Raw genomic sequence first — 114,524 nt, 5'->3', positions numbered from 1 at the left:
GCAGCTCATTATTCGCCACCGCCGGCGTGGCCGGTTCGCCCTGCTGGCGTACGGGGTGATGGCGGAAGGTGGTATAGCCGAACAGCGCCAGCGCCAGCAGGCCGATGTTCAGCAACAGTGGCAGCAGGATATTTTGCAGCGTGTCCAGCAGCAGCGTGGCGAAGGGAACCTGCCACACCAGGCGCATCCCTGTGGAGTTAATAGCGGAAGCAATCTCAATACGCGAGCCGTTAAGGTTAACGCTGGCGCTGTCTGCCGCTTCTTTTTCTGCCGTGCGCAGGGCGGAAGGCGTATTGTCCTGCTCCAGACGGAAGCTCTCCAGCGGCATGGTCGGCGGAATAATATCGTTAACCGGCAAATCAAAGGCCACCACCGTCGCCAGATGCCCGGGCTGGTTAAAAGTCGTGCGTAACGTAAAGTAATAGCCGTTTTGCCAGGCCAGACGACGCAGGGCGGAGAAGCTTTCACGCTCGTCCAGCGAGTTGGCCTGCTGGAGCATCTCAGCGCGGCGGGAATCGACGATGCCGCCGACGTTAGATTCTTTAAAACCGGAGGAGAGATCTTTCAGCGGCAGCGTAGAAACGAGGATCAGGCTATTGTCCTGGCCGTTCAGATAATACATCGACCAGGGTACCGTTTCCGCGCCCCATAGCGTATCCAGATAAGTCGACATACGCTGGGTCATCTCCAGCGTAGAACTGTCATGTGAGCCAAAAATCAGCGCTTCTGTTTTCCGGCGTGGCTTTTCAAGATAGTACACGTCCTGCTTGAGGCGCGTTTCCTGGAGACCTTCTCCCGCGGTCAGCGGTGTGGCGGCGACATTGTCGTAAAGCTGCCAGGTCGCATAGCGCCAGGTGTCCACCCGTTTATGAATGGCATGAGTGATGTCGACAACCTGATAGCTCTTGTCTTTAAGCCAGGCGTTGACCGCGCTCTGTATCATTACACCCATTGTTACCAGCAATACAATGATAAGCAGCAGGAAGTAGCGCGTAAGGCTTGCCGGCATCAGGGAGAACTTAGAAGGACTCATTGTATCAGACTGACTCATTTTGCATGTGTACCCGTTGTGACCGCACTGAAATAAGGAAAAGCTCAGAGCCGTTAGCGCAACTGAGATACTGTGTTGACCATGCTTTTGCACTGCACCGACATCAGTAAACTGATGTAAGCCATTATGCTGCATGATTTTGTACTGCTGGCAGTATAAAGGGTAATGGATGAAATTCCAGACTCTTAACGAGTCAGTTACCTGATTTTTACCATAGCAACACGGCCTTAGGGTAAGACGAGATCCAGAACTGACGTCTTCCTCAGGGGCAGGAAAGGCGATCAAGATGTCGATAATCGCACAAAATATCAAAAAATATAATGCTTCAAACGAAGCGGGAATTATCACCTTAAGTTATTAAAATGATTAATTAATAGTCGTTATAATTTCCTGGCGGTAGTACACCATTTATGAATTAACGTAAAGAAAGGTAAAAAAAAACCGGATGCGAGGCATCCGGTGGAAATAGGGGTAAACAGACATTCAGAACTGAATGACGGTAATAAATAAAGTTAATGATGATAGCGATATCTATTCTAGTCGCGTTCGCTGATTTTGTTTTGGCAATCAGTGCTATAACATTTTTGCAACCTAAGTGCTTGATTGAGTTATTTTATATTTTAATTTTGATTATTAGTGCGGATATTTTTAGCTATTTGTGGCAAAAAAAAGTTCCCCAAAATTCACAAAATGAAACATCTACAGGGAAAACTGAAACATCTTAGAAGTTTTCGTATCATATTCCAGTTGGATTATTCTGTATTTTGCCGCAAAATGGTTTCGCCGACGGGTTAGTGGGTAACCAATAACCAGTAAAGCAGTGGCAACTAAAAAAAGCATATAAAAGCATATAACAGAGGGTTAATAACATGAAAGTTAAAGCACTATCCCTCCTGGTACCAGCTCTGCTGGTAGCAGGCGCAGCGAATGCGGCTGAAGTTTATAACAAAGACGGCAACAAATTAGACCTGTACGGTAAAGTTGATGGTCTGCACTACTTCTCCGATGACGACGGTAGCGATGGCGACCAGACTTACGTGCGTATCGGCTTCAAAGGCGAAACCCAGGTCAACGACCAGATCACCGGTTACGGCCAGTGGGAATACCAGGTTCAGGGTAACACCGATGAAGGTTCAAACGATTCCTGGACGCGTGTTGGCTTTGCCGGTCTGAAATTTAACGAAGCGGGTTCTTTCGACTACGGTCGTAACTATGGCGTCGTTTATGACGTGACTTCCTGGACCGACGTTCTGCCTGAGTTCGGCGGCGACACCTACGGTGCAGACAACTTCCTGCAATCGCGTGCTAACGGTGTAGCAACCTACCGTAACACCGACTTCTTCGGTCTGGTTGATGGCCTGAACTTTGCTGTGCAGTATCAGGGCAGCAACGGCGACGTTGACGGCGAAGATGCGGGTGGCCGTAGCGTGCTGCGTCAGAACGGCGACGGCGTCGGTGGTTCTTTAACCTACGATCTGGGTTCAGGTTTCAGCATCGGCGGTGCGGTTGCCAGCTCCAAACGTACCTCTGATCAGAACGATATGCCGGGCATCTACGGTAGCGGCGATCGCGCAACCACTTACTCCGGCGGCCTGAAATATGACGCTAACAATGTTTACCTGGCGGCGCAGTATACCCAGTCTTATAACGCTACCCGTTTTGGCGGCAGCAGCAGCGGTGACGCATACGGTTTTGCAGATAAAGCGCAGAACTTTGAAGCGGTAGCTCAGTACCAGTTCGATTTCGGCCTGCGTCCGTCTGTGGCTTACCTGCAGTCGAAAGGTAAAGACATCAATAACGGCACTGCAAACTACGGCGATCAGGATCTGCTGAAATACGTTGATGTGGGCGCGACCTACTACTTCAACAAAAACATGTCTACCTATGTTGATTACAAAATCAACCTGCTGGACGACAACGACTTTACCCGCGCGGCGGGTGTAAGCACCGATGACATCGTTGCGCTGGGTCTGGTTTACCAGTTCTGATGTGCTGACATCTTCGGTAAAGGGCCTGCGGGCCCTTTTTTTAATGCGCACGGATCGATTGTTCAAAAATGCCCGAACAGGTGTACTCTTACGCTCCTCTGTAAGAGGATAAAAAAACAATGGAAATGACGTTTCTTCGCGCGGTGATAGTGACCGCTTTTGTTGTACTTACCGGCTGCGATAATGCACCGGTTTCTGCACCTTCTGACACCACGCCTCCCGCTGTGCTTGAAGGGAAAACCATGGGCACCGTCTGGCGGGTAAGCGTTATTAACGTTGAGCCAGAGCGCCTTGAGACGCTACAACAAAAAATTCAGCTTCAGCTTGATGCTGACGATCAACTTCTGTCGACCTGGAAACCGGACTCGGCGCTGATGCGTTTTAATCATTCGCAAAGCACGACGCTATGGCCTGTGAATGAGGCAATGGCGGATATCGTCACCGAAGCGTTGCGCATTGGCGCTAAAACCAACGGGGCGATGGATGTCACCGTCGGCCCGCTGGTGAACCTGTGGGGATTTGGTCCGGATAAACAGCCAGTGACGACTCCGGGCGATGAGCAAATCGCCGCGGCCAGAGCGCGTACTGGCCTGCAACATCTCACCGTGATTTCACGGGCCGGGCAGCAGTACCTGCAAAAAGACATTCCCGATCTGTTCGTCGATCTTTCCACGGTAGGTGAGGGCTATGCCGCCGATCATCTTGCCAGACTGATGGAGCAGGAGGGCATTTCACGTTACCTGGTCTCTGTCGGTGGGGCACTGGTCAGCCGGGGGATGAACGGTGAGGGCAAACCGTGGCGCGTCGCTATTCAGAAACCGACCGATCGCGAGAACGCCGTTCAGGCCATTGTGGATATCAACGGTCACGGCATCAGCACCTCTGGTAGCTACCGTAATTATTATGAGCTGGACGGCAAACGCATCTCCCACGTGATTGATCCGCAGACCGGACGGCCCATTGAGCACACGCTGGTGTCGGTTACGGTCATCGCCCCCAGCGCGCTGGAAGCCGACAGCTGGGATACCGGTCTGATGGTGCTCGGCCCTGAGCAGGCCAAAGAGGTGGTCAGGGAGCAGGGGCTGGCGGTGTATATGATTGTGAAAGACGGTGATGCGTTTAAAACCTGGATGTCACCCCAGTTTGCGGGATTTTTGCTGTCTGAAAAAAATTAAAAAGCAAGATTGTCGGTTTTTTGCTGGCGGCGTTTTGCCAGAGTAGAGCTACCCTTATAACAGGAGCCTGCTTATGACACACACTACCCTTACCGATGCTGAGCGCCGCTGGCAAGCAGTGCTCGCGCGCGATGCCCGTGCCGACGGTCAGTTTGTTTTTGCCGTGGTCACCACGGGTATCTTTTGTCGCCCTTCCTGTCGTGCGCGCCACGCCCTGCGGGATAACGTTCGCTTTTATACCGATGCGCAGGCGGCGCTGGCCGCTGGTTTTCGTCCCTGTAAACGCTGTCAGCCGACGGGGCTTTCACCGCACACAAAACATATTGACCTTGTGGCACGTGCCTGTCGCCTGCTGGAGCAGGAAACGTCTGTCACGCTGAACACGCTGGCGCAGACCCTGGCCGTAAGCCCTTTTCATTTACACCGTTTGTTCAAATCCGTCACCGGCATGACGCCAAAGGCCTGGCAGCAGGCGCAACGCGCCCGGCGCTTGCGTAATGCGCTGACGCAAGGTGAAGCCGTCACCGATGCGGTAATGAATGCCGGATTCTCCGCCAGCAGCGCCTTTTATCGTCATGCCGACGCCACCCTTGGCATGACCGCGCGTCAGTATCGTCGCGGTGGGGAAGCGATGACCATCCGTTTTGTACTGGAGAGTTGTTCGCTGGGGCGCTGTCTGGTCGCGGTCAGCGAACGTGGCGTATGTGCGATTTTGCTCGACGAAAACGATGAGGCTCTGGTGGCCTCGCTTGCGGCGATGTTTCCACAGGCACAGTGTGTGGCGGGTGATGCCGCATTTTCCGCCGGGGTCAATCAGGTGATTGCCCATCTGGATGGCGATCCGGCCCCCCTTACGCTGCCGCTGGACATTCGCGGGACGGCCTTCCAGATGCGCGTCTGGCAGGCGCTACGTGATATTCCCGCCGGTGAAACCCGCAGCTATCAGCAAATCGCCCAGGCGGTCGACCATCCGCGCGCCGTGCGTGCCGTTGCCAGCGCCTGCGCGGCGAACAAACTGGCGTTAGTGATCCCCTGTCACCGTGTGATAAGAGGAGATGGCGCGCTCTCCGGCTACCGCTGGGGAGTGGCGCGAAAAGCTGCTTTATTGCGCCGCGAAGCGCAAGAGGAGGAGTAATGCTCGATCTCTTTGCCGATGTTGAACCCTGGCAGGAGCCGCTGGGGCCTGGCGCAACGATCCTGCGCCGTTTTGCCCTTAACAGCGCAACCTCCCTGCTGGCGGCGATTGAAGAGGTCGTTCATGTTTCGCCATTCCGCCAGATGATTACCCCTGGCGGCTATACCATGTCGGTGGCGATGACCAACTGCGGTCCGCTGGGCTGGACTACCGACAGCCGGGGCTACCTTTATTCACCTCGCGATCCGCTGACCGGGCAACCCTGGCCGCCGCTGCCCGACCTCTTTCGCACGCTGGCCGATGAAGCGGCGACCGCGGCGGGCTATCCGGATTTCACGCCGGATGCCTGCCTGATCAACCGCTATCTGCCGGGCGCTAAACTCTCGCTGCATCAGGATAAAGATGAAAAAGAGCTGCGCGCGCCCATCGTGTCCGTCTCGCTGGGGCTTCCGGCCATCTTTCAGTTCGGTGGCCTGAAACGCAGCGATCCACTCCAGCGCACGCTACTGGAACATGGCGATGTTGTGGTGTGGGGAGGGGCATCGCGATTGTTTTATCATGGGATACAGCCGCTGAAAGAGGGCGATCATCCGGTCACCGGGCGCTGTCGCTACAACCTGACTTTTCGCCAGACCTGATTTGTTGAATAAAAATAAGAATTATTCTTGATGTCAGCGCCGTGCAGTTTACACTGCTGGCTGATTTTTCTTGCGGATTGTATTTATGGAACTCCTCCTGCTTGTCTGGCGTCAGTATCGCTGGCCTTTTATCGCGGTAATGGCACTAAGCTTAGTCAGTGCTGCGCTGGGCATTGGCCTGATTGCCTTCATTAACCTGCGCCTGATCGAATCCGTGGATATGTCGCTGGTCGTGCTGCCGGAATTCCTCGGACTCCTGCTGCTGCTGATGGCGGTCACGCTCGGCTCACAACTGGCGCTCACCACGCTGGGCCATCACTTTGTTTATCGCCTGCGCAGTGAGTTTATCAAACGTATTCTCGATACGCCGGTCGAGCAGATAGAGAAACTGGGCAGCGCCACGCTGCTGGCGGGTCTGACCAGCGATATCCGTAATATTACTATTGCCTTTGTCCGCCTGCCGGAGCTGGTACAGGGGATCATCCTGACCATTGGATCGGCGGCTTACCTGGCGACGCTTTCCACAAAAATGCTGTTGATCACCGCCCTGTGGATGGCATTGACCATCTGGGGGGGATTTGTGCTGGTCGCACGCGTCTATCGTCATATGGCCACCCTGCGTGAAACCGAAGATAAACTGTATCATGACTATCAGATGGTGCTGGAAGGACGCAAAGAGCTAACCCTCAACCGCGAGCGCGCGGAGCATATTTTTAATAATATCTACCTGCCAGACGCCAAAGAGTATCGTCATCATATCGTGCGTACTGACACCTTCCATCTGAGTGCCGTGAACTGGTCCAACATTATGATGCTGGGTGCCATCGGGCTGGTTTTCTGGATGGCCAACAGCTTGGGCTGGGCAGACACTAACGTCGCGGCGACGTATTCATTAACCCTGTTATTCCTGCGCACACCGCTGCTTTCGGCTGTTGGCGCATTGCCGACGCTGCTCAGTGCCCAGGTGGCGTTCAATAAGCTCAAACAATTTGAACTGGCGGCGTTCAGGGCTGAATTTCCGCAGCCGAAAATCTATGCTAAGTGGCAGACTCTGGAACTGCGTGACGTCACCTTTAGCTACCGGGATAATACCTTCTCCGTGGGGCCGATTAACCTGACCCTCAATCGCGGCGAGCTGGTCTTCCTGATTGGCGGCAATGGTAGCGGTAAATCTACGCTTGCCATGCTGCTTACCGGGTTGTATCAGCCCGTGTCAGGCCAGATTTTACTGGATGGCGAGCCGCTGGCGACGGACCGCCCGGAAGACTATCGCAAGCTTTTCTCTGCGGTGTTCACCGATGTCTGGCTATTCGATCAACTGCTGGGTGCGGAAGGTAAACCTGCCGATCCTGCGCTGGTGGATCGCTGGATCGCGCAGTTGAAAATGAGCCATAAACTGAAGCTGGAAAACGGCAAGATCCTCGATTTGAAGCTGTCCAAAGGACAGAAAAAACGCGTGGCGCTGCTGCTGGCGCTGGCAGAAGAACGCGATATCATTTTGCTGGACGAATGGGCCGCCGATCAGGACCCGCACTTCCGCCGTGAGTTTTATCAGGTCCTTCTGCCGCTGATGCAGGCGATGGGTAAAACCATTTTCGCTATTAGCCATGACGACCACTATTTCATTCACGCTGACCGACTGCTGGAAATGCGTGACGGTCAGCTTTCTGAACTCACCGGCGAAGAGCGGGCGCTGGCCTCTCGTGATGCCGTTGCCCGTACCGCCTGAGAAGGGTGCCTCCCGCTAAGCGGGGGGCACTACCGCTTATTTTTTCCGCACTCATTCGCTTCGTTTATCATTAATGGTCAACTCCACGCTATGCTTAATGCGCCAGCCACCCTGTCCGGCGTAATAAAATGACCCAAGGATCCACCGATGTCCGTTTCGACAAATAACAGCGCCCGCTTGCGCGATGAAGAGCGTGCGCGCCTGATCTGGCTGCTCACGACTGATAAAGCCATTACCTCCTCACTGCTGAACAAATTGACTCTGGTTGAGCAGTACGACAGCGGCGCGCTGGAAAATCAAATGGCCGAAGTCGGCGTACTGGTTAAACACCTAAAACCGGCCGATCTTGCCGATACTCTGGAAGCCCTGCCTGCGGAAGAACGTCGCGCACTGTGGCTACTGATTGGCGAGGATAAACGTGGGCAGGTCCTGCTTGAGGCGTCCGAAAACGTCTGGGACGATCTCATCGATCAGATGAGCGACAGGGCGTTGCTGGAGGCCATGAATACGCTTGATATCGATGAGCAGATTTATATCGTTCAGCATCTGCCACGCAATCTGACAGGGCGTCTGCTGGCAACGCTGTCGCCGGCAGAGCGGGCACGAGTACGGCAGGTGATGAACTACGATCCCGGTAGCGTCGGCGCGATCATGGAATTTGAAGTCATCACTGTGCGCCCGGAGGTGACGCTGGGCACAGTGCAGCGCTATCTGCGGCGACTGGGTAAGATACCGGAAAACACCGATAAGTTGTTTGTCACCGACCGGGAAAATACGCTGCTGGGCGAGCTGGAGTTAAAAACGATCCTTATCTCGCCTGCCAGTTTGAACGTCGGCGACGTGATGGAGCGCGATATCCTGGCTTTCCATCCTGAAGAGAATGCGGAAAAAGCAGCGAGAACTTTTGAGCGCGATAACCTGATCAGCGCCGCGCTGGTCGATCCGCACGGTAAACTAATGGGCCGTATCACCATTGATGAAATTGTCGATGTTGTATACCGGGAGACCGATAACGACCTGCGCCAGATGGGCGGGTTAAGCGGCGATGAAGATGTTTTTGCTCCGGTCCATAAAGCAGTCAAAACGCGCTGGGCGTGGCTGGCGGTGAATCTCTGTACCGCATTTATCGCCTCGCGGGTGATTGACGGCTTCGAGCATACCATCTCAAAGCTGGTGGCGCTGGCCTCACTCATGCCGATTGTTGCAGGTATCGGCGGCAACACCGGCAACCAGACGATTACGATGATCGTGCGGGCGCTGGCCCTGCAATATATTCAGCCGGGTAACTTCTCGTTCTTGATCCTGCGCGAAATGGGGGTGGCGCTGATTAACGGCCTGGTCTGGGGCGGCATTATGGGGGGCGTCACCTGGGCGCTATACGGCGATCCCGCCCTCGGCGGCGTGATGATGCTGGCGATGGTGCTTAATCTGCTGGTGGCGGCGTTGATGGGCGTGATTATTCCTATGGTGATGATTAAGCTGGGCCATGACCCGGCGGTCGGCTCAAGCGTGATGATCACCGCCATTACCGACACCGGCGGTTTCTTTATTTTTCTTGGGCTGGCGACGATTTTTCTGCTTTAAGCCGATAATGCCGCTTCACACGATGCGGCACGATAGCCATCGCAATCACGCCCGCCAGTACGCCAATCGCCAGATTCCCCGTCGTCACCGTTGCGGCGACGGTAATCATCATTACTCCGGTTTCCGGCCACGGCGTACTTTTCAGCGCGGTGGGCCGGATGCTGTGCCAGCTAAAGGTTTTTAGCGCCACGATAACCATAATCCCGGCCAGCACGGCCATTGGTATTTTCGCCATCACCTCACTTAAGGCCGTAACCAAAAGAAGAAGCACTACCCCGGCTGCCAGAGTAGAAATGCGGCTGCGTGCGCGGCCCATCTCCACGTTAACAATAGTTTGTCCAATCATCGCACAACCGGCGATGCCGCCGTAAAAACCTGCCAGAATGTTGGCGATGCCGAGGCCGGCGCTTTCCCGATGTTTATTCGAAGTGGTTGCAGTCAGGTCGTCTACCAGCTTTGCGGTCAGCAGGGATTCCATCAATCCCACGAAGGCGATACTTAGCGCGCACGGCCAGATGATGCTCAACGTATGAAGATCCAGCGGCACCAGCAGGTCGCTAAAGCCCGGCATCCCGCCACCCATCGACCCTTCATCGCCGACTGTAGGCATCAACTGACCGGTAGTCATGGTAAAAATCGTCAACAGCACAATGGCAATGAGCGGGGAGGGGATGCTCCTCGTAAAACGTGGCACCCACAGCACAATCAACAGCGTCAGCACAAACAGACCGATCACCAGCGGGCTTCGGCTCCAGAAGTGGGGTACCTGGGCGAAGAAAATCAAAATCCCCAGTGCGTTAACAAAGCCGGTCATCACCGCCTGCGGAATAAAACGCATCAGGCGCGCCATACCGCTCAGTCCAAAAAGTATCTGGATGATCCCTGCCAGCACCACGGCGGGCAGAATATAGGCCACGCCGTGCTGGTGAACCATTGGCCCTATCACCAGCGCGACGGAACCTGCCGCGGCGGTAACCATGGCCGGACGTCCGCCGAGCACCGACATCGCGAGGCATAATACGACTGAAGCGATCAGGCTCACTTTCGGGTCGACCCCGGCAATGACGGAGAAAGAGATGACTTCCGGGATCAGCGCCAGCGCAGTGATCACCCCGGCCAGTGATTCACGCAACAGCAGCGACGGCGAGCGTATTACGCTGGCAATAGCACCCTGACGGGCGGGCGATAAAGACGATTGAGTTTCAGACATACAGATCCGCAGGTAATAAGAGGGCTTCCATAACGATTATCAGGCGTCCGTGCGGAAAATCACAAAACGGAGAATAGTAACGGCTGGCACCCTGCGCGACCAGCACTTTTTATCGTTTGCATACATCAATTATTAAACATTTTTATAACTCACCATAAAACTAAATTTAAAGTTTAAACAATATTTAATTTTTCAGACCGCGGTGATAACGTGGAAAACCCGAATCGTTTCACCTGCATTTGTCAGAACGTGAGTTCCGTAAGGCAATTACTACGATGAAAAGAAATACCGCCATCCCCCGTTCCGGGGCAAGGGAGTTGGGTGTCCGTGCTGAAACGCATCGATCTGAACATGTTACCGACGTGTTACTAATCGGCGGCGGCATCATGAGCGCAACTCTCGGTACCTTTCTGCAGGAACTGGAGCCAGCGTGGTCCATGACTATGGTCGAGCGCATGAAAGGTGTTGCTGAGGAGAGTTCTAACGGCTGGAATAATGCCGGTACCGGCCACTCGGCGCTGATGGAGCTGAACTATACACCACAACATTCGGACGGCTCGGTCAGCATTGAAAAAGCTGTCGAAATCAATGAAGCCTTCCAGCTATCCCGTCAGTTCTGGGCGCACCAGGTCGAACGCGGCGTATTGCACCAGCCGCGCAGTTTTATCAACAGCGTGCCCCATATCAGTTTCGTCTGGGGCGAAGAGCACGTTAATTTCCTGCGTGCACGTTACAGGGCGCTTCAGCAGAGTACGCTGTTCCGCGAGATGCGCTATTCAGAAGATCATCAACAAATCAGAGAGTGGGCACCGCTGGTGATGGATGGGCGCGATCCGCAACAAAAGATCGCGGCAACCCGTACTGAAAATGGCACCGATGTCAATTACGGTGAAATTACCCGCCAGTTTATCGCGGCGTTGCAAAAGCAGGATAACTTCGCTTTGCAGCTAAATACTCAGGTACGTGGCTTTAAACGCAACGCGGATAATAGCTGGACTGTGCGGGTATCAGATGCCGATAACCCGAAAGCCAGCCGTCTGATCCGGGCCAAATTCATATTTATCGGTGCGGGCGGAGCGGCACTAAAATTATTGCAAAAAACGCGCATCCCGCAGGCGAACGACTACGCCGGTTTCCCGGTAGGCGGTCAGTTTCTGGTCTGCGAGAACCCGGAGGTCGCCCGGCATCACCTGGCGAAGGTGTATGGTCAGGCTTCTACCGGCGCGCCGCCGATGTCGGTTCCCCATATCGATACCCGCATCATTGACGGCAAACGAGTGGTGCTGTTCGGACCCTTCGCCACCTTCTCGACTCGTTTTCTGAAAAACGGCTCTCTCTGGGATCTGCTTAGCTCAACCAATGCCTCTAATCTGCTGCCGATGGTCAATGTCGGGTTGGATAATTTTGCGCTGGTGAAATACCTGGTCGGTCAGGTTCTGCAAAAGGACGAGGACCGTTTTGCGGCATTACGCGCGTATTATCCGCAGGCTGAAAAAGCGGACTGGCGACTATGGCAGGCCGGGCAGCGGGTGCAAATTATTAAACGCGATGCGCAAAAGGGCGGGGTGTTGCGTCTTGGGACCGAAGTGGTGTGTGACGACGAAGGAACCGTCGCGGCGCTGCTGGGCGCATCGCCCGGCGCGTCAACCGCCGCGCCGATTATGCTGCACCTGATGGAGAAAATTTTCGCACTGAAAATGGCATCGCCGGAATGGCAGGCCAGGCTGAAACAGATTGTGCCAGGCTACGGAGTGCCGCTGGACGGTCGTCCGGCCGCCACGCAGGAGATGATGGCATGGACCAGCGACGTGCTGGAGCTGGACTACGCACCGCCGCGCCAGCCGGATGCGGTGCCGCAGCCGCAGAGTAAGCCGCAACCGGTGAGTATTGAACCGGTTGCCGATATCGCGCTGTAAGCCACCGGGTAAGCGCGTCGAAGGTAACGCTTACTCGGCCACCAGCCACATATCGGCTTCATCGAACATTTCTTCCAGCATACGGTTCAGTTTTTCCCGATCGCTTTTACTGGCGTCGCTGTTCAGCCCGTTAGCCTGCATCGGTTTTACCCGCACATCGGCGTCAGGGAAGATGCGATGTACGCGACGCGTAAGTTCTTCAAGGATAATTTCCCGCGCGTTGGGAAGGCCAGCCACGTTACGTTTATCGTAAACCAGTTCTACAAACATTTTACCGCCTCTGGAACACTGTTTTTATGTACAGCAATTTACCAGCCGCAACGGGAAAGTACAGCGCTTTCGTGGGCTTTTTGTGCGCTCTGGAGAGGGAGAGCATGAGGGATAGAGAGGTTTGCAAACAGAGCAGGGGCGATTCTGCACCAACAATAAATGATACTGTGATATAGAGACTGCTGTAATTTTCAATAAAAGCACAGATGACGTTATCGGACATATAAAAATTTAAATGATTTTGTTGTAACAACATACGCTTGAAAAATATTTACAGGGACATATTTTTCAAGCGTCGCATTTCTGCTGTCAAAAAATTATACCCCACCTAAATGAGTCAGGTTTCCATTGTTATCAATAAAGAAGTCGTGTTCATAACTTTCATTGTTCAAACCATATCTTATATAATATGTATAACCAAATTTAAATTTTATTTTTATACAAGTATCGGGGTATGAGCGATGCAGGCGCTCTTCCCATCGTAGCTTTTCATAATCACTCGATTCACTGGACGAGATGGTATAGTAGTTGAGGACATCTTTTTTATCTATACTAAAGCACAGACGTTCACCGTTAATAAAGGTCGCTCTTGGCTCCGGCCCTCTTGGACAGCCAGGGCAGCCAGCCAACATGAAAGCTACAGGGAGAATGAGCATTATTTTTTTCATCCGGGAAATCCTTTGAGAATTTTTTTATATTTAGCAATAAGAGATTGAATAGATTCATTAGAATGATAGTCGCGATATTTATGTATATCATTATTACCAAAGAAACCATAATTTAGCAGTAACCAGTAATCACTAACTATACTGGCTTGTTGCTCCAGCCCATAGTCGAGTAAGTTTTTCCGATCCAAGCTGTAGTAGTAATCTGCAAAACGGGAAAATAACCCTCTGGTCCTGACAAACATTCCGTGCTGATGTTGCCATACGTGCATCATCTCATGCATAAACCTGTGTTTCTTAGCTAAAGAATGTTCCCTCGAAAAATCTACGGAATACGTTTCTTCTCTAAACCACATTTCACCGTCCGGACTCATTGCAATGTCATCAGGCTGCAAGTTAAACGGAAGATAGCTATTCCGGTGTATCCAAATTTTGTTATACCAGATGTTGTAGCCATAAATCTTTCTGGCCAATGCTATCTCACCTGTGGTTATGAGTCTTACTCCGCCAGCTTTGATGGCAGTCCCGCAGGTGGGTTGTATGGTTTCATCAACAGGCATAGAAGATCCTTATCCTTTAGCGTTACTGATGATTAATCGTATCACCATGATAAGGAGGGGTAAAAAGAAAAACCCAAAATAAGCATTTAAAATCAAAGAGTTCTTTGACAAAATAACTGTTAACTATCTGCGTTTTTGTTTTTCTTAGTGCCTGTAAGTAGTTTAAATGTAGCAGAGAAGGGCATGATAGATATAAGAAGCGATCTTGCACCTCTGACCGGGATGTAGAGTCTCTTCCTGAAGGTATAACTAAACTTAGACAACGACATCGTGTATGCCACTATGCGTGTTAAGAAAGTAAAAAAACCAACCTTGCGGTTGGTTTTCTTGGGATTTTTTGGTCGGCACGAGAGGATTTGAACCTCCGACCCCCGACACCCCATGACGGTGCGCTACCAGGCTGCGCTACGTGCCGATTTGTGGGCCTAATAGTACCGCTTTCTTCAGCGATTGCAAGCCACCGATCTCCTGACTGATTTATAATTAATCAATCAGTTAGCGACAAACCGTTTTTCATCCGTCAGAACCTGGAGCAGTAAACTCATCTGCGGTTTGCGATCGCGTATTTTGTCGCCGTGTGCATTCCAGGTTTTGTAGTCGCCATTATGCCCCAGCACCACGGTTTCCTGTGGGGTGGTGATGGCCAGCGTATTGCCGCTGGCCGCCGTTACCCAGTTATAGCGACGGGTAACGCTGAACAGGTCCTGGCCCTGGGAATATTCATTGGCAGGCGTGGTTACCCGCAGCAGCCGCTGCATCAGGGTCGCCATCACATCTTTATGATCGGTGAGGATGTTAATGCGCTGTGCTGGCGTGCCGGGCCAGTGAATGACCAGCGGAACCTGAAGCCGGGCACGAGACCAGTCAAATTCCTCGCGCTGTTTATCCAGCGCAACTCCGTGACCTGCGGTGATGATCACTACCGTGTTATCCAGCTTGCCAGAGGCTTTCAGCGCGTCCAGCACGCGGGAAATCTGCGCGTCAACATCCGACGCTGCACGCGTATAACGACGGGTAAAGGCTTGTTGATTGCTCTCATCAACGTTGGTGCCATTAAGCGCTATCCATGAGAACCAGCGGTTATCTTCCTGCGCGTAGCGATCGAGCCAGTTAATCCACTGGTTCGCCGTTTGCGCATCGGACTGCGTCCGGGCAGGCGGCAGAGAGAAATCAGAGAGTAGCGCCTGACGATAAAGCGGGCTGCTAAAGCCGTCGGAGGAGAACAGCCCCAGTTGATAGCCCTGCTGATTCAGCGCCGTCACCAGCGCAGCAGGAATACGTGACGACAACACGCCATCCATATAGCCCGGGGAAATACCGTAAAACAGGCCGAAAATGCCGTTATCGGTGCTGTTACCCGAACTCATATGCTGAGTAAAGTTAATATTCTGCTGGGCGAAGCTGGCCAGCCCCGGCATCTGTTGTTCATAACGGGAATAGTTCAGACCATCAACGGTGATCAGCAGCACGTTCTGGCCAGTACCCATATCGCGGTAGTGCAGATCGCTTAGCGGATACTGCACAGAGACCGCCTCCGGATCGCCTTGCTCGATCAGCCGGCGCTGATAATCCTGCGCATCCAGCAGGCCATGTTTTTCGAGGAAACGGCGAGCGGTCATCGGATAGGAGAGCGGCAGGTTAGCGCGCTGCATCGTAATCGGACGATAGAAATTGGCGTCAGCCCAGATATAAATGCTGTGCGAGGCGATAAAGGCGACAAAGAACAGCGCCACCACCGGCCTTGCATAGCGACGACGGCGCGTCAGGCTGCGCAGCTTTTGCCAGCTCCAGGTGGCAAACAGCATCTCGATAAGCAAAATGACCGGCACGCTAATAAACATCAATTGCCAGTCACGCGCGGTTTCATTCTGGTCGGGATTAAACACCAGTTCCCAGACGATGCGGTTAAGGTGCAGGTGGAAGCGGGTAAACACTTCGCTATCAATCAGCAGAAGCGTCATTCCGCAAGTGGCAAGAATGGCGGAAATAAACCGCATCAGCCGCTGCGACATCACAAAAAAGGTGAGCGGGAACAGGATCAGCAGATAGGTGGCGAACACCAGGAAGCTGAAATGCCCGACAATACTCAGGTACGAGTAAACGCGTCCCGGCAGTGTTGTCGGCCAGTCGGCAACAAAAAGATAGCGGCTACCGATCGCCGTTGCCAACAGAATGTTGAACAAGGCAAACCAGTGCCCCCAGCTAACCATCTGGGAGACTTTTTCACGGTAGCGCTGACGATGAGTCACCATATGCAGTCGTTCGTTTTCCTTAGTGCGCCTGTTCGTCGCTTACCGAGGATTGCAGCGCCTGGGCAAAAGAACGGGCGATAGCCTGACGCTGAGCCGGTGCGATACTGGTATTAATCAGATTCGTCACCATGTTCCCCAACACCATCAGTGAAAGATCGGTGGGGGTTTTGTGTTTTTCTAATACATTGACCAGCTCGCTCAGCAGTTGTTCAACGTGTTCATCACTATAGCGGGAGTGTTGTGGCATAAATCAAAATCAGTCTGTTCATGAAAGGGCAACATATTACCGTAGCAACAGCTTTTTTTCCCCTTTTTTTCACCTTACACTGTGAGGCCACCAACGGTGGTTGAATGCCGTTCGGTCCAAAAGGAGAGTTTACCATGAGTCTGGATATCAACCAGATTGCCCTGCATCAGTTAATCAAGCGTGATGAACAAAGCCTGGAACTGGTGCTACGCGATTCATTGCTGGAGCCAACGGCCCCCGTCGAAGAGATGATGGCCGAGCTGCACCGGGTTTATAGCGCCAAAAACAAAGCTTACGGTCTGTTTAGCGAAGAGAGCGAACTGGCGCAGGCGCTGCGTCTGCAACGTCAGGGTGAAGAAGACTTCCTGGCTTTCAGCCGTGCGGCAACCGGGCGACTGCGCGATGAGCTGGCGAAATATCCGTTTGCTGACGGCGGTATCGTCCTGTTCTGCCATTACCGTTATCTGGCGGTGGAATATCTGTTGGTGGCGGTGCTGAACAACTTAAGCAGCATGCGCGTGAACGAAAATCTGGATATCAGTTCTATTCACTATCTGGATATTAACCATGCGGATATCGTTGCCCGTATTGATTTGACCGAGTGGGAAACCAACCCGGAGTCCACGCGTTACCTGACGTTCCTCAAAGGACGGGTAGGGCGCAAGGTCGCCGATTTCTTTATGGATTTCCTTGGTGCCAGTGAAGGGCTGAATGCCAAAGCGCAAAACCGTGGCCTGTTGCAGGCGGTTGACGACTTTACCGCCGAGGCGCAACTGGATAAGTCAGAACGCCAGACGGTGCGTCAGCAGGTTTATGATTACTGTAGCGAGCAGCTTCAGGCGGGCGAAGAGATTGCCCTGGAATCGCTGTCGAAAGAACTTTCCAGCGTCAGTGAAGTGAGCTTCAGCGAGTTTACCGCCGAGAAAGGTTATGAGCTGGAGGAGAGTTTTCCTGCCGACCGTAGCACCCTGCGGCAGTTAACCAAATACGCCGGTAGCGGCGGTGGATTAACCATCAACTTTGACGCCTTGCTGCTTGGCGAGCGCATTTTCTGGGATCCGGCCACCGATACACTGACCATTAAAGGCACGCCACCGAATCTGCGCGATCAGCTTCAGCGTCGCACTTCCGGCGGCAAGTAAGGTTTACCCCATAAAAAAACCCCGCCGAGGCGGGGTTCTTCTTTAACTTGTCAGCGATTACGCGCGAACGAAGTCGATGTGAGACAGTTTTGGCTTGAACGGGTGACGCTGTACAGCCTGAACTTTCACGTTTACTTCTTTGCCATCGATAACCAGAGTCTGCACTTCGCTGTAGAATTCAGCTTTAGCTTGCAGGTTCATCACTTTGTCGTGATCCAGTTCGATAGCGATCGGAGCTTCAGTTCCACCGTAAACGATAGCCGGGAACTTGTTAGCTGCGCGCAGGCGGCGGCTCGCACCCTTACCCTGCTCTTTACGTACTTCTGCGTTGATAGTAGACATTAATTTCTCTCTTCAATAAATCCTGCTACAGGCGACCCAGTAACAGGTAAGCGATCTGCTTTGCGTGTGCAAAAGCGGGCGGTATTCTATACCCGAACGTCCGTAACAGCAATGAAAAGCACGACTAACCGCGTAATTCATTAGCGCGACGGTAGCGTCCGGCGTAATCAAACAGTTTTTCGCGCACCTGCCAGTACTGACCCTTCTTACGGGCGACCACAAAATCGGGATGGCGCAGCAATGGTTGTTGGGAAACGATATCGGCGGCGGTGATCCAGCGCAGCGGCACGCCAGGCGTGCGCGTATGCGGACGAATAAACAGCTGTTCAAACGCGGTTCGCTGCGCAGGCGTTTGCAGACGAAAGCGCTCGCTGACGTCGGCTCCGTCTTCGTCGTAATAGGTGATTTTCAGCCATTCGCCTTTTTCATCGGCTCCGTGTTGCAGGGTCATGCCGCCGCAGCGCAAGACCAGCGCATCTTTTAGCTTCAGCGCCGCCTTCAGCATATCATCGGGATCGACCAGCACCGTATCGCATTCGCGACAGCGGCGGGCGGCGATATCATTCTCGGCGTTACACTGCGGACAGTTTTTAAAACGAAAGCGGTAATCGCACTGTTCGCGATGCCCTTCATCATCTTCAAACCAGCCCTGACAGCGGCGACCGAAATGCTCAATCAGCGTGCCGTCGGCGGTGGTTTTCCCCCAGAAGGTATTGGCAAAACCGCAGGCAGGACAAAACACCTGCACCGGGACGTTATCGCTTTTGCCTTTCGGCGCTCCCACCTCAGGAGCGTACAGATCGTGTGGATTGCCCGCGTAGTCGAGGATCAGGCAATCGGTTTTGCCCGGCGAGAGACGCAATCCGCGTCCAACAATTTGCTGATACAGGCTGACGGACTCGGTAGGGCGCAAAATGGCAATTAAATCGACGTGCGGCGCGTCGAATCCGGTCGTCAGTACCGACACGTTGACCAGATATCGAAACTGTTGGGCTTTAAAGGCGCTAATCAATTCGTCCCGCTGTGCGCCCGGGGTTTCACCGGTAATCAGCGCCGCCTCGCTGGCTGGCAGCAGGCCGACAATTTCCCGCGCGTGCTCCACGGTGGCGGCAAAAATCATCACGCCTTTGCGCGCCTGGGCGAACTCGATAATCTGGCTGATAATATGCGGCGTCACGCGCTGCTGTTTTTTTAGCTCGCGGTTAAGATCCGCCTCGCTAAACAAGCCGTTGCTTTGCGCCTGAAGGCGGCTGAAATCGTACTGAACTACCGGCATATCCAGCCGCTCCGGCGGCGTCAGGTAGCCATGTTTAATCATGTAGCGCAGCGGCAGTTCATAAATACAGTCGCGAAACAGCGCCTTTTCATCGCCGCGCACCATGCCGTGATAGTGAAAACGATAAATCCAGCCCTTACCGAGGCGAAAGGGCGTCGCGGTCAACCCCAGCAGCCGCAGACGGGGGTTGGCGGCAGATAAATGCGCCAGAATTTGTTGATACTGGCTGTCCGTGTCGTCGCTGATCCGGTGGCATTCATCGACGATCAGCAGGGAAAATTCGCCCTGAAACGCCTCAAGATTGCGCGCCACCGACTGCACGCTACCGAAAACTACTTTGCCGTGGCTCTCTTTACGCTTCAGGCCCGCCGCGAAAATATCCGCCTCCAGCCCCAGCGCCAGGTATTTGGCGTGGTTTTGCTCGACCAGTTCTTTGACGTGAGCCAGAACCAGCACGCGCCCACGCGCCACCCGTGCCAGTTCGGCAATGACCAGGCTCTTTCCGGCCCCGGTTGGCAGCACGATAACGGCCGGTTCCTGATGCTGGCGAAAATGGGCGAGGGTGGCATCCACCGCTTCCCGTTGATAAGGGCGAAGAGTAAAGGTCATATTCATCTTAAATAGTATGCCACGGTGCTTTTTCCCTTGAGCGGCAGTCACAGGCCGCTATACTGTGAGGTGCAGAACCGCTTCTTTTTTCGGACAACGTTGTCCGACTCCAGGCATAATTACAGGCAAAAATAATTCATGCGACTTGATAAATTTATCGCTCAGCAGCTTGGCGTAAGCCGTGCTATTGCCGGGCGTGAAATTCGTGCCAACCGTGTCACGGTGGATGACGAAATAGTAAGGGACAGCGCCTTTAAACTTCAACCGGAACATGCGATCGCCTACGACGGCAATCCGCTTGCCCAGCAGCACGGCCCGCGCTATTTCATGCTCAACAAACCGCAGGGCTATGTCTGCTCGACTGACGATCCGGATCATCCGACGGTGCTTTACTTTCTCGACGAACCGGTGGCGTACAAGCTGCATGCCGCAGGACGCCTGGATATCGACACCACCGGGCTGGTGCTGATGACCGATGATGGGCAGTGGTCGCATCGTATCACTTCACCGCGTCATCATTGCGAAAAAACCTATCTCGTCACCCTGGAATCGCCGGTGGCGGAGGATACCGCTGAACAGTTCGCGCGTGGCGTACAGCTCCACAATGAAAAAGATCTGACCAGGCCCGCCACGCTTGAAGTAATCACTCCGACCGAGGTGCGTCTGACCATCAGTGAAGGGCGCTATCATCAGGTGAAACGCATGTTTGCTGCCGTGGGCAACCATGTCATTGGCCTGCATCGTGAGCGCATCGGGGGTATTGTGCTGGATGCGGATCTCGCACCGGGCGAATACCGGGCGCTGACCGCAGAAGAAATTGCCAGTCCTGGCATGCCGTAACATGAATAACAGGAGTTAAGGGTGACGACAAAGCAACGCTCCTCGCTGGGTATCGTGTTTATTCTTGGCCTGCTGGCCATGCTGATGCCGCTTTCGATTGATATGTATTTGCCTGCGTTGCCGGTCATTTCCGCGCAGTTTGGCGTGCCTGCCGGTAGTGCGCAGATGACGCTCAGCACCTATATTCTTGGCTTTGCGCTTGGTCAGCTCCTGTACGGGCCGATGGCGGATAGTCTTGGACGTAAGCCGGTGATCCTCGGCGGTACGCTGGTGTTTGCGGCAGCAGCGGCGGCGTGCGCTCTTTCGCAAACCATTGACTACCTGATTGTAATGCGCTTCTTTCACGGGCTGGCCGCGGCGGCGGCAAGCGTGGTGATTAACGCCCTGATGCGCGATATTTATCCGAAAGAAGAATTTTCGCGCATGATGTCGTTCGTCATGCTGGTTACGACTATCGCCCCGCTGGTGGCACCGATGGTCGGCGGCGCGGTACTCATCTGGTTTAGCTGGCACACCATATTCTGGATCCTCGCAGTTGCCGCGCTGCTGGCCTCGGCGATGATTTTCTTTTTCATCGACGAGACGCTGCCTGTTGAACGGCGGCAGAAATTCCGCCTTCGCACAACGGGCGGTAATTTTGCCTCGCTGTTTCGGCATAAACGCGTGCTGAGCTATATGCTGGCAAGCGGCTTCAGCTTTGCCGGAATGTTCTCGTTTTTGAGCGCGGGGCCGTTTGTGTATATCGAACTGAACCACGTTCCGCCACAGCACTTCGGCTATTACTTTGCGCTGAATGTCGTATTCCTGTTTGTACTGACCATGGTGAACAGCCGATTTGTCCGGCGGGTAGGGGCGCTGAATATGTTCCGTGCCGGGCTGTGGATTCAGTTTGCCACGGCGGTATGGCTGGTGGTATGTGGGCTTTTCGATGTCGGCTTCTGGTCGATGGTGGTGGGCGTGGCGGCGTTTGTCGGCTGCGTATCGCTGGTCTCCTCCAACGCGATGGCGGTCATTCTGGATGAGTTTCCGCATATGGCGGGTACTGCATCTTCCCTGGCTGGCACCTTCCGTTTTGGCATCGGCGCGATTGTCGGTGCGCTGCTGTCGCTGGCGACATTCAGCACCGCCTGGCCGATGATTTTGTCAATCGCCTTGTGTGCGACCAGCTCGATTCTGTTCTGTTTGTACGCCAGCCGCAGTAAAAAATCCGCACGCTAATCTGCATTTTCGGGGGCATTATGGTCCCCGAACCCGCCTCTTTCCCATGAAATGTTTGTTTTTTGTAAAAACATATCATGTAAAAAGTCACGCCAATGTTGTTAAAAAGGTTGTTTTAGATCACAAAAAGGGGTACATATAGCGCCAAAAGGCTCCTGTAACGCCAATCACTTCCGTGCTGGCCGAGCCTCAGAATCCTTACTGGTTGTGAATGAAAGCGTTTTCTTCAGGATGCACGACGAATTGTCAACCATGTGTTAATATTGATGTGAATCAATTGTTAATTTTACTGCTTCCGGGGACCAAAAAGTGACTCATCAACAACTCTCCATCGTACACCGTTTGCCGCAGAGCTATCGCTGGCTGTCCGGATTTGCGGGTTCAAGAGTTGAACCGATTCCGCAAAGCACGCCTGCCTGTGAAAACTGCCTGGTTGCGCTGAAGCTATTGAGTCCGGACGGTGATAACGCCTGGCCGGTGATGCACACCCTGAGTCAGGCATTGAGTGATATTGAAGTTGACTGCTCGGTACTGGAGTGTGAGGGCGAACCGTGTCTGTTTGTGAGCAGACAAGATGAGTTTGCCGCCACCTGCCGGTTAAAAAATTTCGGGGTGGCGATTGCCGAGCCGTTTTCAGGCCATAATCCTTTCTGACCGTCAGCTTAAGGTTAATAGCTGGCGGGTATAGTCCTGTTGGGGATCGGTAAATACGCGTCCACACTCGCCTTGCTCCACCACTTCCCCCTGTCGCAGTACGATCACCTGATGGCACAGCGAACGCACGACGTGCAAATCGTGGCTGATAAAGATATAGGCCAGACGATGCTTCTCCTGTAACGACTTCAGCAGCGCAAGGATTTGTGCCTGTACGGTGCGATCCAGCGATGACGTCGGTTCATCCAGAATAATTAACTCCGGTTTCAAAATCAGCGCGCGTGCAATGGCGATACGCTGGCGTTGTCCGCCTGAAAAGGCCGCCGGATAACGATGGCGCATCTCCGCGTCCAGCCCCACTTCCTGTAGTACCGCAATGACCTGCTTCTCACGCTCCTGGGCGCTCAGCGTTGGCTGATGCACGCGCAGCCCTTCTTCCACAATTTGCAGCACGTTGAGGCGAGGGTTCAACGACGAATTGGGATCCTGAAACACCACCTGAATGCGATGGCGCACCGGTAATAGCTGTTTACGGCTTAATCCGTCTAGCGGTTGACCATCAAACTGGATACGGCCTTTTGCGGCGATGAGTCTCAGTAGCGCCATCCCGGTGGTGCTTTTCCCCGAACCGGATTCACCGACCAGCCCCAGCGCTTCACCGGGACGCAGGGTAAAACTCAGGTTCTTCACCACGCGATTGTGATCGACGACGCGTCGCAGCAGGCCTTTGCGTACCGGGAATTCAACGCACAGATCCTCTACCTGTAGCAGGGGCGTTGTTTCTGGCGGCAGAGGTACAGGATCGCCTGACGGTTCGCTATTCAACAGACGTTGCGTATAAGGATGTGCGGGCGCAGAAAAGAGCGTAGCGGCGCGGTTTTGCTCCACGCAGCGACCGTTCTGCATGACCGCCACGTTATCCGCCAGCTTGCGCACGATGCTCAGGTTATGGGTAATAAACAGCAGACCCATATTCAGTTCCTGGCGTAATTCACGCAGCAGTTGCAGGATTTGCGCCTGCACTGACACGTCCAGTGCCGTGGTCGGTTCGTCGGCAATCAGCAACTCCGGGCGTGTTAACAGCGCCATAGCGATCATCACCCGCTGGCGTTCTCCGCCGGAAAGCTGATGCGGGTAATCGGCAAGGCGACGGGCCGCGTTGCGAATGCCAACCCGATCCAGGCAGGTGAGGATTTCTGCCCGTGCCGCTTCTCTGCGTATCCCGCGATGCAGTGATAAAACCTCATACAGTTGCCTTTCGAGGGTATGCAGCGGGTTGAGCGAGACCATGGGTTCCTGGAATATCATAGCGATGCGATTGCCACGAATGCCGCGTAAGGTTCGCTCGTCAGCATGCAGTAACGACTGGCCGTGAAAACGGATATCGCCTTCCGGCCAGCTTACCGGCGGGGAAGGGAGCAGACGCAGTATCGACAGGGCTGACACCGTTTTCCCGGAGCCTGATTCGCCGACCAGCGCCAGCGTTTCGCCCGCTTCCACCTGAAGCGACAAATCGCTGACCACGATACGGGTCTCACCCTGTTGCGTAAAGGCGACGGAAAGCCGGTCAATGGCTAATAGTGGATGCGTCATCTTATACCGCCTTATTAGGATCGAAGGCGTCGCGCACGGCTTCACCGATGAAAATCAGCAGCGACAGCAAAATGGCTATCGATAAAAAGGCTGTAATGCCGAGCCACGGGGCCTGTAAATTATTCTTGCCCTGTAAGAGCAGTTCGCCCAGCGACGGCGATCCCAGCGGCAGACCAAAACCGAGAAAATCCAGTGAAGTCAGCGTAGTGACCGAGCTGCATAAAATAAATGGCAGAAAGGTGAGGGTGGCAACCATCGCGTTGGGCAGCATATGGCGGAAAATAATCGCGCTATCGCTGACGCCCATCGCCTGCGCCGCGCGGATATAGTCATAGTTACGGGTGCGCAAAAACTCCGCGCGGACCACGCCGACCAGCGCCATCCAGCCAAACAGAACGGTGATCCCGAGCAGCCACCAGAAATTAGGCTGAATGACACTGGAAAGCAGAATGATCAAAAAGAGCGTCGGCATTCCCGACCACACTTCGATAATGCGCTGGCCCCAGAGATCGACTTTTCCGCCGTAATAACCCTGAATGGCTCCTGCCACCACACCCAGCACGCTGGTACACAGGGTCAGCATCAGGCCAAACAGCAGCGAGATCCGCGAGCCGTAGAGGATACGCGCCAGCACGTCTCCGCCATTGGCATCAGTTCCCAGCCAGTTTTGTGCCGAAGGCGGCGCGGGAAAAGGTTTATCGCTGGAGAAATTGATGCTGTTAGCGCCGAAACGAATGGGCGCCCACAGTACCCAGCCGTGATCGGCAAGCTGTTTTTGTAGCCACGGATCCTGATAATCCGCGGCGGTGGTAAACGGCCCGCCAAAATCACGTTCACTGTAATTCTTCAGCACTGGCACATACAGGCTTCCCTGATACTGCACCAGCAGGGGCTTATCATTGGCGATAATTTCTGACAACAGGCAGCAGATAAAAATCACCATGAAGATCCACAGCGACCAGTAGCCACGTCGGTTATGGCGAAAACGCGCCCAGCGGGCCTGATTGATGGAATTTACCTGACGCATCAGCGGCCCTCAAAATCAATACGCGGATCGACAAACGTATAGGTGATATCGCTCAAAATGTTCAGCAGCAGCCCGACCAGGGTAAAGATGTACAGAGTGCCGAACATCACCGGATAATCACGGGAAATCGTCGATTCATAACCCAACAGTCCCAGCCCGTTCAGGGAGAACATCACCTCAATTAACAGTGAGCCGGTAAAAAACATGCTGATAAACGTGGCCGGGAATCCGGCGATCACCAGCAGCATGGCGTTACGAAACACGTGTCCCCAGAGAATGTTTTTCTCGCTGACGCCTTTTGCCCGCGCGGTAACCACGTATTGTTTGCGGATCTCATCGAGAAACGAATTCTTAGTCAGCATCGTCAGCGCGGCAAAACCGCCTATTACCGTTGCCAGCACGGGCAGGGTGATATGCCACAGATAGTCGGTAATTTTTTGATACCAGGGCAGGGTATCAAAGTTGGCGGACACCAGACCGCGTAGCGGGAAAATATCGTAATAGCTGCCGCCCGCGAAGAAGACGATCATCAGAATAGCGAACAGAAACGCCGGGATCGCATAGCCGATAATAATCAACGCACTGCTCCAGGTATCAAAGCGGCTGCCGTTTTGCACCGCTTTGCGTATGCCAAGCGGTATCGACACCAGGTAGATGATGAGCGTGCTCCATAACCCGAGAGTAATCGACACCGGCAGGCTCTGTTTGATGAGCGTTAATACCGACGCGCTGCGAAACAGGCTGTCGCCGAAATCAAAGCGCACATAGTCCCACAGCATTTTAAAATAGCGCTCGTGCAGCGGTTTATCGAAGCCATAGCGATGGGTGATCTCGGCGATGACCTCTGGATCGAGACCGCGTCCGCCGCGGTAATGGCTTTCGCTCAGATTACCGACGCCGGGTCGCGCATGTGATGCACTGAGGCCGCCGCCACCCGCGCCCGGTAAACCGCCAGACTGACCCATTTCAATGGTGGCAATCGCCTGATCGACCGGACCGCCAGGAGCTACCTGAACAATAAAAAAGTTGATGGTGATAATCGCCCACAGGGTCGGGATCACCAGTAATAAGCGGCGAAGTAAATAAGCGCCCATGCCTGCTCCTTAACGTCTGGCTGCGGGTAATTTTGCCGCTTTGTTAACATCGTACCACCAGTTATCGAAACCGACGGAGTAGAGCGGTCGCGTAGCCGGATGTGAAAATTTATCCCAGTAGGCCAGTCGATCTTTCGCCATATACCACATCGGCAGCATATAGTAGTTCCAGGTTAATACCCGATCCAGCGCACGTCCGAGGGGCAACAGTTTCTCTTTGTTTCCCTGCTCGCGAATAATCTGCGCGATTAACGCATCAATCACCGGGCTTTTCACCCCCGGCGCGTTATAGCTGGAGTCGATATAGTCTGAGGCCCAGGAAATTTGTAAATCGGAACTCGGCCACGGCATCGCCTGTACCACGCGAGGCATCATGTCGTAGTCGCGGCTGCGCAAGCGGCTGGTGAGCTGGGAGTTGTCGATCTGGCGAATATCCATCGTGACGCCGATACGCGCCAGGTTGTGTTTAAACGCCAGCACCCATTGATCGTTGCCGCCGGAAGGCAGCAGCAGCTCGAAGCGCAGCGGCTTACCGGTTTGGCTATTCACCCGCTGCTGGCCTTTCATCACCCATCCCGCCTGGGTTAACAGATCGCTGGCTTTGAGCAGATTATCGCGATCGTAGCCATCCGCATTAGATTTCGGCGGCTGATAAACAGAGGTAAATACCTCGGGAGGCAGATCTTTTTTCAGTGGTGCCAGCAGCGTCAGCTCATCCGCATCCGGATAGTGGCGTGCGGCGTACTCGGTATTGAGGAAATAGCTGTCAGGCCGGGAGTAGGCATTGTAAAACAGCGTCTTGTTCATCCATTCAAAATCAAACGCCAGCGAGATGGCTTCCCGTACTTTCCTGTCACTGAATACCGGACGCTGAATATTAAAGGCCAGCCAGCGGGCGTCCTGAGCGGCATCGCTTTCCAGCTCTTCTTTAACAATCTGATGATTGGTGAAATTCTTGCCAATGTAGCGGGTAGCCCAGTTTTTGGCGCTGCCTTCGGTACGAAAATCAAACGCGCCCGCTTTGAATGCTTCGAAAGCGACGTTGTCATCAAGATAGTAATCGTAGCGGATGGTATCGAAATTCCAGCGTCCACGGTTAACCGGCAGATTTGCCGCCCAGTAGTCTTTCACCCGCGAATAAGTTACATATTGCCCCATTCGCCAGGCGCTGATTTTATACGGACCGCTGGCCAGCGGCGGCTGTGAGAGCGGCTCACTCAGCTTGTGATTACGCCAGAATTTCTCCGGCATGACCGGCAAAGAAAAGAGGCTCAGCATATTTTCCTTGCCCGGTTGAGCAAGTTCGATGCGCACGGTCAGCGGTGCGATGGCTTTAAACGTCGTCCCTTTGTAGATCAGGCGAAACTGCGGCACGCCTTCGGTCATAAATTTGTTAAAGGTAAACACGACATCTTGCGCCGTCATCGGCGTGCCGTCGTGAAATCTGGCGCGCGGATTAATGCTCAGTTCAACCCACGAATAGTCGTCGGCGTAGCGCGCCGATTCGGCCACCAGCGGATAATAGCTGCCCGGCTCATCATCAGACGTGGTGAATAAGGTATCGTAAAGCGCACCTGTCCGCTCAGCCGGATTGCCACGCATTGCAAAACGGTTAAAGTTATCGAAAGTGCCAATCGCCGCCATCGTTACCGCGCCGCCTTTCGGTGCAGCAGGATTAACATAATCAAAGTGCGTAAAGTTAACGGCGTATTTTGGCTCGCCGATCACCGCAAACGCAGTATTCTCTTTGATGGTTTGCGCCTGGGCTATGCAGCTGAATAGCGCGATGAGTAAGAAAACGAGGCGTACTAACATACCTGAACGGCCATCCTTTACGTGAACAGTTTCATATGAACTGAGCTATTGTCCCTGAATAGTAATAGACGCCTGAGAAGATCGGAAATATTTTGCAGGCTCGTCATGCGCAGCGACCAGTTGCTTCAGGATCAATGGCCGGCTGATCCAGTAGCCCTGAAGGTAATTTACGCCGCGTTCGCATAGCCAGTCGGCCTGTTCCGCCGTCTCGACGCCTTCTGCGACAGTGGTGAGATCCATTCGCTTAGCCAGTAATAATACCGCATCCATTACCGGTGACGTTACGGTTTCTGTGCCAATGGCGGCAATGAATCCCCGATCGATTTTCAGATAATCAAAACGGAAACGTTCCAGATAGATCAACGCGCTATGGCCGGTGCCAAAGTCATCAATGGCAATGAGATGCCCCTCTTCATGCAGCCAGTCGAAGAGTTGAGTGGCGACTTTCTCGTTGAGCATGTCGCGCTCGGTCATTTCCAGCACCAGTTGAAAATGGGTGGCAGGCAGAGCATCGACAAAAGAGCGGATATCCTGACGGAAGCCGTCAGCATGCAGATGCCCCGGCGCAATATTGACGCCCAGCTTCGAGCCTGCAGGAAGCACTTTTTGCAGGGTAGGGGCATCATGAATAATCAGGTTAAATAAATGCTGGGTTAACGGCACAATCAGGTTTTGTGTCTCCGCGAAATGAATAAATACATCAGGCGGGATCTCCCCGGCGTCAGGATGCTTCCAGCGCATCAACGCCTCAACACCTGCAATTTCCATCGTGCGGGTATCAACGACTGGCTGATAAACCACGTAAAACTGATTGTGCTTAATCGCCGCGAGCAGCTCTTTTCCGGGATGCCGGCGCAGCGTCATAATATAAAAACAGAGCACGGTGGCAATAAACGCGCTCATCACGGCCAGCAACAATGTAAATTGCAGATTCTCTTTGGGCCACGCGCTGGCATACAGATACACCTCAAGTGGCAACCCATCGAGCTTCACCTGGCGCACAGGAGGCTGAGCTAATTGCAGTGGGTTGACCAACTGATGAGAAAAGGAAGAAATAGCTCGATTACTGAACCCCAGCGCGATGCCCGAGAAATCATCGTCCCTTGCGGGGTAAAGCAGCAGCGGGGTTAAATTAGCGTTTAACGAGGTAAACACCCCCCGATCCTGCTGCTGAGGATCACGAACCCATAACGCTATCGCGGTCTTGCCCGGCATCATTGGCGTGCCTGCCAGCACGGCGATATCAACGGGTTTGCGGATATCAATCTCAGGCACCAGTTGATTAAGCGGCGTATCCATTGGCCCGGTGGCAGAGGAGCAGACCGCACGGCCACGATCTACCAATAAAAAGGCGCGGACATTGAGCGTAAAAGCAGCCCGGGTCGTTAACTCTGAGGCGATATCAGCACAGGGATACTGGGCCAGCGGCTGTAAAGAATCAATGGTGGTGCGCAGTTCGCTAAACGCGTTATTCAGATAATATTGTAGATGGCGGGTAATGTTATCGAATCGTGTTTCCCGTTCATGGTAAATTGCCGCAAAGTGCGCACAACCCACCAGCAAGCCAATCAGCAGTCCAGACAGGATACTGATCAATCCTGGTTTACGGCCGGTCGAAAAGTAGTGGGTCAGCATAGAGTTACGCTATCCGTGACGGTGAGGGCGATTTTTCCGGGAGTGGAATGCAGTAAGCATAGCTCAGTCACTATGCCATCAGGATCAAGGTAAAAAAAAACACTGCATAAGCAGTGCTTTTTTTTGCGTCCTGTTGTCAGCCAAGGGAAAACCAACAACAGAAAACATTAAGAACGACTCAGGACACGGCGCGCTTCGTTATAGCGCTTCTTCCAGTACGGCTCGTCCATGCTGGAGATGGTCACACCGCTGCTGGTAGAGGCATGAACGAACTGGTTGTTGCCGATATAGATACCGACGTGACGCCCCGTGGAACCTGCACGGAACAGCACCAGATCGCCAGTGCGTAAATGTCCACGCGATACAGATTTACCCATTTCCTGCTGCTCGTAAGTCGAGCGGGGAAGATCCATACCAAACTGTTCACGGAAAGTACGCTGTACGAAGCCGGAACAATCAATGCCTTTTTTCGTGCTGCCGCCAAGGCGATAGCGCACGCCTTTCCAGCTTGCATATTGATCCATCAGACGCGATTTAACATCGAGGTTACGCACCATGGATTCAAATTCATCCTGAGAGGCTTGCAGTGAAGAGGTATCTTCGACCACAGCATGCGTCTCAGGATGCATATTCTTTGCGGTATTCGTTGTACTACATGCAGAAAGTAAAGCTGCGACAGCTAGCGCGGGGATAGCCCGCCAGATGTATCTCAAAATCGGCTGAGATGTGACCATGTTGTTTGTTTTCCCTTGAAGTCCTTAACGAAAAATCGTTATAAAAATGCCAACCGTGACGAGACTAATTACCTGCGCACAACGAGACAATTCTTTCTATTCAAATTTGTGCTGAAACGCACAAATTTATTTAAATTGAGAATAATTTATCTCTGAGAGGCAAAACGTAAACGAGAGTACCCTATCACCACATGCATTGCGAGTGCTTTTACGTGTTTTTTTATAAGAAAAAGTGATACAGAAAGTTAAAAAAGTGCACTGGCTAAAAACACCCTTCTTAAGATAAAAAATCATCAATTCATTCACTTACGTAGATCTGAGTATGACAAGGTGATGACAAAACATGAGGCGATCCCGAAAAATGATTAAAAAACAGCAAAACGATAACGTATAGCAAGCGTTAATTATGGTTATTTATTTGTTAACTTTTTGTTTGTTTTTACCAGGCAAATAACGATCCATAAAGCAAATCATTTTATCGCTCATCGACGTTAACAGGATCCAGGGCAGGCCAATGAGAACGGAGGAGAGGGAGCCAATCACAATATCGGTCAGCCAGTGAGCGCCGATCATCACGCGCGGAAAGGCAAATACGACAAATATCAGCAGTGCCAGCAGGAAGGTGTTACGACCAAAATAACGCCACATAAACGCACAGAAAATAAGCAGCATCATGCCGTGATCGCCAGGAAAGCTGTCTTTGGACGCATCTTTAGTCGGAATATGTAGTAGATTACTGACCCGAAGCGCGTCGCTGAAAAACAGCGTCGGGCTGGCCCGTTTGACCGGCATTAACGCCTGGGCAAACTGGTTAACGATGATAGCAGTTAACAACATCACCAGACCGATAATGATGATGCGCCGACGCCCGGCGGGGTCGCTCTTTAGCCAGAATCGTAACATCAGTGCCCCCATAGCCAGCAGCGAGCAGGCATCAAAAGCACGATTATTAGTGATGGCCAGAAACCACACGAAGGCGCGATGATCGGCCAGCAATGGGTTAAAAAAATGAAAAATGGAGGTATCCAGCGTAAACCACATTCCATGGTTTTCTGGCAAATACCAGCACAGAAAGAGCGCAAATCCCACCACGTTGAGCAGCAGGATCCGGGAAAGTTGATTTTTCATTAAAAAAGGCCACGTATAATGTTAACAACCGCAACCTTAGCGGCATCAGCTTAAACGAAGCTTCAACAGTGCGCTTTGCAGTCCATTCCAGTCTGCCTGTGCTTCAGTGATAAGCTCTATTCGGCTATCCGGTGGCGCGACATTTTGCGTTTCAATATGCAGGTCCTGCCCCTGCCGGTTAATCCGAACCAGCCCTTCTGCGATACGCATAACCCCTTTTACTCGCTCAACGGGAGCCAGTCTTGCCCACTCAAGCAGACCAATGGTGTCAAACTGAGTGTCGGCGTCAAAAACCCAGCCGCACGCCTGATAGCCTTGTCCGCTATTGAGGCTGCGCCGCCAGCGCTGGTGCTCAGGCAGGTTAAGCGCGGCAAGACCGTGCTTCGGTGCGTGGCTGTGAGCATGTCCGGAAGCGGAGGGGAGCAACGCCGTGTTCAGCCGTGGTTTTTCCAGTAGCGCTGGCGCAATGTTTCCCTGCTCGCTAAAAATCAGCTCGCGTGCGCCGCCGTAGTGCTGCCACCAGCTTTCCAGCGCCTGCTGGCTTTCCACGCTCGCCCGGTCGGTTTTATTCGCCACGATGATGTCTGCCGCCGCCAGCTGATCGCGGAAGTTTTCATTATTCAGCGCTTTCTCGTCCAACAGAAGACGCGGATCGAGCAAACAGAGCGTTGCCTGTAAGTCTATCCATGGTTCATAAACTGGCGCGGTCAGAATATCGAGGATCTGTTTCGGATGGCCCAGTCCGGTTGGTTCAATCAGCAGACGGTCAGGTTTTCCCTGGCGCAGGAGCGTATTCAGCCCGACCTGCATGGGTAGACCATTCACGCAGCACATGCAGCCGCCGGGGATCTCTTTAAGCAACGCGCCGCTTCCGGCCAGCAGTGCGCCGTCGATGCCAACTTCACCAAATTCATTGACCAGCACGGCCCATTTTTCATTCGCAGGTTTGTTTGCCAGCAGATGCAGGATGGAGGTGGTTTTCCCGCTGCCGAGAAAACCAGTGATGAGATTAGTTTTGGTCACGTAAGCTCCGTACACTATAACAACTTTGTTACAGCTTACCTTAAAGCGCCTCGCGACGTTAATCGTTCAGTGTGTCAATCACCGCCTGACGGGCGCCTTTCTCGCATAACCGCTGCCAGGCTTGCTGAACGGCATCAACGAATTCTGCGTTTTCCGGCAGGTCGTTGGCGAAAATTTCTTTCAGAGTCAGCAGAGCGTTGACGCGCTGTGATTCGTCACTGCTGTCGACCCGCGAGCGGATTTTGTCAGCCAGCGGATCGCGCACATCAATGGCATTTCCCGCATCATCCTTCCCGCTGACATAGCGCATCCATCCCGCGATACCCAGCGCCAGTAGCGGCCAGGCATCCCGGCGCTGCAAGTGAATGCGTATGCTCTCCAGCATGCGTTGCGGTAGTTTCTGGCTGCTGTCCATCGCAATCTGCCAGGTGCGGTGTTTCAGCGCGGGATTCGCAAAACGTTCGATCAGGCTCTCCGCATAGGCGTTAAGATCAACGCCGGTAATCTTCAGAGTGGGAGCCTGCTCGTCAGACATCAGACGGCGGGCGGCCTGACGAAATGGCGCATCCTGCATGCAGTCGCTGATATGCTGATGTCCCGCCAGATAACCCAGACAGGCGAGAAAGGTATGGCTACCGTTCAGCATCCGCAGTTTCATCTGTTCCCACGGCATCACGTCTTCCACCATTTGTACGCCCGCGATTTCCCACTCGGGGCGACCTGCGACAAAATTATCTTCAATGACCCACTGAATAAACGGCTCACAGCTAATAGCACAGGGATCGAACACGCCCAGGTGTTCAGCAATCTCATTCAGCGATTCCTCGGTGGCAGCCGGCACGATGCGGTCCACCATTGTGGCGGGGAAGGTGACGTGCTGCTCAATCCAGACCGCCAGCGCCGCATCCCGTTTAGCGGCCATGTCGAGAACCGCCTTTTTCACTATGTGACCATTATCGGGAATATTATCGCAGGAAAGCACGGTAAACGGCGCAAGCCCGCGTTCACGGCGGCGCGACAGCGCTTCCACCAGAATACCCGGCGCAGAGTGCGGTTCAGTGGGATGTTGCAGATCGTGAATAATGCGCGGTTGGCTTTCATCAAGGCGACCAGTGGCCGGATCGATGCAGTAACCTTTTTCGGTGATGGTCAGTGACACAATCGCCACCTGCGGCTCGCAAAATTTCTCAATAATGGCGGACAGCGAATCCAGCTTTGCATTCAGACATTCGTTAACGGCACCAACGATAATCGCCTCATTACTCTGTGCGCCTTTTTCCAGAACGGTGTAAAGATGATCCTGCTGGCGAAGCTGGCTCATCAGTACATCACCGCTGAACAGGCTGATCTCACATATTCCCCAGTCGCCGCCTTTTGTGTTCAGCACCCGATGGGTCAGCAGGGCCTGATGCGCGCGATGGAATGCGCCAAAACCAAAATGCACAATGCGAGTACGCAATTGCTGTCTGTCATAATGTGGCTGCTGTACAGCATCTGGCAGCGGGGTGGAGGCTATAGTCTTCATTATTGGCACACTCAGTTAACTAAAGATTAACAAATGCTATTGTAAAGTTATATGACAGCAAAATGAATTGGTGTGCCTGATAAATCCGGGGAATGTGAGCTGGATCAATCAATGATGGCGCGTAAATTGACGGTCACAGGGAAACATGTATGGTAGTCATCATTCGTATAGGTTTAATTGGTATAACAACTTGAGAGGGTGAGGCGATGGAGCAAACCTGGCGTTGGTATGGGCCGAACGATCCGGTCTCTTTGGATGATGTGCGTCAGGCTGGCGCAACGGGCGTGGTCACTGCATTACACCACATTCCTAACGGTCAGGTCTGGCCGGTAGATGAAATTAAACAGCGTCAGGCGCTGCTGGCAGAAAAAGGGTTAACCTGGTCGGTGGTCGAGAGCATTCCGGTGCATGAAGAGATCAAAACTCATTCCGGCCAGTACGACACCTGGATTGCCAATTATCAGCAGAGTATCCGTAATCTGGCCGCCTGCGGTATTGATACCGTGTGCTACAACTTTATGCCTATTCTGGACTGGACGCGTACCGATCTTGAATACACGCTGCCGGACGGCTCCAAAGCGCTGCGGTTTGATCACATCGCGTTTGCCGCCTTTGAACTGCATATTCTTAAACGTGACGGTGCTAAAGCTGATTATAGCGAGCAGGAACAGCAGCAGGCGCAGGCGTATTTTAATGCCATGAGCGCGGACGATATTGAAAAGCTGACGCGCAATATTATCGCCGGGCTGCCGGGCGCAGAAGAGGGCTACACCCTGGATCAGTTCCGTGCGCGGCTGGCAGAGTACGATCATATCGATAAAGCGCAGCTGCGTGAGAATATGGCATATTTCCTGCGAGCGATTGTCGCTGTGGCTGATGAAGTGGGTGTCCGCCTGGCCGTGCATCCTGACGATCCGCCGCGTCCCATCCTCGGGCTGCCGCGCATTGTCTCCACCATTGAAGATATGCAGTGGCTGAAAGAGACGGTTGACAGCATCAATAACGGTTTCACCATGTGTACCGGTTCTTACGGCGTGCGCGCCGACAACGATCTGGTGCGGATGGTGGAAACCTTTGGCGATCGCATCCACTTTACCCATCTGCGCTCCACCTGTCGGGAAGAAAATCCCAAAACGTTCCATGAAGGGGCGCATTTGCAGGGCGACGTGGATATGGTGGCAGTGGTGAAAGCGGTGCTGACCGAAGAGCTGCGGCGCAAAAAAGCAGGGGACCTGCGTCCGATTCCGTTCCGTCCTGACCACGGCCATCAGATGCTTGACGATCTGCGTAAGAAGACCAACCCGGGTTATTCCGCTATTGGTCGTTTGAAGGGGATGGCTGAAGTGCGCGGCGTTGAGCTGGCGCTAAAACAGACATTGTTCCCTGAACTGCTGTAAGCCATAAAAACGCGATAACGGCAGGGGCCGTTATCGCGTTATGTCGCGAAGTTGTATTGCCGGGTGGCGCTGCGCTTACCCAGCCTACAAAATCACCAATGGTTGCTACCGTAATCAACGATCTGCCACGATACCGTAGGCCCGTGCAAGCGAAGCGCCGCCGGGCAACGTGGCACGGTGTCTGCGCCTGACGAGTCGCATTGCCGGGTGGCGGCTTCGCCTTACCCAGCCTGGAAATTGCAAACCCACCGGCTCCGTTAAATTGCTTAGTCAGCGCGACCCATATAGCGGCACTCTTCGATATGGATGCGGATTTTCTCACCGGTAGTCAGATATTCCGGCACCTGAACCACCAGGCCGGTAGACATTGTCGCGGGTTTGGTGCGTGAGCTGGCAGACGCGCCCTTAATCCCCGGAGCCGTTTCAATAATTTCCAGGTCTACGGTCTGCGGCAGTTCCAGCGCCAGCAACTGACCGTCCCACGTCAACACCTGCATATCCGGCATTCCGCCTTCCGGAATAAACTGCAACTCTTCTTCAATTTGATCTTTCGTGAAGGTAAACGGCGTGTAATCTTCTTTATCCATGAACACGTATTCGTTACCGTCAACGTAAGAGAAGTCCACAAAACGGCGAGTCAGCGTCACGGTATCCAGAATATCGTCACCCTTAAAACGCTCTTCTACCTTCAGACCGGTACGAACGTCGGAAAAACGCATTTTGTACAGGGTAGCAGCACCACGGGCGCTGGGTGACTGAATATCAATATTTTTAACAATCAGCAGCTTGCCGTTGTAATTCAGCACCATACCTTTTTTAATTTCATTCGCTCTTGGCATTGCAATAATCCTGTTTACGGAGATGTAGAAAATATCGCGTCAAGGTACCCGCGCCGGGGCTTTCAGGCAAGAGGATTTGCAGGGTTTTGCTATCAGTAGGTAAGAGATGATACTGTGCGATCTCTTGCCTGCTCACAAAGAGAGTTTTTATGCCGTGTCGCGCGGACTGCGGTGCCTGTTGCACAGCGCCTTCTATCTCCAGTCCGATTCCCGGCATGCCGGACGGCAAGCCTGCTAATACGCCCTGTATTCAGCTTGACGAGCATTTACGTTGCAAAATCTTTACCTCACCGCTGCGCCCGAGCGTCTGCGCGGGTCTGCAACCTTCGGCTGACATGTGCGGCGAGACGCGAGAGCAGGCGATGACCTATCTCATTACGCTGGAAACGCTGACCGCGCCTTAAACGTCTTTTATACGCATCAGGCAGGCGAAACCGGCCACGCACATTACCAGCGCAATCCAGAATACCGCATGATAACTCCACAGCTCGGCCACCACGCCCGCCAGCGATCCGGCAATAATCCAGCCAACGCGCGTGGTATTACTGTAAAGCGTGGTCGCTGAACCAGCCTGACCGGGCATCAAATCCTGGAAATAAAGCATCCCAATGCCTGCCAGAATGCCAATGTAAATGGCGTTCAGCAATTGCATGGCCAGTAGTAGGGCAGGCGTGTGGACGGTCAGCATGCCGACATAAAACAGTAGGCCAGCGACAATGGCGATACGCATCAAAAAGCGTTTACCAAAGCGCTTCGCATAGTATCCGGCAATCAACATCGTCGGGATCTCAAGACCCGCGGCAGTACCCATCATTAAACCCGCGAGTTTTTCCGGCAGATGGAGTTCATTGATAATAAACAGCGGCATATTGATGATGTAAAGGCTATTCGTGCCCCACATCAGCGTGCAAATCACAAACAGCAATAGCGCATCGCGACGGTTACGGCGAGGGGCCTCAATACTGCCGGAGGCTGTGGCATTCAGCTTCGGCATGGTAGGTAAGAACAGCCAGACCATTACGCCGCAAACCACAAAGGCGACGGCGGCGCTGAGGTACATCACGGTAAAACCAAATCCCATCGCCAGGGCATAAGCCAGCGGCGGGCCGATGACCCATGCCAGCGAGACCTGCGCACGAAGGATCGAGCTAAACATGACGGCTTCCCGCCCGGTACGGTCAGCATGTTCACGCGCCAGGGCAAACATCTGCGGGTTGGCCGTGGAGCCAAAGCTGCTCAGAAACACGCCGATAAACAGCAGGATGAAATAATTACGGTTCCAGGCAAATAGCACGCATGCCAGCACGCCAAGTACGCAGCAAAATACGATCAGCCTTTTACGATCGCCCTTACGATCTGAACGCCCGGCTAAAAACTGACTCACCAGAATGCCAATAACGGCGCTGCCGGTGAAAAAGAACCCCACCATGGCCGGACGCGCATGTACTTCGTTGGTCAAAAAAAGACTCAGCGTCGGCGTTTGTAATGCGCCAGCGATTCCGGTCAGAAAGGCGACGATCAGAAAGGACGCAGAGGTGAAATCAAAAGCGCGCGGTGGGGCGGCGGCAGGGATATTTTGCATCAGATTTTTTATAGCGTAATGAAGTAGCGCGGGAGTTTACGCCGCCTGACGTAAAATAAACAGTGAGTGAAATCAAAACTGGCACGATAAATCAAAACAGGTTTTCAAATCCGATGAAATTGATGCTGAACGAGCTGAAGCAGGAGTCAGGTGGGGCCAATAAACTTCAGCAACGGCGATATCACCAGTCATAAAATGTGCTGTACCTCTAAATTTTGTCATCCAAATCAGAACATTTCTTGCAGGAATTGCGGGAAAGTACCAGACTCCTTGAAACGTTTCAGCGTCATCTTTCCATCAGCCGTAACCGGGATGGCGCATTTTTTCTCATTATAGCTGAAACGATTCAATTCAGCAGAGAGGAGACCCATGTTCCAGTTATCTGTGCAGGATATTCATCCCGGCCAACAGGCAGGGAATAAAGAAGAAGCCATTCGTCAGGTTGCCGCCGCACTCGTGCAGGCTGGTAATGTGGCCGATGGCTACGTCAACGGTATGCTGGCTCGCGAGCAGCAGACCTCCACTTTTCTCGGCAACGGTATTGCGATCCCTCATGGCACCACGGATACCCGCGATCAGGTGCTGAAAACGGGCGTACAGGTCTATCAATTTCCGCAGGGCGTTACCTGGGGTGAAGGGCAGACGGCGTATGTGGCGATTGGCATCGCGGCCAGCTCCGATGAACACCTCGGGCTGCTGCGTCAGCTCACACACGTATTAAGCGATGACTCTGTCGCGGAACAGCTGAAGACGGCAACCACGGCTGAAGAGCTGCGCGCGCTGCTGATGGGCGAAAAGCAGAGCGAAATGCTGAAGCTTGATAACGAAACGCTGACGCTGGACATTGCTGCCAGCGATCTGATGACGTTACAGGCGCTGAATGCTGGTCGCCTGAAAGAAGCAGGCGCAGTAGATGCGGCCTTTGTTGCGCGCGCCATTTCAGAGCAGCCGCTGAACCTCGGTCAGGGTATCTGGCTGAATGACAGTGCTGAAGGCAACTTACGCAGTGCCATCGCGGTGAGTCGTGCCTCTTCAGCCTTCGAGGTTAATGGTCAGGCTGCCTCGCTGCTGGTCACCGTCGCAATGACTGATTCTCAGCCTACGCCAGTGCTGGATCGTCTGAGCCAGCTACTACTTAATACTAAAGCGGACCGCTTGCTCAGTGCCGATGCGGCCACGCTGCTGGCGCTGCTGACCAGTGACGACGCCCTGGCTGACGATGTGCTGAACGCTGAATTTGTGGTGCGCAACGAGCACGGTCTCCATGCCCGTCCGGGTACTATGCTGGTCAATACCATTAAACAATTCAACAGCGAAATTACCGTCACTAACCTCGACGGCAGCGGTAAACCCGCTAATGGTCGCAGTCTGATGAAAGTGGTCGCGCTGGGCGTGAAAAAAGGCCATCGCCTGCGCTTTACCGCTCAGGGTGAAGATGCTGAACAAGCACTGACCGCCATTGGCGCAGCGATTGCCGCCGGTCTTGGGGAGGGCGCAGCATGAGCCGTCGCGTCGCAACCATCACGCTAAATCCAGCCTACGATCTGGTCGGCTATACGCCTGAAGTTGAGCGTGGTGAAGTCAATCTGGTGCGCACGACCGGCCTGCATGCCGCAGGTAAGGGCATTAACGTCGCCAAAGTGCTCAAGGATCTGGGTATTGACGTTACCGTGGGCGGTTTCCTGGGAAAAGATAACCAGGACGGCTTTCAGCAACTGTTCAGCGAACTGGGCATCGCCAACCGTTTCCAGGTGGTGCAGGGGCGTACACGTATCAACGTCAAGCTGACCGAGAAAGACGGCGAAGTCACCGACTTCAACTTCTCCGGTTTTGACGTTACGCCTGCTGACTGGGAGCGCTTTGTCGCGGATTCCCTGACCTGGCTGGGACAGTTCGATATGGTGTGCGTCAGCGGCAGCCTGCCGACCGGCGTCAGCCCGGAAGCGTTTACCGACTGGATGACGCGTCTGCGCAGCCAGTGTCCATGCATTATTTTCGACAGCAGCCGTGAAGCATTGGTTGCCGGTCTGAAAGCGGCCCCGTGGCTGGTTAAACCTAACCGTCGCGAGCTGGAAATCTGGGCGGGACGTAAACTGCCTGAGCTGAAAGATGTGATCGAAGCGGCCCATGCGCTGCGCGAGCAGGGTATTGCTCACGTGGTAATCTCGCTCGGTTCAGAAGGCGCACTGTGGGTCAACGCCTCCGGCGAATGGATCGCCAAACCGCCTTCCGTTGACGTTGTCAGCACCGTGGGTGCCGGTGATTCCATGGTCGGTGGCCTGATTTACGGCCTGTTGATGCGCGAATCCAGCGAACACACGTTACGTCTGGCGACCGCCGTTGCTGCACTGGCAGTCAGCCAGAGTAACGTAGGCATTACCGATCGTACCCAGTTAGCCGCGATGATGGCGCGCGTTGACTTACAACCCTTTAATTAACAGCAGGAGAGGCATAATGAAAACGCTGCTGATTATTGACGCCGGTCTCGGACAGGCCCGCGCCTATATGGCGAAGACTCTGTTAGGTGCTGCGGCGCAAAAAGCACATGTTGAAATCACCGATAACCCGAATGACGCTGAACTGGCGATCGTTCTGGGAAACGCCCTGCCTGCGGACAGCGCGCTGAACGGTAAACAGGTTTTTCTTGGCGATATCAATCGCGCAGTCGCTCATGCAGAACTCTTTCTGAGCGAAGCGAAAGCGCAGGCCACGCCGTACAGTGCGCCTGTCGTGGCACCTGTTGCATCCGCAACCGCAGCAGGCCCGAAACGCATCGTCGCCGTGACCGCGTGTCCGACCGGTGTTGCTCACACCTTTATGGCCGCAGAAGCGATTGAAACCGAAGCGAAAAAACGTGGCTGGTGGGTGAAAGTTGAAACCCGCGGGTCCGTAGGGGCAGGTAACGCGATTACGCCGGAAGAAGTGGCGCAGGCCGATCTGGTGATTGTGGCGGCCGATATCGAAGTCGATCTGGCGAAGTTTGCCGGTAAGCCGATGTACCGCACCTCTACCGGACTGGCGCTGAAGAAAACGGTTCAGGAACTGGATAAAGCACAGGCTGAAGCCCGTCCTTATCAGCCTGCGGGTCAGACTCCGGCGGCAGGCAGCGAAAGTAAAAAAGAGAGCGCAGGGGCCTATCGCCATCTGTTAACCGGTGTGTCTTATATGCTGCCGATGGTGGTGGCAGGCGGTCTGTGTATCGCGCTGTCCTTCGCTTTCGGGATCAAAGCCTTTGAAGTGAAAGATACGCTGGCGGCGGCGCTGATGCAGATCGGCGGCGGTTCAGCCTTTGCACTGATGGTTCCGGTGCTGGCGGGCTTTATCGCCTTCTCCATTGCTGATCGTCCGGGTCTGACGCCGGGTCTTATCGGCGGTATGCTGGCAGTGAGCGGCGGTTCTGGCTTCATTGGCGGGATTATCGCCGGCTTCTTGGCAGGTTATGTGGCAAAACTGATCAGCACCAAAGTGAAGCTGCCGCAGAGTATGGAAGCGCTGAAGCCGATCCTAATCATTCCGCTCTTCTCCAGCCTGATTGTGGGGCTGGCAATGATTTACCTGATCGGCAAACCAGTCGCGGGTATCCTGCAGTGGCTGACCGTATGGCTGCAAAACATGGGTACGGCGAACGCGGTTCTGCTGGGTGCGATCCTTGGCGGCATGATGTGTACGGATATGGGTGGCCCGGTTAACAAAGCAGCTTACGCGTTTGGGGTTGGCCTGTTGAGTACGCAGACTTATGCGCCGATGGCAGCCATCATGGCCGCCGGGATGGTTCCGCCGCTGGCGATGGGTGTTGCAACGCTGGTTGCGGGCCGTAAGTTTGACAAAGGTCAGCGTGAAGGCGGTAAAGCGGCACTGGTTCTGGGGCTGTGCTTTATCTCTGAAGGGGCGATTCCTTTCGCGGCGCGCGATCCGATGCGTGTCCTGCCATGCTGTATCGTTGGCGGCGCAGTGACCGGTGCGATCTCTATGGCGGTGGGCGCAAAACTGATGGCACCACACGGTGGTCTGTTTGTGCTGTTGATCCCAGGGGCGATTACTCCGGTTCTTGGCTACCTGCTGGCCATTGTCATCGGTACGCTGGTGGCAGGGCTGTCTTATGCGCTCCTGAAACGTCCGGACGCTGAGACGGTGGCGAAAGTCGCTTAATCCTCTGCTGATGTGAAAAAAAAAGGCCGATTTATCGGCCTTTTTTATTCATGTCTTTACGCTACCTTCTCTTGCGTTTGCTGCGCTTTCAGCCAGGCGATCTCTTCTGCCCAGATATCCGGATTGACCGTTTCCAGAATGAGCGGAATGCCGTCAAAACGGTCATCCTGCATGATCCAGCGAAAGGCGTCGTGACCTATATTGCCTTCGCCGAGGCTGTGATGGCGGTCAACCCGGCTGGCAAACTGGCTTTTCGCATCGTTAAGATGCATCCCACGCAGGTAAGTAAAACCAACGATCCGTTCAAACTCGGCAAACGTCTTTTCCGTGGCTTCCGCGCTGCGCAAATCATACCCGGCGGCGAAGGCGTGGCAGGTATCTATGCACACACCAACGCGGGATTTATCCTCAACGCCGTCAATAATGGCCGCCAGATGTTCAAATTTAAAACCGAGATTGCTGCCCTGGCCGGCCGTATTTTCAATCACGGCGGTTACGCCCTGGGTTTTTTCCAGCGCGATATTAATGGATTCGGCAATCCGCGCCAGACAGTCGTCTTCCGGGATTTGCTGTAAATGGCTGCCGGGATGGAAGTTTAGCAGCGTTAAGCCCAACTGCTGACAGCGTGACATCTCATCAATAAATGCCTCGCGCGATTTTTCCAGCGCGTCGGTAACGGGATGGCCGAGATTAATGAGATAACTATCGTGGGGCAGGATTTGCGCGGGAGAATACTGATGTTTCTCGCAGGCCGCCTGAAAAGCAGTAATGCCTTCCTCGTTCAACGGCGCGGCGCGCCACTGGCGCTGATTTTTGGTGAACAGTGCAAAGGCCGTCGCATCAATTTCAGCGGCGCGAATAACGGCATTCGCCAGGCCGCCAGCGGCACTGACATGCGCTCCAACATACTTCATAAAAAACTCCTGTTAAACCCGCCAGGGCAAGACGCTCTATCATAGCGGGTTAACAGGAGGAAGTTGTAGGGTTTATCTCAATAGCGTATGCACCAGCAGGTTAATCGCACCGCCACCGACGATCAGCCAGACAAAGAGCATCAGCGCCATTAACAGCGGTTTAGCCCCCGCTTTTTTCAGCGCGCTAACGTGGGTCGTCAGCCCAAGCGCCGCCATCGCCATGGCAAGGAAAATCGTATCAAGCGTAATCAGCATATCAACGATGGCTTTTGGCAGCAGATGAAATGAGTTGAAAATGGCGACCACGATAAACATGACCGCAAACCACGGAATAGTGATTTTGCTTTTCTGCTCACCGGAGGCGGGGGCTAACTGGCGCACCCGCGCGGCCAGAATGAGCAGGAAAGGGGCCAGCATCATGACACGGATCATTTTGGTAATGACCGCCGCGTTTTCCGCCTGTGGCGCAACGGCGTGACCAGCAGCAACCACCTGGGCCACTTCATGCATCGTCGATCCAATATAAATGCCGTAATTTTCACTGCTGAACCACATGCCCAGCAGGTGATACATCGCCGGATAGAGAAAAATGGCGATGGTGCCAAAAATTACCACCGTGGCGACGGCGACGGTCACTTTGCTGGCCTCGGCCTTGACCACCGGCTCGGTCGCCAGCACCGCCGCCGCACCGCAGATACTGCTACCTGCGCCGATAAGCCACGTCGTTTGTTTATCAAGCCCAAAGAGTTTTTGCCCAACAACGCAGGCGATCAAAAAGGTGCTGGACAGGGTAAGAATGTCAATTGCCACGCCGCTGACGCCGACATCGGCAATTTGGGCAAAGGTCAGACGGAAGCCATATAAAATGATCCCAAGGCGTAGCAGACGCTGTTTAGCGAATTGCACGCCGGTATCACAATGCTGGCTCAGGCCGGAATAAACGGTGTTGCCGATGAGCATCCCGAGCAGGATCGCCAGCGTCAGGGCGCTAAAACCAGCGCCAGCGACGGCCGGAAAAGAGCCAGCCCAGATGGCAATACTCACCAGTACGGCGCTTAATAGCAGCCCTGGAATAAATCGCCATACCCGGCGCTGTGGTGTCCCTGTGATTACTTCAGTCATAACCCTCTCCTTAATCAGGCTATAAGGTTATGCCGCAGCGATATAAAAATGAAATTGATTATATGTTTATAATTAATCAGAATAAGTGGTAAGCGCTTTTCTTACCTCAGGAACCGTTATGCATATCACGCTACGCCAGCTTGAAGTCTTTGTTGAGGTGCTCAAATGTGGTTCCACAACCCAGGCGTCGCAAATGTTGTCGCTGTCGCAATCCGCCGTGAGCGCGGCGCTAACCGAGCTGGAAGGTCAGCTGGGCGTGCAGCTTTTTGACCGGGTAGGGAAGCGGCTGGTGGTCAATGAACACGGGCGGCTGCTTTATTCACGTGCGCTTTTGCTGCTTGAAGACGCGGGCGAAATAGAAAAGCTGTTTAAAGAAGATAACGGCGCGATCCGTGTCTCGGCCAGTAGCACCATCGGCAATTATATTCTGCCGGAAGTGATTGCCCGTTATCGGCATGACTTTCCCGAACTGCCGCTTGAGATGAGCGTGGGTAATAGTCAGGATGTGGTGAATGCGGTAGCGGATTTTCGTGTCGACATTGGCCTTATCGAAGGGCCTTGCCATCATATTGATATTATTGCCGAACCGTGGCTTGAAGATGAACTGGTGATTTTCGCTGCGCCCACCTCGCCGCTGTTTGATAAGCCGGTGACGCTCGACGCGCTGGCGGCAGCTCCCTGGATCCTGCGTGAGCATGGCTCTGGCACCCGCGAAATCGTCGATTTCCTGCTGCTTTCCCATCTGCCACAGTTTCGGCTGGGAATGGAGCTGGGCAACTCGGAAGCGATTAAACACGCGGTTCGTCATGGACTGGGGATCAGTTGCCTTTCACGGCGCGTCATTGCTGAACAGCTGGCGTCGCGAACGCTGCGTGAAATCGAAACGTCGTTGCCACGCCTGACACGCACGCTATGGCGCATTAGCCACCGGCAGAAGCGGCTGTCGAACGCTTTACTGCGTTTTTTGAGCTATTGTGATGGATAATGTTTCGCCAGTGTTCTGAACGCGCCTTTCTCCCGTGAGTGAAAATCTCTCTCTCGATCTCCCTGTGCACTGCCTCACTTTGGGCATTGCATTGATTCGCCATAATCGCAAAGGGCTGCTTTACTTATAATCCCTGGATGATCATGAAGGTCTCTTATAACTGCGCATTTGTGCCGGATGAGAGCCGTTTGGTCTGCTACAATCGCGCCTCAATTTTTGGATGGACAGCATTTTCCTATGGTTTCCCAAACTAAAACCACACAAGCGCCCGCGCTACGTCGCGAACTCAAGGCGCGTCATCTGACGATGATTGCCATTGGCGGCTCCATCGGTACAGGTTTGTTTGTTGCTTCCGGAGCGACAATTTCTCAGGCGGGTCCAGGCGGCGCGCTGTTTTCCTATATTCTCATCGGCCTGATGGTCTATTTCCTGATGACCAGTCTGGGTGAACTGGCGGCGTATATGCCAGTATCCGGTTCATTCGCTACCTATGGTCAGCAATATGTTGAAGAAGGTTTTGGCTTCGCACTGGGCTGGAACTACTGGTACAACTGGGCGGTGACTATCGCCGTGGATCTGGTTGCCGCACAGCTGGTAATGAACTGGTGGTTCCCGGATACGCCGGGCTGGATCTGGAGCGCGCTGTTCCTGTGCGTGATTTTCCTGCTGAACTACATCTCGGTGAAAGGTTTCGGTGAAGCAGAATACTGGTTCTCGCTGATCAAAGTGGCGACGGTCGTCATCTTTATTATCGTCGGCCTGATGATGATCCTCGGCATTTTCCAGGGGGCTGAACCGGCGGGCTGGAGCAACTGGAGCATCGGCGAAGCGCCGTTTGCCGGTGGCTTTGCGGCAATGATTGGCGTGGCGATGATCGTCGGCTTCTCCTTCCAGGGAACCGAGCTTATCGGGATTGCCGCCGGAGAATCTGAAGATCCGGAGAAAAACATTCCTCGCGCGGTGCGTCAGGTGTTCTGGCGTATCCTGCTGTTTTATGTCTTTGCGATCCTGATTATCAGCCTGATTATTCCTTATACCGATCCGAGCCTGCTGCGCAATGATGTGAAAGATATCAGCGTCAGTCCGTTCACCCTGGTATTCCAGCATGCGGGCCTGCTTTCCGCGGCGGCAATCATGAATGCGGTGATCCTGACGGCGGTGCTGTCGGCGGGTAACTCAGGCATGTATGCCTCAACGCGTATGCTTTACACCCTGGCCTGCGATGGCAAAGCGCCGCGCATCTTTGCAAAACTGTCGAAAGGCGGCGTGCCGCGTAACGCGCTGTATGCCACCACGGTGATTGCCGGTCTCTGTTTCCTGACCTCGATGTTTGGTAATCAGACCGTTTATCTGTGGTTGTTGAATACGTCAGGCATGACGGGTTTCATCGCCTGGCTGGGGATTGCCATCAGTCATTATCGTTTCCGCCGTGGCTATGTATTGCAGGGACACGACATCAACGATCTGCCGTATCGGTCTGGTTTCTTCCCGATTGGGCCGATTTTCGCCTTCGTGCTGTGCCTGATTATCACTCTGGGGCAGAACTACGAAGCGTTCCTGAGCGATACTATCGACTGGGGCAGCATCGCGGCGACCTATATTGGTATTCCGCTGTTTCTGATTATCTGGTTCGGCTACAAACTCAGCAAAGGTACGCGCTTTGTGAGCTATCGGGAGATGAAATTTCCTGAACGGTTTAAGAAATAAGGCCATCTGTGAATAGCGAAAGCCCGGCAACCTTTTTGCCGGGCTTTTTTTATTTCAGCAAATGCTGCGCGTGGAAGCGTAAATGATCCTCAATAAATGAGGCGATAAAATAATAGCTATGATCGTACCCCGGCTGGCTGCGCAGCGTCAGCGGCCAGTTGCTTTGCCTGGCGATTTCCTCAAGGCGAGCGGGCTGGAGCTGGTCAGCAAGGAACTGGTCGCTGTCGCCCTGGTCAATAAGCAATGGGATCTGCGACGCTTGTCCGGCGGCCTGCATTAGCGCACAGCTATCCCATTCCTGCCAGGCGGCGCGATTTTCCCCTAAATAGGCTCTGAAGGCTTTTTGCCCCCACGGTACGTTGAGCGGATTAACAATTGGCGCGAATGCCGATGCGCTGGTGTATTTGCCGGGGTTTTTCAGCGCCATGATCAGCGCGCCGTGCCCGCCCATTGAGTGACCGCTAATCGCGCAGCGTTCGCTGACGCTAAATTTATCCTGAATCAGCGCAGGCAGTTCATCGCGCAGATAGTCATACATCCGGTAGTGTGACGCCCAGGGCTGTTCCGTGGCGTTAAGGTAAAATCCTGCACCTTTACCCAGATCGTAGCCTTCATCGTCGGCCACGTCATCACCCCGCGGGCTGGTATCCGCCATCACCAGCACGATGCCCAGTTCAGCGGCAACCCGCTGCGCCCCGGCTTTGGTGGTAAAATTCTCGTCATTGCAGGTTAACCCTGACAGCCAGTACAGCACCGGGGGTGGGGTAGCGTCCCGTGGAGGGGGTAAAAAAATACTAAACGTCATTGCACAGTTCAGCGTAGCGGAGTCGTGCCGCCAGCGTTGCTGCCAGCCTTCAAAACAGCGATGTTCTTCGAGCAGTTCCATTTTGGCTCCCTGGGTGATGATGTAAAAACGATTTAACATCATACAGGCGATTCATGCGCAGTGAGTAATTTTCACTTCCCCATTACCCACACATATTGCATCATAAACATAACTTTACATTAACAACTGAGGTGAGCATGGCGCTGCGGATCGCGTTCAGCGGTTTTATCGTGCTGGTCGTGGCAATGGGAATAGGGCGTTTTGCTTTCACGCCTCAGGTGCCGCTAATGATCGCCGACGGACAGCTTACACTGACCAGTGCAGGTCTGGTGGCTGCGGTAAATTATCTCGGCTACCTGCTCGGCGCGTGGGATGCCATGCGTGCACATCGTCACGTTGAAATACGTCTCTGGCTCGGTATTTTTGGCGTAGTGGCATTGACGTTTCTCTCTTCACTGGCGGATAACGCGCTGACACACGGTGCGCTGCGTTTCGTTATTGGCGCGATGAGCGGCTGGGCGATGGTCATGACGGCGGGCTGGACCAATGAACAGCTTTCCCGTTCGGGGCATGCCAGCCTGAGTGCGGCGGTATTTGCCGGTCCCGGCGGCGGGATTGCGATTAGCGGTCTGCTGGCGGTAGCCATTCAGGCAAAAGCATTAAGTGCCGCTGATGCCTGGCTGGTGTATGGCGTACTGGCGCTGGTGCTGATTGCTTTTATTGCCCGCTATTTGCCGCGACCGGGGGCACTTCACCGTAGTGGCACGATCCCTGAGCCGTTGCAGTTAACGCCTGATTTGCAGCGGCTGGTCTGGAGTTACGCCCTTGCCGGATTCGGCTATATTCTTCCAGCTACTTTTTTGTCGCAGATGGCGGCGCTGCGTTTCCCCGGCAGTCTTTTTGCTCAGTTTGTCTGGCCCATGTTCGGTGCGGCGGCCATCGTCGGTATCGTGCTCAGCATTCTCACCCGTAAAACCGGGCACAGCTATCAGCGGCTGGCAATCGTTCTGTGGTTACAGGCGATTGGGGTGCTGGCCGCCTGGCTGGTTCCCGGCATGAGCGGCCTGGTGCTGGGCGCGGTGCTGGTGGGTGGTGGTTTCCTCTGTGCGCTTCAGCTTTCATTGCAATATGGTCGCGAGCTGGCTCCCAACCATATCCGCTATATGGCGGGGCTGCTGACCACCGTCTATGCCGTCGGGCAATTACTCGGGCCGGTGACGTCGGCCCTGTCGACCTGGCTGACGCACCGTCTGGAGCCTGCGCTGGGCGTGGCTGGCGTGACGTTATTGGTCGCCGGACTGCTGGTATGGAAGCCGCATAGTCAAAGGCAGTAACAATTGCAATAATTATCGTCCTGAATACTGGATTATGTGCGCTACCTCACGCACAATAAGTACGCACTTTGTTCAATCAAGGCAAAGGCAGCCACACCTGCGGGAGAAATATAACGATGTCATTACTCAGTAAAGAAGCTGCACTTGTTCATGAAGCGCTGGTTGCGCGTGGGCTGGAAACGCCTTTGCGCCCACCGGTGCGCGAAATGGACAACGAAACCAGAAAGCGCCTGATTTCCGGACACATGAGCGAAATTATGCAGCTGTTAAATCTCGACCTGAGCGATGACAGTTTGATGGAAACGCCGCACCGTATCGCCAAAATGTATGTCGATGAAATTTTCTCGGGACTGGATTACGCCAACTTCCCAAAAATCACCGTCATTGAAAACAAAATGAAGGTCGACGAAATGGTGACCGTGCGCGACATTACCCTGACCAGCACCTGTGAGCATCATTTTGTCACTATCGACGGTCAGGCAACGGTGGCCTATATCCCGAAAGAGTCGGTGATTGGCTTATCCAAAATTAACCGTATCGTGCAGTTCTTTGCCCAGCGTCCTCAGGTTCAGGAGCGTTTGACGCAGCAGATCCTGACCGCCCTCCAGACGTTGCTGGGAACAAATAATGTAGCGGTATCTATTGATGCGGTGCATTATTGTGTCAAAGCGCGCGGCATTCGTGACGCCACCAGCGCCACCACGACGACTTCCCTGGGCGGCCTGTTTAAGTCGAGTCAGAATACACGCCAGGAGTTTCTGCGCGCGGTGCGGCATCGCAGCTAATCGCGTTCATCAGGCATAAGAGGAACCATGGAACGAAACATTACGCTGGATTTTGTGCGTGGCGTGGCCATCCTCGGTATTTTGCTGCTGAATATTACCGCCTTCGGTTTACCGAAGGCGGCCTATCTCAACCCCGCCTGGTATGGCGACATCACCCGCGCCGATACCTGGACATGGGCGGTGCTCGACCTGTTTGCCCAGGTCAAATTCCTGACCCTCTTTGCGTTGCTATTCGGTGCCGGGCTTCAGATCCTGCTGGGGCGCGGTAAGCGCTGGATCCAGTCGCGTTTGACGCTGCTGGCGCTGCTCGGTTTTCTGCACGTCCTGTTTTTTTGGGAAGGTGATATTCTGCTGGCCTATGCGCTGGTGGGATTGATTTGCTGGCGCATGATCCGCGATGCCTCACACGGCAAAAATCTCTTTAATACCGGCGTTGTGCTCTATCTGATGGGTATCGGTATTTTGCTGCTGCTGGGGAAAATTTCCGGCGCGGGGAATCCGCGTGCCTGGGTGCCGGATATTGCTAACCTCCAGTATGAGCATTTCTGGCGGCTTCAGGGCGGAACCGACGCGATGAGCAACCGTCTGGATATGCTGTCGAATAATCTGCTGGCCCTCGGCGCGCAGTACGGCTGGCAGCTGGCCGGCATGATGCTAATTGGCGCAGCCCTGATGCGCAGCGGCTGGCTGAAAGGGCAGTTTAGCCTGTCGCACTATCGCCGCATTGGGGGGCTTTTAGTTGCAACTGGCATCATTATTAACGTGCCGGGGATGATTGCTCAGTGGTATGTGGGGTGGGATTATCGCTGGTGTGCTTTCTTTTTACAGGCGCCGCGTGAACTCAGCGCGCCGTTCCAGGCTATCGGCTATGCCTCACTGGCATACGGCTTCTGGCCGCAGCTTTGTCGTTTTCGGCTGGTGGGCGCTGTTGCACAGGTGGGACGTATGGCACTCAGCAACTATCTGCTGCAAACGCTCATCTGTACCACGTTGTTCTGGCAGTGTGATCTCTTCATGAAGTTTAACCGCCTGCAATTGCTGGCATTCGTTCCCGCCGTCTGGCTGGTGAACATCCTCTTTTCCGTTATCTGGCTGCGTTATTATCGCCAGGGGCCGGTTGAATGGCTGTGGCGGCAGTTAACCGCACGTGCTTCGGGGATATCATTATCAGGTACATCCAGATAACGATCTGGATCACATTCATTAACAAAATGGATGTAACCGTTTTCATTCGTGTGACCTCTCTCACGTAGTCGTCTCTCTATCGCTGCCAGAATGGACACCTTCCTTAACACAGGGGGTGGCCGTGAGTCGCTGCAATCTACAACAGGGTGGTGATAATGATCACCATTCGTGATGTTGCCCGTCAGGCGGGCGTTTCCGTGGCTACCGTTTCAAGGGTACTCAATAATAGTGCACTGGTAAGCCCTGAAACACGGGACGCGGTAATGAGTGCGGTTTCAGCGCTTGGATACCGGCCGAATGCCAATGCGCAGGCGCTGGCAACGCAGGCGAGCGATACCATTGGTGTGGTGGTCATGGACGTGTCGGATGCGTTCTTTGGTGCGCTGGTGAAAGCCGTCGATATCGTCGCCCAGCAAAACCAGAAGTATCTGCTGATCGGCAACAGTTATCATGAAGCCGAAAAAGAACGTAACGCCATTGAAGTGCTGATCCGTCAGCGCTGTAGTGCGTTAATCGTGCATTCCAAAGCGCTGAGCGACGGCGAGCTTAGCGAATTCCTGCAACATATTCCCGGCATGGTATTAATCAATCGCCTTGTCCCGGGCTTCGCACATCGCTGCGTTTGCCTTGATAATGTCAGCGGGGCGCAGATGGCAACCAAAATGCTGCTTAATCATGGTCATCAACGCATTGGTTATCTCGGCTCAAGCCACAGTATCGAAGATGATGATATGCGCAAAGAGGGCTGGCTGCGTGCGCTTCAGGAGCAGGATATTGTCCCGCCTGAGAGCTGGGTCGGTGTGGGATCGCCGGATTTACAGGGCGGTGAAGCAGCAATGGTCGAACTGCTGGGACGCAACTCCGGGCTGACGGCGGTGTTTGCCTATAACGACAGCATGGCGGCAGGAGCGTTGACGGCGCTGAAAGATAACGGCATTGCCGTGCCGCAAAACCTTTCACTCATTGCTTTCGATGATATTCCGCTGGCCCGTTACACCGATCCGCAACTGACGACGGTGCGCTATCCTATCGCCTCCATGGCGAAACTCGCCACCGAGCTGGCGCTGTTGGGAGCTGCGGGTAAGCTGGATCGCAACGCGACTCATTGCTTTATGCCCACGCTGGTGAGGCGGCATTCCGTTGCCCAGCGACAAACTGTGGGGCCGATCACTAACTTATAGAATTCCATGATGTAACCGTTTTCAATTTGTGAGTAAATTCACAGTATCTTAACAACGTGATAGCTATGATGACATCGTTTGCAAGGCTGAAACACTATGTAACAGTGAGTGACTACACTACCCATAGCAACCGGGCCTGAAACAAATAATAAAGCGCATTACTGGAGCATTACCGAAAACGGAAGGCAGAACTTTAAAAGTGAATTCGGCATGCAGTAATCCTCCTTAAGGCGCTGCCTGCCAGAGTTATTCACCCGTACTACCCTGCATAACAAAAACCGGAGATACCATGAATAAGAAGGTGCTTACCCTGTCTGCCGTGATGGCAAGCATGTTATTTGGTGCGGCTGCTCACGCTGCTGATACCCGTATTGGCGTGACGATTTATAAGTACGACGATAACTTTATGTCTGTCGTGCGTAAAGCAATTGAGAAAGATGCGAAAGACGCATCGGGCGTTCAACTGCTGATGAATGACTCGCAGAATGACCAGTCCAAACAAAACGACCAGATTGACGTACTGCTGGCGAAAGGCGTGAAAGCGCTGGCTATCAATCTCGTTGACCCGGCAGCAGCTGGCACCGTGATTGAAAAAGCGCGCGGACAAAACGTGCCGATTGTTTTCTTTAACAAAGAACCTTCCCGTAAAGCGCTGGACAGCTATGACAAAGCGTATTACGTCGGCACGGATTCCAAAGAATCCGGTATCATCCAGGGCGATCTGATCGCTAAACACTGGGCGGCAAACCAGGGCTGGGATCTGAATAAAGACGGTCAGATCCAGTTTGTACTGCTGAAAGGCGAACCAGGTCATCCGGATGCTGAAGCGCGTACCTCTTACGTGATTAAAGAATTAAATGATAAAGGCATCAAAACGCAGCAGCTGGCGTTAGATACCGCCATGTGGGATACCGCTCAGGCAAAAGATAAGATGGATGCCTGGCTCTCCGGCCCGAACGCTAACAAAATTGAAGTCGTTATTGCCAATAACGACGCGATGGCAATGGGCGCAGTAGAAGCGCTGAAAGCCCACAATAAGAGCAGCCTGCCGGTATTCGGCGTCGATGCTCTGCCAGAAGCGCTGGCGCTGGTTAAATCTGGCGCGCTGGCCGGTACTGTACTGAACGACGCCAACAACCAGGCAAAAGCCACGTTCGATCTGGCGAAAAACCTCGCCGATGGTAAAGGTGCGGCTGACGGTACTGACTGGAAAATTGAAAACAAAATCGTCCGCATCCCGTATGTCGGCGTGGATAAAGACAACCTGTCTCAATTTACCAATAAATAAGTTTTTTAACTTTGGGCGCACGTAAGTGCGCCCAATTAATAACGACAAAGAAATATCCTGACTCATTCGGGGGGCGTTACGTGCGCGCCACGATACACAGCGGGAACAACACTATCGCAGCCAGGTATAGCTATGGTCAGCAATAACACAGAGTCGTCAGGCGAATTCTTGTTGGAAATGAGCAATATCAACAAGTCATTTCCCGGCGTTAAGGCACTCGATAATGTTAATTTAAAAGTTCGTCCTCACTCTATTCATGCATTAATGGGGGAGAACGGTGCGGGTAAATCAACATTATTAAAATGTCTGTTCGGGATCTATCAGAAAGATTCCGGGAGTATTATTTTTCAGGGCAAAGAGATTGACTTCCACTCGGCAAAAGAGGCGCTGGAAAACGGTATCTCAATGGTGCACCAGGAGCTGAACCTGGTATTGCAACGTTCCGTGATGGACAATATGTGGCTGGGACGTTATCCCACCAAAGGTATGTTTGTCGATCAGGACAAAATGTACCGCGACACTAAAGCCATTTTTGACGAACTGGATATTAATATCGATCCGCGGGCGCGCGTCGGTACGTTATCCGTTTCGCAAATGCAGATGATTGAAATCGCCAAAGCGTTCTCCTATGACGCCAAAATCGTCATTATGGATGAGCCGACCTCTTCGTTAACGGAAAAAGAGGTCGGCCACCTTTTTACCATTATCCGTAAACTGAAAGAGCGCGGCTGCGGCATCGTCTATATCTCGCATAAAATGGAAGAGATATTCCAGTTGTGCGATGAGATCACCATCCTCCGTGACGGCCAGTGGATTGCCACTCAGCCGCTGGAAGGGCTGGACATGGACAAAATCATTGCCATGATGGTGGGCCGTTCTCTCAACCAACGTTTCCCCCATCGTGAAAATTCGCCGGGCGAAGTGATCCTGGAAGTTCGTAACCTGACTTCTCTGCGCCAGCCGTCGATTCGCGATATCTCCTTCGATCTGCATAAAGGAGAAATCCTCGGTATTGCGGGCCTGGTGGGCGCGAAGCGTACCGATATTGTCGAAACGCTATTTGGTATCCGTGAAAAATCAGGCGGTACGATTACCCTGCACGGCAAAAAAATAAATAATCATACTGCCAACGAGGCCATTAACCATGGCTTTGCGCTGGTAACGGAAGAGCGGCGTTCAACCGGTATTTATGCCTATCTGGATATTGGTTTTAACTCGCTGATTTCGAATATTCAAAATTACAAGAACAAAGTCGGGCTGCTGGATAATTCGCGTATGAAAAGCGATACCCAGTGGGTTATTGACGCTATGCGCGTTAAAACGCCGGGACATCGCACGCAAATTGGCTCGCTCTCCGGGGGCAATCAGCAGAAGGTGGTCATTGGACGCTGGCTGCTAACCCAGCCGGAGATCCTGATGCTCGACGAACCGACGCGCGGCATTGACGTCGGTGCAAAATTCGAAATCTATCAGCTGATCGCGGAGCTGGCGAAGAAAGGCAAGGGGATTATTATTATCTCTTCTGAAATGCCTGAATTGCTGGGGATCACTGACCGTATCCTGGTGATGAGCAATGGTCTCGTTTCCGGAATTGTTGACACTAAAACCACCACGCAAAACGAAATACTCCGTCTTGCGTCTTTGCACCTTTAAGATCAGGGGCTCCTCATGAGTGCGTTAAATAAAAAAAGCTTTCTCACTTATCTGAAAGAGGGCGGTATTTACGTCGTTCTTTTAGTCTTACTGGCTATTATTATTTTCCAGGATCCTACGTTCTTAAGTCTGCTGAACCTGAGTAACATTCTTACCCAGTCCTCGGTGCGTATTATTATCGCGCTGGGCGTGGCAGGTCTTATCGTCACTCAGGGTACTGACCTTTCCGCTGGTCGTCAGGTCGGTCTGGCCGCGGTGGTAGCGGCAACGTTATTGCAGTCGATGGAAAACGCCAATAAGGTATTCCCGGAAATGGCAACCATGCCGATTTTCGTGGTGATCCTGATTGTTTGCGCCATTGGCGCGGTGATTGGTCTGGTGAACGGTATTATTATCGCTTACCTGAACGTCACGCCGTTTATTACCACCCTAGGTACCATGATTATCGTCTACGGGATTAACTCCCTGTATTACGATTTCGTGGGCGCATCACCGATTTCCGGTTTCGACAGCGGCTTCTCTACCTTTACGCAAGGCTTTGTGGCGCTGGGCAGTTTCCGCCTCTCCTACATTACCTTTTACGCGCTGATCGCCGTGGCGTTCGTCTGGATCCTGTGGAATAAAACCCGCTTCGGTAAAAACATTTTTGCTATCGGCGGCAACCCGGAAGCAGCGAAAGTCTCTGGTGTTAACGTTGCGCTGAACCTGCTGATGATCTATGCGCTCTCCGGCGTGTTCTACGCGTTCGGTGGGATGCTGGAAGCGGGGCGTATCGGCTCGGCGACCAACAACCTCGGCTTTATGTATGAACTGGATGCGATTGCGGCCTGCGTGGTGGGTGGGGTGTCCTTCAGCGGCGGCGTCGGTACTGTCCTCGGCGTGGTGACCGGTGTGATCATCTTCACCGTTATTAACTACGGTCTGACCTACATCGGCGTTAACCCTTACTGGCAGTATATTATTAAGGGCGGCATTATTATCTTTGCCGTGGCGCTGGATTCACTAAAATACGCGCGTAAAAAATAAGTCCCCATATCTACACGCCCGGCGGCGCAAGCTTGCCGGGCTTTTTTATTGTGCTGGTGGCATACTAATCCTGATATTACGCAACGCCTATTTGCGCGTTTTTGGCTGCAATTCCAGCAGTTGCTCTGGAGTAACAGCCGGATAGCCCTGGGTATCTTCCGGGATTTCATGGCGGGAGGGGATAGGGATCAGCGGGCCTAAAAAACGCGGCTCGCGTTTGAAAATATAGAGGTCGGCCAGCGCGCTGAAGCGGGCACCAAATTCACGTACTCGAACGTTCCACATATCTTTTGGCGAGGGGACGGCGTAGCACTGCGCCTGGATGCCCATATGCAGGGCAATAAACAGCGCGCGCTCGCAGTGAAAACGCTGGGTGATAATGATGAAATCGTTGGTATCAAAGACTTTTCGGGTGCGGACGATGGAATCGAGCGTGCGAAAACCCGCGTAGTCCAGCACGATATCCGCAGGGTCAACGCCTGCGGCAATCAGATCTTTACGCATCGTGACCGGTTCGTTGTAGCTTTGCTGGGCGTTGTCGCCACTCAGCAACAGGTAATTGACCTTCCCGCTATTGTAAGCGTTGAGCGCACCCTGGATCCGGTAGCGGTAATACTGATTAATTACCCCGGTGCGGTAATATTTTGCCGTGCCAAGGACCACGCCGACCTGCCGCCAGGGGAGGTCCTGAAGCTCATCATAAATATAGGGAGCGGTTTTCCAGCTCATCCACCGGTCGAGGCCAAGCACCGTTAACAGCAGTAAGCCGATCAGGACCAACACACTGTATAACAAACGCTTCAACATGGACCCAGACCCGGCGGAGGTGAAAATTTCATTCAGGCTACTTTACCCGTGAAGCAAGCGCAAGAAACGGACGCTCAACTGAAGGGATTTTCATCAATGCGGACCCGAAAGCCCGCATTGGCTGTCAGGCAAGACAGACGCGTTCAATATTCTGACAGCCCAGCGCGTTGAGCGTTGCGCTGGTGGCTTGCCACTGAATCAACGCGCCATCGTCACGCTCCGCCAGAATGGCTCGCTGAATATCCGGATAATCGTAACCGTGCAGACTCAGCAGATTCAGGGCGCCCTGTAGCGGCGGCAGGGAAGGGTTGAAAGCGGCGTTTTCCGCGTAGCTCCCGGTGAAAATGGTGCCATCTCTGCACTCAAGCGCAACGCCGGACGGAGCTTTACTGTAGGGCGCATGGCTGCGGTTAGCGGCACAGATGGCGGCCTGCGTCAGCGCATCGCCCTGCACGGTATAACCCTGATCCTGCTCGTCCATCAGCAGGGTTTTAATGTTCAGGTCTTTTGGACCGAACGCATCAGGCAGATAGTGGCCCAGAGTATGCGCCGGGCGGCCCGGTAAATGGATATTGATATCCAGTCCGCTGTTCAGTTCATTCATAAACTGGCGGCAGTGACCGCAAGGGGTGTAGTTCACGGTAATGGCTCGGAGGGATTTTTCGCCCCGCAGCCAGGCGTGGGTGATCGCACTTTGTTCGGCATGCACCGTTTGCTGCATCGTCGCGCCGTGAAATTCCATATTCGCGCCAAAATACCAGGTGCCGCTGACGCCACGCGCAATGGCACCGACGTTAAAGCTGGAAAGATCGGCGCGGGCGCAGGCGGCGGCAAGCGGCAGGAGGGCGAAGGCCAGCGCGTCTTCGTCCATTCCCGTCGCTTTCAGTAACGATGAGACCTGCCCTGCGCTCAGCATGGCAGGAAAATGCTCATCTTCCAGCAAAGGTGCCAGCGCCGATTGCATCTCACCCGGAAGCTGCAGGAGAGCAGATTGAAAACGTTGATGCATGGGGTGCCTCGTAACAATGTAATGGGATCGTAGTTTACGAGGCGTCAGAAGATTTGTAACGTGACGCAGATCCCATTATGTGTGCAACGGTTGCAATAAAAACGAAAATTGCGCGACGTATCGCAAATTTTACCCCATCACTGCCAGAATCAGCGGGAACAGGAACGGGGCAATAAGCGAGGTAATAATGCCGCAAATCACCAGCGCCAGAGAACTAAACGCGCCTTCCTGATAATCCAGCTCCGCACAACGCGCCGTCCCAAGGGCGTGCGAGGCGGTGCCCATTGCCAGCCCGCGTGCAGCTTTAGTCCGAATACCCATAATATTGAGTAAGGTGTGACCGAACACCGCGCCAAGAATACCGACAAAAATCACACAAACCGCGCTGATGGCCGGGATACCGCCAATGCTACCGCCAACGGCCATCGCGATGGGCGTCGTAACCGATTTCGGCAGAACAGACGCGGCGATTTCCGGCGTTGCGCCCATCAGCAGCGCCACGCTGGTACCCGTCACCATCGCCACTACGCTGCCGATAAAGCAGATAGTAATAATTGACTTCCAGCGGGCGCGGATCTGGTGCAACTGCTCATACAGCGGAAACGCCAGCGCGACCACAGCAGGCTGCAAAAGATCGTTGAGGATTTTGCTGCCCTGAAAATAGTGATCGTAGGGAATGCCGGTTAACAGTAAGAAGGGAATAATCACGACCATGGCGACCAGCAACGGGTTAAGCAATGGCATCTTAAAACGGGCGGCAAGTTTACGCGCCGCAAAAAACACGGCCAGCGTCAGCGGCAAAGACCACCATATATAAGCCATCATTTTTTTACATCCTTCTGACCAATGACTTTACGTTCACCGTGCACCAGATGTGAACTCCAGCTTACCACCAGAAAAACCACCAGGGTGCTGATAGCGCATGAGACCACTACAGGACCAAACTGCGCCCGCAGAACGTCAACGTATTGCATCACGCCAACGCCAATGGGGACAAACAACAGCGCCATATAACGGATCAGCACATAGCAACCGGGATTGACCCATTTTGCGGGCAGGATTTGCAGCGCCAGCAGAAAAAAGAGGATCAGCATGCCAATAATGCTGCCGGGGATGGTTATTGGCAGCAGAGAAGCGATATAAATTCCGGCATATAAACAGGCATAAATCAGAACGAATGCACGCAGGTATTGCCAGATGATTGTGAAGGTTTTGCTCATGGTATCAATCCTTACGAAAACGCATTCATCATACAATTAAAGCCTAAAATGTGCTACCGATCACATCATGAATTCGAAGCATAGCTGAGATAGACAAACGGAACATCGGGCAAACGAACCAATCAGGTCGGTTAATCCTGTCATGGAGCGGGCTGATGCTTTAATCCCTGGCGCAGAGACGCTAACATAGCGCCGCTCCACGTGTTGACAACGCGGCCTCTCAGGGGAAATACCGGGATTGGGTTCCCGGAGGGAGGTCCAACCCGGTGGTCGCCACGATACCCACGGACGGTTTGTCATCAATCTCAGCGACGCTAACATAGCGCCTCTTTTTTTACGGGTAAAGATATGCGTGTACTCCTCGCGCCGATGGAAGGCGTGCTCGATTCGCTGGTGCGAGAGCTACTGACCGACGTTAACGACTACGATCTGTGCATCACCGAATTTTTGCGCGTAGTGGATCAGCTACTGCCGGTCAAATCGTTCTATAAACTGTGTCCGGAACTGCATCACCAGAGCCGCACCTCGTCTGGCACCCTGGTTCGTATTCAACTGCTGGGCCAGTATCCACACTGGCTGGCAGAAAATGCGGCCCGTGCCGTTGAACTGGGATCGTATGGCGTTGACCTCAACTGCGGCTGTCCGTCCAAAGCAGTGAACGGCAGCGGAGGCGGAGCAACGCTACTAAAAGATCCGGAACTGATTTATCAGGGAGCCAAAGCGATGCGCGATGCAGTGCCCGCGCATTTACCTGTGACGGTAAAAGTCCGGCTTGGCTGGGATAGCGGCGATCGCCAGTTTGAAATTGCCGATGCGGTACAGCAGGCCGGGGCAACCGAGCTGGCGGTGCATGGCCGCACAAAAGAAGATGGCTATAAAGCGGAGCGGATTAACTGGCAGGCGATCAGCGACATCCGCCAGCGGCTGACCATCCCGGTGATCGCCAACGGTGAAATCTGGGACTGGAAAAGTGCACAAGCCTGTTTGCAGACCACCGGATGCGATGCCGTGATGATCGGTCGCGGGGCGCTAAATGTGCCAAACCTTAGCCGGGTGGTCAAATATAACGAACCGCGTATGCCCTGGCCGGAGGTGGTTGAGCTGCTGCGGAAATATTCGCGCCTCGAAAAGCAGGACGACACCGGCTTATACCATGTCGCTCGCATAAAACAGTGGCTGGGATATTTACGTAAAGAATATGATGAGGCGCTGGATCTATTTACGGCCATTCGGACGTTTCAGGATTCAACGTCCATTGCGCGGGTCATTGAACACTGGTCCTGAAAAACTATCGCCCCCACACAGGAGGGCGATAACCATCAGAAAATCATCTTAAACACCCCTGTTACTACCAACAGTCCAATCAGAAAAATAACTAAAATCGCCCATAGTAAAATTTTCATCGCGCATTCCTTCTTTGTAGTATTCACATCAAGTATAGGAAAGAAGAGAAATTTTGCCTCGCCGAGTGACACTTTTGTTAATTGAATGGCATGTTAATTATTAGCTTGGTGAATAATTTGCTAACTATTTCTTTTTATGTCCATTTGTTCATTGCCACGCGTTACTAAAAAAAATTCTCACCCGCCACGTAATCTTGCCGCCTCCTTATTATCTCGTAAAAATACGTTATGAACCGTCCCCTGATTTCGACTGCAATGTCAGCCCTGCCGCTGGTTCTTTCCCTGACGGGCTGCGCGCCCTCGCATGATGTTAACGCCGGAATTACACCCTACACCCCGGCGATGTCGGTGAGCAGCACGTTACCAGCTGCATTACAAAACGGCTGGCCGCAAAGCCAGTGGTGGAAGCAATATCAGGATCCGCAGCTTGACGCGCTAATTACGCGCGCACTGATCAACGCGCCCGATTTAAAAGTGGCGCAACAGCGTATTACGCTGGCGGAAGCGCAGGCGAGAATGGCGGAAGCCGCAGACGGTCCGGCGGTGAATTTCTCATCTGACGTTGAGCGGCAAAAAATGTCGGCAGAAGGTTTGATGGGACCCTTCGCACTTACCGATCCGGCTGCCGGGACCACCGGGCCGTGGTACACCAACGGTACCTTTGGTCTGACGGCCGGCTGGGATTTGGATCTGTGGGGCAAAAATCGTGCTGAAGTGGAAGGACGCATCGGCCTGGTGCGCGCGCGCAATGCTGAACTACAGCAGGCGCAGCAGCTACTGGCCAGCAGCGTGGCACGCCTCTACTGGGAGTGGCAGACCGAAGCGGCCATTAAAACGGTGCTCCATGATATTGAACAGCAGCAGGAGGCGATTGTTGCTGTCGATCGCGAGCTTTATCAGCAGGGGATCACCTCTTCTGTTGAAGGTGCGGAAACCGATATCAGTGCGGGTAAAACCCAGCAAAAGCTGGCGGAAGTTGCCGGTAATATGAAAATTATCGAAGCCCGCCTGCTGGCATTGACCAATGGGCAGTCCTCAACGCTTGCCCTGCACAGCGTGCCGCTGCCGGCCGTACAGACCAAAATGCCTGCCAGCCTTGGTTATGAATTACTGGCGCGTCGACCGGACTTGCAGGCCGCCCACTGGTACATCGAAGCCTCATTAAAAGAGGTGGATGCCGCCAAAGCGGCGTTTTATCCGGACATCAACCTGATGGCGTTTTTACAGCAGGACGCGCTGCACCTCAGTGATCTGTTCCGTCACTCCGCGCAACAAATGGGCGTGACGGCGGGGCTGACGCTGCCGATTTTTGATAGCGGTAGGCTGAATGCGAATCTGGATATCGCCAGCGCCCAAAACGGTCTCTCCATCGCTAATTACAATAAGGCGGTGGTTGACGCGGTGAATCAGGTTGCCCGTAGCGCCACGCAGGTTGAAACGCTGATGGAGAAAAATGCGCGTCAGAAACAGGTGCAGCAGGATGCATCGCGGATTGTGGCGCTGGCAGAGGCGCGACTGAAAGCCGGTCTGATTGCAGGCTCTCGCGTCAATCAGGCACGCATTCCGGCCCTTGAGGAACAGATTAATGGCCTGACATTGCAGGGACAGTGGCTGGATGCCTCTATTCAGCTGACTTCAGCGCTTGGCGGCGGCTATCATTTCTCATCCTGACCCCCAGACTTCGCCGGGGTTTTCTATACTTACCTCCTGAACTTAACGGGAGGTCAGTATGGCGGCAAACAAAGTTGCAGTAGTCACCGCGTCGGATTCCGGCATCGGTAAGCGGTGCGCGTTATTTCTTGCTAAAGGTGGCTATGACATCGGTGTGACCTGGCACTCGGATGAAAAAGGTGCGCAGGGTACGGTAAAAGAAGTTGAGGCGCTGGGACGTAAAGCGATTGCGGTACAACTGGACCTCAGCAAGCTGCCGGAGGGGGCGCAGGCGCTGGAAACGCTGATTAAACAGTTTGGCCGTATTGATGTGCTGGTCAACAACGCGGGCATGATGACCAAAGATGCGTTCCTCGACGTCAAGCTGGAGGACTGGCGGGCGATTTTTACGGTAGACGTTGAAGGCGCGTTTCTCTGTTCACAGATTGCTGCCAGAAAGATGGTAGAGCAGGGGGAGGGGGGACGCATTGTTAACATTACCTCCGTACATGAACATTCTCCTCTGCCTGACGCCAGTGCCTACACGTCTGCCAAACATGCGCTTGGCGGCCTGACCAAATCAATGGCGCTGGAGCTGGTCAAACATAATATTCTGGTCAATTCTGTCGCGCCAGGCGCTATCGCCACGCCCATGAATGATATGAGCGATAATGATGCAAAACCTGGCTCCATGCCCACTATCCCGCTGACGCGCCCCGGTAAAACGGAAGAAATTGCCAGCCTGGTAGCATGGTTGTGCTCGGAATATGCGACCTATACTACCGGCCAGTCATTTATTGTCGACGGCGGTTTTATGCTGGTAAACCCGCAGTTTGCAGGACTGAAATAAATCTTGCCCCGGTAACGGCAGCGACTACTGCCGTTTCTGCCGGTGTTTTAACCACAGGCGCACGCCCAGTACCAGCGCGACAGCGATACCCAGCCAGACCAGGTGTTTTAAATGCTGATTGAAATGATGCAGCCACGGCCCAATCACTTCACCACCGACATAGCCAAGGGTGGTGAAAATCAGCGCCCACACAATTGCGCCTGCAATGTTGAGCGGCAGGAACAGCGTCGGCGGCAGGCGACTGGCACCTATCAGCAGGGGGCCGATGATGCGGAAACCGTACATAAAACGGCTGCCGATCACAAACAGCCACGGACGGCGCTGGATCAGCCGCTGCGCACGATCGATTTTATCCTGATGTCCGCTGAAACGCGCCAGGATACGGTTGCCGAACCGGCGTCCTAAAAAATAGAGCAACTGATCGCCGATGATCCCGCCCAGCGCAACGGCAATCACCACCAGCGGAAACTTCAGCAGCCCCTGATGGGCCGCGACGCCACCCAGCAGCGTAATGGTTTCTCCCTCTGCCAGACTGCCAATCGTCAGGGCAGCGTAACCATACTCCGTAATTAACAAACTGATATCCATGCGTTAAACATCTCTCCTCTCTGTACCGCACCCAACAAGCATAATCGCTATGTGAAATGTTGCAGGCAAAGAGGGATAAGCATTTTTGAACTGTACATAAAATAATCTATTGATGTGCATTATACTTAAGCCACGGTCGTATCACGTCGAGAAGAGGGGATCATATGAACCACGTCTGGGGACTTCTCTCCCATCCTAATCGCGAAATGCAGGCTATTAAGCGCGAAAACGAAACGGTTTCGCATCACTACACTCATCATGTCCTGATCATGGCGGCCATCCCGGTTATCTGCGCGTTTATTGGCACCACGCAAATTGGCTGGAATTTTGGTGAAAATAACGTGGTCCGGCTGACGCTGTTTACTGCTTTTGCGCTGGCGATCCTGTTCTACGGGCTAATGCTGGCGGGGGTGGCGGTGATGGGCCGGGTGATCTGGTGGATGGCGCGTAACTATCCGCACCGGCCTTCGCTGGCACGCTGTATGGTATTTGCGGGCTACGTTGCCACGCCAATCTTTCTGAGTGGTATCGTGGCGCTCTATCCGCTGGTCTGGCTCTGTGCGCTGGTGGGCACGGCCGCGCTGTTTTATACCGGTTATTTACTCTATCTGGGCATCCCGACGTTCCTTAATATCAATAAAGAAGAAGGGCTGAGTTTTTCCAGCTCTACGCTGGCTATCGGCGTGCTGGTGCTTGAAGTGCTGCTGGCATTGACGGTCCTGCTGTGGGGCTATGGCTATCATCTGATCTGACAGAGGCTGTGCGGCGGGTAGACGCGCTCGCCGTGCAGTATTTGGACACGATTCTTCTCTGGCGGAGCCGTTTCCCCGCGGGTATGATGCGCGGGCGTGTTTTATATTGATATCTATAATGAATCACGCGCTCAAAACATAACCTGTGCATATAACTACCAGAATCTCATCATGCCGAAATTACGCGTTTCTTTGCTTAGCCTTGCGCTAATGCTCCCGGTGGTTTTCGCACCACAGGTCAGTGCCAAAACGGCTGCGGCCGCCACGGCGTTACAGCCGGAAATCGCCTCCGGTAGTGCGATGATTGTCGATCTTCAGACCAATAAAGTGATCTACGCCAGCCATCCGGATCTGGTGCGTCCCATCGCGTCAATCACCAAGCTAATGACCGCCATGGTGGTGCTGGATGCTCATTTGCCGCTGGATGAAAAACTGAAGGTGGATATCAGCCATACGCCGGAAATGAAGGGGATTTATTCGCGCGTGCGCCTGAACAGCGAAATCAGCCGTAAAGATATGCTGCTGCTGGCGCTGATGTCGTCGGAAAACCGTGCGGCGGCGAGCCTTGCCCACCATTATCCGGGCGGCTACGATGCGTTTATTCGGGCAATGAATGCAAAAGCAAAAGCGCTGGGGATGACCCACACGCGCTATGTGGAGCCGACCGGACTGTCGATTAAAAACGTCTCTACGGCCCGCGACTTAACCCGGCTACTGATTGCCAGTAAGCAGTATCCGTTGATTGGTCAACTCAGCACCACGCGTGAAGATATGGCGACGTTTTCAAACCCGGCCTATACACTGCCGTTCCGTAACACCAACCATCTGGTCTATCGCGATAACTGGAATATCCAGTTGACGAAGACCGGGTTTACCAACGCGGCGGGTCATTGTCTGGTGATGCGCACGTTGATCAACCAACGTCCGGTGGCGCTGGTGGTAATGGATGCGTTTGGCAAGTATACCCACTTTGCCGATGCCAGCCGCCTGAAAACCTGGATTGAGACGGGGAAAGTCATGCCGGTACCGGCCTCGGCGCTGAGCTATAAAAAACAGAAGGCAGCGCAGATGGCCAGCACGGATTTCACCGCGCAAAACGATTGACCCGCGTTGTTGTGGCGCTGGCTAAGTGCCATTTTGCCCGGTGGCGCTGCGCTTACCGGGCCTACGGTGCGGTGGTATTCCCCGGTGGCGCTGCGCTTACCGGGGCTACAATGTTGCGATGTTGCGATGTTGCGATGTTGCGATGTTGTTTTCGTAGGCTGGGTAAGGCGAAGCCGCCACCCGGCATCATGTGCACCGTGGCCGATTCCCGCCTTACCCCCACCGAAGCCTACTCCGGCAGCGTCCAGTCCCCGTCATTAAGCGCGCGCTGCATAATCAACGTATCGCGCCAGTCGCCTTTTTTATACCCCACGCTGCGCAACCGTCCGGCAACCTCAAACCCCTGCTGCTGATGCAGCTTTAGCGAGCCGGGATTATTATGCCCGTCGCCCACCACGGCCAGCATCTGCCGCCACGGTCCCTGTTCACAACGGGCAATCAGTTGCGACAGCAGGCGCGATCCGATGCCGCGCCCGGTCATCGTCGTATCAATATAAATCGACTCTTCGATGGTAAAACGGTAAGCCGGACGCGGACGATACGGGGTCGCATAGCAATATCCCACAACCACGCCGCGATAAAGCGCCACCAGCCACGGCAGTTCCTGCGCCGCTACCTTTTCCATGCGTTGACGCATCTCGTCCACGGACGGTGGAACTTCTTCAAAAGAGGCCCGACCATTCAGCACATGCCAGGCATACAGCGCGGCAATGGCATGAGCATCGTCGGGCAGGGCATCACGGACTTCAACATCCACGCTGTTCAAAACGTCAACCGCAGACATAACGCAAGCTCCTCAAAACAAAAAGCCAGAGAACACCGTCTCTGGCACGTTAAACCACTTTATTACGACTATCGACAAAAACTCAAACGCCAGTCGGCGGCGTCGGCACACTCTCTGCGGTTTCAGCAGACTTTTGTGCCGCAGAATCGCCTTCATCCCAGTACTTCTGTTTACTGGTCTTGCCGATCCCCGGATTCATGCTATTTGTCGGGTCGTTCTTGCGATAAAACGTTTTTAAACTCTCCGCCGCCTCGTAAAGATGGCCGACGTTATGCTCGGCAGGATACTGTGCACCGCGCGTCCGCAGCAGTTCCAGCATCTGCTCCTTCAGGTGATGCGCATCAACGCCTTTTTTGACGATGTAATCCTGATGGAAAACGTGACACATAAAGTGACCGTAATAGAGTTTATGCACCAGCTGGCTGTCGATCTCCGGCGGCAGATGTTCGAACCACTCGGTATCATTACGCCGCAGGGCAATATCCAGCGCCAGAATATCTTCCACCTCATCGGCATGTACCGCCTGGTAACGGATCGCCGCGCCCGCCGCGGCAAAACGGTGCAGGAACGCTTTGCTGCCCTCTTCAGGCGTACAGGCGAAGAAATCGCCCTCGGCGGTTTTAAAGAATTCGCTCAGCCAGCGTTGTGCCTCATTAACCCCATCGCCCGCCATCTTGAGCAGCAGATGATGTTCATATTTATCGCGCCAGCTTTTCATGCGCGGCGGCAAATGCGCAGGGAAGGCGCGGGTCAGCTTCTGCATTGTACGATCGGTAAAATGCGGCTTAAACAGCGAGACCTTTTCCAGCAGCGCGTCGGTGCGGCCTTTCAAAGTAAAGAACAGCGGCATTTTGTCGGTGCCGAGTTTGTCGATCATCAGGAACGTATCTTTTCCGTACCGCTCGGCGATGTCGTAAATATCGCGGTGCATATATTCGCCCGCAATCGGCAGATGGGTGAAATTGGCCAGGATATGACGGCGAATTTCGGTGAGCACATCGGGCTGGTTGGTGCCGATATAAAACACCTGCTGATTTTTTTCCGCGACGAAGGTATCCAGGCGCACGGCAAAAACCGCCAGCTTGCCCGCGCAGCCGGAAGACTCAAACAGGCGATCGGGATCGGCATTATAGCGGGCAGGCGTGTCCGCCTCGACATCACGCACGCGGGTCACGTAGTCGTTGTCGTGCCCGTGACGGCCATCGTGGCGCACATCGCCCGCCGTGATGCGTTCATCGTCCAGCTTACTGAGGATCTGTTCCGGCGTTTGCCCCAGCTCAATACCCAGATGGTTGAACAGCTGTAAGCGTCCGTTTTCATCAATACGGGCAAACAGCGACATCTCGGTATAGGCCGGTCCGCGCTGTACCAGCGCGCCGCCGGAGTTATTGCAGATGCCGCCAATCACCGAGGCACCAATGCAGGAGGAGCCGATCACCGAATGCGGCTCGCGTCCCAACGGCTTGAGCGCTTTTTCCAGCGAATACAGCGTGGTGCCGGGAAATGCCAGCACCTGCTCGCCATTATCCAGTAGCTGAAGTTTATCCAGGCGCAGGGTGCTGATAATAACGATATCGCGATCGTAATCGTTGCCGTTCGGCGTCGAACCCTCCGTCAGGCCGGTATTCGCCGCCTGCATCAGAATAATTTTATCGGCCTGCACGCAGACGCTTAATACCCGCCATAGTTCGAGCAGACTGCCGGGGAAGACGACGGCCAGCGCCTCGCCCTGGCCGGAACGGAAGCCTTTGCGGTAGCGGGCGGTTTTCGCCGGATCGGTTAACAGATGAGAGTGGCCCACCAGGCGGGTCAGTTCGTTGAGTAGCGCGTGATTATCATGATGAGTTGTAGACGGCATCTTCCACTCCTTGTGGTGGGACAAATAAACGTCTTTAAGAATAGCCTGAGAAAACCGAAGCGGAGGGTAAAAACGCCAGAAAAATAAGAGAATAAGCGAGGCAAGATACTGCAACCGCGGTTACGATTATGGCAAACTGCGATCTTCGCACGGATTAGGCCGCTCCCCCGGCTTTAGCATAAGAGAGTAAACCATATGAAATGGCTGTGTTCTGTAGGTGTCGCTGTGAGTCTGGCGTGTCATCCCGCGCTGGCAGAGGAAGTCAAAAACCAGCATCCATTGACCCCGGAAGCCCGTGACGCTTACGTCACTGAGCTGCTCAAAAAAATGACAGTGGATGAAAAAATTGGTCAGTTGCGGCTTATCAGCGTGGGGCCGGATAACCCGAAAGAAGCCATTCGCGAGATGATTAAAGAGGGGCAGGTCGGCGCGATTTTTAATACCGTGACGCGCGAAGACATCCGTAAAATGCAGGATCAGGTGATGCAACTTAGCCGCCTGAAAATTCCGCTGTTTTTTGCCTATGACGTGGTGCACGGTCAGCGCACCGTCTTTCCGATAAGCCTCGGGCTGGCCTCGACCTTTAATCTTGATGCGGTGAAAACCGTCGGTCGCGTCTCGGCGTATGAAGCGGCGGACGATGGCCTGAATATGACCTGGGCACCGATGGTCGATGTTTCGCGCGATCCGCGCTGGGGCCGCGCTTCGGAAGGCTTTGGTGAAGATACCTGGCTGACCTCTGTCATGGGTAAAACGATGGTCGAAGCGATGCAGGGGAAAAGTCCGGCGGATCGCTATTCGGTCATGACCAGCGTAAAACACTTCGCCGCTTATGGCGCGGTCGAGGGTGGGAAAGAGTACAACACCGTCGATATGAGTCCGCAGCGACTGTTCAACGACTATATGCCGCCGTATAAAGCCGCGCTGGACGCGGGTAGCGGTGGCGTGATGGTGGCGCTGAACTCGCTAAACGGCACGCCGGCGTCGTCAGATTCCTGGCTGCTGAAAGATCTGCTGCGCGATGAATGGGGCTTTAAGGGCATCACCATTTCCGATCACGGGGCGATTAAAGAACTGATTAAACACGGCACCGCCGCCGATCCGGAAGATGCGGTGCGCGTGGCGCTCAACTCGGGCATTAACATGAGCATGAGCGACGAATATTACAGTAAGTATCTGCCGGGGCTGGTGAAGTCCGGTAAAGTCCCGATGGCGGAACTGGACGATGCAGCCCGCCACGTACTGAACGTCAAATATGATATGGGGCTGTTTAATGACGCTTACAGCCATCTGGGACCGAAAGATTCCGATCCCAAAGATACCAATGCCGAAAGCCGTCTGCACCGTCAGGACGCGCGCAACGTGGCGCGCGAAAGCCTGGTGCTGCTGAAAAACCGTCTGGACACGCTGCCGCTGAAAAAAACGGCGACCGTGGCCGTGGTCGGTCCGCTGGCCGACAGCAAGCGTGACGTGATGGGAAGCTGGTCTGCCGCAGGCGTTGTTGACCAGTCAGTGACTGTGCTCACTGGCATCAAAAACGTGATGGGCGACCAGGGCAAAGTGATCTTTGCTAAAGGGGCGAACGTCACTAACGATAAAGACATCGTGACCTTCCTTAACCAGTACGAGCCTGCGGTGCAGGTCGATGAGCGCACGCCGAAAGCGATGATTGACGAAGCCGTGGCGGCAGCGAATCAGTCTGACGTGGTTGTGGCTGTTGTGGGCGAGGCGCAGGGCATGGCGCATGAGGCCTCCAGCCGCACGGATATCACAATTCCGCAAAGCCAGCGCGATCTAATTAGCGCGCTGAAAGCCACCGGTAAACCGCTGGTGCTGGTACTGATGAATGGTCGTCCGCTGGCGCTGGTGAAAGAAGATCAGCAGGCCGATGCGATCCTCGAAACCTGGTTCGCGGGTACCGAAGGCGGAAATGCGATTGCCGATGTGCTGTTCGGTGATTACAACCCGTCCGGCAAGCTGCCGATGTCCTTCCCGCGTTCGGTTGGGCAGATCCCGGTGTATTACAGCCATCTGAACACCGGGCGTCCCTATAACGCCGACAAACCCAATAAGTACACCTCGCGCTATTTTGACGAGGCAAACGGCCCGCTGTATCCGTTCGGCTACGGTCTGAGCTATACCACCTTTACCGTCTCTGACGTGAAACTCTCCGCGCCGACCATGAAGCGCGACGGCAGCGTTACCGCCAGCGTTGAGGTCACCAATACCGGTAAACGTGAAGGGGCGACGGTTATTCAGATGTATTTACAGGATGTCACCGCCTCGATGAGCCGTCCGGTAAAACAGCTGAAAGGGTTTGAGAAAGTCACGTTGAAGCCAGGTGAAACGCAGACCGTCAGCTTCCCGATTGATGTTGAGGCGCTGAAGTTCTGGAATCAGAAAATGAAATACGATGCTGAACCGGGTGAATTTAACGTCTTTATTGGCGTGGATTCCGCTCGCGTGAAGCAGGGAGAATTTGAGCTGCTGTAAACTCGCAGCATTCCATTTCCCTCGCCGGCCCTCCCGTTTGTCGTTAAAGCGGGAGGGCCGCACATCATTTAAAGGTTAAATGCCCTTTTTTCGTCTACGCTTTTCTCTTAAGCCCCTGTAAGTGGGTCGTAAAATAATGAGGAAAACCAGATGATGACATTCAAGGGAACGCTTAGCGCTATCGCATTATTCTCCGCAATAAGCCTGCCGCTACATGCAGCAGAGCCGGTGAAAGTAGGCTCTAAAATTGATACCGAAGGAGCGCTGCTGGGCAATATTATTTTGCAGGTTCTGGAAAGCCACGGCGTTAAAACCGTTAATAAAGTTCAGTTAGGCACCACGCCGGTCGTGCGTGGCGCGATCACCTCCGGCGAGCTGGATATTTACCCGGAATATACCGGCAACGGCGCGTTTTTCTTTAAGCTGGAAAACGATGCGGCGTGGAAAAATGCGCAACAGGGCTATGAGAAAGTGAAGCAGCTGGATGCGGAGAAGAACAAGCTGGTCTGGCTGACTCCTGCGCCAGCCAACAATACCTGGACCATTGCGGTGCGCCAGGATCTTGCCTCAAAAAATAAACTGACCTCATTAAGCGATCTCAGCCGTTATTTGAAAGAGGGTGGCACCTTTAAGCTGGCAGCCTCGGCGGAATTTATCGAACGTACCGACGCGCTGCCTGCTTTTGAAAAAGCCTACGATTTCAAACTCAACCAGAGCCAGTTGCTATCGCTGGCGGGCGGTGACACGGCGGTGACCATCAAGGCTGCCGCGCAACAAACCTCCGGCGTGAATGCGGCGATGGCCTACGGCACAGACGGTCCGGTGGCGGCCCTGGGCCTGCAAACGCTGACCGACCCGAAAGGCGTGCAGCCGATCTATGCCCCGACGCCGGTGGTGCGTGACGCCGTGCTGAAGGCATATCCGGAGATGGACGCGTGGCTGAAGCCTGTTTTTGCCAGCCTGGATGAAAAAACGCTGCAAACGCTGAATGCAAAAATTGCCGTTGAAGGTCTGGATGCGAAGAAAGTCGCTGCCGACTATCTGAAGGAAAAAGGGCTGGTGAAATAACACGGACGGCGTTGTGCATATAAAATGTCAAAACCGCGTCCTGCTGCTGCTGGCGATGATTTCGCTGGCAGCGGCAGCGCTGCCATTTGTGAATTATGCTCCCAACCGACTGGTTTCCGGAGAGGGGCGGGCGCTCTGGCAGGTCTGGGCGTTTCCGCCGCTCTGGCTACTGGTTGTGCCGCTGGGGTTAATCCTTTTAAGTTTCCTGCGTGGCCGCCTGTCGCTAATGGTAACGTTGCTGGCGGTTGAGCTGATTTTTATCGCCCTGATCTGGGGCGCGGGAAAATCTGCCAGCTGGCTGGCGCAGACCGGCAGTCCGCTGGCGCGTACCTCGCCCGGAAGCGGCCTGTGGTTATGGCTGGCGCTTTCGCTGCTTATCCTGAGTGACGTTATTCGGCGGCTGACAGATAAAGCAACATGGCGCTGGCTGCTAAACGCGCAGGTCTGGCTGCTACCGCTAGTGCTGCTGGGATCTGGCGCACTGGATGAGCTGTCGCTGATGAAAGAGTACGCCAACCGTCAGGACGTATTTAACGACGCGTTATTACAACATCTGACGCTACTGTTCGGCACGCTGTTACCCGGCCTGCTGATTGGTGTGCCTCTGGGGCTGTGGTGCTATCGCCATCCTGCTCGGCAGGCGCCAGTGTTTACGGTATTAAATATCATCCAGACTATCCCTTCTATTGCGCTGTTCGGCCTGCTGATTGCGCCGCTGGCCGGGCTGGTGCAGCATTTTCCGCTGCTTTCGAAATTCGGTGTGGCCGGAACCGGCAGAACGCCCGCGCTCATTGCGCTGGTGCTCTACGCCTTATTGCCGCTGGTCCGTGGCGTAGTGGCCGGGATGGGACAGGTACCGCGCGACGTACTGGAAAGCGCCGCCGCGATGGGTATGAGCAATCAGGAGCGTTTTTTCCGCGTCCAGTTGCCGCTGGCCCTGCCGGTATTGATCCGCGGATTACGTGTGGTCACCGTACAGACCATCGGGATGGCGGTGATTGCGGCGCTGATCGGGGCTGGAGGATTCGGCGCGCTGGTATTCCAGGGGTTACTCAGTAGCGCGCTTGATTTAGTGTTGCTGGGGGTGATCCCGGTGATTGCGCTGGCCGTCGTGGTAGACGCGCTATTCGGCCTGTGGAGTGCACTGCTTAAGGAACGTGCGCATGATTGAATTTAACCAGGTAAGCAAATCGTTTGCCGGGCAGGACGCGGTAAAAAACCTCAACCTGCATCTGAAAGAGGGGGCGTTCTCGGTCCTCATCGGCACGTCAGGCTCGGGGAAATCCACCACCCTGAAGATGATTAATCGCCTGGTCGAACACGACAGCGGCACCATCCGTTTTGCCGGGGAAGACATCGGCCAGTTGCCGCTGCTGGCGCTGCGTCGGCGGATGGGTTACGCCATCCAGTCTATCGGCCTCTTTCCTCACTGGACGGTGGCGCAAAATATTGCCACCGTGCCGCAACTGATAAAATGGGATCGCAAGCGCATTAACACGCGTATTGATGAATTAATGGCCCTGCTGGGGCTGGATCCGTCGCTGCGCGAACGTTTTCCACACCAGCTTTCTGGCGGACAGCAGCAGCGCGTGGGCGTGGCGCGGGCACTGGCGGCCGATCCTGATGTCTTGCTGATGGACGAACCGTTTGGCGCGCTCGATCCGGTGACGCGCAGTGCGCTACAACAAGAAATGAGCCGTATCCATCGCCTGCTGGGGCGCACCATTGTCCTCGTCACGCATGACATTGATGAAGCGCTGCGCCTGGCGGATCATCTGATCCTGATGGATAAAGGCGAGGTAGTACAACAGGGTACGCCGCTGCAAATGCTGACCCACCCGGCAAATGACTTCGTGCGTGAGTTTTTTGGCCGCAGCGAGCTGGGCGTCCGCCTGCTGTCTCTGCGTGCAGTGCGGGATTATCTGCGCCACGGTGAGCCGGTGGAGGGCGAACCCGTGCTGGATACGATGACATTACGCGAGGCGCTTTCCGCTTTCGTTGCCCGTCAGTGCCTGGTATTACCGGTCGTCGACGGTCAGGGCCGATTCTGCGGCAACCTCCATTTCGAAGATCTGCTGCGCGAGGAGGGGGCCGGTGAAACTCATCCGTGATCCGTTGCTGTGGCTGATGGCGCTTTTCATCGCGTTACTGGTCGGCCTCCCGCACAGTGAGGGACTATTCAGCGCCTTATTCCCGCAACTGCCGCGCCCGGTCTATCAACAGGAGAGCTTTCTGGCGCTGACGCTGGCCCATTTCTGGCTGGTGGGCGTGTCAAGCCTGGTAGCTATCGTGCTTGGCGTCGGGGCCGGGATCCTGGTCACGCGCCCGGCAGGACGGGAATTTCGCTCGCTGGTCGAGACGATTGCCGCTATCGGGCAAACCTTTCCGCCGGTTGCGGTACTGGCGATTGCTGTCCCGGTGATGGGCTTTGGTCAGCAGCCGGCCATTATCGCGTTGATTCTCTACGGCGTGTTACCGATCTTACAGGGGACCTTAGCCGGGCTGGCAGCGGTGCCCGCAGGCGTTACCAGCGTGGCGGAAGGCATGGGAATGAATCGCTGGCAGCGATTGATCAAGGTTGAGTTGCCGCTGGCGGCGCCGGTGATCCTCGCCGGGGTCCGCACCTCGATTATTATTAATATCGGTACGGCGGCCATCGCCTCGACGGTAGGGGCCAGTACGTTAGGCACACCGATTATTATCGGTCTGAGCGGATTCAATACGGCGTATATTATCCAGGGAGCGATCCTGGTTGCGCTGGCGGCGGTGATTGTCGATCGTGGATTTGAGCGGCTGGGACGTTATCTTAACCGCCATGCACAATAAAGGTATATCCGGCCAGCATGACGCCGCCGATGCCGCTCACGGCCATGACCACAAAAAGGGTGATGATACCCATTTTGGCTATGCTCATAATTTGCTCCTTATGTTAATCAAAAGATTATACGGCGAAGCTGATGTGTTAATGAACCATTAATTTTGGCCCTGGTGAGCGGATAAGTTTCAGATAGCGCGTTTTTTGTACATTTGTGCGCCTGTTCAGTGATCCGGCGCACGAATTTTCGATTTTATGCCGCGCTTCAAAGAAAGTTAAACCTTCAACCTGTATGTTACGCGCTTTCAGAAAGTGTGGTTGGCAGGTATGTACGAATTTAATCTTGTGTTGCTGCTGTTGCAGCAAATGTGTGTTTTTCTGGTCATCGCCTGGCTGATGAGCAAGACGCGCCTGTTTATACCGCTGATCCAGGTCACGGTACGCCTGCCGCACAAGCTGCTTTGCTACGTGACCTTCTCCATTTTTTGTATTCTCGGCACCTATTTTGGCTTGCACATTGAAGACTCCATAGCCAATACGCGCGCCATTGGCGCGGTAATGGGCGGGCTGCTGGGCGGCCCGGTCGTCGGTGGGCTGGTGGGTCTGACCGGTGGCCTGCATCGTTATTCGCTGGGCGGGATGACCGCGCTAAGCTGTATGATCTCCACCATGGTCGAGGGCTTGCTGGGTGGCCTGGTCCACAGCATGTTGATCAAACGGGGACGGACGGATCGCGTCTTCAGTCCGCTGACGGCCGGGGCCGTGACCTTTGTCGCGGAGCTGGTACAGATGCTGATTATTCTGCTGATTGCCCGCCCGTTTCAGGATGCGCTGCACCTGGTTAATAGCATTGCCGCGCCGATGATGGTCACCAACACCGTGGGTGCCGCGCTCTTTATGCGTATCCTGCTCGACAAGCGCGCCATGTTTGAGAAATATACCTCCGCGTTTTCGGCGACGGCGCTCAAGGTTGCCGCCTCCACGGAGGGAATCCTGCGCCAGGGGTTTAACGAAGAGAACAGCATGAAGGTGGCGCAGGTGCTCTATCAGGAGCTGGATATCGGCGCGGTCGCCATTACCGACCGTGACAAGCTGCTGGCGTTTACCGGCACCGGCGACGACCACCATCTGCCCGGTCGTCCGATTTCATCCGAATGGACACTGAAGGCGATCAATACCGGCGAAGTGGTGTATGCCGATGGTAACGAGGTGCCGTATCGTTGTTCGCTGCATCCCCAATGCAAACTGGGTTCAACGCTGGTGATCCCGCTACGCGGTGAAAACCAGCGGGTGATTGGCACCATTAAACTCTACGAAGCGAAAAACCGCCTGTTCAGTTCCATCAACCGCACGCTGGGGGAGGGGATAGCCCAGTTGCTGTCGGCGCAGATCCTGGCGGGCCAGTATGAGCGGCAAAAAGCGTTGCTGACCCAGTCAGAGATCAAGTTGCTTCACGCTCAGGTCAATCCGCATTTTCTGTTTAACGCTTTAAATACGCTAAAGGCGGTGATCCGCCGCGACAGCGATCAGGCCAGCCAACTGGTCCAGTATCTGTCGACGTTTTTCCGTAAAAACCTTAAACGGCCATCAGAGATAGTGACCCTGGCGGATGAAATTGAACATGTGAATGCGTACCTGCAAATCGAAAAAGCGCGCTTCCAGTCGCGCCTTCAGGTGCAGCTTTTTGTCCCTGAATCGCTGGCACACCACCAGCTTCCGGCCTTTACATTACAGCCGATTGTAGAAAACGCCATCAAGCACGGCACGTCGCAGCATCTTGGCGTCGGGGAAATCAGAATTCATGCCAGCCAGTATGAACGTTATTTACAGCTCGATATTGAAGATAACGCCGGCCTTTATCACCCGGAAGCCAGCGCCAGCGGGCTGGGCATGAGCCTGGTCGATAAACGTCTGCGCGCCCGCTTCGGTGACGACTGCGGCATTACCGTCAATTGTGAGCCAGAATGTTTTACCCGCATTACCCTGCGACTGCCTCTGGAGGAAAACGCATGTTAAAAGTGCTGATTGTGGATGATGAACCGTTAGCACGCGAGAATCTGCGCATTCTGCTACAGGACGAAAGTGATATCGAGATTGTAGGCGAGTGCGCGAATGCCGTTGAAGCTATTGGCGCGGTGCATACGTTGCGCCCGGACGTGCTGTTTCTCGATATTCAGATGCCGCGTATCAGCGGGCTGGAGATGGTCGGCATGCTCGACCCGGAGCATCGGCCGTGGGTGGTCTTTTTGACGGCATTCGATGAATACGCCGTAAAAGCGTTTGAAGAACACGCCTTCGATTATCTGCTTAAACCGATCGAGGCCGGACGCCTCAATAAAACCCTGACCCGCCTGCGCCAGGAGCGCGGCGAGCAGGACATCTCGGTACTGCCGGAGAATCAGCAGGCGCTGAAATTTATTCCCTGCACCGGGCATAGCCGGATCTGGCTTTTGCAGATGGAAGACGTCGCGTTTGTCAGCAGCCGGATGAGCGGTGTATATGTCACCAGCCATGAAGGAAAGGAGGGGTTTACCGAACTCACGTTGCGCACGCTGGAAAGCCGAACGCCGCTGCTGCGCTGCCATCGTCAGTATCTGGTAAATATGGCGCACCTGAAAGAAATTCGTCTGGAAGAGAACGGTCAGGCCGAACTGCTGCTACGCGCCGGGCAAACGGTGCCGGTCAGCCGCCGCTACCTGAAAAACCTGAAAGAGGCGCTGGGGCTGTAATTGGTGTAGAATTAGCTCCCGCATTTTTTTCATCACCGAAGGCTCTATGGTCAGTAACGATATTTTGCGTAGCGTCCGCTACATTCTGAAGAACAACAATAACGATCTGGTGCGTATTTTCGCGCTGGGGGAAGCGGATGTGACCGCAGAACAACTGGTGCCCTGGCTGCGTAAGGAAGATGAAGAAGGCTTCGTGCGTTGCCCGGACATCATGCTGTCGTGCTTTTTAAACGGCCTGATTTATGACAAACGTGGACGTGATGAGTCAGCTCCCGCGCTGGCGGTTGAACGTCGCGTGAATAACAACGTGATCCTGAAAAAGCTGCGTATCGCGTTTGCACTGAAAACCGATGACATCCTGGCGATTCTGACCGAGCAGAAATTCCGCGTCTCAATGCCGGAAATTACCGCTATGATGCGCGCGCCGGATCATAAAAACTTCCGTGAATGTGGCGATCAGATGTTACGTTATTTTCTGCGCGGGCTGACGGCGCGTGAACACGCCGCCAAATAGAGTCGTCAAAGCCGGGCCTGGGGGCGCGGCGCTACCAGCATGAAGATAAGCCTCGCGCGTTATTGGATAACGGGTAATTGATAACGAATACTGCGTCCTCCCGCTTCACTAGCCTGCAAAAACCCGAGGTCAGTTAACAAAGACAGGTGTCTGGTCGCTGTCGCCCGACTAACACCTGCAACGGCCTTATAATGGCTATTATTCATCCCATATTCTTAGTTTATTCGACTCATTTTGTGAGTAGAATAAACTAAGGATTTGACTCATTGCCTCTTGCTATTGATTATTTCAGACAGGCGATGTGATGTTCCTGGCCAGAAGGCTTAGTAACCACATAGGGATAATAGATTAAAAAAAACAAAGCGTTATTTACTGTCTCAAGCCATTAAAACAAAAAAAAGCGCTGCAATCGCAGCGCTTGATATCCGGCACAGGTCGCCCGGGAGATTTATTTCACTTCTTTAAAGCCAGCTGACTCAAGCATAGTCTGCGTTTGCTTCATGCTGACACCTTTGCTGGTGTCGCCTGTTACCATGGAACCAGAAACGCTCTGCAGCGCTTTGAAATCCACTTTTTCCATATCGACGGTGACTGTTTCTTCCGCCCAGGTGTCTTTGTAATCCAATTTTTCATCAACACCCTGAATGTTTTTATATTTTGCACTCAGCGGATCCAGCACGCGTGCCGCTTCTTCTTTGTTTTTTGCACCGATGGTGGAATAGTTAATTTTATTCTCTGAAGTCTGTTTCAGAACTTTATCACCTTCATAGGTGTAGGTGATTTTGATGTCAGCGCCGTTGATATTGGCGTTGAAGGTTTTGGTTTCTTCTTTGTCGCCGCAGCCTGCCAGAGAAACAACCAGAGCCGAAGCAAACGCCACTGACAACAATTTATTTAATGCTTTCATGCAAAACTCCATTTTATAAAAAATGTTTAAAAAATAATCACCTGAAGAGGCGTCGAAACGCAAACGCGTATCAGTGTAATAAAGCATAGAGCCTTTTTAAAATATTGCGCAGTCCGGATGTGGAGTTCGTCGTAAGAAAAGGTTGAAAGAAGGGAAAAAAAAGCGCCGCGAGCGCGGCGCCTCAAAGGAATATTATTTCACCTGCTGGCCTGGTTTTGCGCCGTCATCCGGGCTTAACAGGAAAATATCTTTTCCGCCGGGACCTGCGGCCATCACCATGCCTTCAGATACGCCAAAGCGCATTTTACGCGGCGCGAGGTTGGCGACCATCACCGTCAGGCGGCCGATCAGCACCTGCGGGTCCGGGTAAGCGGAGCGGATGCCAGAGAAAACGTTACGTTTCTCGCCACCCAGATCCAGGGTCAGACGTAGCAACTTATCAGAGCCTTCCACAAAGCCGGCATTTTCAATCAGCGCCACGCGCAGGTCGATTTTCGCGAAATCATCAAATGTAATGGTTTCCTGAATTGGAGCGTCTGCCAGCGGGCCAGTTACCGGAGCCGCCATCGCTTTCACTTCTTCTTTAGACGCCTCTACCAGCGCATCAACCTGTTTCATGTCGATACGGTTATACAGCGCTTTAAAGGTGTTAACCTTATGGTTCAGCAGCGGTTGCTGAATAGCGTCCCATTCCAGGGTGGTATTCAGGAAGGCTTCTGCACGTTCGGCAAGCGTTGGGATCACCGGCTTGAGGTACGTTATCAGTACGCGGAACAGGTTGATACCCATGGAGCAGATGGTCTGCAACTCCGCATCCTGACCTTCCTGCTTCGCCACTACCCACGGTGCTTTTTCATCGACATAGCGGTTGGCAACATCGGCCAGCGCCATAATCTCACGCACGGCTTTGCCAAATTCGCGGCTTTCCCAGGCTTCACCAATCACCGTCGCGGCATCGGTAAAGGTCTTGTAGAGCGCCGGATCGGCAAGCTCAGACGCCAGCACGCCGTCAAAACGTTTCGCAATAAAGCCTGCATTGCGTGAGGCCAGGTTGACCACCTTGTTAACGATATCCGCGTTAACACGCTGCACGAAATCTTCGAGGTTCAGGTCGATATCATCAATGCGCGAGGACAGCTTGGCGGTGTAGTAATAGCGCAGGCTGTCGGCATCAAAGTGGTTCAGCCAGGTGCTCGCCTTAATAAAGGTGCCGCGCGATTTGGACATCTTGGCGCCGTTTACCGTGACGTAACCGTGCACAAACAGATTCGTCGGCTTGCGGAAGTTGCTGCCTTCCAGCATCGCCGGCCAGAACAGGCTGTGGAAGTAGACAATGTCTTTGCCGATGAAATGATACAGCTCGGCGTCGGAATCTTTCTTCCAGTATTCATCAAAGCTGGTGGTGTCGCCGCGCTTGTCGCACAGGTTCTTAAAGGAACCCATGTAGCCAATCGGCGCATCCAGCCAGACGTAGAAATATTTGCCCGGCGCGTTCGGAATTTCAAAACCGAAGTAAGGCGCATCGCGAGAGATATCCCACTGCTGCAGGCCGGACTCAAACCACTCCTGCATTTTGTTCGCCACCTGCTCCTGCAATGCGCCGCTGCGGGTCCATGCCTGCAACATTTCACTGAAGGAGGGCAGGTCGAAGAAGAAGTGCTCAGAATCACGCATCACCGGCGTTGCGCCAGAGACTACGGATTTCGGCTCGATCAGCTCGGTCGGGCTGTAGGTTGCGCCGCACACTTCACAGTTATCGCCATACTGATCCGCAGATTTACATTTCGGGCAGGTGCCTTTCACAAAACGGTCCGGCAGGAACATGCCTTTTTCCGGATCGTAGAGCTGAGAGATGGTGCGGTTTTTAATAAAACCGTTCTCTTTCAGGCGACCGTAGATAAGTTCCGACAGTTCACGGTTCTCATCGCTGTGCGTGGAGTGATAGTTATCGTAGCTGATGTTGAAGCCCGCGAAATCGGTCTGATGCTCCTGACTCATTTCGGTAATCATCTGCTCAGGGGTAATGCCTAACTGCTGCGCTTTCAGCATGATCGGCGTCCCGTGCGCATCGTCCGCGCAAATGAAGTTTACCTGGTGGCCGCGCATTCGCTGGTAACGGACCCAGACATCAGCCTGGATATGCTCCAGCATGTGGCCGAGGTGGATTGAGCCGTTGGCGTACGGCAGCGCGCACGTTACCAGAATTTTCTTCGCGACTTGAGTCATAGTGAGTATTACTTCTTTGGTGATGAAAAGGGCTTTGATAGTACCAAAATGGTATTTACCGCGCCAAGTGATAAGGGCATTTATCCACAAATGAATAATTGTCGTCTCTGAGGTAAACTGGGTAATTACACTGTCTTTTCAGAACAACAACAGAGGAGTCGGGATGAACGAACAATCCCAGGCCAAATCCCCGGAACGCTTGCGAGCAATGGTCGCCGGGACGCTGGCAAATTTTCAGCATCCCACACTGAAACATAATCTGACGACGTTGAAAGCGCTGCATCACGTTGCCTGGCTGGATGACACCATTCACATCGAACTGCAAATGCCGTTTGTCTGGACCAGCGCGTTTGAGGATCTGAAAGAGCACACCAGCGCGGAGCTTTTACGGATCACCGGCGCGAAAGCGATTGACTGGAAGCTGTCTCATACTGTCGCCACGCTGAAGCGCGTGAAGAATCAGCCGGGCGTTAACGGCGTAAAAAATATTATTGCCATCAGTTCCGGCAAAGGCGGAGTGGGGAAATCCTCAACGGCGGTGAATCTGGCACTGGCGCTGGCGGCGGAAGGCGCGAAGGTTGGTCTGCTTGATGCGGACATCTACGGTCCTTCTATTCCGACCATGCTGGGCACCGAGCACCAGCGTCCGACCTCGCCGGACGGTACACATATGACGCCGATCGTCGCGCATGGGCTGGCGACGAACTCCATCGGTTATCTGGTGACGGATGATAACGCGATGGTCTGGCGCGGGCCGATGGCCAGCAAAGCGCTAATGCAGATGCTACAGGAGACGCTGTGGCCGGATCTGGATTATCTGGTACTGGATATGCCGCCAGGCACCGGGGATATTCAACTGACGCTGGCGCAAAACATTCCGGTCACCGGCGCGCTGGTGGTCACCACGCCGCAAGACATCGCTCTGATTGATGCCAAAAAAGGCATTGTGATGTTCGAGAAAGTAGAGGTGCCGGTACTGGGGATTGTCGAAAACATGAGTATGCATGTGTGCAGCAATTGCGGGCATCATGAAGCTATTTTTGGCACTGGCGGGGCAGAGAAGCTGGCAGAGCAGTATCATACGCAACTGCTGGGACAAATGCCGCTGCATATCAGCCTGCGCGAAGATCTCGACCACGGCACGCCAACGGTTATTCATCGTCCTGAAAGTGAATTTACTGCTATCTATCGCCAGCTGGCAGGGCGCGTAGCGGCGCAGTTGTACTGGCAGGGGGAAGTGATTCCCAGCGAAATCGCCTTCCGCGCAGTATAAGGTTTCTGGCTGCCCTGGCGGGCAGCCGTCACAGCTTAACGGTGATAGAAAATTTCACCGTCATAGACTTTCAGTATCTTACCTTCGGTATCGGTAATGAGCACGTAGTTACCGCCCATATAGGTCCAGTGACTTCCGGCATCCGGCGCGGGCAGGTTACGCTGCTTCCACTGCTTGATGTTGTATTCTTCGGTACGGTACATTTCGGGCACCGTGTCACCAATTGTAAAATGGGTAAAATCGGCAAAAAATTCTTTCAGCTCATAGGATTGTGTGCCCTGTGCCTTCACCGCCGTTTGCGGGGCAGCGCTCACACAGGTTGCCACGCCTAACGCAACGCCCAATAACAGTAATTTAACTTTTTTCATTCTTTCTCCATATCAACATTACAGGCCGTGGCCGGAGCGCAATTACGCGTCTGGTTATACCTTATCTAAGATAACAGAGGCGCACTTAATGTGCCTGATTACTCTGCATCTTGTCAGCTTTTCGGCCTCGTCTGAATGGCCGATTTTTACTGATATTGTAATTGCCTTAAGATCTGTTTCACTATTTGGCATAATTCGCGGTGTAACGAAATAATATCGATATGCTTGCAAAAAAATATATTTGTTCTACACGCAATCTTAATGGCTTAAAACGGCGTACTCAACGTTCTGAGCAGTCCTGAAACATTTTCATTTAACCCTTAACCTGCCAGATTTAGTAGGTTTTACAAAGGATTGCCTTAAAATTGAACGGTATATTATCGCGATTGATCTGTGTCACGTCATCCTAATTTGTTAGATTTGTCGAAACATCGTTTCTGGTTGTTGTTTTTCATGTCACTAAGACTTATCCTACCGTTTCATTGAATAAAAACTCAGTTATCTAATTATAAAGATGCACGCGATCTGTCGTCCGTTTCGCCTGCGTATTAGGGATGAGCTTAGTCAAATGAATTAAGCTTTGATTTAATATGGTTTTGAGATAACTGGAATAAATTCAATGGCTTATGGCATTCACGAATGTCTTGGTAGGTATTAAATAGTGAATTGCCGGTTTCTAATTTCCGATCTGGCAGAAAGGAAGTTAGTGCAGGGTGGTAGCTTTAAGCCACGGCGGTAGCCTGCCCGCTATTCAGCCCAAAAGCTGAAGGTTATGGTATGCTAATATTGCCTGGTTTTCAGGCTATCAATTTTACATTCGTTGAATGATGAGGAACGTGAATGAAAAAGACAATGTGTGCGGTTCTCGCAGCGTTGGCGCTGGCGGGCGTTAGCCCGGCTACGTTTGCTGCTCCGGCCACCGGGACTGAAACAACGTCCGGCGGCGCTGCAGCAGGCGCAATCGGCACCACCACTATCGTCACTGCGACTGCTGTAGCAGGCCTGGTAGCGTTAGTTGCCGTTGCGGCGAGCGACGACGATAGCTCCGGTTCTGGCGTTAACCTGACTACCACCACCACAACGCGTTAAGCTTGAGAATTAACTGAATTTCTGTACAGTTAATTGACAGTGTGGGATGGTATATAAGATGCCCGGCAGATATGATTTGCCGGGCGTCTTAAAAAAGTAAATAATACCCGCATAAAACTATTTTTATTGCTAATTATGTATAAGGCTGGAAACCCTCTTTTGCGGTTTTCTGGCGAATAAGTGCGTACAAATAACCGCTCCTCCGGGGTTATTTTTTGTATTAACACATTGTGAAAGGGATCCTCTGGTGCGCATACTCCTCTTCATCCTGGCCTGCCTGCTGATGCAGGGCTGCACCCATAGCCAGCAAAGCATTGTTGATACCCTGGATTCGACCTTCTTCGGCGCGAAGGACATTACCGTTTCTAACCAGCAAATTGAATCCCTGCCTTATAACACCATGTATCTGCGCATTAACGATGGTCAGCGCATTTTTGTGGTGCTCGGTTATCTTGAAAACGGGCAGCGTAAATGGCTGACACAAGATAAAGCGATGCTGGTGACGAAAAGTGGTCGGTTAGTAAAAACGGTTAACCTGCCCGATAACCTTCTTGATGTCAGTAATCAGCCGCAAGACCCCCTCCTGAACGCCCGACAGCTCAGAAACGGAGCCACCTGGACCAGAACGATTAGCTGGACAGAGGATCAGCGCTACCGTTCGGCGACCGTGGTCTCCCGCTTTACCTCTGGCGGTGAAGACGTCCTGACCATTGCCGGTAAACGGGTTCGCTGTCTGGTATGGCATGAAACCGCCCACACGGATTCTCCTTCGCGCGACTGGCAAAATACCTTCTGGGTGGATGCGGTTAGCGGGCAAGTTCGTCAGGGCCGCCAGATGTTAGGGGCCGGGGTGCTTCCTATCGATTTCACTATCCTGAAACCAGCGACGCTATGAAAATAAAAACATTACTCACCAGCGCTGGGATCCTGGCTCTCAGTTGCCCTGTCTGGGCAGATAGCCAGGTCACGGTACATGCGCTCACTTCTGGTAAAACGCTGACCATTGAACATGCACAGAGGCTGTCACAGGTCGTCACTGTGTCTAATCTGCCTGCCGGGATCTGGTGGCAGGGTGCGGTGATTTCTGAACCGCAGGCCACGGCAGTGATTCAGCAGCAGTATCAGCAGACGCTACAACAGCTTAATGCCTGGGCCGCGACGGAAAGCGTGGACCAGGCTGCCAGTATCCGCACCGTCATTCAGCAGCTTCAGGCCATTAAGGTGACTGGGCGTCAATTTGTTCCCCTCGACCCGGATCTTGTGCGTACACGCGATGAAAACAATCCACGCCTTGAAGGGCGTTATTCGCTCTGGCTTCCAGCGCGTCCGACGACGGTGACGCTATTAGGCGCGATTGAAGGCACCGGCAAAATCAGCTGGCAGGCGGGACGAAGCGTGCGCGATTATCTGGCGGGACGCGAACGGCTGACCGGCGCGGATCGTAATATCGCAGTGGTGATCCGCCCGGATGGCAGTATTCAGCAAGCGCCGGTGGCGTACTGGAATCATCGCCACATTGAACCGGAGCCGGGCAGCATTATCTGGGTGGGATTCTCCTCGTGGGCTACGCCTGGAGAATTCGAAAAAATAAATCAACAAATTGTCTCTGTTCTGACACACCGGATACCTGACTGATGAATAAAAAATATCTGGTCAGCCTGCTGGCCATCGCCGTATCCAGCGCCTGTCATGCCGATGTGCTGACGTATCCGGACCCGATTGGGCCATCGCAGTCTGATTTTGGTGGCACCGGGCTAATGCAGACCCCGAACGCGCGTATTGCCAAAGAAGGCGAATTCAGCGTCAACTACCGCGATAACGATCAATACCGCTTCTATTCAACCTCTATTGCACTCTTCCCCTGGCTGGAAGGCACTGTTCGCTATACCGACGTGCGTACCCGTAAGTACAGCCAGAATGAAGACTTCAGCGGCGATCAAACCTATAAAGACAAATCGTTCGATTTTAAAGTGCGCCTATGGGAAGAGGGTTACTGGCTGCCTGAATTCGCCTTTGGTAAACGTGATATCGCCGGTACGGGGCTATTTGACGGCGAATATTTAGTCGCCAGTAAAATGGTTGGACCGTTTGATTTCTCGCTGGGGATGGGCTGGGGTTACAACGGTAATAGCGGCAATATTACCAACCCGTTCTGCCGCGCCAGCGATAAATACTGTACTCGCGCTGATTCTCACGACGCGGGTGATATCAGTTTTACCGATGTCTTTCGTGGACCAGCGGCGATTTTCGGCGGCGTAGAGTATCAGACGCCATGGACGCCGCTGCGCCTGAAGCTGGAATATGACGGCAACGATTATCAGGATGATTTCGCCGGGCGAATCGACCAGCGCAGCCATTTCAACGTGGGGGCGATTTACCGCGCCGCCGATTGGGCGGATGTCAATCTCAGCTACGAGCGCGGTAATACCCTGATGTTCGGCTTTACCCTGCGCACCAATTTCAACGATCTGAAACCGTCGCAGCGGGATAATCCAAAACCGGCTTATCAGCCTGCGCCGCCGACTAATAACCTGCAATACACCACTGCGGCGAGCGCGTTAACCCAGCTGAAATACAACGCCGGTTTTGACGAGCCAGAAATTCTCCAGCGCGGGAATACGCTCTATATGACCGGCGTGCAGTACCGTTATCGCGATACCCGTGAAGGCGTCGACCGCGCGAACCGCATTCTGATGAATAACTTACCTGCGGGCGTCGATACCATTAGCGTGACCCAGAAATCGCAGCATCTGCCGCAGGTCACCACCGAAACCAGCGTTGCCAGTCTGCGTAAACAGCTGGAGGGTTACCCGCTGGGGCATGAAGAGACGCTGCAACAGCGCCGCATTAATCCTGTTGATACCGATGCGCTGGGACGCGGTTACCGCATCCGTCCGGATCGCTTTGGCTACTCCATTTCGCCGGTGCTCAGCCAGTCCCTCGGCGGGCCGGAAAACTTCTATATGTTCCAGATTGGCGTGATGGGCAGCGCTAACTACTGGCTGACCGATCACTGGTTAGTGGACGGCGGCGTTTTTGCCAACGTCTATAACAACTACGATAAGTTTAAATCCACGGATTCCCCGAACGACTCGAAACTCCCGCCGGTGCGTACCCATATTCGTGATTACGTTGAAAATGATGTCTACGTTAACAACCTGCAAAGCAACTATGTGCGCTATCTGGGCAATGGTTTCTATGGCCAGGTATACGGCGGCTATCTGGAAACGATGTACGGCGGTGCCGGTGCGGAAGTGCTGTATCGTCCGCTGGACAGCAACTGGGCGGTGGGCATTGACGGCAACTACGTCAAGCAGCGTGACTGGAACAATATGATGCGCTTTATCGATTATAAAGCGCCGACCGGTCATCTGACCGGCTACTGGACCCCGCCAGTGTTTGATGATGTGTTATTTAAACTCAGCCTCGGACAGTATCTGGCGAAAGATAAAGGCGGCACCCTTGATATCTCGAAACGCTTTGACAGTGGCGTAACGGTCGGGGCATGGGCGGCAGTCACTAACGTGTCCAAAGATGACTACGGCGAAGGCGGATTCAGCAAAGGGTTCTATGTCTCCGTGCCGCTGGATTTGATGACCGTGACGCCAACCCGCAGCCGCGCATCAATAAGCTGGACGCCGCTGACGCGTGACGGTGGACAGATGCTTGGACGGAAATACCAACTTTATAACATGACGACGGATCGCGATGTCCCCATCGGCTATTAAGCCGTATGGCGAAGAAACGCCCGCCAGAGATGAAAAAATCTCATCTTTGAGAACAACGTTCATTTTAGGGCCGACATTCTGTTTTTATCTCGTATCGCGACGTGATAAAAACAATATTGATAGCGCACGCTAATAAGATTGTGGAAAATGCAATCGGATTAGCACTAAACCATTTGAACCACAGATGATTTTATATAATGAAAAAAAGTATTCTTAGGGTTTCTCTCGTGGCACTGGCTGTGGGGGCGTTAGCGGGCTGTACTGTCATCCCGGGGCAAGGTCTGAGCACCAGTGGAAAGGATGTTATCGATCTTCCTGACAGCGATTACGATTTGAATAAAATGGTCAATGTCTACCCCATGACGCCGGGGCTGATTGATCAACTTCGTCCGGTATCGGTCATGTCGAAGGCCAATCCCCAACTGGACGATCTCCTGAAAACCTACCAGTACCGCATCGGTGTGGGCGACGTTCTGATGGTGACCGTGTGGGATCACCCTGAACTGACCACCCCGGCGGGGCAGTATCGCAGCGCCAGCGATACCGGTAACTGGGTGAGTGCCGATGGCACCATCTTCTATCCTTATGTTGGCAAAATGCGCGTTGCGGGCAAAACGCTGGCCCAGGTGCGCGATGAAATCACCGCGCGTCTGGATTCGGTCATTGAAAGTCCACAGGTTGACGTCAGCATTGCGGCCTTCCGTTCACAGAAAGCTTATGTGACCGGTGAAGTGGCGAAATCAGGTCAGCAGCCGATTACTAATATTCCATTGACCGTAATGGACGCGATCAACAACGCCGGTGGACTGACACAGGATGCCGACTGGCGTAACGTGGTTCTGACGCATGACGGCAAAGACACTAAAATTTCGCTATGGGCGCTGATGCAGCGCGGCGATTTGACCCAGAATAAACTACTCTATCCTGGTGACATCCTGTTTATCCCGCGCAATGACGATCTGAAAGTCTTTGTGATGGGTGAGGTGGGTAAACAAAGCACGCTCAAAATGGATCGCAGCGGCATGACTCTGGCCGAAGCATTAGGCAATGCGGAAGGCATGAAGCAGGATATGTCCGACGCGACCGGGATCTTTGTTATCCGCTCGCTGAAAGGCAAGCAGAACGGCAAAATCGCCAATGTCTTTCAGCTGAACGCGCAGGATGCGTCGGCGATGGTACTGGGCACCGAATTCCAGCTTGAACCGTACGATATCGTTTATGTGACTACCGCGCCGCTGGTGCGCTGGAACCGCGTAATTTCTCAGCTGGTGCCGACAATAAATGGCGTTCATGACCTGACGGAAACCGCTCGTTATATCAAAAGATGGCCAAATTAATGTTTAGCTCGATCCTGGTAATTTGTACCGGAAATATCTGCCGCTCCCCAACCGGGGAACGGTTGTTGCGGCATACGCTTCCCGACATGAAAGTTGATTCAGCAGGCACCTTCGGCCTGAGTGGCCAGCCTGCAGACGCCACCGCAATAGAAATCGCGGCGGCGCACGGTGTCTCACTGGAAGGACATATCGCACGCAAACTTACTCCCGCTATGGCGCGCGATTACGATCTTATTCTGGTGATGGAGCCTGCCCATATTGAACAGGTGACGGCAATCGCGCCCGAGGTAAGAGGTAAAACCATGCTCTTTGGTCAATGGGCGGGTAAAAAGGAAATTCCTGACCCCTACCGCAAAAGCCATGAGGCCTTTGAACACGTTTACGGGCTGCTTGAGCAGGCCAGTAAAGAATGGGCTGTCAGGCTCGGAAAATAAAACGGGATAAATATTCGTTATGTCGACAAAAGTCACAACTGCCCCTGCTGAAATCGCGAACAACGAGCTGGATTTAGGGCGTCTTCTGGGCGATCTGATCGACCATAAAAAACTTATCTTTTTCGTCACCGCGTTTTTTACGATTATCGCCGTGATTTATGCGCTGTTTTCTACGCCGGTCTATCAGGCGGATGCATTAATTCAGGTAGAACAGAAGCAGGGGAACGCTATCCTTAGCAGTCTCAGTCAGATGATTCCGAACTCCTCCCCGGAATCTGCACCGGAAATTCAACTTCTTCAATCTCGCATGATTTTGGGCAAAACCATTAATGACCTGAGTCTGCGTAATGTGATTGAACAGAAATATTTTCCGGTTTTTGGTCGTGGCTGGGCGCGGTTAATTGGTGAACAACCTGGTAAAATCGCGTTAACCTGGCTGGCGGTGCCAAAAGAGATGCAGCAACAGGAGTTCACCTTAACTGTCGGAGAAAATGGTCATTTCCAGATTGAGGGCGATGACTTTTCAGCCCCCGGTCAAGTTGGACAACTGGTGGATAAAAACGGTTTCTCGCTCAAAATCGCTGATATTGAGGCCGAGCCAGGTACGCGTTTTACTATCTTGCAGCTGTCTGATCTGGATGCGATCAATAATCTGCTTAAGCAGTTCACAGTAAATGAAAAAATTAAAGACAGCGGGATGCTCGGCCTGACGGTGACTGGAGAAGATCCGCAACTGATTGCTCGCATTTTGAATAGCATCTCTGACAATTATCTGCAGCAGAATATTGCCCGCCAGGCGGCGCAAGATTCCAAGAGCCTGGAGTTTTTGCAAAAGCAACTGCCTCAGGTGCGTAGCGACCTCGATCGGGCGGAAGATAAACTCAACGCCTATCGTAAGCAGAGCGACTCCGTCGACCTGAATCTGGAAGCAAAATCGGTTCTGGAACAGATTGTAAATGCGGATAACCAGCTCAACGAGCTGACCTTCCGTGAAGCGGAAATCTCCCAGCTGTATAAAAAGGACCACCCAACCTATCGGGCACTTATAGAGAAGCGCGAAACGCTGGAGCAGGAAAAAGGGCGTCTAAATAAACGTGTTTCCTCCATGCCGTCCACCCAGCAGGAGATCCTGCGTCTGAGCCGTGATGTGGAATCAGGCCGTGCGGTTTATCTGCAATTATTGAATCGCCAACAGGAACTGAACATTGCGCAGTCAAGCGCCATTGGCAACGTGCGGATCATCGACCCAGCGGTAACACAACCGCAGCCAATCAAACCTAAAAAAAGCCTTATTTTAGTGTTAGGGTTGTTAGCCGGACTGTTTGTTTCCATCGGTCTGGTGCTGGCGCGCATGCTGCTGCGCAAGGGTATTGATTCGCCGGAACAACTGGAAGAGCAGGGCATCAATGTGTATGCGACCATCCCTATGTCCGACTGGCTGGCGCAAAAAACCCGCCTGAGAAGCAAAAACATCTTCTCTTCCCGGACCCAGCATAAAACCAAAAATATTCCGTTCCTCGCGGTGGACAACCCGATTGACCTGTCGGTAGAAGCCATTCGTGGTCTGCGTACCAGTCTGCACTTTGCGATGATGGAATCGACCAATAATGTGCTGATGATTTCCGGGGCCACGCCGGACAGCGGGAAAACCTTCGTCAGTAGTACGCTGGCCGCTATCGTGGCGCAGGCGGGACAGAAAGTGCTTTATATCGATGCGGACATGCGTCGCGGCTATGCGCACGATCTGTTTAATTTCAGCAACAATGATGGCCTGTCTACCGTATTGTCTGGTAAATCAACGGTTGAAGCGGCTATCCAGAACTTCAGCAAAGGTGGATTTGATGTTCTGACCCGTGGTCAGGTGCCGCCAAACCCGGCTGAACTGCTGATGCACGATCGTTTCCGTGAGCTGCTGGCCTGGGCAAGCGAACATTACGATATGGTGGTCATCGATACGCCGCCGATTCTGGCAGTGACCGATGCTGCCGTTATCGGTCGCTCTGTCGGCACCTGTCTGGTGGTCGCACGCTTCGAAGTCAACAGCGTGAAAGAGATGACGGTCTGCGTGCAGCGACTTGAGCAGGCGGGCGTAAACGTCAAGGGTGCGATCCTCAACGGCGTCATCAAACGCGCCAGTAGCTACTATGGCTACGGATACAACCATTACGGCTATAGCTATACCGATAAGAAATAATCCTCGCAGTACTCCCCGGCATCCTCTGCCGGGGCATCTCGTTTCGTCATAAATCAAAAAAACCGCCGCCAGTTTCAACCCTGGCGGTCTGTCTATGTGCACGGAAAATTCTGGAGAGTTATATGGATTTCGTGATGATCCTGATCAGTGCTATTGGTGGCCTGGCGGTTGCAGGATTCACCGCACCTGTATTCGGCCTGGTCGATAAGCCGGATGCGCGTAAAGTTCATGAAGGACACATTCCCCTTGTAGGCGGTATTTCAGTATGGGTCGCGATGAGCGCCCTGCAATATTTAAACCCGCAGTGGCTCCCCCACCAGCAGGTGTTCTGGTTCTGTATTTCAATGCTGTTAATTGTCGGCGTACTTGACGATCGCTTTAACCTTCCGGTGTTGCCGCGGGTGATTGCGCAGGCGATTGCCGCCGTCCTGATGATGAGATCGGGATTATGGCTGGCCTCGCTGGGGGAAGTTATTCCGGGTTATGTCGTCACGCTCGGTGCGGTGGGATACCTGATTACCCTGATTGCTATTTGGGCATCGATTAATGCTTTTAACATGATTGACGGCATTGATGGATTACTCGGCGCAGTATCGTGTGTCACCTTTGGCGCACTGGGCATTCTGTTTTATCTGCATGGCAATATTGGTGCATGGCACTGGTGTCTGGCACTGGTACTGTCGATCATGCCTTACCTGCTGGCTAATCTCGGTCTGTTCGGCGGCAAAAAACTCAAGGTATTTATGGGCGATGCGGGCAGCACGGTGATCGGTTTTGCCGCCATCTGGCTGCTGGTGGTCGCCACGCAAAACGAGGATGCGATCATCGCGCCCGTCACCGCGCTGTGGCTGATTGCGCTACCGCTGGCGGACATGTCAGCCGTGTCCCTGCGACGCATCCTGAGCGGTAACAGCCCGTTCCGCCCGGATCGTGGTCACATTCACCATATCATTATGAAATGCGGATACAGCAGCCGCCGGACGCTGGTGATCCTCTTTGCCGCCGCGGTGATATGCGCCTCGATTGGTATTGTTTTTGATCGCCTGCAAATCGCCGAGTGGGTGAGCCTGACGCTGTTCCTGCTGTGCTTTGCTGCGTGGGTTCGTTTCTCCATGAAAGTGTTCCACCGTTAAGCTTATGCGCGCGACGGATCGCTCCGTCGCGCCATCCCTTCTCAGAATCCTTCCAGCACAATCTTCCCGACCGAACGCCCCGTCTCCAGAAGCCGATGGGCTTTGCGTAGATTCTCCGCGTTGATCTTCCCGTAGTGTTCGCCCAGCGTGCTGACCAGCGTGCCATCGTCAATTAACGACGCGACGCGGGTCAGCAGATGATGTTGCTCAATCATATCGCGGGTCTCAAACATGGAGCGGGTAAACATAAACTCCCAGTGTAGCGAGATACTTTTCTTTTTCAGCGGCAGAGCGTCCAGGCTTTGCGGATCGTCAATCAGCGCCAGTTTACCCTGTGGTGCCAGCGCTTCAACGATCGCCTGATAGTGTTCATCGGTATGGGTCAGGCTGGCGACGTAGTTCACCTCTTTAATGCCGATGCCCTCAAGCTGCGCGCTGAAGGGCTGGCTGTGGTCGATCACATGATGCGCACCAGCCTCCTTGACCCATTGTTGACTGGCCGGACGCGAGGCGGTGCCGATCACCGTCAGGCGGGTTAATTTTCGCGCCAGCTGCGTCAGAATTGAACCCACGCCGCCTGCCGCGCCAACAATCAGTAAACTCTCGCCTTCACCGTCGCCTTCTTTAATCCCCAGGCGGTGAAATAATAGCTCCCATGCGGTGATCGCCGTTAACGGCAGGGCCGCCGCTGCCGCGTTATCAATATGCTTCGGCTTATGCGCCACGATACGCTCATCCACCCGTTGCCATTCACTGTTGCTTCCCGGTCGCGTTAACGCCCCGGCATACCACACCTCATCTCCCTCGTTGAACAGCGTCACCTTATCGCCTTTTGCCACCACCACGCCCGTCGCGTCCCAGCCCAGCACCCGCGGTTGGTCAGCGTTAAAACCGGCGCGGACCTTAGTATCCACCGGGTTTACCGAAATCGCTTTCACCTCCACCAGCAAATCGTGACCCTGTGCCACCGGCTTGGGTAGCTCGATGTCCTGTAAAAAATCAATATTGCTGCCGTTCTGCGCAGCCCGGTTAATGACGATGGCTTTCATAATGACTCCTGGGATGGTAAACAGTTATTGGGTTGATGAATCAATAATAGTTCCCGGTTGGGAAGGGAAAAACGGTTCACCGACAACAGCACTTATATTCCGGGAGCGAAAATGTTCAGGCTGGAAGATTTGACTCTGTTTGTGCGCGCCGCAGCGCTGAACAGCTTTAGTGAGGCGGCACGCGAGGCGGGACTGCCTCCGGCGCAGGTCAGTTCAGCCATCAAACGGCTGGAAAAAGCGTTAACTATCCGCCTCTTTGCGCGTTCAACGCGCAGCCTGCGGCTGACGGTGGAAGGGGAGAGCTGGCTGCCTTACGCCACGCAGATGCTGGAGACGATGCATGCCGGGCTGCAAAAAATTCAGACGCCCGATGACGACGTGCGCGGCACGCTGCAAATCGCGGTGCCGTCGGACCTGGGACGTCATCTCCTGCTTTCCGTATTTCGCGATTTTCGCCGGCAGCACCCCGCGTTGCGCCTGCGGCTTCTTTTCTCCGACCAGATTGCCGATGTGTTTAAGGATCCGGTCGATATTGCGTTTCGCTACGGCGCTAACGGCGACGCCTCCTATATTGCGTTGCCGGTTGCGCCCGACAACCGCCGCGTGCTGGTGGCTTCGCCGGAATGGCTACGCCAGCATGGAGAACCGCGTTCGCTGTCCGAACTGACGCAGCATAATGCGCTCACCTTTATGCTGCGCGGCAAATTACACGATCGCTGGACGTTACTGAAAGACGGGGAAATTCATGAGGTCAATGTCTCTGGCGCTATCATGAGCGATGACGCTGAAGTCATCCGTCGCCTGGCGATAGCGGGTGAGGGGATTGCCTATAAATCCTGGCTGGATGTCAGTGATGATGTGAATGCGGGGCGCTTACAGCCGATCCTGACGCAGTATCAGGGCGAGAGCGTGCCATTGAATATGATTTGTCCGCACCGCCAGCAGCTTTCCCCCGCCGTGCGCCTGCTGTATGACGCGGTGAAAGCGCGATGCGCGAGCGTCCAGGCTAGCTTCGCTGCACAATCGCGTTGTAATTAAATCGCTGGTAATGATAGCGGCTGGTGCAGTATTCAAACGGCTGGCCGTCGTTCAGATAGGTCACCGACAGCGTCACGCTCACCGGTTCATTGACCTGGAGCTTAAGCCATTCCCGCGCTTCTTCATCGCTGGGCAGCGAGTAAAACTGCGTGTGGGAGCTACAGGGGATCTTCTTCAGCGATTGTTCAACAAATTGATACACCGATCCCAGCGCATCCTGGCGGGTAAATGCCGGCAGGATCTTGACCGGTATCCATGTCTCTTCAATGGATAACGGCTCCTGACCCACATAGCGCACCCGCCTGAAATGCCAGGCGTAATGCCCTTCCGCCATCGCCAGCGGCGAAGCGATTTCCGCAGGCGGGACGGCGATATCAAAATGCAGCAGGTGGCTATGCACCTCCTCTCCCTGCGCCCCCAGCCGACGGCTGACGCCCTGAATAGGTAAGGTATGCGACACCTGTTGAGGGGAGGCCGTTTTGACGATGGTCCCCAGCCCGCGTTGCCGGGTAATAAACCCTTCATTGACCAGAATATCCAGCGCGTTATTCAGGGTGATTTTACTGCAGGCGAACTCGTCGCATAGCTGATGTCCGTAGGGGATCTTCTCGCCCGCAATATATTCACCATTTTGAATTCTTTCTTTAATTATATTTGATATCTGAATATATCTACGCAAAACGACTCTCCTTTATCGTCAATGACCCAATTATATCCTGCCGGGCAAAACATTATCCAGATCTCATTTATTTTAAAAGTAGTCTACTTTTAAAATAAAAACCTTGATTTTATGGGTGCTGCCGTTTCATTCTACTCCCGCCGATGATAGTGCTGTTTAATTATAAATATGACTTATTGATTACATTAAATAATTCTTGGTGTGAATATTTAAATCGGACCCATCGAGGAAAAATAATGAAAGAGCTATTTTTAAAGAAAACCCTCGCGATGGCGCAGTGGATGGCGTCGCAAATTCACCTCCGCACCATGCGTGATGCATTTATTATGCTTATTCCCTTCCTGGTGTTAGCGGGAATGATGATATTGGTTAACAATGTTATTATAAATCCGGGCGGCATTCTTTCCGGCTTTATTGCCGATGCCACGCTGGCGGCCTGGCAGGAGATGGGCAATAAAGTGGTTAACGGCACCATGAATATCCTCGGGATGCTCATTGGCATTATTTTCAGCTACAACCTGGCGCGCAACCGGCAGTTTGCCAATCCGCTGATGGCCGCGCTGGTCACCGTGAGCTGCCTTTTTGTGCTGATGCCCGTACTGAACGGTTTCACGCCGGAAGGCGCGGATGCGGAGGTTATAATCAAAGGCGCTGCGCCCTATGCGCTGCTGGGGACCAGCGGCACCTTCGTTTCCCTGCTGTGCGGCGGCCTGGCGACGGAAATTTTTACCCGGATCTGTAAAAACAAACATCTGCAAATTCGTCTTGAAGGGAATGTGCCGCCGGCGGTTATTCAGTCCTTTAACACACTGTTTGCCGTGATGATCACCGTGTTGCTGTTTGCGCTCGCCTCCTGCCTGATCGTGGCTTTTTTCGGCATGGAACTGCATGAGATCATCAATAACATGATCCAGGCACCGCTGTTGGGGCTGGCGACGAACCTGCCGGCCTATATTCTGATCGATATTATTAATAACTTCGTCTTTTCTATGGGCATCAACCCCGGCGGCATCACCGGCGCGATTATGGAAGCGCCGATTATGGTGGCGACCCAGCAGAATATGGACGCGTGGGCAGCCGGTAAAGAAATCCCGAATATCATCGTGCGTCCGTTCTGTGATTTATACGGACGTATGGGCGGCACCGGGATGACATTGTGCCTGATCATCGCGGTATTTCTCAGGAGCAAGCGTCAGGAGCTGCGTTCCTTTTCGCGTACGGTCATCCCAACGACAATCTTTAATATTAACGAACCGGTCATCTTTGGCTTCCCGATTATTTTCAACCCGATATTGATGATCCCTTTTACCTTTATTCCCTCAATACTTTACGTCATCGCCTATTATGCTACCGCGCTGGGATGGGTTTCGAAAATCGTGGTCTATATTCCCTGGTCTGTACCGCCGCTCATTTCCGGCTATCTGGCCAGCGGCGGCGATTACCGCAATGTCATTTTGCAGCTTATTTTACTGGTGCTGGGGGTTCTGCTCTATATGCCTTTCCTGATGCTGTATGAAAAGATGCTGACAATGCAGGAAACGGCGGCCTCAAAATAATCATTAAGGACAGAAAAAAATGAAAAAAATACTGCTTATTTGCAACGAAGGAATGTCTACCGGCTTCTTATGCAACAAGATGAATGACTATGCGCAACAGCAGGGGCTGGATATCCACGCGTGGGCGATACCCGAATCGGCGCTGGAAGGGCAGTACCGTGAAGCGAATATTGTCCTGCTGGGGCCGCAGATCGGCTATTTGAAGGAGTCTATCTGTAAACGCGTGCAGGATACGCTGCCCGTCTCGGTGATTAGCCCAATCGATTTTGGCCGCATTAATGCGCAGGCGGTGGTTGAACAGGCGCTGGCATTGATCAACGAAAAATAAGGACAGGTTATGGGCAGCGGAACGTTACTGCAAAAAATCACCGATATTTCGCAGAAAATGGCCTCGGAAGTTCATCTGCGAAGTCTGCGTGACAGCTTTATCATCACCGTGCCATTCCTGGTGCTGGCCGGTCTGTTTATCATGGTGAACTATGTTTTCCTCGATCCGAACGGTTTTCTTGCCTCGACGTTGACCAGCGACACGCTTACCTCATTGAAAAGCGTCGGCGATCGGATCCTCAACGGCACGATGAACATTTTGTCGTTGATGCTGGTGGTATTGATTTCCTGGAGTATCGCCACGAAACGTAAATTCGCCACGCCGGTGATACCGGCGATGGTATCGCTGGCGGCGTTCCTGGTGCTGATGCCCAATAACCTTTCGTTCACCCCCGTTGGCAGTGAAACGGCGGTGGAGGTCAGCGGGGTTATCTCTTTTGGCCTCACCAATGCGGGCGGGGTATTTGTGGCGATCCTGACCGCGGTGGTGGCAACCGATCTTTTTTTGTGGATTTCCAACAGCAGCCGACTGCAAATTCACCTCGGCGATGAAGTTCCGCCGATGGTGGCACAGTCGTTTCAGTCGATGTTCTCCATCATGCTCACCGTGCTGGCCTTTGCGATAGTGGCAGTGGCGGTGCACGCTATTTTCCATATGGAGGTGCACGAGATCATTCAGAAAGCGATTCAGGCACCGCTGGTCCATTTAACGACCAATCTGCCCGGTTTTCTGACCCTGACCACCTTAACCAATTTGCTGTTTTCGCTGGGCATCCATCCCTCCGGCATTATCAACCCGATCCTCGAACCGCCGTTGCTGGTGGCGATGCAGGAAAACATGGCCGCCTTTGCGAAGGGGGAGGTGCCGCCGCATATCATCGTCCTGCCGTTTCGCGATCTCTATGGGCATATGGGCGGAACGGGCACCACGCTGGCGCTGCTGATTGCGTTGTTCCTGCGCAGTAAAATGTCGAGCCATAAGAAATTTGCCAGAACGGTGCTGGCACCGGGGATCTTTAACATCAACGAGCCGGTGATTTTTGGTTTTCCGGTGTTGTATAACCCGCTGATCATGATCCCGTTCGTCATCTATCCGCAGATTAATTTTATCATCGCCTATTTTGCGACCCAGTGGGGAATGGTGTCGAAAATTGTTGCCTACGTACCCTGGTCGGTGCCGCCGCTGCTCTCCGGCTGGCTGGGTTCCGGTGGCGATTTCCGCAACGTCATTCTGCAAATCATCCTGCTGGCGCTGGGCGTGGCGATTTACCTGCCGTTTCTCGCCGCCTATGAAAAATCATTGATTAGCGCAAAAAATCAGAAACTGGTCAATGAGATAGCCGGGACGGCAAGCGCTGAGCCTGTCGCACCCGATCCCAAAACGCAGCAGGCGAAAACCATTATCCTGATGTGCAATGAAGGGATGTCCACCTCCATCATGGCGAGAAAAATGAGCCAGTTCGCGCAATCGGCGGGCTATCCGCTCACCATTTATGCCATCAACGTGGGTCGCCTTCAGGAAGAGTACCAAAAAGCCGACCTCATCCTGTTGGGGCCGCAGTTAGGCTACATGCGCGAAAGCATTGGTGAAGAAATTAACCACCGCTGCCCGGTGCAACCGCTGGACGCGGGCTATTTCAGCAAGCTGGACGGAAAAGCCGCAGTGCTTGCTGCATTGCCGTATTTAAACAGTTAAGGAGAACGACCGTGATTTATAGTGCATTCATTGGCTTTGGCAAAAGCGCCACCCGTTACCATCTGCCTTACGTCTTAACCCGGAAAGAGAAATTCACCGTCAAACGCATCTTTGACGTGGTGCGCAATCCGCAGCGCGAGAGCCTGCCGGAGTATGAGGGCATCGCCTTTGCCGATAAGGTAGATGAGATCCTTAACGATCCGCAAATCACTCTGGTGACCATTTGCACCCGGCCGGACAGCCACTATCACTATGCGAAGCTGTGCCTGGAACATGGGAAAAACGTGCTGGTGGAAAAACCCTTTACCACCACCCTCGACGAAGCGAAGACGCTGTTTGCGCTGGCGAAGGAAAAAGGCTTACTGGTGTCGCCCTTCCAGAACCGCCGTTTTGACAGCTGCTTTTTGACCATGAAACAGGCCATCGACAGCGGCAAGCTCGGCGATATTGTTGAGGTTGAAAGCCACTTCGACTACTTCCGCCCCGAGGCCGACCTTCAGCCGGGCGGCGCGTTCGACGGCGCGTTTTACGGTCTCGGCGTGCATACGCTGGATCAGATCCTGTCGCTGTTTGGTCGTCCGCAGCAGGTGGCTTATCATTTGCGTCACCTGCGCCAGAAGGCCAACCCGGATGATACCTTCGAAGCGCAACTGTTTTACGGCGACGTAAAAGCCATCATCAAAACCAGTCATCTGGTCAAAGTGCCGTACCCGAAATTCCTTGTCCACGGCACCAAAGGCAGCTTCGTGCGCTATCAAATCGACCAGCAGGAGACCAGCCTGAAGGCGGGCATTATGCCGGATCACCCGGACTTCGCGGCGGACAGCCAGTACGCGCTGCTGGAATATGTCGATGAACAGGGCGAGACGCATACCGAACATTTGCCGGCGGTAAAAGGCGATTATGGCCGCGTCTACGATGCGCTGTACGAGACATTGACTAACGGTGCCGCGAATTATGTCAGTGAAGTTGAGGCGCTGACCAATCTGGAGATCCTCGAAACTGCCTTCCGCCAGCCATCGCCTTCGCTGGTGACGCTTTCTTAAGGAGAAGAATATGCAGCGTATTTTAAACTGTCGCACCAGCGACTTTACCAAGCACGCCAGCAGCGGAGAGTTGAGGCAGGCGATTATCGCCTCAGAAGGGCGAACGATCATGGCGGAAGTGGCCGCCGGTGCCGCGCCCTTGTACGGCGAAGTCACTAACGGCGAGCTGCTGTGCGCATTCGGCGCGGACCTGCTGCTTTTGAAAGGTATGGATTGCCGCACTCAGGCTATTCAGGGCTGCCGCGACCTTCAGCATTTTAAGCAACTCACTGGCCGGATGGTGGGCGTCAGTCTGGAAGTGCTGGCGGATGAAGCGGAGGATAATCCGCGCGCCTGCAATCTGGCGAACGTTGCTCAGGTTGCCAGCGCCGATTTCTTCTGTCTGACGGCGTATGACAAACCTGGGGTCAGCGCGCAACGCGTTTGCCACGCGTTAAAACAGGTGCGGGCGCAGACGGATAAAATGATCCTTGTCGCTAAGTTTTACGCGGCAGGGCTGGCCCCGGCAGAAGAATATGCCAGCTACATCACGGCAGGTGCCGACGGCGTGGTGGTTCCGGCACCGGCAAGCTGCCGCGGCGCATCTGAGTTACAGGTTGAGGCAGCGCTCTCAGCGATTCGTCAGGCGGGTGGGGTAGCCATCACCACGATCAGCAGCAGCCAGGAGGGGGCGGATGAGGAGACCATCCGCCAGATTGGCCTTGCCAGCAAACGCTGCGGGGCGGATCTGTTTAACTTTGGCGATGCTGGCGTCGCGGGGATGGCCGATCCGCAGGCGGTTTATACCCTGTCGATGGCGGTGCGAGGGCGCAGGCACACGTGGGTAAGGATGGCCGCGTCGCTGGCCCGGTAATGCTCAGCAGTAGCGCCGCAGCGCAGGCGCTACTATTCATCTGAAGCGTATAGCTTTTCCCGTAAGCATCACCCATAATTTTTACTACAGACAGCTTGCTCTGTTTAGCAATGAGGAGTGATGACCACCATGAAAACGTGTTTGCTGATGGGGACACTGGCTTTCGCCTGGGGCGTTAGCGCGTTTCCCGCCGTTGCCTCTGACACGGCAACACTGACCATTAATGGGCGCGTCAGCACGCCAACCTGTCGTTCAGAAGTCAGCAACAATCATTTGCAGCAGCGCTGCGGCAATTCAACCCAACTGACAACGCTTACCGGATCTCCGGTTTCGTCTGCCAGGGGAGTGATGACCGAGATTGTTTCCCTACCTGGCGATGCCACCCGCCACATTATTTTAAACCGTTACGAATAATTCTCCGCTAATTCCTGATGCCGATATTATTTTTATGAATAATATCGGCATTACTAATTCATGCAGTAGGTCTTTATCGTTATTTTCCCGGAAAATAAATTCACCGCGCAAATACACATTAGAGTGTCTTATTTGTTAGGATTATAATGCGTTGTGTAAATTGTTTTAAATCAATAAAACATAGTGTTTACATTGTAGTAACTTCTTTAATGTGAGAAATTTGTTTCAAGGATTTAACATCTCTTATAAAACTGAAACTTAATTATTAAAAAGGAAGTGACTATGAAACATTCATTCATTGCTGTCTCTGTATTGTCTTCTGTTCTGATGAGCGCCGGGGCGTATGCTGCTAATGAAGATGCAGGTATTCTTGAAATTACGGGTAAAGTGGTAGGTACAACCTGTGCATTTGTCGGAGGAAGTGAAGCTGAAATTAACCTGAACGAAATTGGTGCTGATAAACTGCAAACGTTGAATCCAGGCGAGGTTTATACCGGCTTAGAGGCGAATACGCCCGTTCCGCTAAAAGTAAAATGCGCTAATGGGCAAGCACCCACCATTAGTTTCTCCACCACTCAATTTGATAGCAAAGACGTGGCGTTAAATAACGGTTCTGCAAAAGGCGTCGGTTTTGCTGTTTATTATGGTGATACTAAAACACAAGTTGATCCACAGAAAGGAGTAAAACTACAAGCGGACGAAAAAGGCGAATATACCCTTAACTTCCTCGCCCGTTATGCGCGTGCAGAAGGCACCGTTGTGCCTGGTGACGTTAAGTCAACATTAACCATGACGGTCGTTACTGATTAATATCGCTTTACCGGCGGCGGCTGCCGCCGGTTATTTCTCTGCGCAAGGCCTTATTCTATGAAAAGATTAGCGATATTATTATTCTCTGCCATGATCCTGCCCGCTCAGGCTGGCATTGTGATTTACGGCACTCGCGTTATTTATCCGGCAGAGAAAAAAGAAATTACCGTGCAGCTGATGAACGAGGGTAAACAAACTTCGCTGGTACAGGCGTGGATTGACGATGGGAATACCTCACTGCCACCGGAAAAGATCCAGGTTCCCTTTATGCTGACGCCACCCGTTTCGCGGGTCGCCGGAGCATCCGGTCAGCAGCTTAAAATTAAAAAAATGACCAATGCGTTACCGGCAGATCGGGAAACCTTATTTTTTCTCAACGTTCTGGATATCCCGCCAAACAATCCAGAGAATACGGATAAAAACGTTCTTAAATTTGCCATGCAGAATCGGCTAAAGTTTATCTGGCGACCGGCTAAGATTGCGCCAGTCAATAAAGAATCACTGCGTAAAATTGGCATCACGAGAAACGGCAATAGCGCTACCATGAAAAATGACAGCGCTAACTGGATTACCGTTTCGGATGTTCATGCCAGCGGCATAAAAATAAATAACCAAAGTATTATGCTGGCCCCATTATCCAGCCAGGCGGTGACGCTAAAAAATGCGCATGCCCGGTATTATGACATCACGATTATTGATGATTTCGGTAATTATATTAGCGATAAAGTCACTGTAAAATAACAGGAGCTGAATATGCCACGGACGCTGCCTCGTGCTTCAGCGATAATAATACTGCTGCTGACTTACCCGGACAGCGTAATCGCAGAAGAAACTTTCGATACCCATTTTATGATGGGCGGCATGAAAGACCAGAAACTGTCAAATTTCCACATTGACGATAAAAAACCTATGCCTGGCGATTATGAATTAGACATTTATGTCAACAAGCAGTGGCGTGGCAAATATGACATAGCTGTCGATGAGGAGCCGGACAATACCTGCATTGCTTATGCCATGCTGAGCAAACTCGGGATTAGCACGCAGGGGCTGGCGCAAAAAAAGCCCGCCGACTGTCTGGCATTAAAAACCGTGCTAAGAGGTGGAAGTTATTCTTTTGACATCGGTACCTTCCGACTGGATTTAGTGGTTCCACAGGCATTTGTGAATGAGGTTGAAGCGGGCTACGTATCACCTGAAAACTGGGATCGCGGGATTAACGCCTTTTATACGTCGTACTACCTCAGCCAGTATTTCAGTGATTATAAACATGCGGGCAATAATAAAAGTACCTATGCCCGTTTTAGCAGCGGCGTAAATCTGCTGGGCTGGCAGCTTCATTCTGACGCCAGTTATAACAAAACCGACGACAGTCGCGGAGAATGGAAAAGCAACACGCTTTATCTGGAGCGTGGCATCGGCTCCATGCTGGCGACGCTACGCGCCGGGGAGATGTATACGTCTGCGGATATGTTTGACGCGGTACGTTTTCGCGGGGTACGGATCTATCGCGATATGCAAATGTTGCCTGAGTCAAAGCAAAATTTTACCCCGCTGGTGCAGGGGATAGCCCGCAGTAACGCGCTTGTAACCATTGAGCAGAATAATTTTATCGTTTATCAGAAAGAAGTGCCGCCGGGACCTTTTTCCATCGCCGATCTGCAACTGGCGGGCGGCGGCGCGGATCTGGATGTTACCGTTAAGGAAGCCGATGGATCAGTCACCCGTTATCTGGTGCCGTTTGCGGCGGTGCCAAATATGCTGCAACCCGGTGTAGCAAAATATGATGTAGTCGCTGGTCGCAGTGCGATTGAAGGTGCCAGTAACCAGGCTGATTTCGCTCAGCTCAGCTACCAGTATGGTGTGAATAACGTGCTGACGCTTTATGGCGGCACGATGCTGTCTGATGATTATTACGCGTTTACCCTGGGCACCGGCTGGAATACCCGCCTTGGGGCTATTTCTGTCGATGCTACGCGATCCCATAGTAAGCAGGATAATGGCGATGTTTTTGACGGTCAAAGTTATCAGATTGCCTATAACAAATATCTGACGCAAACCGCCACCCGTTTTGGCCTGGCGGCGTATCGCTACTCGTCACGGAATTATCGCACCTTTAACGATCATGTCTGGGCGAATAATAAACGTGAATACAAGCGGGATGAGAACGATATTTATGATATTGGCGATTACTACCAGAACGACTTCGGGCGTAAAAACAGCTTTTCCGCCAACGTGAGCCAGTCATTGCCGGAGGGCTGGGGATCGCTGGCCCTCAGCAGCCTGTGGCGCGACTACTGGGGACGTAGCGGCAGCAGTAAGGATTACCAGTTGAGCTATTCTAACCGCTGGCGGCAGGTCGGCTATACCGTTTCGGCGAGTCAGACCTATGACGACAATCACCGCGAAGATAAACGGTTTAACCTCTTTTTCTCGGTTCCGTTCGACTGGGGAGACGGTGTTATCACACCACGTCGCCATGTGAATTTATCAAACTCGACGCTGTTTGATGATAAGGGTTTTGCCTCGAACAATACCGGGCTGACCGGAATGCTGGGACAGCGCGATCAGTTTAATTATGGCGTCAACGTCAGCCATCAGCGGCAACGCAGTGAAACCACCGCCGGGACTAACCTGACGTGGAATACACCTTTCGCGACGCTCAACGGTAGTTACAGTCAGTCGTCCGAATACACGCAAAGCGGGGCCAGTCTCTCGGGCGGCGTAGTGGCCTGGTCTGGCGGCGTGAATCTGGCTAACCAACTCTCGGAGACCTTTGCGGTAATGCAGGCTCCGGGTCTGGAAGGGGCGTGGGTCAACGGGCAAAAATACCGCACGACCGATAAAAAAGGCACGGTGGTTTATGACAACCTGACGCCGTATCGGGAAAACCCTTTAATGCTTGATACCTCGCAGAGCGAAAGTGAGACGGAATTACGCGGCAACCGCAAAGTGGTGGCCCCTTACCGTGGGGCGGTCATGCAGGTGCAATTTGCCACCGACCGACGCAAGCCGTGGTTTATCAGAGCGCTGCGCAGGGATGGTTCACCGCTGGCTTTTGGTTACGAGGTGGAAGATGAACATGGTCACAACATCGGCGTCGTGGGTCAGGGAAGCCAGCTTTTTATTCGCACCAATGACGTGCCGCCGGTCATTTACGTGGCGACAGGACAACCACAGCAAAATAAATGCGCCATCACTTTCGACAATAAGATTGATGAAAGCCACGTGTATATCTGCCAGTAGGAGTTGAGGATAACCTAATGAAAAGAAAAATTATTCTGGCACTCGGGCTGTGGTGCTGCATGGGCTATTCCTGGGGCAGCTGTCAGCTAACCAGTGCCGCGTTGGATCATACCGGTACCATCACCCTGAATGAAATGTTCCCGGTCACCGGGCAGGAGACGCAGAGTGTGCCGGCCACCTTTTCCGGCATAAAGTGCAGCTCAGATAATGACGTTATTTCCTATATGTCGCTGGCGACCAGCAAACAAATTGGTCCATTCGGCAACGGAGAAATCCTGAAAATCACCGTCACGGTACCCCAGGCGTCTGAGAAAGTGGGGACAACGCAGATGACCGAAAAGGCCGTTAATTATACCGTTAAAATTGCCCATGATTCTTACGATCCGTCGGGCACTGGCGCGGCATTTGTCACCGTACCCGGCGTAATGGCGGCGAATACCGGGGGTAACTCGAATATTTTAATCAACCTGGCATTGGCGGCTTGTAAAGGCATCGGTTGGTCGGGTTGCGTTGACTACATAACCAAAACGCTTAAAGGCGATACCTACATAGAAAACCTTACCATCCACTATAACCCGAAGAAAACGACCTGTAAGGCAAAGGATTTAACCATGACGCTGCCGGGTATCGCGCTCTCAGAACTTCCCGCCTCGGGGAAAGCCACGGCCAGAAGCACGACAGGGAATATTGAACTGCAATGCGACAACCTGTTTGGCGCCAGTAAACAAACCTCGCGAAAAATGGCGGTTTATCTTTCCAGCAGCGATTTAGCCAGCGGAAGCAGTTCAATATTAAAAGGGGATGCAAATAATGGGGTGGGTTTTGTGCTGGAGCATAATAATAAAATCGTCAATATTTCTGCGGTAGAAGGTAACTCTGCCAGTGCGGATAATTTGTGGAGTATTAATAAGGCGGGTGCCATCAGCAATGCGCAGGTCACTATTCCGTTGACCGCCAGCTATTATGTTTATGATCGAAACAAAGTGAAACCCGGTGGGCTGAAGGCGACGGCATTAATTCATGTGAGATATGATTAAATCAGCATAAAACCGGGTGAACCGTATCCACCCGGTTTTATTGCCGCTATCCTCAGTGCTTCACCTGCGTGGCAAAATGATACACCCTCATGCCATTACTCTTCCGTCGCAGGCCGCGGCGCGGGCTGTTCCAGGATCATGGTCTGCGTCTGGCTCAGGGTAATCCCCTCATTACGCAGCATTTTCAAAATCTCGTACAGCAGGTCACTGCGGGTGGCGCTCACCATACGCGGGCTATTCACGTAACCAGTGACGCTTAATACGATCCCGGTCGGCCCCAGTTCTTTAAAGCTCACCGATGGCGACGGCGTCTCCAGCACTGACTCATGCAAGTTGTAGGCTTCCAGCAGTAAATTACGCACCTTCTCCGGATCGATATCCAGCGGGAAGGTGAGGGTGATGGTGGCGACGCCCTGCGCGTTCCCCATCGTGGCGTTACGCACGTTCTGGGAGATGAGCTGGGAGTTCGGCACAATCACCGTGGACTTATCGCCGAGCTGGATTTCCGTGGCGCGCACGTTTATCCGCCGGATATCGCCTTCCACCCCGCTGATACTGACCAGATCGCCCACTTTAACCGGGCGCTCCGTTAACAGGATCAGCCCGGAAATAAAGTTCTTCACAATTTCCTGGAGACCAAAACCGATCCCCACCGACAGGGCGCTGACAATCCACGCCAGCTTATTCCACTCAATGCCGAGCATCGAGAGCGTCAGCATAATAATCAGCACGTAACCTACGTTGGTAAACAGCGTCACCAGCGACGCGCGCATACCACGGTCCATCATGGTTTTAGGCAGGAAATCATTATCCAGCCAGCGGCGCGATGAGCGCAGCACGTACCAGCCAATCACCAGGCACAGCACGGCGTTAACCGCATGGGCCGGGATAATATTCATCCCCTCAAGCCCTTTGCCGCCCCAGATATCGGCAATTTTAGTCAGCAGCTCCAGCGGTGTGGTCGTGCCAAACGTGCCGTTGAGCAGGGCGACGGCAGCCATCAGCAACAGGCTGCTTTTGCCGAGGGCCGAGAACAGGGTGGAGGCCAGAGAGAGATGGCGATCGTTCAGGCTAAGCGTGCTTTTAAGGATTTTGCCGCTGTGCGTTGAGGGGGAAAACACGCTTTCGCACAGATCCACCACAAAATGAATCAGCAGATACAGCGAGCTGACCACCAGACCAATCCACAGCAGTTCGAAGGTGACAAAACGCGCCAGCGGAATATAGCCGATCAGCAGCGCCAGCAGGATCACAAAGGCGGTAAGGCTTATCAGCAGGTGAATCAGCCCCGCCAGGGTGGAGCGCGCTTCGGTTTGTTCTCCTTCGGCACGCATCGTCCGCCGCATCCGGTTAACCCGTATCGGGGCTACGAGGCAGTTAATCGCCACCAGCAGCGCCGACAGACCATTGCCAAACAGCGTAGCATCAATGCTGGCACCGATCAGACCGTTGAGCTGTTCGACAATGCCAAAAATGAAGATAAAGGTTGCCAGCAGAACGGGGAACGAGGCCAGCGTTTTGGCAAGCGGATCGGCAATGCCCGGCAGACGCCAGGAGGGGTGACGATTTGACAGCAGCGCGATCCCCAGTCCGGCGATCACTGCCGAAAAATAGGTAAGGCCAATCATCAGCTCGGCAAACTCATTCACCGGCTGCGTGGTATCCGGCAGGCGGGTGAAGATATAACACAGCAACTGCATGCTGATCCCAAGGGTCAGCGTGGTACTTAAGGTCGTAAATAAGGCGAGGAAACTGCGGCGAAAACGCCCCTGTGGCAGCCAGCGCGGCAGGATCCAGTTAATCGGCCTGTCCAGCACGCGGCGGCCAGCCAGACCAATCGCCAGCGCCAGCAGCAGTAAAAAGCCGCTGCCGATGCGCCATTCATCATCCCATGCCTGACTCCATGCGCTATCCACCTGCGCACCGAACTCATCGAACCGCGCAGCGTCCTTTTCACTCGGGCTGGTGAGCGGCGTCCAGAATTTTGCGCCAAGAATACTGCCGGTGTTGAGGGCTATCTGCGTTTTCAGCGCATCGCGCCGCATCCCGGAAATTTGCGTCGAAAGATTTTGCGCGCCCACACCAATCGCTTTGGTTTGCTCAATCTGAGTGGTGAGCTGCGTTTTGTTGTTATTCAGTTTATTACGCTGGCTAATTACCTGCTGCGTTTCAGTCAGCGTGCCGGGAGCGGGTGCCGGACCTAACACGTCTAACTGTCCCTGGATCTGCGCCAGTTGAGGCGCCAGCGCGACGGCCAGTTTCTCTGCATCTGCGGCCAGTTTTTGCGCATCGTCATTCAGCGCGGTGAACTGCTTATCCGCTTTTGCCGTTGCCACCCGCTGCTTAAGCGAATCCAGCCGTTTTTGCAGCGCGGGCAGCGCCGTACTGGCGTTAACTTTCACCGGCTGCGGCTGCTCAACGTCGTTTTGACCCGTCGCCTCATCGGCCCAGGAGAAACACGGCATCATCAGACAGGACAACAGCGCCAACAGCAGCGGCACGCGAAATAGTTTTTGCATAGAAGGATCGTTCCACGAAATCGAAAGTAACAGGGCTTGAGCGCCTCGTGTAGAATACCTGTTATTCGCGATATGAATAGTACCGTTTGTCCGACTTCTGCATCATCGCCAGAGAAACCGCCCGCCCAATCCGCTTGTTTTTTAATCATTCTGGCGTATCCGTGCTTCCCGCAGGCAAAGTAATAATAATAAATGCAGGCGTGGCATGAATGATTTAGATGTTAATTATTATTTAAATATATAACAAGGTTGCGATATTGATATTAATCAATGAAACATATTATTAACATTGAGTTCCGATTTAAGATATGAGAATTTTATTGCAACCCATTTTTTACATTTTAAATCGTAATTATCACCCAATAACTATTACTGAGGTTAGTATTGGGAGGAGGAGATATGAATAATATTTTGATGATGGTTAAGCTCCGCGAGCTAATGGTTATCTTTATACACCGGCGTTCAATTCCGGAAAAGGCAGCGGATGCGTTGCGTTATTGTCAGGAATATATTCCTGCAAATAATGTATCCATTGGCGTTTACGGAGAATACCATGACATTATTGAGCAACTGCAATTTTTAGCGGATGAAGAAAACCATACCGCGCCGGATGATTTATTATCGTATGGCGGTGAAGTGATGATAAGTATTCTTATGCTGTATGAAAGACTCGGAGCCGCTATTGCGATTGAAGATTATGTTCAGCAGTCCAATCGCCTTAAATATCAGTAAATCCCGGACGCTGGCAGCGGCTGCCAGCGTCTCATGTAGCCGGACACAAAAGAGAGCAGGCGCACCGCATTTGCCGTTTACAAGCCTTTCCGCTGGCATTACTATCCCGGTCTGGGATTAGTGACCATCATTAATCGCACGTTTTGAATTTTCATGACTCGGGGTGCCCTTCCTGGTGAAGGCTGAGAAATACCCGTACCACCTGATCTGGATAATGCCAGCGTAGGGAAGTCTGACTCCTGTAAAGAAGTCCCTTCTTCACCGTCTGGCAGGAGCATAATTATGCAACCTGACCTGCACAGCCGCACGGCTACCGCCCACGCGTTACACCACTTTCGAACCCGTTCTCCGCTGGTTCATTGTATGACCAATGACGTTGTTCAAACTTTTACCGCTAATGTCCTGCTGGCGCTCGGTGCATCGCCAGCGATGGTCATTGACGCGCAGGAAGCCGCGCAGTTTGCGGCCATCGCTGACGCGCTGTTAATTAACGTCGGCACGCTGACCGAAGAGCGTGCGCAGGCGATGCGACTGGCGGTCCTCAGCGCCAGTGCGGCGCAAAAACCCTGGACGCTCGACCCGGTTGCCGTGGGCGGACTCACATTACGTAGCCGCTTTTGCCAGGAACTTTTAGCGCTGCGGCCTGCCGCAATACGCGGTAATGCCTCGGAGATCCTCGCGCTGGCGGGCATGAGCGCAGGCGGACGCGGCGTGGACACCACCGACACTGCCGCCGCCGCGTTGCCTGCCGCGCACACGCTTGCCAGAGAGGCCTCGACCATTGTGGCGGTCACCGGGGAAGTGGATTATGTCACCGACGGCAGCCGCACGCTGGCCATCGCCGGAGGCGATGCGCTCATGACGCGCGTGGTGGGCACCGGCTGCGCACTTTCAGCCGTGGTGGCCGCCAGTTGCGCTTTGCCCGGCGACAGGCTGGAAAACGTGGCTTCTGCCTGCGCTCTCATTAAGCAGGCCGGGATGACCGCCGCACAGCAAAGCGCCGGACCCGGCAGCTTTATCCCTGCCTTTCTCGACGCCCTGTGGACGCTGGACGCGGAGGTGCAGGCATGAAACGGATTAACGCACTCACCATCGCCGGCACCGATCCGAGCGGCGGCGCAGGCATTCAGGCAGATCTGAAAACCTTCTCCGCCCTTGGCGCATATGGTTGCTCGGTGATCACCGCGCTGGTCGCGCAAAATACCTGCGGCGTGCAGTCGGTTTATCGTATTGAGCCGGAGTTTGTTGCCGCACAGCTTGATTCGGTTTTCAGCGATGTCCGCATTGATACCACCAAAATCGGCATGCTGGCCGAGACGGATATCGTTGAGGCGGTGGCTGAGCGTCTGCAACGTTATCAGGTGCAGAGCGTGGTGCTGGACACGGTGATGCTGGCGAAAAGCGGCGATCCGCTATTGTCTACCGCCGCTGTTGACACCCTGCGCAGGCGCTTACTGCCCCACGTCTCTATTATTACCCCGAACCTGCCGGAAGCCGCCGCGCTGCTTGATGCACCCCACGCCCGCAATGAACGTGAAATGCTGGAGCAGGGGCGTGCGTTGCTGGCTACGGGCTGCGGCGCGGTGCTGATGAAGGGCGGTCATCTGGACGATGCCGACAGTCCGGACTGGCTGTTTACCCGCGACGGCGAGCAGCGCTTCAATGCGCCACGCATCGTGACCAAAAACACCCACGGAACAGGGTGCACGCTCTCGGCGGCGCTGGCCGCGCTGCGCCCGCGTCACAGCAACTGGGCGGATACGGTGAAGTACGCTAAGGAATGGCTCTCCGCCGCCCTGGCGCAGGCCGACTCGCTGGAGGTGGGGAAGGGTATTGGTCCGGTACATCATTTTCACGCGTGGTGGTAAAAGGAGTATACTTTCACCAGACCCGAAGCCTGGAAAAGATAAATGGAACAAGCGCATACCCGGCTTATTGCCCAGCTTAATGAGCGCATCGCCGCCGCAGATCATACCCCGCTGTACCTGAAGTTCGCTGAAACAGTCAAAAACGCGGTACGCAGCGGCGTGCTTGAACACGGTAATATTTTGCCCGGCGAACGGGATCTCAGTCAGCTCACTGGGGTGTCGCGGATTACCGTGCGCAAAGCGATGCAGACGCTGGAAGAAGAGGGCGTGGTAACACGCGCCCGTGGCTACGGGACGCAAATCAATAATATCTTTGAGTATTCACTGAAAGAGGCGCGGGGCTTCTCTCAGCAGGTGGTGTTGCGCGGTAAGAAGCCGGATACGCTGTGGGTGAACAAGCGGATCGTCAAATGTCCGGAAGAGGTCGCGCAACAACTGGCGATTGCCGCGCAAAGCGACGTTTTTTTGCTGAAGCGTATTCGCTATGTTGATGAAGAGGCGGTCTCTATCGAAGAATCCTGGGTGCCCGCACAACTGATCCACGATGTTGATGCCATCGGCGTGTCGCTGTATGACTACTTTCGCAGCCAGCACATTTTCCCGCAGCGCACCCGCTCGCGGGTCAGTGCCCGGATGCCGGACGCGGAATTTCAGTCGCACATCCAGATGGAAAGCAAAGTGCCGGTGCTGGTGATAAAGCAAGTGGCGCTCGATCAACAACAACGGCCCATTGAGTACAGCATCAGCTACTGCCGCAGCGATCTATACGTTTTTGTCTGCGAGGAGTAATTCCTCACGCGTGGGCGCGCAGTCGCCGCCCCGGTGTCCGACGACCCACGCCGCCACCGCGTTGCCGAGCATGACGGCATCCGCCAGCGACCAGCCGCAGGCCAGTCCGGCCAGCGTTCCGCCCGCATGGCTGTCGCCCGCGCCGATGGTATCGACGACCACTGTCGGAAACGCGGCGACGTTTCCCTGACCTTCGTGACTGAAATACCAGGCCCCTTCTTTATCGTGACGCACAATCAGCGGCGCGTTAAATTTCTCCAGCCAGGCTGCGCCAAACGCCGCCGTCTCGCGGCGGAAGTTAAAGGCGTCTGCCGCGATTTCCGCCTCCTGACGATTCACCGAGACCAACGGCTTGCAGGCCATGATCCGCGCCATCAGCGGGGCGGGAATATCGGCAATGCGCGGACCAAAGTCGATAAACGGTGTTACCTCCTGCAATCCCTCCAGCCAGCTTACCAGCAGCTCACCGCAGGAGGAGGCCAGCTGGTAGCCGGAAAGCGACACCAGGCTGCCGGGTTCAACGTGAAGTTTTTCCAGCCACCCGGCGTTCCACGCGTTTTCCACGCCGCTGAACGACATAAAGGTGCGTTCGCCGTCCGGCTCGACCAGCGCCAGACACCAGCCGTTATCGCCGCTGGCATTGTCGATCAGGCTCGTCAGTCCTTCCTTCGCCAGATTGTTGCGCACAATCTCCGCCCAGACGCCCTGGCCGAGCGGCAGCGCGTTGTTGGCCGCAACGCCAAGACGTTTCAGCGCCACGGCAATATTTAGCGCACAGCCGCCGATGTTGACGCTTTGCTGTTTCAGTTCGATATCACAGCCGCGCCAGGGCAGGGCGTAAGCGTCGGCGATCACGTCAATTACCGCTGCGCCGACCACCGTAACCGGACGACGCGCGTTCAGCGTCGGCAGTTTTTCCCGCAGCCACCCGGCATTCATGCTTCCTCCCGCTGCTGACGGTAGCGCGTTAGCGCGTCGGCATAGCGCCCGAAATCGAGTTGATTCACCGCGTCCAGCGCCTGTTTCAGCGCCGGATCAATCGCCTGCACGCCGTGTAGCGCCCCGCAAATCGCGGTGGCCATCGCGCCAATCGTGTCGGTGTCGCCGCCGAGATTGGCACAGAGAATGGCACAGCGATTAGGATCGGTCTGCGCAAGCTCGACCATCGCAATGGCGCAGGAAACGGATTCAAGCGTGCTGGTGCCCGCACCGACCTGCTGATACAGCGCTTCGCTGGCGGATTCAGGACCATCAGCCTCGCGGACGATTTTCAGCGCCAGTTCCAGACGCGCGGACAGCGAAGCGCTAAAGGTGGTGATGCGCTTTTCCTGCGCGTGGCGGGCAATTGCGGGAAGGGAATCGGCAATGCTGTGCCACGCGTCGCCGTCAATGGCCCGGGAAATCGCCCATGCCACAACCACGGCCCCGGCAATCGCCAGATCCGATTTATGCGTCGGGCTGGAGGCCAGCGCCACCGCGTCAATAAAGGTATCCAGATCGCGTGCCGGAAGCAGGCAGCCCAGCGGCGAAACGCGCATCGCGGCCCCGTTGGTGACGCCGTTATTTTCCAGTTCCGCCACCGGCTTGCCGTCGCGAATGGCATTTAAGGCAATCTTCGAGGTCGGGCCGAGAACGTTTTTATTAAAGGCATCAAAACGCAGCGCCCAGTCGAGGATATTCCGGCCAATCAGGTCCGGATCAATCTGACCGTTACGCTCCAGAAGCGCATCCGCAAGACAGAGCGCCATTGACGTATCGTCGGTGAATTCTGCCTGGTTAAAATAACAGGCGGCATTGTTCTCCGCCGGACCGGGTAAAAAGCGGTCGATCCAGCCAAAGTGAGCTTTTACTCGCGAGCGGGGCCACAGCTCTGATGGCATGCCCATCGCATCCCCCAACGCCTGCCCGTAAAGAGCACCGAGAATACGTTCAGATTTCATTTAGATTCCCCTTGTGTAAGCGCAATATCTCGCTCATCGGTGTTCACCTTTATGGCGGTGATTTCTTTATCCGATTCGCGGAACAACCACATAAAAAGCACGGCGATGATGGCGATCATAATGCCTCCAAACGCCCACATGCCGGCCCAGTTAAAGGTCAGGCCATTCACCGGCTGCGGATAAGCAAACATTTTTTCCATCATCACGCCGCCAAGACGGTAGCCCAGCAGGCTGCCAAAGCCCTGACAGCACAGCGTGATCAACCCCTGCGCGGCAGTACGCATACATACCGGCGCTTTTTTATCGACATAGATATAGGCGGTGACGTAATAAAAATCGTAGCTCACGCCGTGCAGCAGGATGCCGAGGAACAGTAGCCCGTAAGTGAAATACTGATCGGCGCCGCCATAGACAAAGAACCCGTAGCGGATCGCCGCGGTTACCAGACCAAGTAATAATACCTTTTTAATACCAAAGCGTTTGGTAAAGAACGGCAGCGCCAGCATAAAGAAGATTTCAGAAAACTGGCCGAGCGTCATCCAGCCGG

General features: G+C 53.7%; 103 protein-coding genes, 1 tRNA gene and 1 riboswitch (2 of these 105 only partly in view). Of the genes, 62 read left to right on the top strand and 42 right to left on the bottom strand.

What is annotated here, in order from left to right:
• Positions 1–1,051, bottom strand: the start of a protein-coding gene (gene rcsD, locus ACMGGS_RS21730; RefSeq protein ID WP_414164339.1) for a phosphotransferase RcsD. It extends 1,619 nt beyond the left edge of the window; 1,051 of the gene's 2,670 nt are visible here — the first part of the coding sequence; its start codon is at positions 1,049–1,051; its stop codon lies off the left edge, out of view.
• An 869-nt stretch (positions 1,052–1,920) separates the two neighbouring features.
• Between rcsD and ACMGGS_RS21725 the strand changes: the two genes are divergently transcribed.
• The 6 genes from ACMGGS_RS21725 (at position 1,921) to mgtE (ending at position 9,300) form a co-directional block, all read left to right on the top strand.
• Entirely contained in the window at positions 1,921–3,039 is a 1,119-nt protein-coding gene (locus ACMGGS_RS21725) for a porin OmpC (RefSeq protein WP_414164338.1), read from the top strand.
• 119 nt (positions 3,040–3,158) lie between these two features.
• Entirely contained in the window at positions 3,159–4,214 is a 1,056-nt protein-coding gene (gene apbE, locus ACMGGS_RS21720) for an FAD:protein FMN transferase ApbE (RefSeq protein WP_414164337.1), read from the top strand.
• 73 nt (positions 4,215–4,287) lie between these two features.
• Positions 4,288–5,349: a bifunctional DNA-binding transcriptional regulator/O6-methylguanine-DNA methyltransferase Ada gene (ada, locus tag ACMGGS_RS21715; RefSeq protein ID WP_414164336.1), complete on the top strand. Its 1,062-nt coding sequence runs from the start codon at positions 4,288–4,290 to the stop codon at positions 5,347–5,349.
• Complete coding sequence (gene alkB / locus ACMGGS_RS21710) at positions 5,349–5,987, top strand: DNA oxidative demethylase AlkB (RefSeq protein WP_414164335.1); 639 nt, start codon at positions 5,349–5,351, stop codon at positions 5,985–5,987. The genes ada and alkB overlap by 1 nt, the downstream gene beginning before the upstream one ends.
• A gap of 85 nt (positions 5,988–6,072) precedes the next feature.
• Positions 6,073–7,716, top strand: a complete 1,644-nt coding sequence (locus tag ACMGGS_RS21705; protein ID WP_414164334.1) for a multidrug ABC transporter permease/ATP-binding protein — start codon at positions 6,073–6,075, stop codon at positions 7,714–7,716.
• 147 nt (positions 7,717–7,863) lie between these two features.
• On the top strand, positions 7,864–9,300 hold the full coding sequence (mgtE, locus tag ACMGGS_RS21700) for a magnesium transporter (protein ID WP_414164333.1): 1,437 nt from the start codon (positions 7,864–7,866) through the stop codon (positions 9,298–9,300).
• Here mgtE and ACMGGS_RS21695 read toward each other — a convergent pair.
• Positions 9,263–10,510, bottom strand: a complete 1,248-nt coding sequence (locus ACMGGS_RS21695; protein ID WP_414164332.1) for a SulP family inorganic anion transporter — start codon at positions 10,508–10,510, stop codon at positions 9,263–9,265. The genes mgtE and ACMGGS_RS21695 overlap by 38 nt on opposite strands.
• A 275-nt stretch (positions 10,511–10,785) precedes the next feature.
• On the opposite strand from ACMGGS_RS21695, the gene mqo reads away from it, so the two are divergent.
• Positions 10,786–12,426: a malate dehydrogenase (quinone) gene (gene mqo / locus ACMGGS_RS21690; RefSeq protein ID WP_414164331.1), complete on the top strand. Its 1,641-nt coding sequence runs from the start codon at positions 10,786–10,788 to the stop codon at positions 12,424–12,426.
• 30 nt (positions 12,427–12,456) lie between these two features.
• Here the strand turns inward: mqo and ACMGGS_RS21685 are convergent, their stop codons facing one another.
• The 6 genes from ACMGGS_RS21685 to ACMGGS_RS21660 form a co-directional block, all read right to left on the bottom strand.
• Positions 12,457–12,696, bottom strand: a complete 240-nt coding sequence (locus ACMGGS_RS21685) for a DinI family protein (protein ID WP_276157568.1) — start codon at positions 12,694–12,696, stop codon at positions 12,457–12,459.
• 317 nt (positions 12,697–13,013) lie between these two features.
• Positions 13,014–13,364 carry a putative T6SS immunity periplasmic lipoprotein gene (locus ACMGGS_RS21680; RefSeq protein ID WP_414164330.1) on the bottom strand — a complete coding sequence of 117 codons (351 nt, stop codon included), beginning with the start codon at positions 13,362–13,364 and terminating at the stop codon, positions 13,014–13,016.
• Complete coding sequence (locus tag ACMGGS_RS21675; protein WP_414164329.1) at positions 13,361–13,921, bottom strand: type IV secretion protein Rhs; 561 nt, start codon at positions 13,919–13,921, stop codon at positions 13,361–13,363. The genes ACMGGS_RS21680 and ACMGGS_RS21675 overlap by 4 nt, the downstream gene beginning before the upstream one ends.
• 338 nt (positions 13,922–14,259) lie before the next feature.
• A tRNA-Pro gene (locus ACMGGS_RS21670) sits at positions 14,260–14,336 on the bottom strand.
• A 76-nt stretch (positions 14,337–14,412) separates the two neighbouring features.
• A complete protein-coding gene (yejM, locus tag ACMGGS_RS21665) occupies positions 14,413–16,173 on the bottom strand; it encodes an LPS biosynthesis-modulating metalloenzyme YejM (RefSeq protein ID WP_414164328.1) in 1,761 nt (586 codons plus the stop codon).
• Between the two features lie 19 nt (positions 16,174–16,192).
• A complete protein-coding gene (locus ACMGGS_RS21660; RefSeq protein WP_176919011.1) occupies positions 16,193–16,420 on the bottom strand; it encodes a YejL family protein in 228 nt (75 codons plus the stop codon).
• A gap of 134 nt (positions 16,421–16,554) precedes the next feature.
• Here ACMGGS_RS21660 and yejK point away from each other — a divergent pair, with 134 nt between their 5' ends.
• Entirely contained in the window at positions 16,555–17,562 is a 1,008-nt protein-coding gene (gene yejK / locus ACMGGS_RS21655; RefSeq protein ID WP_414164327.1) for a nucleoid-associated protein YejK, read from the top strand.
• 57 nt (positions 17,563–17,619) lie between these two features.
• On the opposite strand, the gene rplY is transcribed toward yejK, so the two are convergent.
• Together rplY and ACMGGS_RS21645 are read right to left on the bottom strand one after the other, a co-directional pair.
• Positions 17,620–17,904, bottom strand: coding sequence for a 50S ribosomal protein L25 (gene rplY / locus ACMGGS_RS21650; RefSeq protein WP_103674319.1), 285 nt, complete (start codon positions 17,902–17,904; stop codon positions 17,620–17,622).
• A 124-nt stretch (positions 17,905–18,028) separates the two neighbouring features.
• A complete protein-coding gene (locus tag ACMGGS_RS21645) occupies positions 18,029–19,789 on the bottom strand; it encodes a DEAD/DEAH box helicase (protein WP_414164326.1) in 1,761 nt (586 codons plus the stop codon).
• A 138-nt stretch (positions 19,790–19,927) separates the two neighbouring features.
• On the opposite strand from ACMGGS_RS21645, the gene rsuA reads away from it, so the two are divergent.
• The 3 genes from rsuA to ACMGGS_RS21630 all read left to right on the top strand — a co-directional run bounded on the left by rsuA (position 19,928) and on the right by ACMGGS_RS21630 (position 22,501).
• Positions 19,928–20,629, top strand: a complete 702-nt coding sequence (gene rsuA / locus ACMGGS_RS21640; RefSeq protein WP_176919014.1) for a 16S rRNA pseudouridine(516) synthase RsuA — start codon at positions 19,928–19,930, stop codon at positions 20,627–20,629.
• Positions 20,630–20,650: 21 nt separating this feature from the next.
• The gene (locus ACMGGS_RS21635; protein WP_414164324.1) at positions 20,651–21,847 is read left to right on the top strand and encodes a Bcr/CflA family multidrug efflux MFS transporter; all 1,197 of its coding nucleotides are present in this window, start codon (positions 20,651–20,653) and stop codon (positions 21,845–21,847) included.
• A 309-nt stretch (positions 21,848–22,156) separates the two neighbouring features.
• The gene (locus tag ACMGGS_RS21630; RefSeq protein WP_414164323.1) at positions 22,157–22,501 is read left to right on the top strand and encodes a YejG family protein; all 345 of its coding nucleotides are present in this window, start codon (positions 22,157–22,159) and stop codon (positions 22,499–22,501) included.
• 3 nt (positions 22,502–22,504) lie between these two features.
• Here ACMGGS_RS21630 and yejF read toward each other — a convergent pair whose 3' ends face one another.
• The 9 genes from yejF to ACMGGS_RS21585 form a co-directional block, all read right to left on the bottom strand.
• Positions 22,505–24,094 carry a microcin C ABC transporter ATP-binding protein YejF gene (gene yejF / locus ACMGGS_RS21625; protein WP_414164322.1) on the bottom strand — a complete coding sequence of 530 codons (1,590 nt, stop codon included), beginning with the start codon at positions 24,092–24,094 and terminating at the stop codon, positions 22,505–22,507.
• 1 nt (position 24,095) lies between these two features.
• Entirely contained in the window at positions 24,096–25,121 is a 1,026-nt protein-coding gene (locus tag ACMGGS_RS21620; protein ID WP_176919018.1) for a microcin C ABC transporter permease, read from the bottom strand.
• A complete protein-coding gene (locus ACMGGS_RS21615) occupies positions 25,121–26,215 on the bottom strand; it encodes a microcin C ABC transporter permease YejB (RefSeq protein WP_414164321.1) in 1,095 nt (364 codons plus the stop codon). The genes ACMGGS_RS21620 and ACMGGS_RS21615 overlap by 1 nt, the downstream gene beginning before the upstream one ends.
• A gap of 9 nt (positions 26,216–26,224) precedes the next feature.
• Positions 26,225–28,030, bottom strand: coding sequence for an extracellular solute-binding protein (locus ACMGGS_RS21610; RefSeq protein ID WP_414164320.1), 1,806 nt, complete (start codon positions 28,028–28,030; stop codon positions 26,225–26,227).
• A 45-nt stretch (positions 28,031–28,075) separates the two neighbouring features.
• A complete protein-coding gene (locus ACMGGS_RS21605) occupies positions 28,076–29,665 on the bottom strand; it encodes a cyclic di-GMP phosphodiesterase (protein ID WP_414164318.1) in 1,590 nt (529 codons plus the stop codon).
• A gap of 167 nt (positions 29,666–29,832) precedes the next feature.
• Positions 29,833–30,399 (bottom strand): bifunctional murein DD-endopeptidase/murein LD-carboxypeptidase, encoded by a 567-nt coding sequence (gene mepS / locus ACMGGS_RS21600; RefSeq protein ID WP_176919022.1) that lies wholly within the window; start codon positions 30,397–30,399, stop codon positions 29,833–29,835.
• Between the two features lie 414 nt (positions 30,400–30,813).
• The gene (locus ACMGGS_RS21595) at positions 30,814–31,527 is read right to left on the bottom strand and encodes a phosphatase PAP2 family protein (RefSeq protein ID WP_414164317.1); all 714 of its coding nucleotides are present in this window, start codon (positions 31,525–31,527) and stop codon (positions 30,814–30,816) included.
• Between the two features lie 45 nt (positions 31,528–31,572).
• Positions 31,573–32,550: a CobW family GTP-binding protein gene (locus ACMGGS_RS21590; protein ID WP_414164316.1), complete on the bottom strand. Its 978-nt coding sequence runs from the start codon at positions 32,548–32,550 to the stop codon at positions 31,573–31,575.
• A 58-nt stretch (positions 32,551–32,608) separates the two neighbouring features.
• On the bottom strand, positions 32,609–34,075 hold the full coding sequence (locus ACMGGS_RS21585; RefSeq protein WP_414164315.1) for a mannitol dehydrogenase family protein: 1,467 nt from the start codon (positions 34,073–34,075) through the stop codon (positions 32,609–32,611).
• A 206-nt stretch (positions 34,076–34,281) separates the two neighbouring features.
• Between ACMGGS_RS21585 and uxuA the strand changes: the two genes are divergently transcribed.
• The gene (gene uxuA / locus ACMGGS_RS21580) at positions 34,282–35,472 is read left to right on the top strand and encodes a mannonate dehydratase (RefSeq protein WP_414164314.1); all 1,191 of its coding nucleotides are present in this window, start codon (positions 34,282–34,284) and stop codon (positions 35,470–35,472) included.
• A 266-nt stretch (positions 35,473–35,738) separates the two neighbouring features.
• On the opposite strand, the gene yeiP is transcribed toward uxuA, so the two are convergent.
• Complete coding sequence (gene yeiP / locus ACMGGS_RS21575) at positions 35,739–36,311, bottom strand: elongation factor P-like protein YeiP (RefSeq protein ID WP_414164313.1); 573 nt, start codon at positions 36,309–36,311, stop codon at positions 35,739–35,741.
• Positions 36,312–36,460: 149 nt separating this feature from the next.
• Here yeiP and ACMGGS_RS21570 point away from each other — a divergent pair, with 149 nt between their 5' ends.
• Positions 36,461–36,715, top strand: coding sequence for a YkgJ family cysteine cluster protein (locus ACMGGS_RS21570; RefSeq protein WP_414164312.1), 255 nt, complete (start codon positions 36,461–36,463; stop codon positions 36,713–36,715).
• Here the strand turns inward: ACMGGS_RS21570 and setB are convergent.
• Positions 36,712–37,893, bottom strand: a complete 1,182-nt coding sequence (gene setB / locus ACMGGS_RS21565; protein WP_176919029.1) for a sugar efflux transporter SetB — start codon at positions 37,891–37,893, stop codon at positions 36,712–36,714. The genes ACMGGS_RS21570 and setB overlap by 4 nt on opposite strands.
• A 369-nt stretch (positions 37,894–38,262) precedes the next feature.
• On the opposite strand from setB, the gene fruB reads away from it, so the two are divergent.
• Genes fruB through fruA form a run of 3 tightly spaced genes read left to right on the top strand, consistent with a single transcriptional unit; the run spans position 38,263 to position 42,042 of the window.
• Positions 38,263–39,396 carry a fused PTS fructose transporter subunit IIA/HPr protein gene (fruB, locus tag ACMGGS_RS21560; protein ID WP_414164311.1) on the top strand — a complete coding sequence of 378 codons (1,134 nt, stop codon included), beginning with the start codon at positions 38,263–38,265 and terminating at the stop codon, positions 39,394–39,396.
• Entirely contained in the window at positions 39,393–40,331 is a 939-nt protein-coding gene (gene fruK / locus ACMGGS_RS21555) for a 1-phosphofructokinase (protein ID WP_414164310.1), read from the top strand. The genes fruB and fruK overlap by 4 nt, the downstream gene beginning before the upstream one ends.
• 16 nt (positions 40,332–40,347) lie before the next feature.
• Complete coding sequence (gene fruA / locus ACMGGS_RS21550) at positions 40,348–42,042, top strand: PTS fructose transporter subunit IIBC (RefSeq protein WP_414164309.1); 1,695 nt, start codon at positions 40,348–40,350, stop codon at positions 42,040–42,042.
• Positions 42,043–42,098: 56 nt separating this feature from the next.
• On the opposite strand, the gene nfo is transcribed toward fruA, so the two are convergent.
• Both nfo and ACMGGS_RS21540 read right to left on the bottom strand, forming a co-directional pair.
• Positions 42,099–42,956 carry a deoxyribonuclease IV gene (nfo, locus tag ACMGGS_RS21545; protein WP_414164308.1) on the bottom strand — a complete coding sequence of 286 codons (858 nt, stop codon included), beginning with the start codon at positions 42,954–42,956 and terminating at the stop codon, positions 42,099–42,101.
• A 72-nt stretch (positions 42,957–43,028) separates the two neighbouring features.
• Positions 43,029–44,078 (bottom strand): YeiH family putative sulfate export transporter, encoded by a 1,050-nt coding sequence (locus tag ACMGGS_RS21540; protein ID WP_176919034.1) that lies wholly within the window; start codon positions 44,076–44,078, stop codon positions 43,029–43,031.
• Positions 44,079–44,196: 118 nt separating this feature from the next.
• On the opposite strand from ACMGGS_RS21540, the gene yieE reads away from it, so the two are divergent.
• Entirely contained in the window at positions 44,197–45,063 is an 867-nt protein-coding gene (gene yieE / locus ACMGGS_RS21535; protein ID WP_414164307.1) for a DNA-binding transcriptional regulator YeiE, read from the top strand.
• A 237-nt stretch (positions 45,064–45,300) separates the two neighbouring features.
• Positions 45,301–46,770 carry an amino acid permease gene (locus tag ACMGGS_RS21530; protein WP_414164306.1) on the top strand — a complete coding sequence of 490 codons (1,470 nt, stop codon included), beginning with the start codon at positions 45,301–45,303 and terminating at the stop codon, positions 46,768–46,770.
• A 49-nt stretch (positions 46,771–46,819) separates the two neighbouring features.
• Here ACMGGS_RS21530 and fghA read toward each other — a convergent pair whose 3' ends face one another.
• Positions 46,820–47,656, bottom strand: coding sequence for an S-formylglutathione hydrolase (gene fghA / locus ACMGGS_RS21525; protein WP_414166333.1), 837 nt, complete (start codon positions 47,654–47,656; stop codon positions 46,820–46,822).
• A gap of 137 nt (positions 47,657–47,793) precedes the next feature.
• On the opposite strand from fghA, the gene ACMGGS_RS21520 reads away from it, so the two are divergent.
• From ACMGGS_RS21520 to mglC, 7 genes are all read left to right on the top strand, one after another.
• Positions 47,794–48,930 (top strand): YbfB/YjiJ family MFS transporter, encoded by a 1,137-nt coding sequence (locus ACMGGS_RS21520; RefSeq protein ID WP_414164305.1) that lies wholly within the window; start codon positions 47,794–47,796, stop codon positions 48,928–48,930.
• A gap of 116 nt (positions 48,931–49,046) precedes the next feature.
• On the top strand, positions 49,047–49,715 hold the full coding sequence (gene folE / locus ACMGGS_RS21515; protein WP_176919038.1) for a GTP cyclohydrolase I FolE: 669 nt from the start codon (positions 49,047–49,049) through the stop codon (positions 49,713–49,715).
• A 27-nt stretch (positions 49,716–49,742) separates the two neighbouring features.
• Entirely contained in the window at positions 49,743–50,900 is a 1,158-nt protein-coding gene (gene yeiB / locus ACMGGS_RS21510) for a DUF418 domain-containing protein YeiB (RefSeq protein ID WP_176919039.1), read from the top strand.
• A 155-nt stretch (positions 50,901–51,055) separates the two neighbouring features.
• Positions 51,056–52,081 (top strand): HTH-type transcriptional regulator GalS, encoded by a 1,026-nt coding sequence (gene galS / locus ACMGGS_RS21505; RefSeq protein WP_176919040.1) that lies wholly within the window; start codon positions 51,056–51,058, stop codon positions 52,079–52,081.
• A gap of 289 nt (positions 52,082–52,370) precedes the next feature.
• Positions 52,371–53,369 (top strand): galactose/glucose ABC transporter substrate-binding protein MglB, encoded by a 999-nt coding sequence (gene mglB, locus ACMGGS_RS21500; protein ID WP_276157534.1) that lies wholly within the window; start codon positions 52,371–52,373, stop codon positions 53,367–53,369.
• Positions 53,370–53,501: 132 nt separating this feature from the next.
• Entirely contained in the window at positions 53,502–55,022 is a 1,521-nt protein-coding gene (mglA, locus tag ACMGGS_RS21495) for a galactose/methyl galactoside ABC transporter ATP-binding protein MglA (RefSeq protein WP_176919042.1), read from the top strand.
• Positions 55,023–55,037: 15 nt separating this feature from the next.
• The gene (mglC, locus tag ACMGGS_RS21490) at positions 55,038–56,048 is read left to right on the top strand and encodes a galactose/methyl galactoside ABC transporter permease MglC (protein ID WP_103674286.1); all 1,011 of its coding nucleotides are present in this window, start codon (positions 55,038–55,040) and stop codon (positions 56,046–56,048) included.
• Positions 56,049–56,135: 87 nt separating this feature from the next.
• On the opposite strand, the gene sanA is transcribed toward mglC, so the two are convergent.
• The 4 genes from sanA to ACMGGS_RS21470 all read right to left on the bottom strand — a co-directional run bounded on the left by sanA (position 56,136) and on the right by ACMGGS_RS21470 (position 59,084).
• Positions 56,136–56,855: an outer membrane permeability protein SanA gene (gene sanA, locus ACMGGS_RS21485; protein ID WP_176919045.1), complete on the bottom strand. Its 720-nt coding sequence runs from the start codon at positions 56,853–56,855 to the stop codon at positions 56,136–56,138.
• Between the two features lie 124 nt (positions 56,856–56,979).
• Positions 56,980–57,864, bottom strand: coding sequence for a cytidine deaminase (cdd, locus tag ACMGGS_RS21480; RefSeq protein ID WP_414164304.1), 885 nt, complete (start codon positions 57,862–57,864; stop codon positions 56,980–56,982).
• 129 nt (positions 57,865–57,993) lie between these two features.
• Positions 57,994–58,689 carry a CidB/LrgB family autolysis modulator gene (locus tag ACMGGS_RS21475; RefSeq protein ID WP_414164303.1) on the bottom strand — a complete coding sequence of 232 codons (696 nt, stop codon included), beginning with the start codon at positions 58,687–58,689 and terminating at the stop codon, positions 57,994–57,996.
• Positions 58,686–59,084 (bottom strand): CidA/LrgA family protein, encoded by a 399-nt coding sequence (locus tag ACMGGS_RS21470; protein WP_414164302.1) that lies wholly within the window; start codon positions 59,082–59,084, stop codon positions 58,686–58,688. The genes ACMGGS_RS21475 and ACMGGS_RS21470 overlap by 4 nt, the downstream gene beginning before the upstream one ends.
• A 348-nt stretch (positions 59,085–59,432) precedes the next feature.
• Here ACMGGS_RS21470 and dusC point away from each other — a divergent pair, with 348 nt between their 5' ends.
• Entirely contained in the window at positions 59,433–60,368 is a 936-nt protein-coding gene (dusC, locus tag ACMGGS_RS21465) for a tRNA dihydrouridine(16) synthase DusC (protein WP_414164301.1), read from the top strand.
• A gap of 35 nt (positions 60,369–60,403) precedes the next feature.
• On the opposite strand, the gene yohP is transcribed toward dusC, so the two are convergent.
• Positions 60,404–60,487 carry a small membrane protein YohP gene (yohP, locus tag ACMGGS_RS21460; protein ID WP_176919193.1) on the bottom strand — a complete coding sequence of 28 codons (84 nt, stop codon included), beginning with the start codon at positions 60,485–60,487 and terminating at the stop codon, positions 60,404–60,406.
• 228 nt (positions 60,488–60,715) lie between these two features.
• Between yohP and mdtQ the strand changes: the two genes are divergently transcribed.
• Both mdtQ and ACMGGS_RS21450 read left to right on the top strand, forming a co-directional pair.
• Positions 60,716–62,158 (top strand): multidrug resistance outer membrane protein MdtQ, encoded by a 1,443-nt coding sequence (gene mdtQ / locus ACMGGS_RS21455; RefSeq protein WP_414164300.1) that lies wholly within the window; start codon positions 60,716–60,718, stop codon positions 62,156–62,158.
• 58 nt (positions 62,159–62,216) lie between these two features.
• Positions 62,217–62,987, top strand: coding sequence for an SDR family oxidoreductase (locus tag ACMGGS_RS21450; protein ID WP_414164299.1), 771 nt, complete (start codon positions 62,217–62,219; stop codon positions 62,985–62,987).
• Between the two features lie 24 nt (positions 62,988–63,011).
• Here ACMGGS_RS21450 and ACMGGS_RS21445 read toward each other — a convergent pair whose 3' ends face one another.
• Positions 63,012–63,575 (bottom strand): DedA family protein, encoded by a 564-nt coding sequence (locus ACMGGS_RS21445; protein ID WP_414164298.1) that lies wholly within the window; start codon positions 63,573–63,575, stop codon positions 63,012–63,014.
• A gap of 164 nt (positions 63,576–63,739) precedes the next feature.
• On the opposite strand from ACMGGS_RS21445, the gene ACMGGS_RS21440 reads away from it, so the two are divergent.
• Both ACMGGS_RS21440 and pbpG read left to right on the top strand, forming a co-directional pair.
• On the top strand, positions 63,740–64,327 hold the full coding sequence (locus tag ACMGGS_RS21440; protein WP_176919053.1) for a YIP1 family protein: 588 nt from the start codon (positions 63,740–63,742) through the stop codon (positions 64,325–64,327).
• 171 nt (positions 64,328–64,498) lie between these two features.
• Positions 64,499–65,431: a D-alanyl-D-alanine endopeptidase gene (gene pbpG, locus ACMGGS_RS21435; protein WP_414164297.1), complete on the top strand. Its 933-nt coding sequence runs from the start codon at positions 64,499–64,501 to the stop codon at positions 65,429–65,431.
• A gap of 229 nt (positions 65,432–65,660) precedes the next feature.
• On the opposite strand, the gene ACMGGS_RS21430 is transcribed toward pbpG, so the two are convergent.
• Both ACMGGS_RS21430 and dld read right to left on the bottom strand, forming a co-directional pair.
• Entirely contained in the window at positions 65,661–66,215 is a 555-nt protein-coding gene (locus ACMGGS_RS21430) for an N-acetyltransferase family protein (protein ID WP_414164296.1), read from the bottom strand.
• An 82-nt stretch (positions 66,216–66,297) separates the two neighbouring features.
• Positions 66,298–68,073, bottom strand: coding sequence for a D-lactate dehydrogenase (gene dld, locus ACMGGS_RS21425; protein ID WP_414164295.1), 1,776 nt, complete (start codon positions 68,071–68,073; stop codon positions 66,298–66,300).
• Positions 68,074–68,268: 195 nt separating this feature from the next.
• Here dld and bglX point away from each other — a divergent pair, with 195 nt between their 5' ends.
• From bglX to ACMGGS_RS21400, 5 genes are all read left to right on the top strand, one after another.
• Entirely contained in the window at positions 68,269–70,566 is a 2,298-nt protein-coding gene (gene bglX, locus ACMGGS_RS21420) for a beta-glucosidase BglX (protein ID WP_414164294.1), read from the top strand.
• A 150-nt stretch (positions 70,567–70,716) separates the two neighbouring features.
• The gene (locus ACMGGS_RS21415) at positions 70,717–71,634 is read left to right on the top strand and encodes an ABC transporter substrate-binding protein (protein ID WP_414164293.1); all 918 of its coding nucleotides are present in this window, start codon (positions 70,717–70,719) and stop codon (positions 71,632–71,634) included.
• A 13-nt stretch (positions 71,635–71,647) separates the two neighbouring features.
• The gene (locus ACMGGS_RS21410; RefSeq protein WP_414164292.1) at positions 71,648–72,805 is read left to right on the top strand and encodes an ABC transporter permease; all 1,158 of its coding nucleotides are present in this window, start codon (positions 71,648–71,650) and stop codon (positions 72,803–72,805) included.
• Complete coding sequence (locus ACMGGS_RS21405) at positions 72,798–73,745, top strand: ABC transporter ATP-binding protein (RefSeq protein ID WP_414164291.1); 948 nt, start codon at positions 72,798–72,800, stop codon at positions 73,743–73,745. Before ACMGGS_RS21410 ends, ACMGGS_RS21405 begins: the two co-directional genes overlap by 8 nt.
• On the top strand, positions 73,729–74,460 hold the full coding sequence (locus ACMGGS_RS21400; protein ID WP_414164290.1) for an ABC transporter permease: 732 nt from the start codon (positions 73,729–73,731) through the stop codon (positions 74,458–74,460). Before ACMGGS_RS21405 ends, ACMGGS_RS21400 begins: the two co-directional genes overlap by 17 nt.
• Here the strand turns inward: ACMGGS_RS21400 and ACMGGS_RS21395 are convergent.
• Complete coding sequence (locus ACMGGS_RS21395; RefSeq protein ID WP_103674269.1) at positions 74,441–74,548, bottom strand: protein YohO; 108 nt, start codon at positions 74,546–74,548, stop codon at positions 74,441–74,443. The genes ACMGGS_RS21400 and ACMGGS_RS21395 overlap by 20 nt on opposite strands.
• 228 nt (positions 74,549–74,776) lie before the next feature.
• Here ACMGGS_RS21395 and ACMGGS_RS21390 point away from each other — a divergent pair, with 228 nt between their 5' ends.
• Genes ACMGGS_RS21390 through ACMGGS_RS21380 form a run of 3 tightly spaced genes read left to right on the top strand, consistent with a single transcriptional unit; the run spans position 74,777 to position 77,692 of the window.
• Positions 74,777–76,465, top strand: a complete 1,689-nt coding sequence (locus tag ACMGGS_RS21390) for a LytS/YhcK type 5TM receptor domain-containing protein (protein WP_414164289.1) — start codon at positions 74,777–74,779, stop codon at positions 76,463–76,465.
• The gene (gene btsR / locus ACMGGS_RS21385; protein ID WP_176919064.1) at positions 76,459–77,178 is read left to right on the top strand and encodes a two-component system response regulator BtsR; all 720 of its coding nucleotides are present in this window, start codon (positions 76,459–76,461) and stop codon (positions 77,176–77,178) included. The genes ACMGGS_RS21390 and btsR overlap by 7 nt, the downstream gene beginning before the upstream one ends.
• A gap of 46 nt (positions 77,179–77,224) precedes the next feature.
• Positions 77,225–77,692, top strand: coding sequence for a DUF1456 family protein (locus ACMGGS_RS21380; RefSeq protein WP_414164288.1), 468 nt, complete (start codon positions 77,225–77,227; stop codon positions 77,690–77,692).
• A gap of 448 nt (positions 77,693–78,140) precedes the next feature.
• On the opposite strand, the gene ACMGGS_RS21375 is transcribed toward ACMGGS_RS21380, so the two are convergent.
• Entirely contained in the window at positions 78,141–78,599 is a 459-nt protein-coding gene (locus ACMGGS_RS21375) for a YehR family lipoprotein (protein WP_276165141.1), read from the bottom strand.
• Positions 78,600–78,791: 192 nt separating this feature from the next.
• Positions 78,792–80,825, bottom strand: coding sequence for a methionine--tRNA ligase (gene metG / locus ACMGGS_RS21370; protein WP_414164287.1), 2,034 nt, complete (start codon positions 80,823–80,825; stop codon positions 78,792–78,794).
• Positions 80,826–80,988: 163 nt separating this feature from the next.
• Between metG and apbC the strand changes: the two genes are divergently transcribed.
• On the top strand, positions 80,989–82,098 hold the full coding sequence (gene apbC, locus ACMGGS_RS21365; RefSeq protein ID WP_414164286.1) for an iron-sulfur cluster carrier protein ApbC: 1,110 nt from the start codon (positions 80,989–80,991) through the stop codon (positions 82,096–82,098).
• A gap of 35 nt (positions 82,099–82,133) precedes the next feature.
• Here the strand turns inward: apbC and ACMGGS_RS21360 are convergent, their stop codons facing one another.
• Complete coding sequence (locus ACMGGS_RS21360; RefSeq protein ID WP_414164285.1) at positions 82,134–82,466, bottom strand: RcnB family protein; 333 nt, start codon at positions 82,464–82,466, stop codon at positions 82,134–82,136.
• An 840-nt stretch (positions 82,467–83,306) separates the two neighbouring features.
• Here ACMGGS_RS21360 and ACMGGS_RS21355 point away from each other — a divergent pair.
• From ACMGGS_RS21355 to wecA, 8 genes are all read left to right on the top strand, one after another.
• Positions 83,307–83,555, top strand: a complete 249-nt coding sequence (locus ACMGGS_RS21355) for a hypothetical protein (RefSeq protein ID WP_049841205.1) — start codon at positions 83,307–83,309, stop codon at positions 83,553–83,555.
• Positions 83,556–83,802: 247 nt separating this feature from the next.
• A complete protein-coding gene (locus ACMGGS_RS21350; RefSeq protein ID WP_414164284.1) occupies positions 83,803–84,450 on the top strand; it encodes a YjbF family lipoprotein in 648 nt (215 codons plus the stop codon).
• Positions 84,447–85,190 (top strand): capsule biosynthesis GfcC D2 domain-containing protein, encoded by a 744-nt coding sequence (locus ACMGGS_RS21345; protein WP_414164283.1) that lies wholly within the window; start codon positions 84,447–84,449, stop codon positions 85,188–85,190. Before ACMGGS_RS21350 ends, ACMGGS_RS21345 begins: the two co-directional genes overlap by 4 nt.
• Positions 85,190–87,283, top strand: a complete 2,094-nt coding sequence (locus ACMGGS_RS21340) for a YjbH domain-containing protein (RefSeq protein WP_414164282.1) — start codon at positions 85,190–85,192, stop codon at positions 87,281–87,283. Before ACMGGS_RS21345 ends, ACMGGS_RS21340 begins: the two co-directional genes overlap by 1 nt.
• A gap of 197 nt (positions 87,284–87,480) precedes the next feature.
• Complete coding sequence (locus ACMGGS_RS21335) at positions 87,481–88,620, top strand: polysaccharide export protein (RefSeq protein WP_414164281.1); 1,140 nt, start codon at positions 87,481–87,483, stop codon at positions 88,618–88,620.
• Complete coding sequence (locus tag ACMGGS_RS21330; protein ID WP_414164280.1) at positions 88,608–89,054, top strand: protein tyrosine phosphatase; 447 nt, start codon at positions 88,608–88,610, stop codon at positions 89,052–89,054. The genes ACMGGS_RS21335 and ACMGGS_RS21330 overlap by 13 nt, the downstream gene beginning before the upstream one ends.
• A gap of 19 nt (positions 89,055–89,073) precedes the next feature.
• Positions 89,074–91,248 (top strand): tyrosine-protein kinase, encoded by a 2,175-nt coding sequence (etk, locus tag ACMGGS_RS21325; protein WP_414164279.1) that lies wholly within the window; start codon positions 89,074–89,076, stop codon positions 91,246–91,248.
• Positions 91,249–91,370: 122 nt separating this feature from the next.
• Positions 91,371–92,381 carry a UDP-N-acetylglucosamine--undecaprenyl-phosphate N-acetylglucosaminephosphotransferase gene (wecA, locus tag ACMGGS_RS21320; RefSeq protein WP_414164278.1) on the top strand — a complete coding sequence of 337 codons (1,011 nt, stop codon included), beginning with the start codon at positions 91,371–91,373 and terminating at the stop codon, positions 92,379–92,381.
• A 41-nt stretch (positions 92,382–92,422) separates the two neighbouring features.
• Here the strand turns inward: wecA and ACMGGS_RS21315 are convergent, their stop codons facing one another.
• On the bottom strand, positions 92,423–93,430 hold the full coding sequence (locus ACMGGS_RS21315) for a zinc-binding alcohol dehydrogenase family protein (RefSeq protein ID WP_414164277.1): 1,008 nt from the start codon (positions 93,428–93,430) through the stop codon (positions 92,423–92,425).
• 111 nt (positions 93,431–93,541) lie between these two features.
• On the opposite strand from ACMGGS_RS21315, the gene ACMGGS_RS21310 reads away from it, so the two are divergent.
• Positions 93,542–94,468 carry a LysR family transcriptional regulator gene (locus ACMGGS_RS21310; protein WP_414164276.1) on the top strand — a complete coding sequence of 309 codons (927 nt, stop codon included), beginning with the start codon at positions 93,542–93,544 and terminating at the stop codon, positions 94,466–94,468.
• Here the strand turns inward: ACMGGS_RS21310 and ACMGGS_RS21305 are convergent.
• Positions 94,437–95,147, bottom strand: coding sequence for a GntR family transcriptional regulator (locus ACMGGS_RS21305; protein WP_414164275.1), 711 nt, complete (start codon positions 95,145–95,147; stop codon positions 94,437–94,439). The two genes, ACMGGS_RS21310 and ACMGGS_RS21305, sit on opposite strands and share 32 nt — an antisense overlap.
• Positions 95,148–95,383: 236 nt before the next feature.
• Here ACMGGS_RS21305 and ACMGGS_RS21300 point away from each other — a divergent pair, with 236 nt between their 5' ends.
• The 10 genes from ACMGGS_RS21300 to ACMGGS_RS21255 all read left to right on the top strand — a co-directional run bounded on the left by ACMGGS_RS21300 (position 95,384) and on the right by ACMGGS_RS21255 (position 106,129).
• On the top strand, positions 95,384–96,703 hold the full coding sequence (locus tag ACMGGS_RS21300; protein ID WP_414164274.1) for a PTS sugar transporter subunit IIC: 1,320 nt from the start codon (positions 95,384–95,386) through the stop codon (positions 96,701–96,703).
• A gap of 19 nt (positions 96,704–96,722) precedes the next feature.
• Positions 96,723–97,031 (top strand): PTS sugar transporter subunit IIB, encoded by a 309-nt coding sequence (locus tag ACMGGS_RS21295; protein ID WP_176919080.1) that lies wholly within the window; start codon positions 96,723–96,725, stop codon positions 97,029–97,031.
• Between the two features lie 9 nt (positions 97,032–97,040).
• On the top strand, positions 97,041–98,726 hold the full coding sequence (locus ACMGGS_RS21290; RefSeq protein ID WP_414164273.1) for a PTS transporter subunit EIIC: 1,686 nt from the start codon (positions 97,041–97,043) through the stop codon (positions 98,724–98,726).
• A gap of 11 nt (positions 98,727–98,737) precedes the next feature.
• Positions 98,738–99,772: an oxidoreductase gene (locus tag ACMGGS_RS21285; protein WP_414164272.1), complete on the top strand. Its 1,035-nt coding sequence runs from the start codon at positions 98,738–98,740 to the stop codon at positions 99,770–99,772.
• A 10-nt stretch (positions 99,773–99,782) separates the two neighbouring features.
• Positions 99,783–100,625, top strand: a complete 843-nt coding sequence (locus ACMGGS_RS21280; protein ID WP_414164271.1) for a hypothetical protein — start codon at positions 99,783–99,785, stop codon at positions 100,623–100,625.
• Between the two features lie 129 nt (positions 100,626–100,754).
• A complete protein-coding gene (locus ACMGGS_RS21275) occupies positions 100,755–101,039 on the top strand; it encodes a DUF2574 family protein (protein ID WP_414164270.1) in 285 nt (94 codons plus the stop codon).
• 282 nt (positions 101,040–101,321) lie between these two features.
• Complete coding sequence (gene yehD / locus ACMGGS_RS21270) at positions 101,322–101,849, top strand: fimbrial protein YehD (protein WP_414164269.1); 528 nt, start codon at positions 101,322–101,324, stop codon at positions 101,847–101,849.
• A 57-nt stretch (positions 101,850–101,906) separates the two neighbouring features.
• Positions 101,907–102,590, top strand: a complete 684-nt coding sequence (locus tag ACMGGS_RS21265) for a fimbria/pilus periplasmic chaperone (RefSeq protein WP_414164268.1) — start codon at positions 101,907–101,909, stop codon at positions 102,588–102,590.
• Between the two features lie 12 nt (positions 102,591–102,602).
• Positions 102,603–105,092: a fimbrial biogenesis outer membrane usher protein gene (locus tag ACMGGS_RS21260; RefSeq protein WP_414164267.1), complete on the top strand. Its 2,490-nt coding sequence runs from the start codon at positions 102,603–102,605 to the stop codon at positions 105,090–105,092.
• A 17-nt stretch (positions 105,093–105,109) separates the two neighbouring features.
• Positions 105,110–106,129: a fimbrial protein gene (locus tag ACMGGS_RS21255; protein ID WP_414164266.1), complete on the top strand. Its 1,020-nt coding sequence runs from the start codon at positions 105,110–105,112 to the stop codon at positions 106,127–106,129.
• 95 nt (positions 106,130–106,224) lie between these two features.
• Here the strand turns inward: ACMGGS_RS21255 and ACMGGS_RS21250 are convergent, their stop codons facing one another.
• Positions 106,225–108,648 carry a DUF3772 domain-containing protein gene (locus tag ACMGGS_RS21250; RefSeq protein ID WP_414164265.1) on the bottom strand — a complete coding sequence of 808 codons (2,424 nt, stop codon included), beginning with the start codon at positions 108,646–108,648 and terminating at the stop codon, positions 106,225–106,227.
• Positions 108,649–109,047: 399 nt separating this feature from the next.
• Here ACMGGS_RS21250 and ACMGGS_RS21245 point away from each other — a divergent pair, with 399 nt between their 5' ends.
• The 4 genes from ACMGGS_RS21245 to ACMGGS_RS21230 all read left to right on the top strand — a co-directional run bounded on the left by ACMGGS_RS21245 (position 109,048) and on the right by ACMGGS_RS21230 (position 112,037).
• Complete coding sequence (locus ACMGGS_RS21245; RefSeq protein ID WP_414164264.1) at positions 109,048–109,380, top strand: hypothetical protein; 333 nt, start codon at positions 109,048–109,050, stop codon at positions 109,378–109,380.
• A gap of 149 nt (positions 109,381–109,529) precedes the next feature.
• A riboswitch (TPP riboswitch) is annotated at positions 109,530–109,626 on the top strand.
• Between the two features lie 36 nt (positions 109,627–109,662).
• Positions 109,663–110,451: a hydroxyethylthiazole kinase gene (thiM, locus tag ACMGGS_RS21240; RefSeq protein WP_414164263.1), complete on the top strand. Its 789-nt coding sequence runs from the start codon at positions 109,663–109,665 to the stop codon at positions 110,449–110,451.
• Complete coding sequence (gene thiD, locus ACMGGS_RS21235; protein ID WP_414164262.1) at positions 110,448–111,248, top strand: bifunctional hydroxymethylpyrimidine kinase/phosphomethylpyrimidine kinase; 801 nt, start codon at positions 110,448–110,450, stop codon at positions 111,246–111,248. The genes thiM and thiD overlap by 4 nt, the downstream gene beginning before the upstream one ends.
• Positions 111,249–111,290: 42 nt before the next feature.
• Positions 111,291–112,037 carry a GntR family transcriptional regulator gene (locus tag ACMGGS_RS21230; RefSeq protein WP_414164261.1) on the top strand — a complete coding sequence of 249 codons (747 nt, stop codon included), beginning with the start codon at positions 111,291–111,293 and terminating at the stop codon, positions 112,035–112,037.
• Here ACMGGS_RS21230 and ACMGGS_RS21225 read toward each other — a convergent pair.
• The 3 genes in view from ACMGGS_RS21225 to ACMGGS_RS21215 are tightly spaced (each overlapping or abutting the next) and all read right to left on the bottom strand, a layout consistent with a single transcriptional unit that may run on beyond the window.
• A complete protein-coding gene (locus ACMGGS_RS21225; protein WP_414164260.1) occupies positions 112,011–112,976 on the bottom strand; it encodes a PfkB family carbohydrate kinase in 966 nt (321 codons plus the stop codon). The two genes, ACMGGS_RS21230 and ACMGGS_RS21225, sit on opposite strands and share 27 nt — an antisense overlap.
• Positions 112,973–113,977, bottom strand: a complete 1,005-nt coding sequence (locus ACMGGS_RS21220) for an ADP-ribosylglycohydrolase family protein (protein WP_414164259.1) — start codon at positions 113,975–113,977, stop codon at positions 112,973–112,975. The genes ACMGGS_RS21225 and ACMGGS_RS21220 overlap by 4 nt, the downstream gene beginning before the upstream one ends.
• Positions 113,974–114,524: the 3' end of a nucleoside permease gene (locus tag ACMGGS_RS21215; protein ID WP_414164258.1), read on the bottom strand. It continues 733 nt past the right edge of the window; 551 of the gene's 1,284 nt are visible here — the last part of the coding sequence; its start codon lies off the right edge, out of view; its stop codon occupies positions 113,974–113,976. The genes ACMGGS_RS21220 and ACMGGS_RS21215 overlap by 4 nt, the downstream gene beginning before the upstream one ends.

It is taken from the genome of Superficieibacter sp. BNK-5 (genome assembly GCF_047456055.1).
GTDB lineage: Bacteria > Pseudomonadota > Gammaproteobacteria > Enterobacterales > Enterobacteriaceae > Superficieibacter.
Note: the sequence above shows the minus strand (reverse complement) of the source record. Positions and strands in the feature narration are given on the sequence as shown.

What these genes read in the sequence shown, in the direction of transcription:
- wecA (WP_414164278.1), top strand. Translation starts at nt 91,371, where the DNA reads ATGGATTTCGTGATGATCCTGATCAGTGCTATTGGTGGCCTGGCGGTT.
- yejK (WP_414164327.1), top strand. Translation starts at nt 16,555, where the DNA reads ATGAGTCTGGATATCAACCAGATTGCCCTGCATCAGTTAATCAAGCGT.
- fruA (WP_414164309.1), top strand. Translation starts at nt 40,348, where the DNA reads ATGAAAACGCTGCTGATTATTGACGCCGGTCTCGGACAGGCCCGCGCC.
- mglB (WP_276157534.1), top strand. Translation starts at nt 52,371, where the DNA reads ATGAATAAGAAGGTGCTTACCCTGTCTGCCGTGATGGCAAGCATGTTA.
- ACMGGS_RS21220 (WP_414164259.1), bottom strand. Translation starts at nt 113,977, where the DNA reads ATGAAATCTGAACGTATTCTCGGTGCTCTTTACGGGCAGGCGTTGGGG.
- fruB (WP_414164311.1), top strand. Translation starts at nt 38,263, where the DNA reads ATGTTCCAGTTATCTGTGCAGGATATTCATCCCGGCCAACAGGCAGGG.
- ACMGGS_RS21295 (WP_176919080.1), top strand. Translation starts at nt 96,723, where the DNA reads ATGAAAAAAATACTGCTTATTTGCAACGAAGGAATGTCTACCGGCTTC.
- bglX (WP_414164294.1), top strand. Translation starts at nt 68,269, where the DNA reads ATGAAATGGCTGTGTTCTGTAGGTGTCGCTGTGAGTCTGGCGTGTCAT.
- galS (WP_176919040.1), top strand. Translation starts at nt 51,056, where the DNA reads ATGATCACCATTCGTGATGTTGCCCGTCAGGCGGGCGTTTCCGTGGCT.
- ACMGGS_RS21520 (WP_414164305.1), top strand. Translation starts at nt 47,794, where the DNA reads ATGGCGCTGCGGATCGCGTTCAGCGGTTTTATCGTGCTGGTCGTGGCA.
- ACMGGS_RS21260 (WP_414164267.1), top strand. Translation starts at nt 102,603, where the DNA reads ATGCCACGGACGCTGCCTCGTGCTTCAGCGATAATAATACTGCTGCTG.
- ACMGGS_RS21290 (WP_414164273.1), top strand. Translation starts at nt 97,041, where the DNA reads ATGGGCAGCGGAACGTTACTGCAAAAAATCACCGATATTTCGCAGAAA.
- cdd (WP_414164304.1), bottom strand. Translation starts at nt 57,864, where the DNA reads ATGCATCAACGTTTTCAATCTGCTCTCCTGCAGCTTCCGGGTGAGATG.
- ACMGGS_RS21530 (WP_414164306.1), top strand. Translation starts at nt 45,301, where the DNA reads ATGGTTTCCCAAACTAAAACCACACAAGCGCCCGCGCTACGTCGCGAA.
- ACMGGS_RS21445 (WP_414164298.1), bottom strand. Translation starts at nt 63,575, where the DNA reads ATGGATATCAGTTTGTTAATTACGGAGTATGGTTACGCTGCCCTGACG.
- yejF (WP_414164322.1), bottom strand. Translation starts at nt 24,094, where the DNA reads ATGACGCATCCACTATTAGCCATTGACCGGCTTTCCGTCGCCTTTACG.
- mqo (WP_414164331.1), top strand. Translation starts at nt 10,786, where the DNA reads ATGAAAAGAAATACCGCCATCCCCCGTTCCGGGGCAAGGGAGTTGGGT.
- pbpG (WP_414164297.1), top strand. Translation starts at nt 64,499, where the DNA reads ATGCCGAAATTACGCGTTTCTTTGCTTAGCCTTGCGCTAATGCTCCCG.
- folE (WP_176919038.1), top strand. Translation starts at nt 49,047, where the DNA reads ATGTCATTACTCAGTAAAGAAGCTGCACTTGTTCATGAAGCGCTGGTT.
- mglA (WP_176919042.1), top strand. Translation starts at nt 53,502, where the DNA reads ATGGTCAGCAATAACACAGAGTCGTCAGGCGAATTCTTGTTGGAAATG.
- ACMGGS_RS21470 (WP_414164302.1), bottom strand. Translation starts at nt 59,084, where the DNA reads ATGAGCAAAACCTTCACAATCATCTGGCAATACCTGCGTGCATTCGTT.
- rsuA (WP_176919014.1), top strand. Translation starts at nt 19,928, where the DNA reads ATGCGACTTGATAAATTTATCGCTCAGCAGCTTGGCGTAAGCCGTGCT.
- apbC (WP_414164286.1), top strand. Translation starts at nt 80,989, where the DNA reads ATGAACGAACAATCCCAGGCCAAATCCCCGGAACGCTTGCGAGCAATG.
- ACMGGS_RS21230 (WP_414164261.1), top strand. Translation starts at nt 111,291, where the DNA reads ATGGAACAAGCGCATACCCGGCTTATTGCCCAGCTTAATGAGCGCATC.
- ACMGGS_RS21255 (WP_414164266.1), top strand. Translation starts at nt 105,110, where the DNA reads ATGAAAAGAAAAATTATTCTGGCACTCGGGCTGTGGTGCTGCATGGGC.
- ACMGGS_RS21645 (WP_414164326.1), bottom strand. Translation starts at nt 19,789, where the DNA reads ATGACCTTTACTCTTCGCCCTTATCAACGGGAAGCGGTGGATGCCACC.
- thiD (WP_414164262.1), top strand. Translation starts at nt 110,448, where the DNA reads ATGAAACGGATTAACGCACTCACCATCGCCGGCACCGATCCGAGCGGC.
- ACMGGS_RS21620 (WP_176919018.1), bottom strand. Translation starts at nt 25,121, where the DNA reads ATGCGTCAGGTAAATTCCATCAATCAGGCCCGCTGGGCGCGTTTTCGC.
- ACMGGS_RS21570 (WP_414164312.1), top strand. Translation starts at nt 36,461, where the DNA reads ATGCCGTGTCGCGCGGACTGCGGTGCCTGTTGCACAGCGCCTTCTATC.
- ACMGGS_RS21605 (WP_414164318.1), bottom strand. Translation starts at nt 29,665, where the DNA reads ATGCTGACCCACTACTTTTCGACCGGCCGTAAACCAGGATTGATCAGT.
- nfo (WP_414164308.1), bottom strand. Translation starts at nt 42,956, where the DNA reads ATGAAGTATGTTGGAGCGCATGTCAGTGCCGCTGGCGGCCTGGCGAAT.
- ACMGGS_RS21610 (WP_414164320.1), bottom strand. Translation starts at nt 28,030, where the DNA reads ATGTTAGTACGCCTCGTTTTCTTACTCATCGCGCTATTCAGCTGCATA.
- ACMGGS_RS21360 (WP_414164285.1), bottom strand. Translation starts at nt 82,466, where the DNA reads ATGAAAAAAGTTAAATTACTGTTATTGGGCGTTGCGTTAGGCGTGGCA.
- ACMGGS_RS21300 (WP_414164274.1), top strand. Translation starts at nt 95,384, where the DNA reads ATGAAAGAGCTATTTTTAAAGAAAACCCTCGCGATGGCGCAGTGGATG.
- ACMGGS_RS21615 (WP_414164321.1), bottom strand. Translation starts at nt 26,215, where the DNA reads ATGGGCGCTTATTTACTTCGCCGCTTATTACTGGTGATCCCGACCCTG.
- ACMGGS_RS21265 (WP_414164268.1), top strand. Translation starts at nt 101,907, where the DNA reads ATGAAAAGATTAGCGATATTATTATTCTCTGCCATGATCCTGCCCGCT.
- ACMGGS_RS21395 (WP_103674269.1), bottom strand. Translation starts at nt 74,548, where the DNA reads ATGAGCATAGCCAAAATGGGTATCATCACCCTTTTTGTGGTCATGGCC.
- ACMGGS_RS21310 (WP_414164276.1), top strand. Translation starts at nt 93,542, where the DNA reads ATGTTCAGGCTGGAAGATTTGACTCTGTTTGTGCGCGCCGCAGCGCTG.
- uxuA (WP_414164314.1), top strand. Translation starts at nt 34,282, where the DNA reads ATGGAGCAAACCTGGCGTTGGTATGGGCCGAACGATCCGGTCTCTTTG.
- ACMGGS_RS21440 (WP_176919053.1), top strand. Translation starts at nt 63,740, where the DNA reads ATGAACCACGTCTGGGGACTTCTCTCCCATCCTAATCGCGAAATGCAG.
- mepS (WP_176919022.1), bottom strand. Translation starts at nt 30,399, where the DNA reads ATGGTCACATCTCAGCCGATTTTGAGATACATCTGGCGGGCTATCCCC.
- ACMGGS_RS21380 (WP_414164288.1), top strand. Translation starts at nt 77,225, where the DNA reads ATGGTCAGTAACGATATTTTGCGTAGCGTCCGCTACATTCTGAAGAAC.
- mdtQ (WP_414164300.1), top strand. Translation starts at nt 60,716, where the DNA reads ATGAACCGTCCCCTGATTTCGACTGCAATGTCAGCCCTGCCGCTGGTT.
- fghA (WP_414166333.1), bottom strand. Translation starts at nt 47,656, where the DNA reads ATGGAACTGCTCGAAGAACATCGCTGTTTTGAAGGCTGGCAGCAACGC.
- ACMGGS_RS21355 (WP_049841205.1), top strand. Translation starts at nt 83,307, where the DNA reads ATGAAAAAGACAATGTGTGCGGTTCTCGCAGCGTTGGCGCTGGCGGGC.
- yehD (WP_414164269.1), top strand. Translation starts at nt 101,322, where the DNA reads ATGAAACATTCATTCATTGCTGTCTCTGTATTGTCTTCTGTTCTGATG.
- ACMGGS_RS21585 (WP_414164315.1), bottom strand. Translation starts at nt 34,075, where the DNA reads ATGAAGACTATAGCCTCCACCCCGCTGCCAGATGCTGTACAGCAGCCA.
- thiM (WP_414164263.1), top strand. Translation starts at nt 109,663, where the DNA reads ATGCAACCTGACCTGCACAGCCGCACGGCTACCGCCCACGCGTTACAC.
- rplY (WP_103674319.1), bottom strand. Translation starts at nt 17,904, where the DNA reads ATGTCTACTATCAACGCAGAAGTACGTAAAGAGCAGGGTAAGGGTGCG.
- ACMGGS_RS21680 (WP_414164330.1), bottom strand. Translation starts at nt 13,364, where the DNA reads ATGAAAAAAATAATGCTCATTCTCCCTGTAGCTTTCATGTTGGCTGGC.
- ACMGGS_RS21280 (WP_414164271.1), top strand. Translation starts at nt 99,783, where the DNA reads ATGCAGCGTATTTTAAACTGTCGCACCAGCGACTTTACCAAGCACGCC.
- ACMGGS_RS21245 (WP_414164264.1), top strand. Translation starts at nt 109,048, where the DNA reads ATGAATAATATTTTGATGATGGTTAAGCTCCGCGAGCTAATGGTTATC.
- dusC (WP_414164301.1), top strand. Translation starts at nt 59,433, where the DNA reads ATGCGTGTACTCCTCGCGCCGATGGAAGGCGTGCTCGATTCGCTGGTG.
- ACMGGS_RS21225 (WP_414164260.1), bottom strand. Translation starts at nt 112,976, where the DNA reads ATGAATGCCGGGTGGCTGCGGGAAAAACTGCCGACGCTGAACGCGCGT.
- ACMGGS_RS21660 (WP_176919011.1), bottom strand. Translation starts at nt 16,420, where the DNA reads ATGCCACAACACTCCCGCTATAGTGATGAACACGTTGAACAACTGCTG.
- yeiB (WP_176919039.1), top strand. Translation starts at nt 49,743, where the DNA reads ATGGAACGAAACATTACGCTGGATTTTGTGCGTGGCGTGGCCATCCTC.
- etk (WP_414164279.1), top strand. Translation starts at nt 89,074, where the DNA reads ATGTCGACAAAAGTCACAACTGCCCCTGCTGAAATCGCGAACAACGAG.
- mgtE (WP_414164333.1), top strand. Translation starts at nt 7,864, where the DNA reads ATGTCCGTTTCGACAAATAACAGCGCCCGCTTGCGCGATGAAGAGCGT.
- yejM (WP_414164328.1), bottom strand. Translation starts at nt 16,173, where the DNA reads ATGGTGACTCATCGTCAGCGCTACCGTGAAAAAGTCTCCCAGATGGTT.
- ACMGGS_RS21725 (WP_414164338.1), top strand. Translation starts at nt 1,921, where the DNA reads ATGAAAGTTAAAGCACTATCCCTCCTGGTACCAGCTCTGCTGGTAGCA.
- ACMGGS_RS21450 (WP_414164299.1), top strand. Translation starts at nt 62,217, where the DNA reads ATGGCGGCAAACAAAGTTGCAGTAGTCACCGCGTCGGATTCCGGCATC.
- yeiP (WP_414164313.1), bottom strand. Translation starts at nt 36,311, where the DNA reads ATGCCAAGAGCGAATGAAATTAAAAAAGGTATGGTGCTGAATTACAAC.
- yieE (WP_414164307.1), top strand. Translation starts at nt 44,197, where the DNA reads ATGCATATCACGCTACGCCAGCTTGAAGTCTTTGTTGAGGTGCTCAAA.
- yohP (WP_176919193.1), bottom strand. Translation starts at nt 60,487, where the DNA reads ATGAAAATTTTACTATGGGCGATTTTAGTTATTTTTCTGATTGGACTG.
- ACMGGS_RS21540 (WP_176919034.1), bottom strand. Translation starts at nt 44,078, where the DNA reads ATGACTGAAGTAATCACAGGGACACCACAGCGCCGGGTATGGCGATTT.
- alkB (WP_414164335.1), top strand. Translation starts at nt 5,349, where the DNA reads ATGCTCGATCTCTTTGCCGATGTTGAACCCTGGCAGGAGCCGCTGGGG.
- ACMGGS_RS21430 (WP_414164296.1), bottom strand. Translation starts at nt 66,215, where the DNA reads ATGTCTGCGGTTGACGTTTTGAACAGCGTGGATGTTGAAGTCCGTGAT.
- ACMGGS_RS21675 (WP_414164329.1), bottom strand. Translation starts at nt 13,921, where the DNA reads ATGCCTGTTGATGAAACCATACAACCCACCTGCGGGACTGCCATCAAA.
- fruK (WP_414164310.1), top strand. Translation starts at nt 39,393, where the DNA reads ATGAGCCGTCGCGTCGCAACCATCACGCTAAATCCAGCCTACGATCTG.
- ACMGGS_RS21405 (WP_414164291.1), top strand. Translation starts at nt 72,798, where the DNA reads ATGATTGAATTTAACCAGGTAAGCAAATCGTTTGCCGGGCAGGACGCG.
- ACMGGS_RS21475 (WP_414164303.1), bottom strand. Translation starts at nt 58,689, where the DNA reads ATGATGGCTTATATATGGTGGTCTTTGCCGCTGACGCTGGCCGTGTTT.
- setB (WP_176919029.1), bottom strand. Translation starts at nt 37,893, where the DNA reads ATGCAAAATATCCCTGCCGCCGCCCCACCGCGCGCTTTTGATTTCACC.
- ACMGGS_RS21685 (WP_276157568.1), bottom strand. Translation starts at nt 12,696, where the DNA reads ATGTTTGTAGAACTGGTTTACGATAAACGTAACGTGGCTGGCCTTCCC.
- ACMGGS_RS21275 (WP_414164270.1), top strand. Translation starts at nt 100,755, where the DNA reads ATGAAAACGTGTTTGCTGATGGGGACACTGGCTTTCGCCTGGGGCGTT.
- apbE (WP_414164337.1), top strand. Translation starts at nt 3,159, where the DNA reads ATGGAAATGACGTTTCTTCGCGCGGTGATAGTGACCGCTTTTGTTGTA.
- ada (WP_414164336.1), top strand. Translation starts at nt 4,288, where the DNA reads ATGACACACACTACCCTTACCGATGCTGAGCGCCGCTGGCAAGCAGTG.
- ACMGGS_RS21695 (WP_414164332.1), bottom strand. Translation starts at nt 10,510, where the DNA reads ATGTCTGAAACTCAATCGTCTTTATCGCCCGCCCGTCAGGGTGCTATT.
- metG (WP_414164287.1), bottom strand. Translation starts at nt 80,825, where the DNA reads ATGACTCAAGTCGCGAAGAAAATTCTGGTAACGTGCGCGCTGCCGTAC.
- ACMGGS_RS21315 (WP_414164277.1), bottom strand. Translation starts at nt 93,430, where the DNA reads ATGAAAGCCATCGTCATTAACCGGGCTGCGCAGAACGGCAGCAATATT.
- ACMGGS_RS21250 (WP_414164265.1), bottom strand. Translation starts at nt 108,648, where the DNA reads ATGCAAAAACTATTTCGCGTGCCGCTGCTGTTGGCGCTGTTGTCCTGT.
- dld (WP_414164295.1), bottom strand. Translation starts at nt 68,073, where the DNA reads ATGCCGTCTACAACTCATCATGATAATCACGCGCTACTCAACGAACTG.
- btsR (WP_176919064.1), top strand. Translation starts at nt 76,459, where the DNA reads ATGTTAAAAGTGCTGATTGTGGATGATGAACCGTTAGCACGCGAGAAT.
- ACMGGS_RS21375 (WP_276165141.1), bottom strand. Translation starts at nt 78,599, where the DNA reads ATGAAAGCATTAAATAAATTGTTGTCAGTGGCGTTTGCTTCGGCTCTG.
- ACMGGS_RS21595 (WP_414164317.1), bottom strand. Translation starts at nt 31,527, where the DNA reads ATGAAAAATCAACTTTCCCGGATCCTGCTGCTCAACGTGGTGGGATTT.
- ACMGGS_RS21705 (WP_414164334.1), top strand. Translation starts at nt 6,073, where the DNA reads ATGGAACTCCTCCTGCTTGTCTGGCGTCAGTATCGCTGGCCTTTTATC.
- ACMGGS_RS21330 (WP_414164280.1), top strand. Translation starts at nt 88,608, where the DNA reads ATGGCCAAATTAATGTTTAGCTCGATCCTGGTAATTTGTACCGGAAAT.
- ACMGGS_RS21390 (WP_414164289.1), top strand. Translation starts at nt 74,777, where the DNA reads ATGTACGAATTTAATCTTGTGTTGCTGCTGTTGCAGCAAATGTGTGTT.
- mglC (WP_103674286.1), top strand. Translation starts at nt 55,038, where the DNA reads ATGAGTGCGTTAAATAAAAAAAGCTTTCTCACTTATCTGAAAGAGGGC.
- ACMGGS_RS21345 (WP_414164283.1), top strand. Translation starts at nt 84,447, where the DNA reads ATGAAAATAAAAACATTACTCACCAGCGCTGGGATCCTGGCTCTCAGT.
- ACMGGS_RS21415 (WP_414164293.1), top strand. Translation starts at nt 70,717, where the DNA reads ATGATGACATTCAAGGGAACGCTTAGCGCTATCGCATTATTCTCCGCA.
- sanA (WP_176919045.1), bottom strand. Translation starts at nt 56,855, where the DNA reads ATGTTGAAGCGTTTGTTATACAGTGTGTTGGTCCTGATCGGCTTACTG.
- ACMGGS_RS21335 (WP_414164281.1), top strand. Translation starts at nt 87,481, where the DNA reads ATGAAAAAAAGTATTCTTAGGGTTTCTCTCGTGGCACTGGCTGTGGGG.
- ACMGGS_RS21340 (WP_414164282.1), top strand. Translation starts at nt 85,190, where the DNA reads ATGAATAAAAAATATCTGGTCAGCCTGCTGGCCATCGCCGTATCCAGC.